The 115,343-nt window shown below is 71.5% G+C and carries 94 protein-coding genes, 4 pseudogenes and 1 riboswitch (1 of these 99 running past the window's edge); of the genes and pseudogenes, 73 read left to right on the top strand and 25 right to left on the bottom strand.

Annotated elements, in window-relative coordinates; translation table 11 throughout:
• From recG to mutM, 8 genes are all read left to right on the top strand, one after another.
• Positions 1 to 1,895 carry the 3' portion of an ATP-dependent DNA helicase RecG gene (gene recG, locus IE142_RS27880; RefSeq protein ID WP_191888314.1) on the top strand. The gene continues 316 nt to the left of window position 1, outside the view, so the window shows 1,895 of its 2,211 coding nt (coding positions 317-2,211); the start codon falls outside the window, past its left edge; its stop codon occupies positions 1,893 to 1,895.
• A gap of 78 nt (positions 1,896 to 1,973) precedes the next feature.
• Positions 1,974 to 2,561 (top strand): 16S rRNA (guanine(966)-N(2))-methyltransferase RsmD, encoded by a 588-nt coding sequence (gene rsmD, locus IE142_RS27875; protein WP_191888313.1) that lies wholly within the window; start codon positions 1,974 to 1,976, stop codon positions 2,559 to 2,561.
• 26 nt (positions 2,562 to 2,587) lie between these two features.
• Complete coding sequence (gene coaD / locus IE142_RS27870) at positions 2,588 to 3,067, top strand: pantetheine-phosphate adenylyltransferase (protein ID WP_043379487.1); 480 nt, start codon at positions 2,588 to 2,590, stop codon at positions 3,065 to 3,067.
• Positions 3,068 to 3,186: 119 nt separating this feature from the next.
• Complete coding sequence (locus IE142_RS27865; RefSeq protein ID WP_191888312.1) at positions 3,187 to 4,293, top strand: F0F1 ATP synthase subunit B family protein; 1,107 nt, start codon at positions 3,187 to 3,189, stop codon at positions 4,291 to 4,293.
• 154 nt (positions 4,294 to 4,447) lie between these two features.
• Positions 4,448 to 5,092 carry a YceD family protein gene (locus IE142_RS27860; protein WP_191888311.1) on the top strand — a complete coding sequence of 215 codons (645 nt, stop codon included), beginning with the start codon at positions 4,448 to 4,450 and terminating at the stop codon, positions 5,090 to 5,092.
• 2 nt (positions 5,093 to 5,094) lie between these two features.
• Positions 5,095 to 5,268 (top strand): 50S ribosomal protein L32, encoded by a 174-nt coding sequence (gene rpmF / locus IE142_RS27855; protein ID WP_003951102.1) that lies wholly within the window; start codon positions 5,095 to 5,097, stop codon positions 5,266 to 5,268.
• 7 nt (positions 5,269 to 5,275) lie between these two features.
• On the top strand, positions 5,276 to 6,121 hold the full coding sequence (rnc, locus tag IE142_RS27850; protein ID WP_179350181.1) for a ribonuclease III: 846 nt from the start codon (positions 5,276 to 5,278) through the stop codon (positions 6,119 to 6,121).
• A gap of 88 nt (positions 6,122 to 6,209) precedes the next feature.
• The gene (gene mutM / locus IE142_RS27845) at positions 6,210 to 7,070 is read left to right on the top strand and encodes a bifunctional DNA-formamidopyrimidine glycosylase/DNA-(apurinic or apyrimidinic site) lyase (RefSeq protein WP_191888310.1); all 861 of its coding nucleotides are present in this window, start codon (positions 6,210 to 6,212) and stop codon (positions 7,068 to 7,070) included.
• Between the two features lie 63 nt (positions 7,071 to 7,133).
• On the opposite strand, the gene IE142_RS27840 is transcribed toward mutM, so the two are convergent.
• Positions 7,134 to 7,538, bottom strand: coding sequence for a winged helix-turn-helix transcriptional regulator (locus tag IE142_RS27840; protein ID WP_191888309.1), 405 nt, complete (start codon positions 7,536 to 7,538; stop codon positions 7,134 to 7,136).
• Positions 7,539 to 7,610: 72 nt separating this feature from the next.
• A complete protein-coding gene (locus IE142_RS27835) occupies positions 7,611 to 8,801 on the bottom strand; it encodes a CAP domain-containing protein (protein ID WP_191888335.1) in 1,191 nt (396 codons plus the stop codon).
• Between the two features lie 187 nt (positions 8,802 to 8,988).
• On the opposite strand from IE142_RS27835, the gene IE142_RS27830 reads away from it, so the two are divergent.
• The 4 genes from IE142_RS27830 to IE142_RS27815 all read left to right on the top strand — a co-directional run bounded on the left by IE142_RS27830 (position 8,989) and on the right by IE142_RS27815 (position 15,294).
• The gene (locus IE142_RS27830; protein ID WP_191888308.1) at positions 8,989 to 9,270 is read left to right on the top strand and encodes an acylphosphatase; all 282 of its coding nucleotides are present in this window, start codon (positions 8,989 to 8,991) and stop codon (positions 9,268 to 9,270) included.
• 379 nt (positions 9,271 to 9,649) lie between these two features.
• Positions 9,650 to 9,862 (top strand): hypothetical protein, encoded by a 213-nt coding sequence (locus IE142_RS27825; protein WP_043379467.1) that lies wholly within the window; start codon positions 9,650 to 9,652, stop codon positions 9,860 to 9,862.
• Between the two features lie 253 nt (positions 9,863 to 10,115).
• Positions 10,116 to 13,670: a chromosome segregation protein SMC gene (gene smc, locus IE142_RS27820; RefSeq protein ID WP_191888307.1), complete on the top strand. Its 3,555-nt coding sequence runs from the start codon at positions 10,116 to 10,118 to the stop codon at positions 13,668 to 13,670.
• A 205-nt stretch (positions 13,671 to 13,875) separates the two neighbouring features.
• On the top strand, positions 13,876 to 15,294 hold the full coding sequence (locus tag IE142_RS27815; RefSeq protein ID WP_191888306.1) for a sugar porter family MFS transporter: 1,419 nt from the start codon (positions 13,876 to 13,878) through the stop codon (positions 15,292 to 15,294).
• Between the two features lie 610 nt (positions 15,295 to 15,904).
• Here IE142_RS27815 and IE142_RS27810 read toward each other — a convergent pair.
• A complete protein-coding gene (locus tag IE142_RS27810; protein WP_191888305.1) occupies positions 15,905 to 17,359 on the bottom strand; it encodes a cytosine permease in 1,455 nt (484 codons plus the stop codon).
• A 175-nt stretch (positions 17,360 to 17,534) separates the two neighbouring features.
• Between IE142_RS27810 and ftsY the strand changes: the two genes are divergently transcribed.
• Positions 17,535 to 18,743, top strand: coding sequence for a signal recognition particle-docking protein FtsY (gene ftsY, locus IE142_RS27805; protein ID WP_191888304.1), 1,209 nt, complete (start codon positions 17,535 to 17,537; stop codon positions 18,741 to 18,743).
• Positions 18,744 to 19,099: 356 nt separating this feature from the next.
• Here ftsY and IE142_RS27800 read toward each other — a convergent pair whose 3' ends face one another.
• Entirely contained in the window at positions 19,100 to 19,771 is a 672-nt protein-coding gene (locus tag IE142_RS27800) for a bifunctional DNA primase/polymerase (RefSeq protein WP_191888303.1), read from the bottom strand.
• 443 nt (positions 19,772 to 20,214) lie between these two features.
• Here IE142_RS27800 and nsdA point away from each other — a divergent pair, with 443 nt between their 5' ends.
• From nsdA to ftsH, 6 genes are all read left to right on the top strand, one after another.
• Positions 20,215 to 21,708, top strand: a complete 1,494-nt coding sequence (gene nsdA, locus IE142_RS27795; protein ID WP_191888302.1) for a transcriptional repressor NsdA — start codon at positions 20,215 to 20,217, stop codon at positions 21,706 to 21,708.
• A gap of 385 nt (positions 21,709 to 22,093) precedes the next feature.
• Positions 22,094 to 23,443 (top strand): ammonium transporter, encoded by a 1,350-nt coding sequence (locus tag IE142_RS27790; RefSeq protein WP_191888301.1) that lies wholly within the window; start codon positions 22,094 to 22,096, stop codon positions 23,441 to 23,443.
• Positions 23,440 to 23,778, top strand: a complete 339-nt coding sequence (locus IE142_RS27785; protein ID WP_191888300.1) for a P-II family nitrogen regulator — start codon at positions 23,440 to 23,442, stop codon at positions 23,776 to 23,778. Before IE142_RS27790 ends, IE142_RS27785 begins: the two co-directional genes overlap by 4 nt.
• A gap of 39 nt (positions 23,779 to 23,817) precedes the next feature.
• A complete protein-coding gene (locus IE142_RS27780) occupies positions 23,818 to 26,265 on the top strand; it encodes a [protein-PII] uridylyltransferase (RefSeq protein ID WP_191888299.1) in 2,448 nt (815 codons plus the stop codon).
• Between the two features lie 127 nt (positions 26,266 to 26,392).
• Complete coding sequence (gene ffh / locus IE142_RS27775) at positions 26,393 to 27,943, top strand: signal recognition particle protein (protein ID WP_191888298.1); 1,551 nt, start codon at positions 26,393 to 26,395, stop codon at positions 27,941 to 27,943.
• A 103-nt stretch (positions 27,944 to 28,046) separates the two neighbouring features.
• On the top strand, positions 28,047 to 29,993 hold the full coding sequence (gene ftsH / locus IE142_RS27770; protein WP_191888297.1) for an ATP-dependent zinc metalloprotease FtsH: 1,947 nt from the start codon (positions 28,047 to 28,049) through the stop codon (positions 29,991 to 29,993).
• Between the two features lie 68 nt (positions 29,994 to 30,061).
• Here the strand turns inward: ftsH and IE142_RS27765 are convergent, their stop codons facing one another.
• Positions 30,062 to 30,664, bottom strand: coding sequence for a hypothetical protein (locus tag IE142_RS27765; RefSeq protein WP_191888296.1), 603 nt, complete (start codon positions 30,662 to 30,664; stop codon positions 30,062 to 30,064).
• Between the two features lie 181 nt (positions 30,665 to 30,845).
• Positions 30,846 to 31,724, bottom strand: a complete 879-nt coding sequence (locus IE142_RS27760; protein WP_191888295.1) for a class I SAM-dependent methyltransferase — start codon at positions 31,722 to 31,724, stop codon at positions 30,846 to 30,848.
• Between the two features lie 679 nt (positions 31,725 to 32,403).
• Here IE142_RS27760 and IE142_RS27755 point away from each other — a divergent pair.
• From IE142_RS27755 to IE142_RS27675, 17 genes and pseudogenes are all read left to right on the top strand, one after another.
• Complete coding sequence (locus IE142_RS27755) at positions 32,404 to 33,000, top strand: hypothetical protein (RefSeq protein WP_043379434.1); 597 nt, start codon at positions 32,404 to 32,406, stop codon at positions 32,998 to 33,000.
• Between the two features lie 222 nt (positions 33,001 to 33,222).
• Positions 33,223 to 33,642: a 30S ribosomal protein S16 gene (rpsP, locus tag IE142_RS27750; protein ID WP_073731582.1), complete on the top strand. Its 420-nt coding sequence runs from the start codon at positions 33,223 to 33,225 to the stop codon at positions 33,640 to 33,642.
• 2 nt (positions 33,643 to 33,644) lie between these two features.
• Positions 33,645 to 33,884 carry an RNA-binding protein gene (locus IE142_RS27745; protein ID WP_003973401.1) on the top strand — a complete coding sequence of 80 codons (240 nt, stop codon included), beginning with the start codon at positions 33,645 to 33,647 and terminating at the stop codon, positions 33,882 to 33,884.
• Positions 33,885 to 34,011: 127 nt separating this feature from the next.
• On the top strand, positions 34,012 to 34,575 hold the full coding sequence (rimM, locus tag IE142_RS27740) for a ribosome maturation factor RimM (RefSeq protein WP_191888294.1): 564 nt from the start codon (positions 34,012 to 34,014) through the stop codon (positions 34,573 to 34,575).
• Positions 34,576 to 35,409, top strand: coding sequence for a tRNA (guanosine(37)-N1)-methyltransferase TrmD (gene trmD / locus IE142_RS27735; RefSeq protein WP_191888293.1), 834 nt, complete (start codon positions 34,576 to 34,578; stop codon positions 35,407 to 35,409).
• A gap of 136 nt (positions 35,410 to 35,545) precedes the next feature.
• A complete protein-coding gene (gene rplS, locus IE142_RS27730; RefSeq protein WP_018531094.1) occupies positions 35,546 to 35,896 on the top strand; it encodes a 50S ribosomal protein L19 in 351 nt (116 codons plus the stop codon).
• A 45-nt stretch (positions 35,897 to 35,941) separates the two neighbouring features.
• Positions 35,942 to 36,736, top strand: coding sequence for a signal peptidase I (gene lepB, locus IE142_RS27725; protein ID WP_191888292.1), 795 nt, complete (start codon positions 35,942 to 35,944; stop codon positions 36,734 to 36,736).
• Positions 36,729 to 37,808 (top strand): annotated as a pseudogene (gene lepB, locus IE142_RS37565) (signal peptidase I); the annotation flags it as partial. The gene lepB (IE142_RS27725) and the pseudogene lepB (IE142_RS37565), both read left to right, overlap by 8 nt.
• Positions 37,702 to 38,709, top strand: a complete 1,008-nt coding sequence (gene lepB, locus IE142_RS27715; protein WP_191888291.1) for a signal peptidase I — start codon at positions 37,702 to 37,704, stop codon at positions 38,707 to 38,709. The pseudogene lepB (IE142_RS37565) and the gene lepB (IE142_RS27715), both read left to right, overlap by 107 nt.
• Before the next feature lie 123 nt (positions 38,710 to 38,832).
• A complete protein-coding gene (gene lepB / locus IE142_RS27710; protein ID WP_191888290.1) occupies positions 38,833 to 39,609 on the top strand; it encodes a signal peptidase I in 777 nt (258 codons plus the stop codon).
• Positions 39,599 to 40,123, top strand: coding sequence for an NUDIX hydrolase (locus tag IE142_RS27705; RefSeq protein ID WP_191888289.1), 525 nt, complete (start codon positions 39,599 to 39,601; stop codon positions 40,121 to 40,123). The genes lepB (IE142_RS27710) and IE142_RS27705 overlap by 11 nt, the downstream gene beginning before the upstream one ends.
• A 56-nt stretch (positions 40,124 to 40,179) precedes the next feature.
• Positions 40,180 to 40,488 (top strand): DUF2469 domain-containing protein, encoded by a 309-nt coding sequence (locus IE142_RS27700; protein ID WP_003965949.1) that lies wholly within the window; start codon positions 40,180 to 40,182, stop codon positions 40,486 to 40,488.
• A 116-nt stretch (positions 40,489 to 40,604) separates the two neighbouring features.
• Complete coding sequence (locus tag IE142_RS27695) at positions 40,605 to 40,967, top strand: YraN family protein (RefSeq protein ID WP_191888288.1); 363 nt, start codon at positions 40,605 to 40,607, stop codon at positions 40,965 to 40,967.
• Positions 40,967 to 42,592, top strand: a complete 1,626-nt coding sequence (locus IE142_RS27690; RefSeq protein ID WP_191888287.1) for a YifB family Mg chelatase-like AAA ATPase — start codon at positions 40,967 to 40,969, stop codon at positions 42,590 to 42,592. Before IE142_RS27695 ends, IE142_RS27690 begins: the two co-directional genes overlap by 1 nt.
• Before the next feature lie 146 nt (positions 42,593 to 42,738).
• Positions 42,739 to 44,025, top strand: a complete 1,287-nt coding sequence (gene dprA, locus IE142_RS27685; protein ID WP_370466429.1) for a DNA-processing protein DprA — start codon at positions 42,739 to 42,741, stop codon at positions 44,023 to 44,025.
• Positions 44,026 to 44,308: 283 nt separating this feature from the next.
• Positions 44,309 to 45,151, top strand: coding sequence for an RNA polymerase sigma factor WhiG (whiG, locus tag IE142_RS27680; RefSeq protein ID WP_043379401.1), 843 nt, complete (start codon positions 44,309 to 44,311; stop codon positions 45,149 to 45,151).
• A gap of 128 nt (positions 45,152 to 45,279) precedes the next feature.
• Positions 45,280 to 45,837, top strand: coding sequence for a TetR/AcrR family transcriptional regulator (locus tag IE142_RS27675; RefSeq protein ID WP_191888333.1), 558 nt, complete (start codon positions 45,280 to 45,282; stop codon positions 45,835 to 45,837).
• 197 nt (positions 45,838 to 46,034) lie between these two features.
• Here IE142_RS27675 and IE142_RS27670 read toward each other — a convergent pair whose 3' ends face one another.
• Positions 46,035 to 46,667, bottom strand: coding sequence for a murein hydrolase activator EnvC family protein (locus tag IE142_RS27670; protein WP_191888286.1), 633 nt, complete (start codon positions 46,665 to 46,667; stop codon positions 46,035 to 46,037).
• Positions 46,668 to 46,938: 271 nt separating this feature from the next.
• Between IE142_RS27670 and rpsB the strand changes: the two genes are divergently transcribed.
• From rpsB to IE142_RS27620, 10 genes are all read left to right on the top strand, one after another.
• Positions 46,939 to 47,859, top strand: coding sequence for a 30S ribosomal protein S2 (gene rpsB, locus IE142_RS27665; protein ID WP_191888285.1), 921 nt, complete (start codon positions 46,939 to 46,941; stop codon positions 47,857 to 47,859).
• Between the two features lie 97 nt (positions 47,860 to 47,956).
• Complete coding sequence (gene tsf / locus IE142_RS27660) at positions 47,957 to 48,793, top strand: translation elongation factor Ts (protein WP_100044569.1); 837 nt, start codon at positions 47,957 to 47,959, stop codon at positions 48,791 to 48,793.
• 205 nt (positions 48,794 to 48,998) lie between these two features.
• Positions 48,999 to 49,757: a UMP kinase gene (pyrH, locus tag IE142_RS27655; protein ID WP_043379389.1), complete on the top strand. Its 759-nt coding sequence runs from the start codon at positions 48,999 to 49,001 to the stop codon at positions 49,755 to 49,757.
• A gap of 176 nt (positions 49,758 to 49,933) precedes the next feature.
• Positions 49,934 to 50,491 carry a ribosome recycling factor gene (gene frr / locus IE142_RS27650; protein ID WP_043383156.1) on the top strand — a complete coding sequence of 186 codons (558 nt, stop codon included), beginning with the start codon at positions 49,934 to 49,936 and terminating at the stop codon, positions 50,489 to 50,491.
• Positions 50,491 to 51,621: a phosphatidate cytidylyltransferase gene (locus IE142_RS27645; protein ID WP_191888284.1), complete on the top strand. Its 1,131-nt coding sequence runs from the start codon at positions 50,491 to 50,493 to the stop codon at positions 51,619 to 51,621. Before frr ends, IE142_RS27645 begins: the two co-directional genes overlap by 1 nt.
• A 97-nt stretch (positions 51,622 to 51,718) precedes the next feature.
• The gene (rlmN, locus tag IE142_RS27640; RefSeq protein WP_191888283.1) at positions 51,719 to 52,825 is read left to right on the top strand and encodes a dual-specificity RNA methyltransferase RlmN; all 1,107 of its coding nucleotides are present in this window, start codon (positions 51,719 to 51,721) and stop codon (positions 52,823 to 52,825) included.
• Between the two features lie 41 nt (positions 52,826 to 52,866).
• Positions 52,867 to 52,972, top strand: a riboswitch (TPP riboswitch).
• 78 nt (positions 52,973 to 53,050) lie between these two features.
• Positions 53,051 to 54,136 (top strand): thiamine ABC transporter substrate-binding protein, encoded by a 1,086-nt coding sequence (locus tag IE142_RS27635; protein WP_191888282.1) that lies wholly within the window; start codon positions 53,051 to 53,053, stop codon positions 54,134 to 54,136.
• On the top strand, positions 54,112 to 55,791 hold the full coding sequence (locus tag IE142_RS27630) for an ABC transporter permease (RefSeq protein WP_191888281.1): 1,680 nt from the start codon (positions 54,112 to 54,114) through the stop codon (positions 55,789 to 55,791). Before IE142_RS27635 ends, IE142_RS27630 begins: the two co-directional genes overlap by 25 nt.
• A 2-nt stretch (positions 55,792 to 55,793) precedes the next feature.
• Positions 55,794 to 56,822: an ABC transporter ATP-binding protein gene (locus IE142_RS27625; RefSeq protein ID WP_191888280.1), complete on the top strand. Its 1,029-nt coding sequence runs from the start codon at positions 55,794 to 55,796 to the stop codon at positions 56,820 to 56,822.
• A 25-nt stretch (positions 56,823 to 56,847) separates the two neighbouring features.
• Entirely contained in the window at positions 56,848 to 57,648 is an 801-nt protein-coding gene (locus tag IE142_RS27620; RefSeq protein WP_191888279.1) for a maleylpyruvate isomerase family mycothiol-dependent enzyme, read from the top strand.
• A 94-nt stretch (positions 57,649 to 57,742) separates the two neighbouring features.
• Here IE142_RS27620 and IE142_RS27615 read toward each other — a convergent pair whose 3' ends face one another.
• The 7 genes and pseudogenes from IE142_RS27615 to IE142_RS27585 form a co-directional block, all read right to left on the bottom strand.
• Entirely contained in the window at positions 57,743 to 58,465 is a 723-nt protein-coding gene (locus IE142_RS27615; protein ID WP_191888278.1) for an LAETG motif-containing sortase-dependent surface protein, read from the bottom strand.
• Positions 58,466 to 58,620: 155 nt separating this feature from the next.
• Positions 58,621 to 59,759: pseudogene (locus IE142_RS27610) on the bottom strand (LOG family protein).
• Between the two features lie 26 nt (positions 59,760 to 59,785).
• Positions 59,786 to 60,193: a VOC family protein gene (locus IE142_RS27605; protein ID WP_191888277.1), complete on the bottom strand. Its 408-nt coding sequence runs from the start codon at positions 60,191 to 60,193 to the stop codon at positions 59,786 to 59,788.
• A 147-nt stretch (positions 60,194 to 60,340) separates the two neighbouring features.
• Positions 60,341 to 61,732: a hypothetical protein gene (locus IE142_RS27600; protein ID WP_191888276.1), complete on the bottom strand. Its 1,392-nt coding sequence runs from the start codon at positions 61,730 to 61,732 to the stop codon at positions 60,341 to 60,343.
• Entirely contained in the window at positions 61,714 to 62,502 is a 789-nt protein-coding gene (locus IE142_RS27595) for an ABC transporter ATP-binding protein (RefSeq protein ID WP_191888275.1), read from the bottom strand. Before IE142_RS27595 ends, IE142_RS27600 begins: the two co-directional genes overlap by 19 nt.
• A 215-nt stretch (positions 62,503 to 62,717) precedes the next feature.
• Positions 62,718 to 64,088, bottom strand: coding sequence for an aspartate aminotransferase family protein (locus tag IE142_RS27590; protein WP_191888274.1), 1,371 nt, complete (start codon positions 64,086 to 64,088; stop codon positions 62,718 to 62,720).
• A 2-nt stretch (positions 64,089 to 64,090) separates the two neighbouring features.
• Positions 64,091 to 64,606 carry an Lrp/AsnC family transcriptional regulator gene (locus tag IE142_RS27585; protein WP_191888273.1) on the bottom strand — a complete coding sequence of 172 codons (516 nt, stop codon included), beginning with the start codon at positions 64,604 to 64,606 and terminating at the stop codon, positions 64,091 to 64,093.
• 210 nt (positions 64,607 to 64,816) lie between these two features.
• Between IE142_RS27585 and IE142_RS27580 the strand changes: the two genes are divergently transcribed.
• Together IE142_RS27580 and IE142_RS27575 are read left to right on the top strand one after the other, a co-directional pair.
• Entirely contained in the window at positions 64,817 to 66,256 is a 1,440-nt protein-coding gene (locus IE142_RS27580; RefSeq protein ID WP_191888272.1) for a gamma-aminobutyraldehyde dehydrogenase, read from the top strand.
• 137 nt (positions 66,257 to 66,393) lie between these two features.
• Positions 66,394 to 66,848 (top strand): annotated as a pseudogene (locus IE142_RS27575) (HXXEE domain-containing protein); the annotation flags it as partial.
• 72 nt (positions 66,849 to 66,920) lie between these two features.
• On the opposite strand, the gene IE142_RS27570 reads toward IE142_RS27575, so the two are convergent.
• Positions 66,921 to 67,673, bottom strand: a complete 753-nt coding sequence (locus IE142_RS27570) for a glycerophosphodiester phosphodiesterase (protein WP_191888271.1) — start codon at positions 67,671 to 67,673, stop codon at positions 66,921 to 66,923.
• A gap of 14 nt (positions 67,674 to 67,687) precedes the next feature.
• Positions 67,688 to 68,749 (bottom strand): adenosine deaminase, encoded by a 1,062-nt coding sequence (locus tag IE142_RS27565; protein ID WP_191888270.1) that lies wholly within the window; start codon positions 68,747 to 68,749, stop codon positions 67,688 to 67,690.
• Between the two features lie 156 nt (positions 68,750 to 68,905).
• Here IE142_RS27565 and IE142_RS27560 point away from each other — a divergent pair, with 156 nt between their 5' ends.
• On the top strand, positions 68,906 to 69,598 hold the full coding sequence (locus IE142_RS27560) for a DUF4190 domain-containing protein (RefSeq protein WP_191888269.1): 693 nt from the start codon (positions 68,906 to 68,908) through the stop codon (positions 69,596 to 69,598).
• 68 nt (positions 69,599 to 69,666) lie between these two features.
• Here IE142_RS27560 and ybiA read toward each other — a convergent pair whose 3' ends face one another.
• Positions 69,667 to 70,287: a riboflavin biosynthesis intermediates N-glycosidase gene (gene ybiA, locus IE142_RS27555; RefSeq protein WP_191888268.1), complete on the bottom strand. Its 621-nt coding sequence runs from the start codon at positions 70,285 to 70,287 to the stop codon at positions 69,667 to 69,669.
• Positions 70,288 to 70,466: 179 nt separating this feature from the next.
• Here ybiA and IE142_RS27550 point away from each other — a divergent pair, with 179 nt between their 5' ends.
• The 7 genes and pseudogenes from IE142_RS27550 to IE142_RS27520 all read left to right on the top strand — a co-directional run.
• Entirely contained in the window at positions 70,467 to 72,002 is a 1,536-nt protein-coding gene (locus IE142_RS27550; protein ID WP_191888267.1) for a gamma-aminobutyraldehyde dehydrogenase, read from the top strand.
• A gap of 55 nt (positions 72,003 to 72,057) precedes the next feature.
• Complete coding sequence (locus IE142_RS27545; RefSeq protein WP_191888266.1) at positions 72,058 to 73,305, top strand: polyamine ABC transporter substrate-binding protein; 1,248 nt, start codon at positions 72,058 to 72,060, stop codon at positions 73,303 to 73,305.
• Positions 73,306 to 73,310: 5 nt separating this feature from the next.
• Positions 73,311 to 74,480: an ABC transporter ATP-binding protein gene (locus tag IE142_RS27540; protein WP_191888265.1), complete on the top strand. Its 1,170-nt coding sequence runs from the start codon at positions 73,311 to 73,313 to the stop codon at positions 74,478 to 74,480.
• Positions 74,480 to 75,409 carry an ABC transporter permease gene (locus IE142_RS27535; RefSeq protein ID WP_191888264.1) on the top strand — a complete coding sequence of 310 codons (930 nt, stop codon included), beginning with the start codon at positions 74,480 to 74,482 and terminating at the stop codon, positions 75,407 to 75,409. Before IE142_RS27540 ends, IE142_RS27535 begins: the two co-directional genes overlap by 1 nt.
• Positions 75,410 to 76,210: an ABC transporter permease gene (locus IE142_RS27530; RefSeq protein WP_191888263.1), complete on the top strand. Its 801-nt coding sequence runs from the start codon at positions 75,410 to 75,412 to the stop codon at positions 76,208 to 76,210.
• A gap of 35 nt (positions 76,211 to 76,245) precedes the next feature.
• On the top strand, positions 76,246 to 77,673 hold the full coding sequence (locus IE142_RS27525; RefSeq protein ID WP_191888262.1) for an NAD(P)/FAD-dependent oxidoreductase: 1,428 nt from the start codon (positions 76,246 to 76,248) through the stop codon (positions 77,671 to 77,673).
• A 132-nt stretch (positions 77,674 to 77,805) separates the two neighbouring features.
• Positions 77,806 to 78,210: pseudogene (locus IE142_RS27520) on the top strand (hypothetical protein); the annotation flags it as partial.
• A 429-nt stretch (positions 78,211 to 78,639) separates the two neighbouring features.
• Here IE142_RS27520 and IE142_RS27515 read toward each other — a convergent pair.
• The 3 genes from IE142_RS27515 to IE142_RS37015 form a co-directional block, all read right to left on the bottom strand.
• Positions 78,640 to 79,317, bottom strand: a complete 678-nt coding sequence (locus IE142_RS27515; protein WP_191888261.1) for a phosphatase PAP2 family protein — start codon at positions 79,315 to 79,317, stop codon at positions 78,640 to 78,642.
• Positions 79,318 to 79,850: 533 nt separating this feature from the next.
• Positions 79,851 to 81,185, bottom strand: coding sequence for a 4-aminobutyrate--2-oxoglutarate transaminase (gene gabT, locus IE142_RS27510; protein ID WP_191888260.1), 1,335 nt, complete (start codon positions 81,183 to 81,185; stop codon positions 79,851 to 79,853).
• A gap of 250 nt (positions 81,186 to 81,435) precedes the next feature.
• Positions 81,436 to 81,726 carry a hypothetical protein gene (locus IE142_RS37015; RefSeq protein ID WP_229830923.1) on the bottom strand — a complete coding sequence of 97 codons (291 nt, stop codon included), beginning with the start codon at positions 81,724 to 81,726 and terminating at the stop codon, positions 81,436 to 81,438.
• Between IE142_RS37015 and IE142_RS27505 the strand changes: the two genes are divergently transcribed.
• From IE142_RS27505 to IE142_RS27490, 4 genes are all read left to right on the top strand, one after another.
• On the top strand, positions 81,725 to 83,863 hold the full coding sequence (locus IE142_RS27505; protein ID WP_229830920.1) for a type IV secretory system conjugative DNA transfer family protein: 2,139 nt from the start codon (positions 81,725 to 81,727) through the stop codon (positions 83,861 to 83,863). The genes IE142_RS37015 and IE142_RS27505 overlap by 2 nt on opposite strands.
• A 149-nt stretch (positions 83,864 to 84,012) precedes the next feature.
• Entirely contained in the window at positions 84,013 to 85,689 is a 1,677-nt protein-coding gene (locus tag IE142_RS27500; RefSeq protein WP_191888258.1) for a PucR family transcriptional regulator, read from the top strand.
• A 107-nt stretch (positions 85,690 to 85,796) separates the two neighbouring features.
• Positions 85,797 to 86,198: a hypothetical protein gene (locus IE142_RS27495; RefSeq protein WP_191888257.1), complete on the top strand. Its 402-nt coding sequence runs from the start codon at positions 85,797 to 85,799 to the stop codon at positions 86,196 to 86,198.
• Positions 86,199 to 86,398: 200 nt separating this feature from the next.
• Positions 86,399 to 87,844 (top strand): aldehyde dehydrogenase family protein, encoded by a 1,446-nt coding sequence (locus IE142_RS27490; RefSeq protein ID WP_191888256.1) that lies wholly within the window; start codon positions 86,399 to 86,401, stop codon positions 87,842 to 87,844.
• Between the two features lie 195 nt (positions 87,845 to 88,039).
• On the opposite strand, the gene IE142_RS27485 is transcribed toward IE142_RS27490, so the two are convergent.
• Positions 88,040 to 89,185: a glycosyltransferase family 4 protein gene (locus IE142_RS27485; protein ID WP_191888255.1), complete on the bottom strand. Its 1,146-nt coding sequence runs from the start codon at positions 89,183 to 89,185 to the stop codon at positions 88,040 to 88,042.
• Complete coding sequence (locus IE142_RS27480) at positions 89,182 to 90,309, bottom strand: hypothetical protein (RefSeq protein ID WP_191888254.1); 1,128 nt, start codon at positions 90,307 to 90,309, stop codon at positions 89,182 to 89,184. Before IE142_RS27480 ends, IE142_RS27485 begins: the two co-directional genes overlap by 4 nt.
• Positions 90,310 to 90,451: 142 nt before the next feature.
• Between IE142_RS27480 and IE142_RS27475 the strand changes: the two genes are divergently transcribed.
• Positions 90,452 to 91,660, top strand: coding sequence for a sensor histidine kinase (locus IE142_RS27475; RefSeq protein ID WP_191888253.1), 1,209 nt, complete (start codon positions 90,452 to 90,454; stop codon positions 91,658 to 91,660).
• Positions 91,657 to 92,367 (top strand): response regulator, encoded by a 711-nt coding sequence (locus IE142_RS27470; RefSeq protein WP_191888252.1) that lies wholly within the window; start codon positions 91,657 to 91,659, stop codon positions 92,365 to 92,367. The genes IE142_RS27475 and IE142_RS27470 overlap by 4 nt, the downstream gene beginning before the upstream one ends.
• A gap of 44 nt (positions 92,368 to 92,411) precedes the next feature.
• Here the strand turns inward: IE142_RS27470 and IE142_RS27465 are convergent, their stop codons facing one another.
• Positions 92,412 to 95,267: a glycoside hydrolase family 3 protein gene (locus IE142_RS27465; RefSeq protein ID WP_191888251.1), complete on the bottom strand. Its 2,856-nt coding sequence runs from the start codon at positions 95,265 to 95,267 to the stop codon at positions 92,412 to 92,414.
• A gap of 390 nt (positions 95,268 to 95,657) precedes the next feature.
• On the opposite strand from IE142_RS27465, the gene IE142_RS27460 reads away from it, so the two are divergent.
• From IE142_RS27460 to IE142_RS27430, 7 genes are all read left to right on the top strand, one after another.
• Complete coding sequence (locus IE142_RS27460; RefSeq protein WP_191888250.1) at positions 95,658 to 97,346, top strand: extracellular solute-binding protein; 1,689 nt, start codon at positions 95,658 to 95,660, stop codon at positions 97,344 to 97,346.
• 26 nt (positions 97,347 to 97,372) lie between these two features.
• On the top strand, positions 97,373 to 98,410 hold the full coding sequence (locus IE142_RS27455) for an ABC transporter permease (RefSeq protein ID WP_191888249.1): 1,038 nt from the start codon (positions 97,373 to 97,375) through the stop codon (positions 98,408 to 98,410).
• Between the two features lie 23 nt (positions 98,411 to 98,433).
• Entirely contained in the window at positions 98,434 to 99,360 is a 927-nt protein-coding gene (locus IE142_RS27450) for a carbohydrate ABC transporter permease (RefSeq protein ID WP_052412251.1), read from the top strand.
• 115 nt (positions 99,361 to 99,475) lie between these two features.
• Positions 99,476 to 101,731, top strand: a complete 2,256-nt coding sequence (locus tag IE142_RS27445) for a WD40/YVTN/BNR-like repeat-containing protein (protein WP_191888248.1) — start codon at positions 99,476 to 99,478, stop codon at positions 101,729 to 101,731.
• Positions 101,731 to 103,707, top strand: a complete 1,977-nt coding sequence (locus IE142_RS27440) for a beta-galactosidase (protein ID WP_191888247.1) — start codon at positions 101,731 to 101,733, stop codon at positions 103,705 to 103,707. The genes IE142_RS27445 and IE142_RS27440 overlap by 1 nt, the downstream gene beginning before the upstream one ends.
• 26 nt (positions 103,708 to 103,733) lie before the next feature.
• Positions 103,734 to 105,938 carry a glycosyl hydrolase family 95 catalytic domain-containing protein gene (locus IE142_RS27435; protein ID WP_191888332.1) on the top strand — a complete coding sequence of 735 codons (2,205 nt, stop codon included), beginning with the start codon at positions 103,734 to 103,736 and terminating at the stop codon, positions 105,936 to 105,938.
• A 38-nt stretch (positions 105,939 to 105,976) separates the two neighbouring features.
• On the top strand, positions 105,977 to 106,684 hold the full coding sequence (locus IE142_RS27430; RefSeq protein ID WP_191888246.1) for a glycoside hydrolase family 12 protein: 708 nt from the start codon (positions 105,977 to 105,979) through the stop codon (positions 106,682 to 106,684).
• 66 nt (positions 106,685 to 106,750) lie between these two features.
• Here the strand turns inward: IE142_RS27430 and IE142_RS27425 are convergent, their stop codons facing one another.
• Both IE142_RS27425 and IE142_RS27420 read right to left on the bottom strand, forming a co-directional pair.
• Positions 106,751 to 108,793, bottom strand: coding sequence for a glycoside hydrolase family 31 protein (locus IE142_RS27425; RefSeq protein ID WP_191888245.1), 2,043 nt, complete (start codon positions 108,791 to 108,793; stop codon positions 106,751 to 106,753).
• Positions 108,794 to 108,931: 138 nt separating this feature from the next.
• Positions 108,932 to 109,945 carry a LacI family DNA-binding transcriptional regulator gene (locus IE142_RS27420; protein ID WP_191888244.1) on the bottom strand — a complete coding sequence of 338 codons (1,014 nt, stop codon included), beginning with the start codon at positions 109,943 to 109,945 and terminating at the stop codon, positions 108,932 to 108,934.
• A 319-nt stretch (positions 109,946 to 110,264) separates the two neighbouring features.
• Here IE142_RS27420 and IE142_RS27415 point away from each other — a divergent pair, with 319 nt between their 5' ends.
• From IE142_RS27415 to IE142_RS27400, 4 genes are all read left to right on the top strand, one after another.
• On the top strand, positions 110,265 to 112,220 hold the full coding sequence (locus IE142_RS27415; RefSeq protein WP_191888243.1) for an acyl-CoA dehydrogenase family protein: 1,956 nt from the start codon (positions 110,265 to 110,267) through the stop codon (positions 112,218 to 112,220).
• Between the two features lie 162 nt (positions 112,221 to 112,382).
• Positions 112,383 to 113,639 carry a 1-deoxy-D-xylulose-5-phosphate reductoisomerase gene (dxr, locus tag IE142_RS27410; RefSeq protein ID WP_191888242.1) on the top strand — a complete coding sequence of 419 codons (1,257 nt, stop codon included), beginning with the start codon at positions 112,383 to 112,385 and terminating at the stop codon, positions 113,637 to 113,639.
• On the top strand, positions 113,636 to 114,940 hold the full coding sequence (locus IE142_RS27405; protein WP_502266900.1) for a M50 family metallopeptidase: 1,305 nt from the start codon (positions 113,636 to 113,638) through the stop codon (positions 114,938 to 114,940). Before dxr ends, IE142_RS27405 begins: the two co-directional genes overlap by 4 nt.
• Positions 114,941 to 115,166: 226 nt before the next feature.
• A partial coding sequence (locus IE142_RS27400) for a flavodoxin-dependent (E)-4-hydroxy-3-methylbut-2-enyl-diphosphate synthase (RefSeq protein ID WP_191888241.1) occupies positions 115,167 to 115,343 on the top strand: 177 nt, incomplete at its 3' end.

Below are 115,343 nucleotides of genomic sequence, written 5' to 3'. Positions count from 1 at the left end.
ACGGCGTGCACAAGCCCCACAAGGAGCTGCTGCCGGGCACCCGCGCGATGTTCGCCGGCAAGGTCTCCGTCTTCAACCGCCGACTGCAACTGGCCCACCCGGCGTACGAGTTGCTGCGCGGCGACCCCGACGGCGGAGAGGCCGTCGAGTCCTGGGCCGGCGCCCTCATCCCTCTCTACCCGGCCACCGCCAAGCTCGAGTCCTGGAAGCTCGCCAAGGCGATCCAGACGGTCCTGCCCAGCGCGCAGGAGGCCGTCGATCCCCTGCCGGACTCCATGCGCGAGGGCCGCGGGCTGGTCTCCCTCCCCGAGGCGCTGCTCAAGATCCACCGTCCGCACACCAAGGCGGACATCGAGGACGCCCGCGCCCGGCTGAAGTGGGACGAGGCCTTCGTCCTCCAGGTCGCCCTCGCCCGCCGCCGCCACGCGGAGACCCAACTCCCCGCGGTCCCGAGGAAGCCGAGCCCGGACGGCCTGCTCACCGCCTTCGACGACCGGCTCCCCTTCACCCTCACCGACGGCCAGCTGAAGGTCTCCCGCGAGATCTTCGACGACCTCGCCACCGACCACCCGATGCACCGGCTGCTCCAGGGCGAGGTGGGCAGCGGCAAGACACTGGTCGCCCTGCGCGCCATGCTCGCCGTCGTCGACTCGGGCGGACAGTCCGTGATGCTGGCGCCCACCGAGGTGCTCGCCCAGCAGCACCACCGGTCGGTCGTCGAGATGATGGGGGAGCTGGCCGAAGGGGGGATGCTCGGCGGCGCCGAGCACGCCACCAAGGTCGTGCTGCTCACCGGCTCGATGGGCGCCGCCGCCCGCCGTCAGGCCCTGCTCGACCTGGCCACCGGCGAGGCCGGCATCGTCATCGGCACCCACGCGCTGATCGAGGACAAGGTCCAGTTCCACGACCTCGGCCTCGTCGTCGTCGACGAACAGCACCGCTTCGGCGTCGAGCAGCGCGACGCCCTGCGCGGCAAGGGCAAACAGCCCCCGCACCTGCTCGTCATGACCGCCACGCCCATCCCGCGCACCGTCGCGATGACGGTCTTCGGCGACCTGGAGACCTCCGTCCTGGACCAGCTCCCGGCCGGCCGCTCCCCGATCGCCAGCCATGTCGTCCCGGCCGCCGACAAGCCGCACTTCCTGGCGCGGGCCTGGGAGCGGGTCCGCGAGGAGGTCTCGGGCGGTCACCAGGCGTACGTCGTCTGCCCGCGCATCGGCGACGAGGACGACGACCAGAAGAAGGGCACCAAGCAGTCCACCGAGGGGGACGCGGAGAAGCGGCCGCCCCTCGCCGTCCTCGACGTCGCCGAGCAGCTGGCCAAGGGCCCGCTCGAGGGCCTGCGGGTCGAGGTCCTGCACGGCCGCATGCAGCCCGACGACAAGGACGCCGTCATGCGCCGCTTCGCCGCCGGCGAGACCGACGTCCTGGTCGCCACGACCGTGATCGAGGTCGGTGTCAACGTCCCCAACGCCACCGTCATGGTGATCATGGACGCCGATCGCTTCGGCGTCTCCCAGCTCCACCAGCTGCGCGGCCGCGTCGGCCGCGGTTCCGCCCCCGGCCTGTGCCTGCTGGTCTCCGAGATGCCCGAGGCCAGCGCGGCCCGCCAGCGGCTGAACGCCGTCGCCGGCACGCTCGACGGCTTCGAGCTCTCCCGCATCGACCTCGAACAGCGCCGCGAGGGCGACGTCCTCGGCCAGGCCCAGTCCGGTGCCCGTACCTCCCTGCGCGTCCTCGCGGTCATCGAGGACGAGGAAATCATCGCCGAGGCGAGACAAGAGGCGGCAGCGGCGGTGGCCGCCGACCCGGAGCTGACCGGCCTGCCCGGACTGCGGACGGCCCTGGACGCCCTGCTGGACGACGAGAGGGAGCAGTACCTGGAGAAGGGCTGAGGGCAGCGCAGCAAGAGGCGCGGGGCCGACCTTCGCCTGCCAGACTGGACGAACGCAACCGACAACCAAGGACCCAAGATGACCCGCGTGATCGCCGGCAAAGCCGGCGGACGCCGCCTGGCCGTCCCGCAGGGGACCGGCACCCGCCCCACTTCCGACCGCGCACGCGAGGGCCTTTTCTCCACCTGGCAGTCCCTGCTCGGCGGCCCACTGGACGGCGAGCGGGTCATCGACCTGTACGCCGGCTCCGGCGCGGTCGGGCTGGAGGCGCTGTCGCGGGGCGCCGGGCACGTCCTGCTCGTGGAGGCCGACGCCCGAGCCGCGCGCACCGTCCGGGAGAACGTCAAGTCACTCGGTCTGCCCGGCGCCGAGGTCCGCGCGGGCAAGGCGGAACAGATCATCCGAACCCCGGCCCCGGCCGAGCCGTACGACATCGTCTTCCTGGACCCGCCGTACGCCGTCTCCGACGACGATCTCCGGGAGATCCTGCTCACACTCCGCACGGAGGGGTGGCTCGCGGAGGAAGCGCTCGTCACCGTGGAGCGCAGCACCAGGGGCGGCGAATTCCGCTGGCCGGACGGCTTCGACGCGATCCGGGCCCGTCGCTACGGCGAGGGAACGTTTTGGTACGGTCGCGCCGCCTCTACGTGCGAAGACGCACGATGACCGGACCGGAGAGCGAGGGAACTCAAGTGCGCCGCGCCGTCTGTCCCGGGTCTTTCGACCCGATCACCAACGGACATCTCGACATCATCGCCCGGGCCTCCAGCCTCTACGACGAGGTCTTCGTCGCGGTGATGATCAACCAGGCCAAGAAGGGCCTGTTCGAGATCGAGGAGCGGATCGACCTCATCCGCCAGGTCACCGCCGAGTACGGGAACGTGCGTGTGGAGTCCTTCCACGGCCTCCTCGTCGACTTCTGCAAGCAGCGCGAAATCCCGGCCATCGTCAAGGGACTGCGCGCGGTCAGCGACTTCGACTACGAGCTGCAGATGGCCCAGATGAACAACGGCCTCTCCGGCGTGGAGACCCTCTTCATCCCCACCAATCCCACCTACAGCTTCCTGTCGTCCTCGCTGGTCAAAGAGGTCGCCACCTGGGGCGGCGACGTCTCCCACCTGGTGCCGCCCCTGGTCCTCGAAGCCCTCTCCGAGCGCCTGCGGAAGGACTGACCCCGCCGCCGCCCGGCCCGGAGGCTGACAATCCGTCACCCGGTGTCCCCCGGACACCCGAGGGTCGTACAGTCGTCCCGTCCGTCTCCAACACAGCTGTAGAGAGTGGCGAGCACACGGTGGACGTGCAGAAGAAGCTCGACGAGATCACCGCGATGGTCTCCGGCGCCCGCGCCATGCCCATGTCGGCCTCGTGCGTGGTCAACCGCGCGGAGCTGCTCTCGATGCTCGAGGAACTGCGCGCCGAGCTGCCCGGTTCCCTCGCCCAGGCCCAGGAGCTGATCGGCGACCGGGAGCAGATGGTGGCGCAGGCCCGCCAGGAGGCCGAGCGGATCATCGAAAGCGCACACGCCGAGCGCGGCTCCCTCATCGCCGACACCGAGGTGGCCCGCCGCTCCCAGGCCGAGGCCGACCGCATCCTCGCGGAGGCACGCCGGGAGGCCGAGGAGGTCCGCGCCGAGGCCGACGACTACGTCGACTCCAAGCTCGCCAACTTCGAGGTCGTCCTCACCAAGACCCTCGGCTCCGTCGGCCGGGGCCGCGAGAAGCTGCTCGGCACCGGCCCAGGCCTCGACGAGAACGGCTACGAGGACGAGGACGCACCCGAGCGCAGCCACGACCCGCAAATCCTGCGCCGCGACGCCGACGCCTACGTGGACACCAAGCTCGGCGCCTTCGAGGCGGTACTGGCCAAGACCCTGGAGGCGGTCGGCCGGGGCCGGCAGAAGCTGCACGGCCGGATCGCCACCGACGACCTCGGCGCCCTCGCCGACGACTCCACCACCGTCCAGCACTCCAGCGACGCCGATTACCTCGCCGACCTGGCCGCCCTCTCCGAAGCCCCCGCCCAGCAGCCCCGCCGGCGCGAGTACGAGGAGCAGCAGGCGGCGGCCCCGGTGCCGGCACAGGCCGTACCGGAGATGCCCGCCCACCAGCCGGCGTACGGCTACGCCCAGCAGCAGCCCGACCCGTACGCGGGCTACCAGCAGGGTTACGGCGGCCAGGACCCGTACGGCTACCAGCAGCAGACGGCCGACCCGTACGCGTACCAGGGCTACGACGCGTCCCAGCAGACGTACGACGGGCAGCAGGGATACGTACAGCCCCAGCAGCCCGCACAGCCCCCGCAGACACAGCCGGAGACCCTCGACGAGACCAGTCTCTTCGACACCAGCATGATCAGCGCTGAGCAGTTGCGAGCCTACGAACAGGGCCGCGGCCTCTAGCGCGGGTATCCCGACCGGCCCGGATTGGGCCGTGGGCGAATGGTCCAGTATCCTGGCTCTTCGGTCGCGCGTACGTCCGCGATCGCCGCTGCCCGGGAACACCGAAGGGCGGCGTCCCCCAGCTGTACCCCAGCCATGAAGACCGAAAGCAGGAATGGTTCTGAACGCGCGCCTCGACCACCGCGACCCCCTCGTGTTCGACACGCACGAGCTGGGACGGCGGCCCGGTGCGCTCCAGCGCCTGACCCGCACGGTCGACGCTCCCCGGGACTTCGGTATCCAGGGAGTCATCGGAGTGCCGGAAGGCGCCCCGGTGGAACTCGATCTCCGGCTCGAGTCGGTCATGGAAGGGGTGCTCGTCACAGGCACCGCCCGTGCCAAGGCCGAGGGGGAGTGCGTAAGGTGTCTGGAGCCGCTCGAGCACCAGCTCGAAGCGGACTTCCAGGAGTTGTTCTCGTACCCTGACGCCGACGACCGGGGCCGCCCTGTGGCGGAACCCGGCGACGACGCCGAGGACGACGAGGACAGGCTCTTCGTCGAGGACGGACTGATCGGCCTCGAACCCGTGCTGCGCGACGCGGTGGTGCTCGCACTGCCGATGCAGCCGGTGTGCCAGGACGACTGCCAGGGCCTGTGCTCCGAGTGCGGAGTACGCCTGTCGGACGACCCGGACCACCATCACGACGCCGTCGACATTCGTTGGGCGGCTTTGCAGGGACTCGCCGGTTCACTCGGAGACGGCGAGAAGGACGAGATGAGCGGCGCCGAAGCTGGCGTCGACGAGAAGCAGGAGAAGTAGCCGTGGCTGTTCCGAAGCGGAAGATGTCGCGCAGCAACACGCGCCACCGCCGGTCGCAGTGGAAGGCTGCGGTCCCCACCCTGGTTGCGTGCGAGCGCTGCCACGAGCCCAAGCAGCAGCACATCGCGTGCCCGTCTTGCGGCACCTACAACAAGCGCCAGGTCCTCGAGGTCTGAGCGGCTGGTGAGAGGCACTGTGTCAGTCCCCAAGAAGGCGGATGACGCCAAGGCGGACCCACCCGCCAAGAAGAAGGCGGACAACAACCAGGCCTCGTCCCACACGCTTCTGGAAGGGCGGCTCGGCTACCAGCTCGAGTCCGCCCTTCTGGTGCGTGCGCTGACCCACCGTTCCTACGCGTACGAGAACGGCGGTCTGCCGACGAACGAGCGGCTGGAGTTCCTCGGTGACTCCGTCCTCGGCCTCGTCGTCACGGACACGCTGTACCGCACCCACCCCGACCTGCCCGAAGGCCAACTGGCCAAGCTGCGGGCCGCGGTGGTCAATTCGCGTGCGCTGGCGGAGGTGGGCCGCGGGCTCGAACTCGGCTCCTTCATCCGGCTCGGCCGCGGTGAAGAAGGCACGGGCGGCCGGGACAAGGCATCCATTCTCGCCGACACCCTGGAAGCGGTGATCGGCGCGGTCTATCTCGACCAGGGCCTCGACGCGGCCTCCGAACTGGTGCACCGCCTGTTCGACCCGCTGATCGAGAAGTCCTCCAACCTCGGTGCCGGCCTGGACTGGAAGACCAGCCTCCAGGAACTCACCGCGACCGAAGGGCTCGGCGTCCCCGAGTACCTGGTCACGGAGACCGGCCCCGACCACGAGAAGACCTTCACTGCTGCCGCCCGCGTCGGAGGCGTCTCGTACGGCACCGGCACCGGCCGCAGCAAGAAGGAGGCGGAGCAGCAGGCCGCGGAATCCGCGTGGCGGTCGATCAAGACCGCGGCGGACGAGCGCGCCAAGGCGACGGCGGACCAGCCGTCCGCCGAAGTCGACGAGGCCGCCGACACTTCGTCGGCCTCCGCCTGAAGCACCCGTTCTCCCGCGCGTCCCGAACGCCCGCCCCGCTTCCGGGGCGGGCGTTCGGTCCGTCCACCGGCCCACCCGAGGGGATGCCATGCCCGAGTTGCCCGAGGTCGAGGTCGTCCGGCGCGGCCTGGAGCGCTGGGTCGCCCACCGCACCGTCGCCGACGCCGAGGTCCTGCACCCGCGCGCCGTGCGTCGGCACATCGCCGGCCCCGACGACTTCGCCCACCGTCTCCAGGGCCACCGCATCGGCACGCCCAGCCGCCGCGGCAAGTACCTGTGGCTGCCCCTGGAGGAGACCGGACAGGCGGTCCTCGCCCACCTCGGCATGAGCGGCCAGCTCCTGGTCCAGCCGCACGAGGCGCCCGCCGAGAAGCACCTGCGCATCCGCGTCCGCTTCGCCGACGCCCTCGGCACCGAACTCCGCTTCGTCGATCAGCGCACCTTCGGCGGCCTCTCCCTTCATGACACGTCTCCCGACGGGCTGCCCGACGTCATCGCGCACATCGCCCGCGACCCCCTGGACCCGCTCTTCGACGACGAGGCCTTCCACCTCGCCCTGCGCCGCAGGCGCACCACCGTCAAACGGGCCCTGCTCGACCAGTCCCTGATCAGCGGGGTCGGCAACATCTACGCCGACGAGGCCCTGTGGCGCTCCCGCCTGCACTACGAACGCCCCACGGCCACCTTCACCCGCCCCCGCACCGCCGAACTCCTCGGTCACGTCCGGGACGTCATGAACGCCGCCCTCGCCGTCGGCGGCACCAGCTTCGACAGCCTCTACGTCAACGTCAACGGCGAGTCCGGCTACTTCGACCGCTCCCTCGACGCGTACGGCCGTGAAGGCCTGCCCTGCCGTCGCTGCGCCACACCGGTGCGCCGCCGGCCTTGGATGAACCGCTCCAGCTACTTCTGCCCGAAGTGCCAGCGCCCCCCGAGGACCACCCCGTAAGCGATCGACAGCGGGAGCCCACACAGCAAGCCATCACACCGCGAGCGACCACATCGCGGGCTGTCACACCGCGGGCGTCCGCTCCGCGTCGTACCGCTCGCGCGCCGCGAGGACCTCGTCCATCCGCCCCTCCAGGTACTGGATGAGGGCGATCAGCCGCCCGGCCACCTCGTGTCCCAGCGGCGTGAGCTCGTAGTCCACGCGCGGCGGGTTGGTCGGCTGGGCCTCTCGGTGCACCAGGCCGTCGCGCTGCAGGGCGTGCAGCGTCTGGGCCAGCATCTTCTCGCTGACGCCGTCGACGCGGCGCCGCAGCTCATTGAAGCGGAAGGACCCCTCGTACAGCGCGCCGAGCGTCAGCGCGCCCCAGCGCCCCGTGACGTGCTCCAGAGTGCCGCGCGAGGGACAGGCCCGGGAGAACACGTCGTACGGCAGGTCCTGCTCCGCCGTGCGCTCCTGCGTGGTCGACATACCTCCAGCGTACGTGAGCACAGCGCTGCCCCGCAGGGCGCGCGGAGCGCGGGTGAGTGCTCCTCGGCGCGGTCAGTAGCCGAAGTTCTGCGTCCACCAGGGGCCGCCCGAGCCGAAGTGGACGCCGACACCCAGGGTGCGGAAGTCGCAATTCAAGATGTTGGCGCGGTGGCCGGGGCTGTCCATCCAGGCGTCCATCACGGCCTGGGCGTCGGTCTGGCCGCGGGCTATGTTCTCGCCGCCGAGGTTGCTTATCCCGGCCGCCTCGGCGCGGTCCCAGGGGGTCGCGCCGCTGGGGTCGGTGTGGTCGAAGAAGCCCTGCTCGGCCATGGACCGGCTGAAGTCCTCGGCCAGTCCGGTGAGCGCGCTGTTCGCGGCCAGTGGACGGCAGCCGACCTTCGCCCGCTCCACGTTGGCGAGGTTGAGCACCTGGGCCGCGGCGACGGCCTGCTCCGACGCCGCGGCGGGCGCGCTCGGTCGCTGCGAGTCCTCGGTGGCCGGACGCGAGGGCGTGGGCTTCGGCTTGGTACTGGGGGTGGTCTTCGGCTTCTTCGTCTTCGAGGGTGTCTCGGCGGGGGCAGCGGGCTCTGAGGCCGTCTCCGAGGGGGAGGGCGACGCGTCCGAGGGCGGGGACGACGGGGAAGACGAGGGCTTTGAGGGCGAGGCTTCCGTGGAGGACGGTGCGGACGACCGGTCGGTGCCGCGGCCGGTGGCGGTGTCGCCGCCCCGGCCGGCCTCGGCACTGCCGGAGGTACCGCCCAGCCCGGACGGGGTGTTGGTCGGGACGTCCTGGGCCTGCACCCGGTCTCCGCCGCTGCTGCTGCCGCCGATGCGGTAGTTGTCGAGGCCGGGTACCGCGCCCGTGGCCACCGCCACCGTACCGATGGCGACCGCGGCGGAGACCCCGAGCAGGCCCGTACGGACCGGGGCGGCCTTTTTCCGGCGCCGTCGGCGGGTCCCCGCGCGCCGGGTGCCCTCGTCGGGGCTGTACCCGTCGCTCGGGAAGGGAACAGTGCGGCCGGCCTGCGGCCGGCCGTCGCCCTCGCCGCCGTCCGCGTCGTCCGGCGCGAACAGGTAGGCGTCACTCTTCGCGCGAGCCTCGGCGTACGCCTCGGGGTTCAGGTAGGGCGCGACACCCATCGTGGAGCGGTCGCCCGGAGCGAGCGGTTCGCCGGTCCGTCCCGTCGTACCGTCCGTCGGCCGGCCCCCCGCGGCACGGCCCGTGGCGGCGCTGCCGGCGGCGGAGCGTCGGTGGCGTCCCATGTTCTGGCCTTCCTCGTCCTCGCGGTCCTGACGCGGGACGTGTCCTAGCGGTCGACGCGTCCTCATGATCAACACGGAACTCACACGTTCGAGTGAGTTTCAGGTGCGATTCATTGGGTGGGGACGGTACCGCATGGCGCAAGGGGGTGAAGTGTCCGGCGAGACATTGACTGGTTAGCTTGCACCCATGAGCGAGGATGTGCGGCTGGTCGCGTGGGTGCGCGGACAGGTCCAGGGTGTGGGTTTCCGCTGGTTCACGCGGGCGAGGGCCCTGGAACTCGGCGGGATGAGTGGTTTTGCTCTCAATTTGGCCGACGGGCGGGTCCAGGTCGTCGCGGAGGGCCCGAGGGAGCGCTGCGAGGGACTCCTGGAGTGGCTGCGCGGTGACGACACGCCCGGGTGCGTTGACGGCGTCACCGAGATCTGGGACACACCGCGCGGCGGCTACGAGGGCTTCGCCATTCGCTGACGCCGGGCCGGTCGGGCGAGCCGCGGTGACCGGCGCGGGGCTCGCGGGGGACGACTCGAAGAGAAAAGGAGCAGGTGGTTGCCAGGAACGGGGTCCTCGTGGCAGGCTCCCGCCCCAGGATGATCGCCACGCCCCCAGGGGCCCGCAGGAGTCGCCGCGCCGCCGTTTCCGTGCCGCGTGCCCCCGGGTGCCCGCCGATACGGGGCGTGATCGTGTTGACCGTCAAACTTTTTGGTGAGACGCTGAAAGCCCCGCGCACCTTAGCTGTTTGGCATGGTTGAACGGCAGGAAAAACTCCATAGTGCCAAGCACCGCGGGTGCTATTCCTACACGACCCAAACCGCTTCGGTCGGTCACTCATTGTGGAGGACCATCCATCATGGCAAAGGCGCTTCTCGGTTACGTCGGCGGCTCCGACCCGCGACTCCTCGCCGAGATGCGACGGCTCCAGCAGCGTGTCCAGGACCTGGAATCCGAACTCGGACGAATCCAGGCGGAGAAGGACGCGCTGGCGGCTGCCGCTTCTCACAACAGGATCATGGAGAGCATGGAGAGCGTTGACGCACACCAGGCGGAGCCTGCGCTCACCTGATCACTGCATCGCTCCACTACGACACGGCAGTGGTCGGGCCCACCCGTACCACCGCTCCAGTGTCAGAGTCTGCAAGGGACGCTTCGGCGTCCCTTCTTTCTTCCCCCGTCCCAGCGCCTCCGCCGTCCGGCCCTGCCCCGCGCATCCTTTCACCCTCTTCAACGTCTGATGTGCCCTGCACGTTCACCCGTGAAACCGCGGCGGTTCACCGGTTCATGGAGTGAGACAGCCGCGAAAGGTAGAGTCCGGCGGCGTGCACCTGAAGGCCCTGACCCTGCGCGGGTTCAAGTCGTTCGCCTCGGCGACCACCCTCCGGTTCGAGCCGGGCATCACCTGCGTGGTCGGTCCCAACGGCTCGGGCAAGTCCAACGTCGTGGACGCGCTCAGCTGGGTCATGGGCGAACAGGGCGCCAAGTCGCTGCGCGGCGGCAAGATGGAGGACGTCATCTTCGCCGGCACCACCGGCCGCCCGCCGCTCGGCCGGGCCGAGGTGTCGCTGACCATCGACAACTCCGACGGGGCCCTGCCCATCGAGTACGCCGAGGTCACCATCACGCGGATCATGTTCCGCAACGGCGGCAGCGAGTACCAGATCAACGGCGACACATGCCGCCTCCTCGACATCCAGGAACTGCTCTCCGACTCCGGCATCGGCCGCGAGATGCACGTCATCGTCGGACAGGGTCAGCTCGACTCCGTCCTGCACGCCGATCCGATGGGCCGCCGCGCCTTCATCGAGGAGGCCGCCGGTGTCCTCAAGCACCGCAAGCGCAAGGAGAAGGCGCTCCGGAAGCTCGACGCGATGCAGGCCAACCTCGCCCGGGTGCAGGATTTGACGGACGAGCTGCGCCGCCAGCTCAAGCCGCTCGGCCGCCAGGCCGCCGTCGCGCGCCGGGCCGCCGTCATCCAGGCCGACCTCCGGGACGCGCGACTGCGCCTCCTCGCCGACGACCTCGTACGACTGCGCGAGGCGCTGCGGGCCGAGATCGCCGACGAGGCCGCGCTGAAGGAGCGCAAGGAGGCCGCCGAGCGGGAACTGGGCAAGGCACTGCGCCGTGAGACGGACCTGGAGGACGAGGTCCGCCGGCTCACCCCGCGTCTCCAGCGTGCCCAGCAGACGTGGTACGAGCTGTCCCAGCTCGCCGAGCGGGTGCGCGGCACGATCTCGCTGGCCGATGCGCGAGTGAAGAGCGCCACCTCCGCGCCCCCCGAGGAGCGCCGTGGCCGGGACCCGGAGGAGCTGGAGCGCGAGGCCGCCCGCGTCCGCGAGCAGGAGGCGGAACTCGAAGCGGCCCTGGAGGCGGCCGAACGCGCCCTGGAGGACACGGTCGCCCACCGCGCGGAACTCGAACGCGAGCTGGCCCAGGAGGAGCGCCGCCTCAAGGACGCCGCCCGCGCCATCGCCGACCGCCGTGAGGGACTGGCCCGGCTCAGCGGCCAGGTCGGCGCCGCCCGCTCCCGCGCCGCCGCGGCCCAGGCCGAGATCGAGCGGCTGGCCGAAGCACGGGACGAGTCCCGGGAACGGGCCGCTGCCGCACAGGAGGAGTACGAGGCGCTTCAGGCCGAGGTCGACGGCCTCGACGCCGAGGACCAGGAACTCGCCGAACGGCACGAGACTGCCAAACGGCAGTTGGCCGAGGCGGAGGCCGCCCTCAGCGCGGCCCGCGAGGCGGCCACCGCGGCGGAACGCGAGCGCGCGGCGACACAGGCCCGCCACGAGGCCCTCGCCCTCGGGCTGCGCCGCAAGGACGGCACCGGCGCGGTGCTCGCCGCCAAGGACCGGCTCACCGGCCTGCTCGGCCCGGCCGCCGGACTCCTCACCGTGACGCCCGGCCACGAGGTCGCCCTGGCCACCGCCTTCGGCGCCGCCGCCGACGCCCTCGCCGTCACCTCCCCGGCGGCCGCCGCCGAGGCCATCCGCCTGCTGCGCAAGCAGGACGCCGGCCGGGCCGCCCTGCTGCTCGCCGGCGCCCCCGACGACGCAGCCGAAGAGCGCCCGAGCGGCGGGCCGCGGTACGCCGCCGACCTGGTCCGGGGCCCGGCCGAGCTGATGCCCGCGGTACGGCGGCTGCTGCGCGGGATCGTCGTGGTCGCGACCCTGGAGGACGCCGAGGACCTGGTCTACGCCCACCCGGAGCTGACCGCCGTCACCGCCGACGGCGACCTGCTGGGCGCGTACTTCGCGCAGGGCGGGTCGGCCGGGGCGCCCAGCCTGCTGGAGGTGCAGGCGTCCGTGGACCAGGCCGCCGCCGAGCTGGCGGAGCTGGGCGTGCGGTGCGAGGAACTGGCCGGAGCGCAGACCGCGGCCGTCGAGCGGCGCCGGGAGCGCGCCGCGCTCGTCGAGGAGCTGGGGGAGCGGCGCCGGGCCGCCGATCGCGAGAAGTCGGCCGTCGCCCAGCAGCTCGGGCGGCTCGCGGGCCAGGCGCGGGGCGCCGCCGGTGAGGCGGAACGGTCCGCCGCCGCGGCCGCGCGGGCGCAGGAAGCGCTGGACAAGGCGCTCAGGGAGGTCGAGGAGCTGGCCGAGCGGCTCGCCGTGGCCGAGGAGATGCCGGTCGAGGAGGAGCCCGACACCTCCGTACGGGACCGGCTCGCCGCCGACGGGGCCAACGCCCGCCAGACGGAGATGGAGGCCCGGCTCCAGGCCCGTACCCACGAGGAGCGGGTCAAGGGCCTCGCCGGACGCGCCGACTCCCTGGACCGGGCCGCCCGCGCCGAACGTGAGGCACGCGCGCGTGCCGAACAGCGCCGGGCCAGGCTCCGCCACGAGGCCAACGTCGCCGAGGCGGTCGCCGCCGGCGCCCGGCAGCTGCTCGCGCACGTAGAGGTCTCCCTGACCCGTGCCGACGAGGAGCGCATCGCGGCGGAGGCCGCCAAGGCCCGGCGGGAGCAGGAGCTGACCGCCGCGCGCACCGCCGGGCGCGACCTCAAGGCGGAGCTCGACAAGTTGACGGATTCAGTCCACCGGGGCGAGGTACTCGGCGCCGAGAAGCGGCTGCGCATCGAGCAGCTGGAGACCAAGGCGCTGGAGGAGCTCGGTGTGGAACCGGCGGGGCTCGCGGCCGACTACGGCCCCCATCAGATGGTGCCGCCCTCGCCCCCCGCCGAGGGCGAGGTGCTCCCCGAGGATCCCGAGCACCCGCGCAACCGCCCGCGGCCCTTCGTCCGCGCCGAGCAGGAGAAGCGACTGAAGGCCGCCGAGCGCGCCTACCAGCAGCTCGGCAAGGTCAATCCGCTGGCTCTGGAGGAGTTCGCGGCGCTGGAGGAGCGGCACCAGTTCCTCAGCGAGCAGCTGGAGGACCTGAAGAAGACCCGCGCCGACCTGCTCCAGGTCGTCAAGGAGGTCGACGAGCGCGTCGAGCAGGTCTTCACCGAGGCCTTCCGGGACACGGCCCGGGAGTTCGAGGGCGTCTTCAGCCGCCTGTTCCCGGGCGGTGAGGGGCGACTGATCCTCACCGACCCCGACAACATGCTCACCACGGGCGTGGACGTCGAGGCCCGGCCCCCGGGCAAGAAGGTCAAGCGGCTCTCGCTGCTCTCGGGCGGGGAGCGCTCGCTGACCGCCGTGGCGATGCTGGTGTCGATCTTCAAGGCGCGGCCCAGCCCCTTCTACGTCATGGACGAGGTCGAGGCGGCGCTCGACGACACCAATCTCCAGCGGCTGATCCGGATCATGCAGGAACTGCAGGAGGCCTCGCAGCTGATCGTGATCACGCACCAGAAGCGCACGATGGAGGTCGCCGACGCGCTGTACGGCGTGTCCATGCAGGGCGACGGTGTGTCGAAGGTCATCAGCCAGCGGCTGCGTTAGTTCACTTGGCCTGGTAAGCGGCACTTACTTCAAGTCTTGAACGAGTATCCCGTCAACGCATCTCCAAACTCACACCTCTCGACCTATTGACTTCGAAACTTGAAGGCATAGTCTCTGCAACGTTGCTTTTACCTTCAGGTCCCTTTCAATGGCACCTCGAAGGCGAACCACCCCGGCAGCGTTGCCGGTAGCCCGAGGAGTACACGTGGCCAGCACATCGCAGGCATCCACATCAGGAGCCAGGACGGCTCACCCCGAACATCTCGGGCACGTCATCTTCATCGCGGCGGCGGCCGCGATGGGCGGTTTCCTCTTCGGCTACGACAGTTCCGTGATCAACGGCGCGGTCGAGGCCATCCGGGACCGCTACGACGTCGGTTCCGCGGTGCTGGCCCAGGTCATCGCCATCGCGCTGATCGGCTGTGCCATCGGCGCGGCGACCGCTGGCCGCATCGCCGACCGCATCGGCCGCATCCGCTGCATGCAGATCGCGGCCATCCTCTTCACCGTCAGCGCCGTCGGCTCCGCACTGCCCTTTGCACTGTGGGACCTGGCCATGTGGCGCGTCATCGGCGGCTTCGCCATCGGCATGGCCTCGGTCATCGGCCCCGCCTACATCGCCGAGGTCTCACCGCCCGCCTACCGCGGCCGGCTCGGTTCCTTCCAGCAGGCCGCGATCGTCATCGGCATCGCCGTCTCGCAGCTGGTCAACTGGGGTCTGCTGAACGCCGCCGGCGGCGACCAGCGCGGTGAGCTGATGGGCCTGGAGGCCTGGCAGGTCATGCTCGGCGTCATGGTCATCCCGGCCATCCTCTACGGGCTGCTCTCCTTCGCCATTCCGGAGTCCCCCCGCTTCCTGGTCTCGGTCGGCAAGCACGAGCGCGCCAAGCAGATCCTCGAAGAGGTCGAGGGCAAGGACGTGGACTTCGACGCCCGCGTCGCCGAGATCGAGCACGCGATGCACCGCGAGGAGAAGTCCTCCTTCAAGGACCTGCTCGGCGGCAGCTTCTTCTTCAAGCCGATCGTCTGGATCGGTATCGGCCTGTCGGTCTTCCAGCAGTTCGTCGGCATCAACGTCGCGTTCTACTACTCCTCGACGCTGTGGCAGTCGGTCGGCGTCGACCCGACCCAGTCGTTCTTCTACTCGTTCACGACATCGATCATCAACATCGTCGGCACCGTGATCGCGATGATCTTCGTCGACCGCGTCGGCCGCAAGCCGCTGGCCATCATCGGCTCGGTCGGCATGGTCATCGGTCTGGCGCTGGAGGCCTGGGCCTTCTCCTTCGACCTGGTCGACGGCAAGCTCCCGGCCACGCAGGGCTGGGTCGCGCTGATCGCCGCCCACCTGTTCGTGCTCTTCTTCGCCCTGTCCTGGGGCGTGGTCGTCTGGGTCTTCCTCGGCGAGATGTTCCCGAACCGGCTCCGTGCCGCCGCGCTGGGCGTGGCCGCCGCAGCGCAGTGGATCGCCAACTGGGCCATCACCGCGAGCTTCCCGTCGCTGGCCGAGTGGAACCTGTCCGGCACCTACGTGATCTACACGATCTTCGCCGCGCTCTCCATCCCCTTCGTCCTGAAGTTCGTGAAGGAGACGAAGGGCAAGGCCCTGGAGGAGATGGGCTGACCGCCCGACCCCGAACCCGGGGAGACGGGCCAAGTCCCCGCTGCCCCTCTCCCCGTACCGTCCGCCGCCCCCGGTCCGTCACCGTTCGGACCGGGGGCGGCGGTGTGCCGGGCTCCGGCCACCGGATGAGGACCCCGGCACCGATGTGCCGGGCATGCGGCGTCGCCGCCTCGATGTCGTCCAGGCGGTCGCCGGTCGTACCCGGGCGCACTCCCACCGCGGCGCCGATCACCTACCGGTGGGCGCACGGCCGGAGGACCTCGTCCAGCAGGAGCGGCAGGTCCTCCGGCGCGACCTCCTCCCACTCCCTGCCGAGCATCGGAAGGAAGCGGGCGCCCGGCGAACGCACCGCCTGAGACCCCCACACCTGCCGGCGTCGAGACTCGGACCCGGCCGAGTCGTTGGCTCCCTCAAGTGTCGACGCACGTCGAACTCCCCGTTCGGCCCACGGACGACCACTTCCACGTCGAGACTCACGGGTGCGGGCAATCGCCGCGCGGCCCGAGCGGGCGACGGCCTCTCGCCGCGGTACGTGCGCGCATACGACGACGCCCCCGCTCCCGTGGCGTTCGACGGGGAGCGGGGGCGTCGGCGGGGGCGCCGGCGTCGGTCAGACGGTCACGGTGTCGGCCGTCCGCTCGGACTGCTCCGCGGACGCCGCCGGTACGACCAGCGCCGGCTTCGGCAGCACCGCGTACAGCAGACCGGAGATCACGACCGTGGCCACCCAGCCCAGCCCGTACTCGCCGACGAAGTTGTTCGTGGCGAGCGGACCGGTCAGCCAGTCGGACGTGGTGAACATCAGGCCCGCGACCAGACCCACCGCCCAGGCGACGACGGCGGCGGGTGAGAAGCCGCCCCGGTACCAGTAGGCGCTGGTGCGCGTGGTGTCCGCCATCGCCTCGCCGTCGTACTCCCGCCCGCGCAGCATGTCCGCGCCGAAGACGCCGACCCACGCCGAGAAGGCGACCGCGAGCAGCGACAGGAAAGCGATGAAGGACCCCATGAAGCTGGTCGCCACCAGCATCAGCACGCCGCCGAAGAACAGCGAGATGACCGCGTTGACCGAGACCGCCCAGTGGCGCGGGATCTTGAAGCCCAGGGTCTGGGCGGTGAAGCCGGCCGAGTACATGGACATCGAGTTGATCAGCAGCATGCCGATCAGCGCGATCAGCAGGTACGGCACCGCGATCCAGGTCGGCAGGATTTCGCCGAGGAAGGAGACCGGGTCGGCGGCCGAGGCCAGGTCCGGCGTGGAGACGGCCATGATCATGCCCATCAGCACCATGGGCAGCACGACGATGCCCGCACCGGCCACCGTGACACCCACGATGCCCTTCGAGGAGGCCGTGCGCGGCAGGTACCGGGTGAAGTCCGGCGCGGACGGGATCCAGCTGACGCCACCGGCCGCGATCAGGCCGACGCCGGTGATCATCGCGGCCACCGAGCCGGCGGACCGGTCGAAGACCGCGGACCAGTCGGTGTCGACGATCAGATAGCCCAGCACGAGCACGGAGAAGGCGCCGAAGAGGTACGTCGCGTACTTGTTGCACTTCTGCACGGCGTTGATGCCCAGTCCGGAGATCGCGAACGTGGCCACCACGAAGGCGAGCAGCGTCACCATGTCCAGCACGCTGTTGGCCTCTACGCCGAACACGATGTCCAGCACGGTGAGCACGGCGTACGCGCCGGTCACCGCGTTGATCGTCTCCCAGCCCCAGCGGGCGATCCAGATCAGCGACCCCGGCAGGAGGTTGCCCCGCTGGCCGAACACCGCGCGGGAGAGGGCCATGCCGGGCGCGCCACCGCGCTTGCCGGCGATGCCGATCAGCCCCACCAGGCCGTACGACACGACCGGCGCGGCGGCCGCGACGACCAGGGCCTGCCAGAAGTTGAGCCGGTACGCCACGACGAGGCTCGCGCCCATCGTGAGCAGCAGCACGCTGATGTTGGCGCCGACCCAGGTCGGGAAAAGCTCGCGGGTCCGGGCGGTGCGCTCATGGTCGGGCACCTGCTCGATGCCGCGGGTTTCCAAGGCGCCTTCGGTCTCGGCGGTCTTGCTCATGTGGGGGGTCCGTGCCTCGATCGTGGGAGAAGAGGGGCGGTCGGGACTCTACGCGCGTTGACGTGGCCTCTACCATCGTACTTTGATCCGACTCCCTCCTTCCAGTGGCCTATGTCCTTTGGAGGAAGCCACAAGCGGACTGTCCCGGAGGTCCATGGCTGATACTGGACGGGTTATGGAAATCGTCATCCTTGCTGTAGTCATCGCCGTGGTCGTGATCGGCGCGCTCGGCGGGCTGATCGTGGGCAGCCGCCGCAAGAAGCAGCTGCCTCCGCCGCCCCCCGCCGCCCCCGACATCACCGCCCCTCCGGCCGAGCCGCGCGTCGGCGAAGAGGCCGAGACTCCGCGCGACGAACCGCGCCGGACGATAGAGGAGGTCGACCTCCCGGACGGCGGCACCGCCACCGTCGAGGAGCCGCCCGTCGTCGAAGAGCTCGAGATCCCGCAGATCGAGGTTCCCGAGCCCACCGCCGGCCGTCTGGTCCGGCTCCGTGCCCGCCTCTCCCGCTCGCAGAACGCCCTGGGCAAGGGCCTGCTCACCCTGCTCTCGCGGGAGCACCTCGACGACGACACGTGGGAGGAGATCGAGGACACGCTGCTCACCGCCGACGTCGGCGTGCAGCCCACCCAGGAGCTGGTCGAGCGACTGCGCGAGCGGGTGAAGGTGCTCGGCACCCGCACGCCCGAAGAGCTGCGCGGCCTGCTGCGCGAGGAGCTGATCACCCTCGTCGGCCCCGATATGGACCGTGAGGTCAAGACCGAGCCGCCCAACGGCAAGCCCGGTATCGTCATGGTCGTCGGCGTCAACGGCACCGGCAAGACGACCACCACCGGCAAGCTCGCCCGTGTGCTGGTCGCCGACGGCCGCAGCGTGGTCCTCGGCGCCGCCGACACCTTCCGTGCCGCCGCCGCCGACCAGCTGCAGACCTGGGGCGAGCGGGTCGGCGCCCACACCGTGCGCGGCCCGGAGGGCGGTGACCCCGCCTCCGTCGCCTTCGACGCGGTCAAGGAGGGCAAGGAAATCGGCTCGGACGTCGTGCTCATCGACACCGCCGGCCGCCTGCACACCAAGACCGGCCTCATGGACGAGCTCGGCAAGGTCAAGCGGGTCGTGGAGAAGCACGCGCCGCTGGACGAGGTGCTGCTCGTGCTCGACGCCACCACCGGTCAGAACGGTCTGATCCAGGCCCGGGTCTTCGCCGAGGTCGTCGACATCACCGGCATCGTGCTGACCAAGCTGGACGGCACGGCCAAGGGCGGCATCGTCGTCGCGGTCCAGCGCGAGCTGGGTGTGCCGGTCAAGCTGATCGGGCTCGGTGAGGGCCCGGACGACCTGGCGCCGTTCGAGCCGGCGGCGTTCGTGGATGCCCTCATCGGCGAGTGACGCCGTCGCGCGGCGTGACGAGCGCAAGCGCCCGCTCCCGGAGTTCGGGGGACGGGCGCTTCGTCGTACGCGGGGGGGAGCGCGGGCGGCGGTCGCCATGCCCGGTGACCGGGGGAGGGCTGTCCCTGCCGGAACCGGGGCCGGGGTGCCGCGCGCCGGCCGCCGTATCGCCCGGTGCCCCGATGTGCTCGCGGACGCGGGTGCGCGCGGTCGGCGCCGGCCGTGTGTGCGTGCGGCACTGCGCGCGGGGCGGCGCGTGACGCCGTGTGGGCCCCTCGGGGCGCTCGGCGCGGGCCGCTCCGCGGACCGTCCGTCGAGTGCTCCGCCGATCGGTGCCCGGTCCGGGGTCCGGTGTCCTACGGCCTCGAACGATGGGCGACGTAGGCCAGCGTCCCCAGCAGCAGCCGGGCCTCCGGCGGCTTCGTCGCCGAGTCGAGGGCCGGTGGGCGCAGCCAGCGCACCGGTCCGAGGCCACCGCGGTCGGAGGGCGGGGCGGTGACGTACGTACCGGGGCCGAGGCCGCGCAGGTCCAGGGCGGAGGGGTCGTCCCAGCCCATGCGGTAGAGCAGCCCGGACAGCTCGGTGACGGCGCCCGGGGCGACGAAGAAGTGGGCGCGGCCCTGGGGGGTCGCCGTGACCGGTCCGAGTGGGAGGCCCATGCGCTCCAGCCGGGCCAGCGCTCTGACCCCGGCGGCCTCGGCCACCTCGATCACGTCGAACCGGCGCCCGACCGGCAGCATCAGCGCGGCGCCCGGGAACTGGGTCCAGGCCTCGCTCGCCTCGCCCAGGGTCGCCCCGGCCGGCACCTCCGGCGCGAAGTCCAGCGGATGCGCGCCCGGCGCCGGGCAGTCGTGCCGCCCGCAGGAGCACGCGCCGCCGGCCGCCCGTGCGCCCGGCACGACGGCCCAGCCCCACAGTCCGGTGAATTCGGCCACCGCGGTGCACTCCGATGCGCGACCGCGGCGGCGCACGCCGGACCGGATGTCGCGGATGCCCCGAGTGCCGCCGATGCCGATCGTGAAGCCCATGCCCCCTCCAACGGGTCCGACGCAACGCGGTTACGCAGCGGACGCGAAACGTGACTCTCTGCTTCCAACTCCCCAGTGTGGCGCGGTTCAGTCAGCGTCCTGAAGCGTTCCGGGTGGTGGACCGGCCCGCGCGCGCCCCGGTGCGCACCCTGGCGCCGACTCCTGTTGGCCTATGTCAAGTGAATCGTGCGCAGGCCGACACGAGTTCATTCGAAGGGGTGGCGAATGGTGGCGATTCTGCAATCGCCATGGCTGGACGGGTGATCGTAGGATTACTTTGTGTGCATGAAGCCGTGGGGCACATGCACTCGTGGGTATGCCGGAGGCAACTCGGCTTTCCGTTCGAAGGGCGGCAACCGTCGGACGGAGAGCCCCGGCCACCGGCATTCTGATAGGGCTTGGCGCACTCGGCGACAGGTGGTTCCAGGGATGGGGGCGTTCCAGTGAGCGGCAACGGCGGAAGCGGTACGAGCGCGGGAAGCGCCTCGCACGCTGACAAGCGCCCCAACGAGCTGCTCACCTCCTGGTTCGCCCGCAGCGGCTGGTCCAAGGGCGAGCTGGCCCGCCAGGTCAACCGCCGGGCCCGTCAGCTGGGCGCCAACCACATCTCCACGGACACCTCGCGCGTGCGCCGCTGGCTCGACGGCGAGAATCCGCGCGAGCCGATCCCGCGCATCCTCTCCGAGCTGTTCTCCGAGCGCTTCGGTGTCGTCGTCTCCGTGGAGGACCTGGGCCTTCGCGCCTCCCGACCGGCCCCCTCGGCGACCGGCGTCGACCTGCCCTGGACGGGCCCGCAGACCGTGGCCCTGCTCAGCGAGTTCTCGCGCAGCGACCTGATGCTGGCGCGGCGCGGCTTCCTCGGGAGCTCGCTGGCCCTCTCCGCGGGCCCGTCCCTCATCGAGCCCATGCAGCGCTGGCTCGTGCCCTCGCCCCCGGCCGCCGGCTCCGGGCGCGACTCCGCACCGGGCTCACGCGCGCGCGGGCGCCTGTCCAGGCCGGAGCTGGACCTGCTGGAGTCCACCGCGGTGATGTTCCGCCGCTGGGACGCCCAGTGCGGCGGCGGCCTGCGCCGCAAGGCGGTCGTCGGCCAGCTCCACGAGGTGACCGACCTCCTCCAGGAGCCCCAGGGGGAAGCCACCCGCGCCAAGCTGTTCAAGGTCGCCGCCGAACTCGCCGAGCTGGCCGGCTGGATGTCGTACGACGTGGGGCTCCAGCCCACCGCGCAGAAGTACTTCGTCCTCGCCCTGCACGCGGCCAAGGAGGCCGGTGACCGGCCGCTCGGCTCGTACATCCTCTCCAGCATGAGCCGCCAGATGATCCACCTCGGCCGGCCCGACGACGCCCTGGAGCTGATCCACCTCGCGCAGTACGGCAGCCGGGACTGCGCCAGCCCCCGCACCCAGTCGATGCTGTACGCGATGGAGGCCCGCGCCTACGCCAACATGGGCCAGCCCGGCCGCTGCAAGCGCGCGGTGCGCATGGCCGAGGACACCTTCGCCGAGGCCGACGAGTGGGACGAGCCGGACCCCGACTGGATCCGCTTCTTCTCCGAGGCCGAGCTCTACGGAGAGAACAGCCACTCCTTCCGGGACCTCGCCTACGTCGCCGGCCGCAGCCCCACGTACGCCTCCCTGGCCGAGCCCCTGATGCGCCGCGCGGTGGAGCTCTTCGCCGAGGACCAGGAACACCAGCGGTCCTACGCCCTGAACCTGATCGGCATGGCCACCGTGCACCTGCTGCGCCGGGAGCCCGAGCGGAGCACCGAACTGGCCGTCCAGGCCATGGGCATCGCCAAGAAGGTCCGCTCCGAACGCGTCAACACCCGCATCCGCAAGACCGTCGACACGGCCGTACGCGATTTCGGTGACCTGGGAGAGGTCATCGACCTCACCGAACGGCTCGCACAAGAACTGCCGGAGACCGCCGAGGCGGTCTGACACCCACGAGCCCCGGCCGCGGCCGGCCCTCCCGAACTGCCCGACTCGGCTCCCCCATGCCAGGTCATCCGGAGGCCGCCGCGGCCGGACCCCTTTGCGCCTGAGCCGGCGCCACTCGGGCGGTCCTGGTTGCTCGCCGGAGGGGTTGCTCAATGAACGGTTGCGGCCGTGGTCGGCCAGGACGCGTCACGATATCCGTGACCCGGCCCGCGAGCCGGCTGTTCACTCACGCGTAACACGCACAGCGTCTTCGTCACGGCGGCGAAACAACGAGGGGCGTCCACCGAAACCGCGCTGCGCCAATCTCTTGGCGCATAACCGGCCCACCCCTCATACCGCTCAGGCTTCGCCCGCACGGGGCCGTACCAACGACGAGGAGACGCCGATGGCTCCAGCCATCACGCTCGCCGCAGAGACGGAGCTCTCTGCCGCCAACACGGGCTTCATGCTCATCTGCTCCGCCCTGGTGATGCTGATGACGCCGGCCCTGGCCTTCTTCTACGGAGGCATGGTCCGCGTCAAGAGCACCCTGAACATGCTGATGATGAGCTTCATCAGCCTCGGCATCGTCACCGTCCTGTGGGTCCTGTACGGCTTCTCCATGGCGTTCGGCACGGACACCGGCAGCGTCGTCGGCTGGAACTCCGACTGGGTCGGCCTCAGCGACATCGGCCTGACCGAGCTCTGGGACGGCTACACCATCCCCGTCTTCGTCTTCCTGGTCTTCCAGCTGATGTTCGCCGTCCTCACGCCCGCCCTGATCAGCGGCGCCCTCGCGGACCGGGTGAAGTTCACGGCCTGGGCGCTGTTCATCACGCTGTGGGCCACGATCGTCTACTTCCCGGTCGCCCACTGGGTGTGGGGCGCCGGCGGCTGGGCCTTCGAGCTGGGCGTCATCGACTTCGCCGGCGGCACGGCCGTACACATCAACGCCGGTGCCGCCGCGCTCGGCGTGATCCTCGTCATCGGCAAGCGGGTCGGCTTCAAGAAGGACCCGATGCGCCCGCACAGCCTGCCGCTGGTCATGCTCGGCGCCGGCCTGCTCTGGTTCGGCTGGTTCGGCTTCAACGCCGGCTCCTGGCTCGGCAACGACGACGGCGTCGGCGCGCTGATGTTCGTCAACACGCAGGTCGCCACCGGCGCCGCCGTCCTCGGCTGGCTCGCCTACGAGAAGATCCGCCACGGTGCCTTCACCACGCTGGGCGCCGCCTCCGGCGCCGTCTCCGGCCTGGTCGCCATCACCCCGGCGGGCGGCGCGGTCTCCCCGCTCGGCGCGATCGCCGTCGGCCTCATCGCCGGTGCGCTGTGCGCCATGGCGGTCGGCCTGAAGTACAGGTTCGGCTACGACGACTCCCTCGACGTCGTCGGCGTCCACCTCGTCGGCGGCATCCTCGGCTCCCTGCTCGTCGGATTCTTCGCCACCGGCAAGGGCCAGTCCGAGGTCGAGGGCCTCTTCTACGGCGGCGGCCTGGACCAGTTCTGGAAGCAGTGCGCCGGTGTCTTCGGCGTCCTCGCCTACTCCCTGGTCGTCTCCGCCATCCTCGCCCTGATCCTGCACAAGACGATCGGCATGCGGGTCCCCGAGGACGACGAGGTGGCCGGCATCGACCAGGCCGAGCACGCCGAGACCGCGTACGACTTCAGCGGCGCCGGCGGGGGCGCAGCGCGGACGACCGCACCCCTTGCCGCCGCCGCGACCGCTGCCCAGGCCGAGAGCAAGAAGGTGGACGCATGAAGCTCATCACCGCCGTGGTCAAGCCGCACCGGCTCGACGAGATCAAGGAGGCCCTCCAGGCCTTCGGGGTCCACGGACTGACCGTGACCGAGGCCAGCGGCTACGGCCGGCAGCGCGGCCACACCGAGGTCTACCGCGGTGCCGAGTACACCGTCGACCTGGTGCCCAAGATCCGCATCGAGGTGCTGGTCGAGGACGACGACGCCGAACAGCTCATCGAGGTCGTCGTCAAGGCGGCCCGCACGGGCAAGATCGGAGACGGCAAGGTCTGGTCCGTCCCGGTCGACGCGGCCGTACGGGTCCGGACCGGTGAGCGCGGTCCGGACGCGCTGTGAGGCAGTCCTGAGGCACGACAACGGAACAGGAGTCGCCGGGTGACCAGTAGGGACGTGACGAAGGACGCAGAGGACTCCGGACCCGGCGGCTACGCGGCGGCCCGGCTGCGCCTCCTCACCGAGGGGGCTCGGTCCGGGCCGCCGCGCCGTGCCGCCCTCGCCGAGCTGACCGACGAGTGGCTGGCCGGCCTCTTCGCCGCGGGTGCCGGCACGCTGCGGAGCGTCTCCCTGGTCGCCGTCGGCGGCTACGGCCGCGGCGAGCTGTCCCCGCGCAGCGACCTGGACCTGCTCCTGCTGCACGACGGCGGCGACGACAAGGCGGTCGCCGCACTCGCCGACCGCCTCTGGTACCCCGTCTGGGACCTCGGCCTCGCCCTCGACCACTCCGTACGCACACCGGCCGAGGCCCGGAAGACGGCCGGTGAGGACCTCAAGGTCCAGCTGGGCCTCCTGGACGCCCGCCACCTCGCCGGCGACCTGGGCCTGACCGCCTCGCTGCGCACCACCGTCCTCGCCGACTGGCGCAACCAGGCCCCCAAGCGCCTCCCCGAGCTCCGCGACCTGTGCGCCGAGCGCGCCGAACGCCAGGGCGAGCTGCAGTTCCTGCTGGAACCCGACCTCAAGGAGGCACGCGGCGGCCTGCGCGACGCCACCGCCCTGCGTGCCGTCGCCGCATCCTGGCTGGCCGACGCCCCGCGTGAAGGCCTCGCCGCCGCCCGGCGCCGACTGCTCGACGCACGCGACGCGCTGCACCTGGCGACGGGCCGGGCCACCGACAGGCTGGCGTTGCAGGAGCAGGACCAGGTGGCGGCGGAACTCGGTCTGCTGGACGCCGACGCGCTGCTGCGGCAGGTGTACGAGGCGGCGCGCGTCATCTCGTACGCCGGGGACGTCACCTGGCGCGAGGTGGGACGCGTACTGCGGGCGCGCTCCGTGCGGCCGAGGCTGCGCGCCCTGTTGGGCGGCGGCAAACCCGTCCCCGAGCGCTCCCCGCTCGCCGAGGGCGTCGTGGAGCAGGACGGTGAGGTGGTGCTCGCCCGCACCGCGCGCCCCGAACGCGACCCCGTGCTCCCGCTGCGCGCGGCTGCCGCCGCCGCACAGGCCGGGCTCCCGCTCTCCCGGCACGCCGTCCGGCACCTCGCGGCCACCGCGGGGCCGCTGCCCGTGCCCTGGCCGGCCGAGGCCCGGGAGCAGCTCGTGACGCTGCTGGGTTCGGGCCGGCCCACGGTGCAGGTCTGGGAGGCGCTGGAGGCCGAGGGGCTGATCACCCGGCTCCTGCCCGACTGGGAGCGGGTGCGCTGCCGCCCGCAGCGCAACGCCGTGCACGTGTGGACCGTCGACCGGCACCTCATCGAGACCGCCGTCCGCGCCGCCGGGTTCGCCCGCCGGGTCCACCGGCCCGACCTGCTCCTGGTCGCCGCGCTGCTGCACGACATCGGCAAGGGCTGGCCCGGCGACCACTCGGTGGCCGGGGAGACCATCGCCCGGGACGTGGCCGCCCGCATCGGCTTCGACCGCGCGGACGCGGCCGTCCTCGCCACCCTCGTACGCCACCACCTGCTGCTCGTCGAGACGGCCACCCGGCGCGACCTCGACGACCCGGCCACCGTCCGCGCGGTCGCCGAGGCGGTCGGCACGGAGGGCACCCTGGAGCTGCTGCACGCCCTGACCGAGGCGGACGCGCTGGCCACCGGACCGGCCGCCTGGTCGTCCTGGCGCGACTCCCTCGTCGCCGACCTGGTCAAACGCGTCTCGTCGGTCCTGGCCGGGGACCCGCCCGCGGAGCCCGAGGCCGACGCGCCCACCGCGGAGCAGGAACGGCTCGCCGTCGAGGCCTTCCGCACGGGCGGGCCGGTGCTCGCCCTGCGTGCCCAGACCGAGCCGCCGGCCGGTCCGGTGCCGAGCGCCGACCCGGAGCCGCTCGGTGTGGAGCTGCTGATCGCCGTACCCGACCAGCCGGGCGTGCTCCCCGCGGTCGCCGGGGTCCTGGCCGTGCACCGACTGACCGTCCGCACCGCGGAGCTGCGGTCCCTGCCGCTGCCGGATGGCGTGGACGGCTCCGTGCTGCTGCTGGACTGGCGGGTCGCCGCCGAGTACGGCTCCCTGCCGCAGGTAACCCGGCTCCGCGCCGACCTGGGCAGGGCGCTGGACGGCACTCTGGACATCGCCGCGCGGCTCGCCGAGCGCGACGCCGCCTACCCGCGGCGCCGGGGCGTGGCGCCGCCTCCGCCCCGCGTGACGGTCGCCCCGGCCGCTTCCCGGCTGGCCACGGTGATCGAGGTCCGCGCCCAGGACGCGCCGGGGCTGCTGTTCCGGCTCGGGCGGGCGCTGGAGGGGGCGGGGGTGCGGGTGCGGAGTGCGCATGTGAGCACGTTGGGGGCGAACGCGGTGGATGCCTTCTATGTGACGGGGGGCGGGGGTGCGCCGTTGCCGGTGGAGGAGGCGGCGTCCGTGGCCCGGGGGCTGGAGGAGGTGCTGCGGGCGTGACCTTGCGATCGCCTCGCCGGATCCAGTCCCTGCCCGCACTCCGCAGCGGGCAGGGACGATTTGCTTGCCGGGCCGGATACCCTGGAGGGCGACCCACACCAACACCGACGCGAGGACCTACGCCGCCGTGTTCGATACTCTCTCCGACCGCCTGTCAGCCACCTTCAAATCCCTCCGGGGCAAAGGACGGCTGACCGAGGCGGACATCGACGCCACGGCCCGCGAGATCCGCATCGCGCTCCTCGAAGCCGACGTCGCCCTGCCCGTCGTCCGTGCCTTCATCAAGAAGGTCAAGGAGCGCTCCCTGGGCGCCGAGGTCTCCAAGGCGCTCAACCCGGCCCAGCAGGTCCTGAAGATCGTCAACGAGGAGCTGGTCGGCATCCTCGGCGGCGAGACCCGCCGCCTGCGCTTCGCCAAGCAGCCGCCGACCGTGATCATGCTGGCCGGTCTGCAGGGCGCCGGTAAGACCACCCTCGCGGGCAAGCTGGGCCGCTGGCTCAAGGAGCAGGGCCACTCCCCGCTCCTGGTCGCCTGTGACCTCCAGCGCCCCAACGCCGTCAACCAGCTCAGCGTCGTCGCCGAGCGCGCCGGCGTCGCGGTCTACGCGCCCGAGCCGGGCAACGGCGTGGGCGACCCGGTCAAGGTCGCCAAGGACTCCATCGAGTTCGCCAAGGCCAAGGTCCACGACCTGGTCATCGTCGACACCGCCGGCCGCCTCGGCATCGACCAGGAGCTGATGCAGCAGGCCGCGGACATCCGCGACGCCGTCAGCCCCGACGAGATCCTCTTCGTCGTCGACGCGATGATCGGTCAGGACGCGGTCAACACCGCCGAGGCCTTCCGTGACGGCGTCGGCTTCGACGGCGTGGTCCTCTCCAAGCTCGACGGCGACGCCCGCGGTGGTGCGGCCCTGTCGATCGCCTCGGTGACCGGCAAGCCGATCATGTTCGCGTCGAACGGTGAGAAGCTCGAGGACTTCGACGCCTTCCACCCCGACCGGATGGCCTCCCGCATCCTCGACATGGGTGACCTGCTCACCCTGATCGAGCAGGCGGAGAAGACGTTCAGCCAGGAAGAGGCCGAAAAAATGGCCTCCAAGCTGGCGTCCAAGAAGGGCCAGGACTTCACCCTGGACGACTTCCTGGCCCAGATGGAGCAGGTCCGCAAGATGGGCAGCATCAGCAAGCTGCTCGGCATGCTCCCGGGCATGGGCCAGATGAAGGACCAGATCAACAACCTCGACGAGCGCGACGTCGACCGCACGGCCGCCATCATCAAGTCGATGACCCCGGCCGAGCGCCAGGAGCCCACGATCATCAACGGCTCGCGCCGTGCCCGTATCGCCAAGGGCTCCGGCGTCGAGGTCAGCGCGGTGAAGAACCTGGTCGAGCGGTTCTTCGAGGCCCGCAAGATGATGTCCCGCATGGCCCAGGGCGGCGGCATGCCCGGTATGCCGGGGATGCCCGGCATGGGTGGCGGCCCCGGCCGGCAGAAGAAGCAGCAGAAGAAGGGCAAGGGCAAGCAGCGCTCGGGCAACCCGATGAAGCGCAAGCAGCAGGAGCAGGAGGAGGCCGCCCGCCGCGCCGCCGCCGCGCAGAACGGCGGCGCCCTCGGCCTGCCGCAGCAGGGCGGCAAGGACTTCGAGCTCCCGGAGGAGTTCAAGAAGTTCATGGGCTGACGCCCTCGTCCGTACGTCCCTGGGGGCGCCCCTTCTCGGAGGGGGCGCCCCCAGCGCCGTACACCCACATGCCGGCGCGGCTTTCCTGTCGTAACGTCCCGGTATGACCAACCCCGCCCCGCCGCGCAAGGCCCCCGAGCCTCCCTGGCGCACCGAGGGCACGCCCGACGAGCCTCCCAAGCCGCCGTCCGGCGGCAGGAGGATGCGCGGCGGCTGGTGGAACCTGGTCCTCGCCGCGCTGATCGTCTACCTCATCGCCAACCTCGTGCTGTCCTTCTTCAACGAGGGTGACGAGCCGACCATCTCCTACACGGAGTTCAGCAAGCAGGTCGACGAGGGCAACGTCAGCAAGATCTACGCCAAGGGCGACGCGATCCAGGGCCAGCTGAAGAAGGCCCGGGACAACCCCGAGGGCGACGGGACGTACACCAAGTTCACGACCGAGCGGCCTACCTTCGCGGACGACCGGCTCTGGGACGAGCTGACCGGGCACAACGTCACCGTCACCGCCAAACCCGTCGTCCAGCAGCGCAGTTTCCTGGTCAACCTGCTGATCGCGCTGGCACCGATGCTGCTCCTGGTGGTGCTGTGGATCTTCATCGCCCGGCGGATGCGGGGCGCCCTCGGCGGCGGGGCGGGCGGCATGCTCGGCCGCAAGGCGCCGCCCAAGCCGGTCGAGCTGGAGCCCGGCAAACAGCGCACCACCTTCGCGGACGTGGCCGGGATCGACGAGGTGGAGGGTGAGCTCAGTGACGTCGTCGACTTTCTGAAGAACCCCGGCGCCTACCGCCGCATGGGCGCCAAGATGCCCCGGGGCGTCCTCCTGTCCGGCCCGCCCGGCACCGGGAAGACGCTCCTCGCGCGCGCGGTGGCCGGCGAGGCCGGCGTGCCGTTCTTCTCGGCGTCCGCCTCCGAGTTCATCGAGATGATCGTGGGCGTGGGCGCCTCCCGGGTGCGGGAGTTGTTCGCCGAGGCCCGGAAGGTGGCGCCGTCGATCATCTTCATCGACGAGATCGACACCATCGGCCGGACCCGCGGCGGCGGCTCCGGCATGGGCGGCCACGACGAGCGCGAGCAGACCCTGAACCAGATCCTCACGGAGATGGACGGCTTCTCCGGGGCCGAGGGCGTGATCGTCGTCGCCGCCACCAACCGCGCCGACATCCTCGACGCCGCCCTGACCCGCCCCGGCCGCTTCGACCGGGTGGTCAACGTCTCGCCGCCGGACCGCGGCGGCCGGAAGGCGATCCTGGAGATCCACACCCGCGAGATCCCGCTCGCCCCCGACGTCGACCTGGCCCAGGTCGCCCGCACGACCCCGGGCATGACCGGCGCCGAACTCGCCAACCTCGCCAATGAGGCCGCGCTGCTCGCCGTCAAGCGGAAGCAGGACCGGGTGACGCAGGCGAACCTCTCGGAAGCCCTGGAGAAGGTCCAGCTCGGGGCCGAACGCCCGCTGGTGATGCCCGAGGAGGAGCGTCGGCGCACCGCCTACCACGAGAGCGGGCACGCCCTGCTGGGCAAGCTGCAGCCGGGCGCCGACCCGGTCCGCAAGATCACCATCGTGCCGCGCGGGCGGGCGCTGGGCGTGACGCTGTCGACGCCGGACGCGGACAGGTACGCGTACACCGAAAATTACCTGCGCGGGCGGATCATCGGCGCGCTCGGCGGGATGGCGGCCGAGCAGGTGGTGTACGACGTGATCACCACCGGTTCGGAGAGCGACCTCGAGCAGGTCACCCGGATCGCGCGCGGCATGGTCGGTCGCTGGGGCATGAGCCGGCAGGTCGGCCGGCTCTCCGCGCTGCCGGGCGACGCCCAGCAGGCCTACGGGCTCGCCGCGGCCCCGGCGACCCTCGACGCCATCGACGGCGAGATGCGGCGGGTCGTCGACGAGTGCTACGCGGAGGCCGTCCACACGCTGCGCGACCACCGCGGGCAGCTCGACGCGCTCGCCGAGGCGCTGCTCGCCAACGAGACGCTGGACGAGGCGGACGCGTACCGGATCGCCGGGATCACCCGGCTGACGAAGGACGGGCCGGACGTGTGATCACCGTCCGGCCCGCCCGTGTGCGCTTCGCGCGAAGGCACGGTCCGCGTGACCCTGATTCCGGGACCCTACTTCTGCGGGAACTTCCAGACGAAGGGCTCGCCGTCCTCTTCCTCCCAGTGGACCTCCACGCTCGTGGCGCCCGCGGGGATCACGTAGGTCTCGCAGAAGACGTGGCTCTCGCCCTGCTTCCAGCTGTCCACGTCGTACGGGTCCTCGCAGCCCGCGGCGTCCTCGGAGGCGCCGATCAGCACGCCGCCGCGCTGCCCGTCTGCGAAGACCGTGGTGCCGTCGTGCACGCTGGAGCCGTCGGTGAGGGCCGGGCCGCTCTCGTGCGTGTACTTGACGTGCGCGGTGGCCAGCACCTTGCCCTTGGCGTCCGCGGCGTCCGCCACCGCCTTGGCGGCCTCCGCCTCGGTGCCGACGTCGACCTTCTGCGCCACGACCTCGTAGGTGACCTCGCCCGGGTCCTCCGCGACCTTCCCCGTCGCGCTCTCGCCGGTCGCCAGGTCGCCGCCCGAGGCCGCCTGGGAGGGCGAGGCGGACGCCTCGGGGCCCGACGAACCCTTCGCGTCGGCGTCGGCGTCGTCTCCGCCCCCGCAGGCGGTGAGGGCCAGGGCGAGGACGGCGACGGGCGCGGCGAGGCGCAGCGCGGTCTTGTGGTTCGGCACTACAGGCTCCTGTATGCAGATGTGTCTTTCCCCCGAACGGTGGATCAGACTAAGGGCCCAAGACCCGCCCGAAGAATCGGGCGATGGCTTGCCCCGGCACCTTCACACCATTCACACCTGCATCGCACCCGGGTCGAAAGAAGTCGTTCAGGTGCCGCGTCCGTCCGGTCGGAAACCGTCGTCAGGGGGTCCGGGCGATCAAGTACCGGAACACGTTCGGCATCCACACGGTCCCGTCGGGCCGCTGGTGCGGATGCAGTGCCTCCGCCAGCTCCTTGTCGACCTGTTCCTGGTCGGTCGCCGCGATCGCCGCGTCGAACAGGCCGGTCGACAGCAGTCCGCGCACCGCGCTGTCGGTGTCGGCGTACCCGAAGGGGCACGCCACCCGTCCCGAGCCGTCCGGCCCGAGCCCGGCCCGCTGGGCGACCTCCTCCAGGTCGTCGCGCAGGGCGGGACGCCAGCTTCCCGCGCTGCGCAGCGGATCCGCGAGCTTGGTGGCCACCCGCAGCACCGACGTCGTGGCGCACCGCTCCGGCGGGCCCCAGCCCGCCAGCACGACGGCCGCCCCGCGCCCGGCGAGCGGAGTCGCCTGGGCGAGCAGCTCGGCGAGCCCGTCCGAGTCGCCCGCGAGGCACTCGATGGGCTCGAAGGCGGTCACCAGTGTGAACGCCGGCAGCGACGGGTCCGCGGCGTCCCGGGGGGCGCCCTCGACCACCCGTACCGCGTCGGCACGCGCGTGTGTGTCCGCCGTGCCGTGCCCTTCGGGCGTCCCGGGAAGCAGCCGCCGCCGCGCCAGGTCCAGGCGCTCCGGGAAGCGGGAGTCGACCCCGGTCACCGCGGCGCCCCGCGAGGCGGCCATCAGCAGCGCCAGCCCGGAACCGCAGCCCAGCCCCAGCACGCGTGTACCGCCGCCCACGTCCAGTCGCTCGTAGACGGCCTCGTAGAGCGGTACGAGCATCCGCTCCTGTATCTCGGACCAGTCACGCGCGCGTGCACGCAGGTCCACGCGAGGCGTCGTCCCCGCGTGAGATGAGTGCTGCCGCACGAGCGTAGGTGTCATAGGAAAGCGCCCCAATCGCCGAGTTTGCCGTCGTGCCCGATTCCATGGCCCCCGTGCAGTGCGCTCGCACTCCCCCCGTATGCCAGGAAACTCCGGGCTCGCCGTGGCGTCCAGTGGTAGCGGGGCCCGGTTTACCCGAACCCCGCCGCAGTGGCGAGATTTCACTTCCCGGCAACGTGGGCCTGGCCGCGCGGTACTCGGGGTAGCCCCGCGACGCCTTCGGCGGTTGGCCCGAACGTGTCCCTCGGTGATGACAGCGGGTGGCGACCGTGCCGACGAGACGGTTCCGGCCAAGGTCGGCGGGCCCGGCGAACACCCCGCGGGGAAGCGGACCGGCCCGGCGAGGGGCGGTGCCGCACGCCGGTGGCGCACCCGGTAACCTCGGCCCCGTCGATGTGTCCCGCGATGCGCCCGATCGGGTGGCGCCCTTCCGGTTCGACCGCGGCCGAAACGCCTCTTGCGCACCCGCGAGCCTCACGCAACCCGGCGCGTGGACGAGGCCTACGCGCCGGCGCGTACTGCGGACTACGCACCAGCTTGTGACGAGCTGCGAGGCTTCTCCGCAGATCAGCGTACCCGCCCTCGTCGCGACGCATCAGCGGCAACTGACGGGTACGTGCAAATTATTTGGGATGCCCCGGAATAGGAACACAGCGGCACCCCGGCTCGTTGTCATTACGTGAGCACGACACCACCTGTTCTCGCCGCAGAGCTGGCGCAGGCGTGGGCCGACATTCAGCGGCACCACACCGAGCTGCCGGATCTTGCCGCGCCCGAGTCCCTGATCGGAGAGTCGTCGTCCGCCTGCGGGCACGAACTCTCCTTCGAGCGACTGCTCCATGAGGCAGTCCACGGCATCGCCGCCGCGCGCGGAGTACGCGACACCTCCCGCGCGGGGCGCTATCACAACCGTCGATTCCTTGCGATCGCCGAGGAGTTGGGCCTCGACCACCCCGAGGAGCCGCATCCCAGCAGCGGCTTCTCGCTGGTCACGCTCAGCCCCGAGGCGAAGCGCCGCTACCGCCCGACGATCGAGCGCCTCCAGCGCGCCCTGAAGGCCCACACCGCCGCGACCGCGACCGACTCGGCCCGCAGCTTCCGCGGCCCGGCCGCCCGCCACGGCTCCTCCGGGGGCGGGGTGCGCGTGAAGGCGGTCTGCGACTGCGGACGCAACGTGCGGGTCGTCCCGTCGGTCCTGGCCCAGGCGCCGATCATGTGCGGCGGCTGCGGCAAGCCGTTCCGGATTCCGGAGGTGGTCGGCGCGGCGGCGGGCTGAGGATCCGGCTGCTCGTGGCAGCCGGATCCGGGCGCGGTGGCCCCGGTCCGCCCTCGGTCCGGAAGGGCTGCCCGTGTGTGGCACAATGGTCAGCTGTACTCGACAGTCGCACAGGACCCCTCTCTCCTCCGGCTGACGCGTCCATCGGGCAATCGGGTACCGCAACCCCACGCGGCCTTCCCGCCGTGCCCACCCACGTCAAAACCAGGAGAACCCACTCCCGTGGCAGTCAAGATCAAGCTGAAGCGTCTGGGCAAGATCCGTTCGCCTCACTACCGCATCGTCGTCGCCGACTCCCGTACCCGCCGTGACGGCCGGGCCATCGAGGAGATCGGCAAGTACCACCCGACGTACAACCCGTCGGTGATGGAGGTCGACGCCGAGCGCGTGGCGTACTGGCTCTCCGTCGGCGCCCAGCCGACCGAGCCCGTGCTCGCCATCCTGAAGAAGACCGGCGACTGGCAGAAGTTCAAGGGCGAGCCCGCCCCGGCGCCGCTGCTGCAGCCGGCCGAGAAGTCGGCCCGTCCGTCCTTCGAGGCGCTGGGCGGCGACGACGAGGGCAAGGGTGAGGCGATCACCCAGAAGAAGAAGGCCGAGAAGAAGGACGAGGCCCCGGCCGAGTCCGAGTCGACCGAGGCCTGAGCATGCTCGAGGAGGCTCTCGAGCACCTCGTGAAGGGCATCGTCGACAACCCTGACGATGTGCAGGTCGCCTCGCGCAACCTGCGCCGCGGGCGGGTGCTCGAGGTCCGGGTCCACCCCGACGACCTCGGCAAGGTGATCGGCCGCAACGGCCGCACCGCACGCGCTCTGCGCACCGTCGTGGGCGCCATCGGCGGCCGAGGCGTCCGCGTCGACCTCGTCGACGTGGACCACGTCCGCTGACGCCGAACGCAGCACCGGCTCGGGCCGGGGAGGGCCACTGGGCCGTCCCCGGCCCGCAGTCGTTGTGAGCCCCGTACGGCACGAGCCCCGTACGGCTCGCCGCAGTTCCGACAGGAGATCAACCACAGTGCAGCTGGTAGTCGCGCGCATCGGCCGCGCCCACGGGATCAAGGGCGAGGTCACCGTCGAGGTCCGTACCGACGAGCCGGAGCTGCGGCTCGGGCCCGGTGCCGTCCTGGCCACCGACCCCGCGTCCGTCGGGCCGCTCACCATCGAGACCGGCCGGGTCCACAGCGGCCGCCTCCTGCTGCGCTTCGCCGGCGTCCACGACCGCACGGGCGCCGAGGCACTGCGCAACACCCTCCTGATCGCCGACGTCGACCCGGACGAGCGTCCCGAGGACGAGGACGAGTACTACGACCACCAGCTGATCGACCTCGACGTGGTGACCGAGGACGGCGAAGAGGTCGGCCGGATCACCGAGATCTCCCACCTGCCCACGCAGGACCTGTTCGTGGTGGAGCGCCCCGACGGCAGCGAGGTCTACGTGCCGTTCGTCTCGGAGATCGTCACCGGGATCGACCTGGACGAGCAGTGCGCGGTGATCGATCCGCCTCCCGGTCTGATCGACGACCGCGCGGAGATCGCTTCCGCCCGTGATGCCGCCGGCGACGAAGAGGACGGCGCGTAAATGCGGCTCGACGTCGTCACGATCTTCCCCGAGTACCTCGAACCGCTGAACGTGTCCCTCGTCGGCAAGGCCCGCGCGCGCGGACAGTTGAACGTCCACGTGCACGACCTCCGTGACTGGACCTACGACCGGCACAACACCGTCGACGACACCCCGTACGGCGGCGGTCCCGGCATGGTGATGAAGACCGAGCCCTGGGGCGACGCGCTCGACACCGTCCTGGCCGACGGCTACGAGGCCGGCTCCGGCGAGCCCGCCCTGATCGTGCCCACGCCCAGCGGCCGGCCCTTCACCCAGGAACTCGCCGTCCACCTCTCCGAGCGGCCCTGGCTGATCTTCACGCCCGCCCGCTACGAGGGCATCGACCGCCGCGTCATCGACGAGTACGCGACCCGGATGCCCGTGTACGAGGTGTCCATCGGCGACTACGTCCTGGCCGGCGGCGAGGCGGCTGTCCTCGTCGTCACGGAGGCCGTGGCGCGGCTGCTGCCCGGTGTCCTGGGCAACGCCGAGTCCCACCGTGACGACTCCTTCGCCCCCGGCGCCATGGCCAACCTGCTGGAGGGCCCCGTCCACACCAAGCCGCCCCAGTGGCGTGGACGGGGCATCCCGGACGTCCTGCTCAGCGGCCACCACGGGAAGATCGCCCGCTGGCGCCGCGACGAGGCCCTGCGCCGCACGACCGCCAACCGGCCCGACCTCATCGAGCGGTGCGACCCCAAGGCCTTCGACAAAAAGGACCGCGAGATGCTCTCCATCCTGGGCTGGGAACCAGACCCGGACGGGGAGCCGTACGACCGATTTTGGCGCAGGACGCCGGGCATGGAAGAATAGGCGGCTGTTGTGCGTCCGTCCGGAGCGCGCCCCTGCCACAGGGGGAGACGACGCCCGTCCCGACCCGCACGACCCTGATTCCGAAACACCTAGTTTCCGCTGATGACCTGTGGCATCAGCGAAGAAAGCAGACGAAATGTCTCACCTGCTCGACTCCGTCGACGCCGCGTCGCTGCGCAGTGACGTCCCGGCCTTCCGCCCCGGCGACACCGTCAACGTCCACGTCCGCGTCATCGAGGGCAACCGCTCCCGTGTGCAGCAGTTCAAGGGCGTAGTCATCCGCCGCCAGGGTGCCGGCGTGCGCGAGACCTTCACGGTCCGCAAGGTCTCCTTCTCCGTCGGCGTCGAGCGCACCTTCCCGGTGCACACCCCGATCGTGGAGAAGATCGAGCTCGTCACCAAGGGTGACGTCCGCCGCGCCAAGCTGTACTACCTGCGCGAGCTGCGCGGCAAGGCCGCGAAGATCAAGGAGAAGCGCGAGAACTGAGCGCCCTCCGAGGTCCGTGCCGGGGCCGGATAGCATCTGGCCCCGATGGACACCGAAACACAGCACACGGAGCGCGACCGCTCCTCCCGCCCCTCCGGTTCCGAGCAGCCCTCGGAACCGGAAGGCCAGGAGGGACGGTCGCGTTCCGCGTTCACGGGGTGGATCGCGCAGTGGGTTCCGGGCGGCCGGATCACCGTGGCCCTGCTGGCGCTGCTGATGTTCCTGCTGCTGTTGAGCACCTTCGTGCTCCAGCCTTTCCAGATCCCCAGCGGTTCCATGGAACGCGGATTGAGGATCGGGGACCGGGTTCTCGTGAACAAGTTGGCGTACCGTTTCGGTGACGGGCCGCAGCGGGGTGACGTCGTCGTCTTCGACGGCACCGGGCTCTTCGGGCACGGCGACTACATCAAACGTGTTGTCGGTGTGGGCGGGGACCACGTGGTGTGCTGCGACACGGAGGGGAGGGTCCAGGTGAACGGCCAGCCGGTCGACGAGTCGGCGTTCCTGTACCCCGGCGACCGTCCGTCCACGGTGCCGTTCGACGTCGTCGTCCCCGACGGCGCCTTGTTCGTCCTGGGCGACCACCGCTCCGCCTCCAGCGACTCCCGCGACCACCTGGGCTCGCCGGGCGGCGGCATGATCCCGGTCGACGAGGTGATCGGCCGCGCCGACTGGATCGTCTGGCCCTTCGGCCACGCCACCCACCTCGACCTCCCCGACGCCTACGGGCGCGTGCCGGACGCGGAGGCCGTCGGTGACGCGGCCGGTGACGCGGCCGGTGGCGCACGCCGGTCCGGGGGCGCGGGTGCTGCCCGCGGGTCCGGGGGCGCCGATGGGTAGCCGGGGCAAACCGCGTGGGGCGCCCAGCAGCCCCACGGAGAACCTGCTGCCCACCGGCTCACGGCGCACCGGGCCGCCGTCCGGCGGCAGGTCCCGTGCCGAGCGGCGCAAGCTGCAGCGCAAGGTCAGGCGACGCCGCAGGCGCGGCGCGGTCAAAGAGGTACCGCTCCTCATCGGCGTGGCCGTCCTCATTGCGCTGGTGCTGAAGACCTTTCTCGTCCAGGCGTTCGTGATCCCCTCGGGCTCCATGGAGCAGACCATCCGGATCGGTGACCGCGTCCTGGTGGACAAGCTCACCCCCTGGTTCGGCTCCAAGCCGCAGCGCGGGGACGTCGTCGTCTTCCGCGATCCCGGCGGCTGGCTCCAGGGCGAGCAGACCATCAAGAAGGACGACCCCGTCGTCATCAAGCAGGTCAAGGAAGGCCTCGCCTTCATCGGCCTGCTGCCGTCCGACGACGAGAAGGATCTCATCAAGCGGGTCGTCGGAGTAGGCGGGGACCGGGTCAAGTGCTGCGACACCCAGGGACGCGTCACCGTCAACGGTGTCCCCCTGAACGAGGACTACCTGTACCCGGGGGACGTCCCCTCCAAGACGCCCTTCGACGTCACGGTGCCCGAGGGGCGATTGTGGGTGATGGGTGATCACCGGTCCAACTCCGCCGATTCCCGCGCGCACCAGGACACCGACTTCGGCACGGTGTCCGAAGGCGAGGTGGTGGGGCGGGCCATGGTGATCGCGTGGCCGTTCGGCCACTGGACCACCCTGGACGAACCGAAAACGTATGCGTCCGTGTCCGACGCGGCCTCCGCCTCGACCGCCGCCACCGGGCTGTCGCATAGGGTTGCCCCCGACGATCCGAACGCGATGATTCGACTCCCGACCCCTGCGGAACTCCCGCTCGTTATGGGAGTGGTGGGCCTGCACCGGGTACGGCGCAGGCGGTGGCAGAGAGTGAGGAGTTGGCGTGGGGGATGTGGCGGTTGGCGCACGGTCCGGACACGACGGCGAGGAGAACCGCGGACACCCCGTGGAGGCAGCCGGCCCGGCCCCGGACGGCGCCCCGGCCTTCGGACACGACTTGGGGACCGAGGACGGCAGGGTGACGGACGAACAGAACGGGACCGAGGACGAGGGCGTGGGCGGAACGCCGCCCGCCAAGACCAGGGCGGCCAAGAAGCAGCGTTCCTTCTGGAAGGAACTGCCGATCCTGATCGGCATCGCGCTGGTGCTCGCGCTGCTGATCAAGACCTTCCTGGTGCAGGCGTTCTCGATCCCGTCCGCTTCGATGCAGGACACGCTCACGATCAATGACCGGGTCCTGGTCGACAAGCTCACCCCCTGGTTCGGCTCGGAACCCGAGCGCGGCGAGATCGTCGTCTTCCACGACCCGGACGACTGGCTGGCGGGTGAGCCGACGCCCGACCCGAACGCGCTGCAGACGGTCCTCAGCTGGATCGGCCTGATGCCGTCCGCGGACGAGAAGGATCTGATCAAGCGCGTCATCGGGGTCGGCGGCGACACCGTCGAGTGCGAGGGCACCGGCCCGCTCAAGGTCAACGGCAAGGCGCTGAACGAAGAGTCGTACGTCTACCCCGGCAACACCCCGTGCAGCCAGGACGACCAGGGCGGCCAGTTCAAGGTCAAGGTCCCCGAGGGCTCCATCTGGGTCATGGGCGACCACCGGCAGAACTCCCGGGACTCCCGCTACAACCAGTCCGACGATCACGGCGGCATGGTCCCGGTGAAGGAGGTCGTCGGCCGCGCCATCGTGATCGCCTGGCCGATGAACCGCTGGGACACCCTGCCTGTCCCGGACACCTTCGACCAGGACGGGCTCCAGGCCGGCGGCGCGCAGCCCCGGTCGTCGGCCGCCGCCGCGCTGTCGGTCGCGCCCCAGGGCCTGGCGCTCGCCGGGGTCGTTCCCGTCGTCTGGTGGCGCCGCAGGCGCATCGCCGCCGCCGAGACCCGCTGAGGCGGCTCGGCCCGTACGCCCGTCACCACAGCCGTCGACGGCCGTGCCCCCGCCAAGGGCAGCCCGTTCCGGGCTCCGGGAAGGGCTGCCCCGTTTCGGTACCGCCGGGTAAGGTGCGGCTTCATGGGTGGCGAGAGCACGACGCGTACGGTCCCGCGAGGCGGTGGCGGGAGCAAGGGTCCGGCGGGCAGCCGGACCGGGCAGCGACTGTCCGGCCTCGCCGTGGCGCTCGGCCTGGTGCTGTTCCTCGGGGGGTTCGCCTGGGGAGCGGTGGTCTACCGCCCCTACACCGTGCCGACCAGCTCGATGACGCCGACCATCGACGCCGGTGAGCGGGTGCTGGCGCAGCGCATCGACGGGGCCGACGTCCGTCGCGGCGACGTCGTCGTCTTCGAGGACGCGACCTGGGCCAACGCTCCGATGGTCAAGCGGGTCGTCGCCGTGGGCGGGGACACCGTCTCGTGCTGCCAGGAGGGCAAGCTCGAGGTCAACGGCAAGGTGATCGACGAGCCGTACCTGCCCTCCGGTGCGCCGGCCGAGATCAGCGACTTCCCCACGGTGACCGTTCCCGAGGGACGCTTGTTCCTGCTCGGCGACGAGCGCGACAACTCCGTGGACTCCACCGCCCACCTCACCGACGCCGCCGGGGGCACCGTGTCGCGCGGCGCCGTGGACGCCCGCGTCGACGCCGTGGTCTGGCCCATGAACGGCATGCTGGGCCGTCCGACCGGGTTCGAGGCGCTGGGCGGCCTCTCCTCGCCCGGTCCGCTCAGGACGGTGGTCGGGCTCGCCGTCGTGGGCGCGGTGCTCATCCTCGGTGGCGCCGCGTACGGGCCCTTCGCCAAGCGGGCCGCGGCCGCCCGTGTCCGGGCCGGGACGGGGATCTCCGGTGGCCGCTGAGACGACACCGGCCGGTCAGGGCACCTACGAGGGCGGTTTGCGCAGGGTCGCCCGGGTGGTGCTGCTCGATGCCGACGACCGCATCCTGCTCCTGCACGGCCACGAACCGGACGACCCGGCCGACGACTGGTGGTTCACCCCGGGCGGCGGTGTGGAGGGCGACGAGACTCGTGAGGAGGCCGCGCGACGGGAACTCGCGGAGGAGACCGGCATCACCGACATCGAGCTCGGCCCGGTGCTGTGGCGGCGCAGGTGCTCCTTCCCCTTCGCCGGCCGCCGCTGGGACCAGGACGAGTGGTACTACCTGGCCCGGACGACCCAGACCGCCACCCGGGCCGTCGGGCTGACCGAACTGGAGCGTCGCAGCGTCGCCGGAGCGCGCTGGTGGACGTGTCGGGAACTGACCCGGACACATGAGACGGTGTATCCGACCAGACTCGCCGAGCTGCTGCGCAAGCTGCTCGACGAAGGTCCCCCCGCCGGGCCGGTGACCCTGGACACCGAAATCGTCTAGGGGCTCACGGGACTGGCGCACAATGGTGGGACCGCACGGCTGAAGGGGAACATGCCATGAGCGCCGAGGATCTCGAGAAGTACGAGACCGAGATGGAGCTCAAGCTCTACCGGGAGTACCGCGATGTCGTCGGTCTGTTCAAATACGTGATCGAGACCGAGCGGCGTTTCTACCTCACCAACGACTACGAGATGCAGGTGCACTCGGTGCAGGGAGAGGTGTTTTTCGAGGTGTCCATGGCGGATGCCTGGGTGTGGGACATGTACCGGCCGGCCCGTTTCGTGAAGCAGGTGCGGGTCTTGACGTTCAAGGACGTGAACATCGAGGAGCTGAACAAGAGCGACCTCGAGCTTCCCGGCGGCTGATGACCAGCGGTCTCACTCGTGTGGGTGACAAGGTTGTCCACAGTCGTCCGACCGTCCACCAAGATCCAATAGCTCGCTGAGCTGCCCTCATCGTTGGCGCCGGAGGTGGTGCCGAGATGAACGCACGAGGTGCACTGGGCAAGTACGGCGAGACGCTGGCCGCCCGCCGGCTGACGGGGGCCGGGATGACGGTCCTGGAGCGCAACTGGCGCTGTGGCAGGACCGGTGAGATCGACATCGTGGCCCGGGACGGGGACGTCCTGGTCGTCTGCGAGGTCAAGACGCGCAGGGGCGGCTCCTTCGAGCACCCGATGGCCGCGGTGACCCCGCAGAAGGCGGAGCGGCTGCGGCGGCTCGCCGAACGCTGGATCCAGACCCACGGAGGAGTCCCGCCCGGCGGGGTCCGCATCGACCTCGTCGGGGTGCTCCTGCCGCAGCGCGGTGCCCCGGTGGTCGAGCACGCCCGGGGGGTGGCGTGATGGGATTCGCGCGTACGTGCTCCGTGGCGCTCGTCGGCGTCGAGGGCGTGGTCGTCGAGGTGCAGGCCGACCTGGAGCCGGGCGTGGCGGCGTTCACGCTGGTGGGGCTGCCGGACAAGAGCCTGTCCGAGAGCCGGGACCGGGTCCGGGCGGCCGTGGTGAACTCGGGCGCCGAGTGGCCGCAGAAGAAGCTGACGGTGGGGCTCAGTCCGGCGTCGGTGCCGAAGAGCGGCAGCGGCTTCGACATGGCGGTCGCCGCGGCCGTGCTCGGTGCCGCCGAGCGGATCGATCCCCGTGTGCTCGCCGACATCGTGATGATCGGGGAGCTGGGCCTGGACGGACGGGTGCGTCCGGTGCGTGGCATCCTCCCGGCGGTCCTGGCCGCGGCGGAGGCCGGCTACGAGCAGGTGGTCGTGCCGGAGTGCGCCGCCGCCGAGGCATCCCTGGTGCCAGGGGTTTCGGTGCTCGGCGTGCGCAGCCTGCGCCAGCTGATCGCCGTCCTCGCCGACGAACCCGTGCCGGAGGAGGAGCAGGACCAGCGGGGCCGGCCCGACCCGCTCCTCGCCGGCCTGCGCATGCCCGGTGCCGGCGCCGCCACCGGGACGCACAGCGTGGGCGCAGCACAGCACGACCAGGGCCACGACCTCGCCGACGTCGTGGGCCAGGAGTCGGCGCGCACGGCGGTCGAGGTCGCCGCGGCCGGCGGTCACCACCTGTTCCTGGAGGGACCGCCGGGTGCCGGCAAGACCATGCTCGCGGAGCGACTGCCGGCCATCCTGCCCCGGCTCCACCGGGCGGAGTCGCTGGAGGTCACCGCCGTGCACTCGGTGGCGGGCCTGCTGCCGCCGGGCAAACCCCTGATCGACGTGGCCCCCTACTGCGCACCGCACCACTCCGCCACGATGCAGGCCCTGGTCGGGGGCGGCCCCGGCATCGCGCGGCCGGGAGCCGTCTCCCTGGCGCACCGGGGTGTCTTATTTCTGGACGAAACACCGGAATTCAGCAGCCATGCCCTCGATGCCCTGCGGCAGCCACTGGAGTCCGGTCATGTCGTCATCGCGCGCAGCGCGGGCGTGGTGCGGTTTCCGGCACGGTTCCTGATGGTGCTCGCCGCCAATCCCTGCCCGTGCGGGCGGTTCTCCCGGACGGACGAGCTCTGCGAGTGCCCGTCCTCGGCGATCCGCCGCTACCAGGCCAGACTGTCCGGCCCGCTGCTGGACCGCGTCGACCTCCGGGTCGAGGTGGAACGCCTCACGCGCGGCCAGCTGGCCGGGGACGGCTCCCGGGGCGACGCCACGGCGACGGTCGCCGACCGGGTCCGGGCGGCTCGTGAACGGGCGGCCGTGCGCCTCCAGGGCACTCCATGGCGGTCCAACAGCGAGGTGCCGGGAAGGGAGCTGCGGAGCCGCTGGCACGCCGCTCCGGGTGCGCTGGACGAGGCGGAGCGCAGCCTGGAACGCGGCGTGCTCACCGCCCGGGGGCTCGACCGCGTGCTGCGCATCGCCTGGACCATCGCCGATCTCGTCGGCCACGGCCGGCCCGGCGAACAGGACGTCGCCCTGGCGCTCCAACTGCGCACGGGAGTACCGCGGGGCGCGTCCCTGTCCCTGGGGGCGGCGGCGTGAGCGGGGGAGAGGCAGTAGCCGGGGGCGGTGGCGTGAGCGGGGAAGCAGCTGTGGTCGGGGGCGGTGATCCGAGAAGGGCGGAGGCAGGGGCGGTGGCCGGGGGCGGTGGCGTGAGCGGAAAGGCGGCTGTGGCCGGGGGCGGGACCGTGAGCGGAAGTGATGGGGTGGCGGGGGAAGGTGCCGAGGACGGGCACGACGGCGTGTCATGCCGGGGTCGCACGTCCGGACGCGGCGGACTGCACGGGGACGACGGCGGGGCGCTGGGCCTCGTGGAGCCGACTCCGGTCGTGGACGACGACGAGCTGCTCGGCCGTGTCTTCCTCACCAGGGTCATCGAGCCCGGGGACGAGACCGGTGGACGGTGGGTGCGCGAGCGAGGTGTCGCGGACGTGGTGCGGCGGCTGCGCGAGGGCGGGCGTGCCCTGCCGGGCGTGAGCGGGAAGCGGTGGGCCGGGCTGTGCGCCCGGGCGCACAGCGCCGACCCGCACCGGGACCTCGCCGTCGCGCGGGCGGCGGGGGTGCGGTTCGTGACACCTGGGACCACCCAATGGCCGGGGCAGCTCGACGACCTGGGCGATGCCCGCCCGCTCGGACTGTGGGTGCGCGGGGGTCCCAGTCTGCGTATGTGGGCGCTGAGGTCGGTCGCCGTCGTGGGAGCCCGCGCCTGCACCGAGTACGGGGCGCACATGGCGGCCACCCTCGCCGCCGGCCTGGCGGAACGCGGCTGGGTCGTGGTGTCGGGAGGCGCCTACGGAATCGACGGTGCGGCCCACCGGGGAGCCCTCGGCGCGGGCGGCGCCACGGCGGCCGTCCTGGCCTGCGGCGTCGATCGCCCCTATCCGCCCGGACACGCCAGGCTGATCACCAGGATCGCAGAGCAGGGCCTGGTCGTCGGGGAGCTGCCGCCGGGCGATCACCCGACGCCGAGCAGATTCCTCCTGCGCAACCGTGTGATCGCTGCGCTCACCCGCGGCACGGTGGTCGTCGAGGCCGCCTACCGCAGCGGCTCGCTGGTCACCGCACGGGCCGCCCAGCGTCTGGGCAGGCACACGATGGGTGTGCCCGGGCCGGCCACCAGTGCGCTGTCCGCGGGAGTGCACGAGCTGCTGCGCGGCGACGCGGTGCTCGTCAGTGACGCGGCGGAGGTCGTCGAACTGGTCGGTGACATGGGCGAGTTGCCCCCGGACCGGCGCGGGCCGGTACTCCCCGCCGACCTGCTGGAATTCCGCACCCGGCAGGTGCTGGCCGCGCTCCCCGCGCGCGGAGCGGCTACGGCTGCCGAGGTCGCACGCCGGGCTCAGACCACGCAGGACGACGCGATCGCGAGACTGTACGAGCTTCGAGCACTTGGTTACGTCGAACGACACGGCGACGGCTGGAAGTTGACACGCCAGACGATGGTCTCGGTCCGCGATGGTCGGCGTCCGGGTTGACCCTGCGTGTTCGGCCGTCCGGGGGAACCCCGACGCCCTTGGCAATTCGGGCAGTTGGGGTATTCGAATGATCACGCAGAGCGATCATCGTCCCCCCTGTAGAGCGTTCAGCGGAACGTATCTGCGTACCGCCCTCACTCCGCTCTTCGCGCACCGCGACAGTCCAGTCACGCTACGCTCACGAGGACCCCCGCGCAGAACCGACAACAGGCGACAACCAGACAGCAGACCGACGGCCCTCACCAGGCACACCACATCACGGCAGAACGGCACAAGGCGACGAATGCCCCAGCACACCTCCGGGTCCGACCGGGCGGCGATCCCCCCAGCCGCCCGCGACGGTGGCAGCGTGCGACCGCCCGCCCCCTCGACGCTCGACGAGCTGTGGCGGTCGTACAAGGCGACGGGGGACGAGCGGCTGCGGGAACAGCTGATCCTGCACTACTCGCCCCTCGTGAAGTACGTGGCGGGCCGGGTGAGTGTGGGACTGCCGCCCAACGTCGAACAGGCGGACTTCTTCTCCTCGGGAGTGTTCGGGCTGATCGACGCGATCGAGAAGTTCGACGTCGACCGGGAGATCAAATTCGAGACGTACGCGATTACCCGAATCCGGGGCGCGATGATCGACGAACTGCGGGCGCTGGACTGGATCCCGCGGTCGGTGCGGCAGAAGGCCCGCAACGTCGAGCGCGCCTACGCGACGCTGGAGGCCCGGCTGCGCCGTACCCCGTCGGAGAGCGAGGTGGCCGGCGAGATGGGGATCGCGGTGGAGGACCTCCACGCGGTCTTCAGCCAGTTGTCGCTGGCCAACGTCGTGGCCCTGGAGGAGCTGCTGCACGCCGGTGGTGAGGGCGGCGACCGGCTCAGCCTCATGGACACGCTGGAGGACACAGCCGCCGACGATCCTGTGGAGGTCGCCGAGGACCGGGAGCTGCGGCGGCTGCTGACGCGGGCGATCAACACGCTGCCCGAACGGGAGAAGACCGTCGTCACGCTCTACTACTACGAGGGGCTCACCCTCGCCGAGATCGGCAACGTGCTGGGCGTGACGGAGAGCCGGGTCAGCCAGATTCACACCAAGTCGGTGTTGCAGCTGCGGGCCAAGCTCGCCGGATTCGGTCGCTGACCTGCGTTTGCGTGCAGTGGCCGGCCTTGGCTGTCACCCCGTCGGCGGTCGTGCTGCCGGGTGAGCGGCTCCCGTACGCGGGTCCGCGTCCGTAAAGTGGTGACGTGCCAAGGATTCGAGCGGCCTCCGTGGCCGAGCACCGGTCGATGCAGCGTGCCGCCCTGCTGGACGCGGCCCGCTCCCTGCTGGCCGACGGCGGAACGGAGGCGCTGACCTTCCCCACCCTCGCCGAACGCACGGGGCTCGCCCGGTCGTCCGTCTACGAGTACTTCCGGTCGCGGGCGGCGGTCGTCGAGGAGCTGTGCGCCGTCGACTTCCCCGTCTGGGCCGCGGAGGTCGAGGCGGCGATGGAGCGCGAGACCAACCCCGAGGGCAAGGTCGAGGCATACGTCCGTAAGCAGCTCGACCTCGTCGGGGACCGGCGGCACCGGGCCGTCGTGGCGATCTCCGCGAGCGAGCTGGACGCCGGTGCGCGGGAGAAGATCCGCGCGGCGCACGGCGGGCTGATCGCGATGATCGTCGAGGCGCTGGGGGAGATGGGGCACGGCCAGCCGCGGCTGGCGGCGATGCTGCTGCAGGGGGTCGTGGACGCGGCCGTGCGGCGGATCGAACTGGGAGCGGCGGAGGAGCCGGCGGCGATCACCGAGGCGGCGGTCTCCATGGCGCTGCGGGGCGTAGGGGGCTGACGGGCGTCCGCAGGGCGATGCCCGACGCCCTCGGCGTTCGTTGTGCGCCTGCTGCCTGCTGCCTGCTGCCTGCTGCCTGCTGCCTGCTGCCTGCTGCCTGCTGCCTGCTGCCTGCTGCCTGCTGCCTGCTGCCTGCTGCCCCGCTCGGCCCGAGGCCGGGTGCGTGTCGTGGAGCCGCAGCCCGTCGCCCGCCGTCCCTACGTCCGTGGGGCGGGCTCCGGGACTCCCAGGACCGGCAGCAGCACGGAAGGTCCTCCGCTGAGCAGCCACGGCGGGAGCACGAAGAGCGGGTTGAGATAGTCGTCGCCCCGCAGCAGACCCCAGTGCAGGCAGCCCGTGCAGTGCGAGCCCGTCGGCTCGACGGTGCCGAGCACCTCGCCGGCCGCGACCTCGTCGCCCTTCTCCACCGACACCGCCACCGGTTCGTACGTCGTCCGCAGCGGCGGATCGCCCGTCGCCGCCAGCTCGACCGAGACGACGCCCCTGCCCGCCACCCGACCCGCGAACGACACCGTCCCGGCCGCCACCGCCCGTACCGTCGCTCCGGCCTGTGCGGCGAGGTCCACGCCGCGATGGCCGGGGCCGTACGGGTTAGCCGGGGGCTCCCAGCCCCGCAGGACCGCCGGCCGGTTGCCGACCGGCCACCCGCGCGCCACGGCCGGCACTCCCGGTTCCGTCCCTCCCGGTTCCGGGAGCCGGTCGGCACCCGAGGTCGCCACCGTCGTCGCGGCCGGGCCCACCGCCGTCGAAGCCGGTCGCGGCGGCCCCGGAGCCACGACCAGCAGCAGCGCCACCCACACACCCGCACTCACCCATCGCCTCGTTCGCATGCCGGAAACCGTCCCGCACTCCGGCGGTCGCCGCTCCGTCCTGTGGACCGTTCCGCTGTTGTGGACAGCCGCGTCACCCGGTACCCCGTGGGTCCCGTACACTTCTGATGGCGATCCGGGTCACCGGGTCGACTTCGCACGCCCCGACACGAGGCCGGTCAAGGCTCGTGTCAGCGCCCCTCGGTCCCTTGTGGCAGGCGCGTCGCGGGCGTCAGGAGCGAGAGCCGTCCGGCTCGCGCGGCACAACCGAGAACACCAAGGAGATACGGCCATGGCCGTCGTCACGATGCGGGAGCTGCTGGAGAGCGGCGTCCACTTCGGTCACCAGACCCGTCGTTGGAACCCGAAGATGAAGCGCTTCATCTTCACGGAGCGCAACGGCATCTACATCATCGACCTGCTCCAGTCGCTGTCGTACATCGACCGCGCCTACGAGTTCGTCAAGGAGACCGTCGCCCACGGCGGCACGGTCATGTTCGTCGGCACGAAGAAGCAGGCGCAGGAGGCCATCGCCGAGCAGGCCACCCGCGTCGGCATGCCCTACGTGAACCAGCGCTGGCTGGGCGGCATGCTCACCAACTTCTCGACCGTCTACAAGCGTCTGCAGCGCCTCAAGGAGCTCGAGCAGATCGACTTCGAGGACGTGGCCGCCTCCGGCCTCACCAAGAAGGAGCTGCTGGTCCTCTCCCGCGAGAAGGCCAAGCTGGAGAAGACCCTCGGCGGTATCCGCGAGATGCAGAAGGTGCCCAGCGCCGTCTGGATCGTGGACACCAAGAAGGAGCACATCGCGGTCGGCGAGGCCCGGAAGCTCAACATCCCGGTCGTCGCCATCCTCGACACCAACTGCGACCCCGACGAGGTCGACTACAAGATCCCGGGCAACGACGACGCGATCCGCTCCGTCACCCTGCTCACCCGCGTGATCGCCGACGCCGTCGCCGAGGGCCTCATCGCCCGTTCCGGCGCCGCCACCGGCGACAAGGGCGAGAAGGCCGCGGGCGAGCCGCTGGCCGAGTGGGAGCGCGACCTGCTCGAGGGCGAGAAGAAGGCCGAGGAGGCGCCCGCCGCCGAGGCCGAGAAGCCGGCCGAGGCTCCGGCCGCGGAGGCCGCGGAGGCCGCGGAGGCCGCCGAGGCGCCCGCTGCCGAGACCCCTGCCGCCGAGGCCCCCGCCGCGGACGCCGAGCAGGCCTGACCCCTCACCACCTTCGGGTTCTGGACGGCGGGGGCCCGCGAAGCCCCCGCCGTCCGGCGCCCGTAGATCTTCAGACTTCGAGAGAGATTCCGGAATCATGGCGAACTACACCGCCGCCGACGTCAAGAAGCTCCGCGAGCTCACCGGCGCCGGCATGATGGACTGCAAGAAGGCGCTGGACGAGGCCGAGGGCAACGTCGAGAAGGCCGTCGAGGCTCTCCGTATCAAGGGCCAGAAGGGCGTCGCCAAGCGCGAGGGCCGCTCCGCCGAGAACGGTGCCGTCGTCTCGATCATTGCCGACGACAACACCTCGGGTGTCATCGTCGAGCTGAAGTGCGAGACGGACTTCGTCGCCAAGGGCGAGAAGTTCCAGAACGTCGCCACGGCCATCGCCGAGCACGTCGCCAAGGCCGCCCCGGCTGACATCGAGGCGCTCCTCGCCTCCGAGATCGAGCCCGGCAAGACCGTCCAGGCGTTCGTGGACGAGGCCAACGCCAACCTCGGCGAGAAGATCGTCCTGGACCGCTTCGCGCAGTTCTCCGGCGGCTTCGTGACCGCGTACATGCACCGCACGATGCCCGACCTGCCCCCGCAGATCGGTGTCCTCGTCGAGCTGGACAAGCCGAACGCCGAGATCGCCAAGGGCGTCGCCCAGCACATCGCCGCCTTCGCGCCGAAGTACCTCTCCAAGGACGACGTACCGGCCGAGGTCGTCGAGTCCGAGCGCCGCGTCGCCGAGGAGACCACCCGCGCCGAGGGCAAGCCCGAGGCCGCCCTGCCGAAGATCGTCGAGGGTCGCCTCAACGGCTTCTTCAAGGACGCCACCCTGCTCGGCCAGCCCTACGCCCTGGACAACAAGAAGTCCGTCCAGAAGGTGCTGGAAGAGGCCGGTGTCACCCTGAAGCGCTTCTCGCGCATCAAGGTCGGCATCTGAGTCCGTACCGCGACGGACGCGCGACCCCGGTAGGGTCGACAGCAGTCGTCGGCGCCGTCCGCGCATGCCGTGGCGCACGCGCGCCCGGCGGCGGACGACAGCAGATCTGACGAGGAGGCCATTGCCGCGTATGGGATGCGAATCACGCCCCCACCGGCAATGGCCTTCTTCGTGTGTGTGACCACGTAAAAGAGGCGAGATCCCCATGACCACCAATGCCGAGAAGAGCGACGACGGCAAAGTACGCGGCCGCTTCATGCTGAAGCTGTCCGGAGAGGCCTTCTCCGGCGGTGGGGGCCTGGGCGTCGACCCCGACGTGGTGCACGCCATCGCCCGCGAGATCGCGGCCGTCGTACGCGATGGCGCTCAGATCGCCGTCGTCATCGGCGGCGGCAACTTCTTCCGCGGCGCCGAGCTGCAGGTGCGCGGCATGGACCGGGCACGCTCCGACTACATGGGCATGCTCGGCACCGTGATGAACTGCCTGGCCCTCCAGGACTTCCTGGAGAAGGAGGGCGTCGACTGCCGCGTGCAGACCGCCATCACCATGGGCCAGGTCGCCGAGCCGTACATCCCGCTGCGCGCCGTGCGCCACCTGGAGAAGGGCCGCGTGGTCATCTTCGGCGCCGGCATGGGCATGCCCTACTTCTCCACCGACACCACTGCCGCCCAGCGCGCCCTCGAGATCGACGCCGAGGCGCTGCTCATGGGCAAGAACGGCGTGGACGGGGTCTACGACTCCGACCCGAAGACCAACCCGGACGCCGTGAAGTTCGACGCGCTCGGTTACGGCGAGGTCATCACCCGCGACCTGAAGGTCGCCGACGCGACGGCCGTCACGCTCTGCCGCGACAACAGCCTCCCGATCGTGGTCTTCGAGCTGCTGAAGGAGGGCAATATCGCCCGCGCCGTCAAGGGTGAGAAGATCGGCACGCTTGTGGGTGACCAGGACAGCCGGGACTGACCGGAGAAACACCCCCTGTCCGCGGACGCCACCTGTCCGGGGGACGGACGGGACCGGGCCGGGGGATGGACAATGTCCCGCCGGTCGGGAACCGTGCAGGAAGAACGCGACGCAGCCGGCCGCAGCTCCGACAGGGGACCGCAGCCGGGCCTACTCAAGACACGCAGGAGCAAGTGGTGATCGAAGAGACCCTCCTCGAGGCCGAGGAGAAGATGGAGAAGGCCGTCGTGGTCGCCAAGGAGGACTTCGCCGCGATCCGCACCGGCCGTGCGCACCCGGCGATGTTCAACAAGATCGTGGCCGACTACTACGGCGCGCTGACGCCGATCAACCAGCTGGCCTCGTTCTCCGTGCCCGAGCCGCGCATGGCCGTGGTGACCCCCTTCGACAAGAGCGCCCTGCGCAACATCGAACAGGCGATCCGCGACTCCGACCTGGGCGTCAACCCGAGCAACGACGGCAACATCATCCGGGTGGTGTTCCCCGAGCTGACCGAGGAACGCCGCCGCGAGTACATCAAGGTCGCCAAGGCCAAGGGCGAGGACGCCAAGGTCTCGATCCGCTCCGTGCGCCGCAAGGCCAAGGACGCCATCGACAAGATGGTCAAGGACGGCGAGGTCGGCGAGGACGAGGGCCGCCGTGCGGAGAAGGAGCTCGACGACACCACCGCCAAGTACGTCGCCCAGGTGGACGAGCTCCTGAAGCACAAGGAAGCGGAGCTGCTCGAGGTCTGATGAACGACTCTTCCTGGGGAGCGCCGCCACAAGCCGGGTACTGGGGGCCGTCCGACCGGGGATCTGTCCAGGGGGTTGCCCCGGCGGGTCCCGCGTACGATGCGCACTACGCGCAGCAGACTCGCCCCATGCCCATCGTGCCCGACGTACCCGAACACGGCGGAGACCAGGACGACGACCAGGGGGCCGCTCGGCTGAGCGGTCCCCTGGTCGACGACAGCCAGTCGGCGCAGCCGTATGCGGTGGCGCCGCGGAATCCGGAGCCCATGCCCGACGCCCCGCAGCCGGCGCAGCCCGAGCCGCAGCCGCAGAAGAAGAGCGCGGGGCGTGACCTGGGTGCCGCGATAGGGGTCGGCGTCGGACTCGGCGCGGTCATCGTCGCGTCGCTGTTCGTCGTCAAGGCCGTCTTCGTCGGCGTGGTCGCGATCGCCGTCGTGGTGGGCCTGTGGGAGCTGACCAAGCGGCTTCAGGAGCGCAAGGGCATCAAGGCGCCCCTCGTGCCGCTCGCGATCGGTGGCGCGGCGATGGTCGTCGCCGGATACGTGCGGGGCTCCGAGGGCGCGTGGGTCGCCATGGCGCTCACGGCGCTGGCGGTCCTCGTCTGGCGGATGACCGAGCCGCCGGAGGGCTATCTCAAGGACGTCACGGCGGGCCTGTTCGCCGCGTTCTACGTGCCGTTCCTGGCCACGTTCGTCACCATGATGCTCATGGCGGACGACGGCCACTGGCGCGTCCTCACCTTCCTGCTCCTGACGGTCGTCAGCGACACCGGGGCGTACGCCGTCGGCTGGCGCTTCGGCAAGACCAAGCTCGCCCCGCGCATCAGTCCCGGCAAGACCCGCGAGGGCCTGCTCGGCGCGGTGGCGTTCGCGATGGCGGCGGGCGCGCTGTGCATGCAGTTCGCGATCGACGGCGGCACCTGGTGGCAGGGTTTGCTCCTGGGCCTCGCGGTCGCGGTCAGCGCCACGCTGGGCGACCTCGGCGAGTCCATGATCAAGCGGGACCTCGGCATCAAGGACATGGGCACGCTGCTGCCGGGCCACGGCGGCATCATGGACCGTCTGGACTCACTGCTGCCGACGGCGCCCGTGGTGTGGCTGCTGCTGGTGATCTTCGTCGGGTCAGGCTGACCGCTGTGCTCGGCTGACCTGCTGTTTCTCCGGAGAGGGACCCGTTGTCCACAGGGCGGCGCGTCCCTCTCCGTATGTCTGCGACACTGGGAAGGTCATGCCTAAGCCCGGAGAACTCACATTCGTCGCCCCCCGCGGAGCCAAGAAGCCGCCGCGGCACCTCGCCGACCTCACGCCCGCCGAGCGCAAGGAGGCCGTCGCCGCCATCGGCGAGAAGCCGTTCCGTGCGAAGCAGCTCTCGCAGCACTACTTCGCGCGGTACGCGCACGACCCCGAGCAGTGGACCGACATCCCGGCCGGGTCCCGCGAGGGGCTCCGGGAGGCGTTGCTGCCCGAGCTGATGTCGGTCGTGCGGCATCTGTCGACCGACCAGGGCACCACCCGCAAGACGCTGTGGAAGCTGTTCGACGGGACGCTCGTCGAGTCCGTGCTCATGCGCTACCCGGACCGGGTGACCATGTGCATCAGCTCGCAGGCGGGCTGCGGCATGAACTGCCCGTTCTGCGCCACCGGCCAGGCCGGCCTGGACCGGAACCTGTCGACCGCCGAGATCGTGCACCAGATCGTGGACGGGATGCGGGCGCTCAGGGACGGCGAGGTCCCCGGAGGCCCGGCCCGGCTCAGCAACATCGTGTTCATGGGCATGGGCGAGCCCCTCGCCAACTACAACCGCGTCGTGGGCGCCATCCGCCGCCTCACCGACCCCGAGCCGGACGGGCTGGGCCTGTCCCAGCGCGGCATCACCGTCTCCACGGTCGGCCTCGTCCCGGCGATCACCCGCTTCTCCGACGAGGGCTTCAAGTGCCGTCTCGCCATCTCGCTGCACGCGCCCGACGACGAACTGCGCGACACGCTCGTCCCCGTCAACACGCGCTGGAAGGTGCGTGAGGTGCTGGACGCCGGGCTCGAGTACGCGGCGAAGTCGGGGCGCCGGCTGTCCATCGAGTACGCCCTGATCCGGGACATCAACGACCAGGCCTGGCGCGGCGACCGGCTGGGACGGCTGCTCAAGGGCAAGCCGGTGCACGTCAACCTCATCCCGCTCAACCCGACGCCCGGCTCCAAGTGGACCGCCTCGCGGCCCGAGGACGAGAAGGCGTTCGTGGAGGCGATCGCGGCGCACGGTGTGCCGGTGACGATCCGGGACACCCGTGGTCAGGAGATCGACGGGGCGTGCGGTCAGCTCGCCGCGAGCGAGAGGTAAGCTGACCGGCGTCAGTACAACTTCACAGCCCTCATATCTTCATATTCCGACAGGGGAGCGCCACAGCGCTGAGAGTGCGGCACCGGCCGCAGACCCTCCGAACCTGGCCCAGGTCATTCTGGGTAGGGAGATCGGTCACCACTCGAGCTGTTGCGCCCTGCCCGGGACCCTCGCCAGGGTTCCGGGCAGGGCCGCGTCTTCTCCTGGTCACCCAGGAGGAAATCAGTGAGCATCACCAAGAAGGTCACGGTCCTGGCCGTAGGACTGGGCATGGCCGGCGGCCTGGCCGCCTGCGGGTCGTCGTCCGACGGGGGCGGCGCGGGGTCCGGCGACTCCAGGACCGTGACCCTCGTCAGCCACAACTCGTGGGCCGTGTCGAAGGACGTCATCGCCGCCTTCGAGAAGAGTTCCGGCTACAAGGTCGAGGTCCTGGAGGACGGCGACGCCGGGCAGGCCGTGAACAAGGCCGTCCTCACCAAGGACAACCCGCAGGGCGACGTCTTCTTCGGCGTCGACAACACGCTGCTGTCCCGCGCCCTCGACAACGGCCTGTTCCAGCCGTACGAGGCGAAGGGCCTCGACCAGGTCGCCCCCGCGTACCGCACCGACACCGAGCACCGGGTCACGCCCGTCGACACCGGTGACATCTGCGTCAACTACGACAAGGCGTACTTCAGCGAGCACAAGCTGACGCCGCCGGACTCCTTCGACGACCTGACCAAGCCGGAGTACAAGGACCTGCTCGTCACGGAGAACGTGGCCGGTTCCTCACCCGGCCTCGGCTTCTTGCTCGGCACCGCCGCCGAGTACGGCGACGAGGGCTGGCAGGATTACTGGAAGAAGCTCAAGGCCAACGGCGTCAAGGTCGTCGACAGCTGGGAGCAGGCGTACAACGAGGAGTTCTCCGGCTCGTCCGGCGGCAAGAAGGCCAAGGGCGACCGCCCGCTGGTCGTCTCCTACGCCTCCTCCCCGCCCGCCGAGGTGATCTACGCCGACCCGCAGCCGGCCACCGCGCCGACGGGTGTCGCCCAGGGCACCTGCTTCCGCCAGGTCGAGTACGCGGGCCTGCTGAGCAACGCCGGCAACCCCGAGGGCGGCAAAGCGCTCCTCGACTTCATGCTGAGCGAGCAGTTCCAGGAGGACCTGCCGCTCAACATGTTCGTGTATCCGGTGCGCAAGGACGCCGCGATCCCCGAATCCTTCCGGAAATTCGGACCGCCGGCCGAGAAGCCCCGGACCATGGACCCGGCGAAGATCGCCGACAACCGCGACCAGTGGGTCAAGTCGTGGACCTCGCTCGTAGTGAGGTGAAGCGGGTGGGGCGGGTGCGGACCGCGCGTGGGAGCGCGGCGCGGCTCGGCCTGATGGTCCTGCCCGTCGCGTTCTTCGCGGCGTTCTTCGCCTACCCCGTCGCCGCGATCATCGCGCGCGGACTGAAGATCGACGGCGCCTGGCGGTTCGGGCGGATCGGGGAGGTGCTCGCGCAGTCCGACGTCCGGCAGGTGCTGTGGTTCACCACCTGGCAGGCGCTGGCCTCCACCGCGCTGACCCTGCTGATCGCCCTGCCCGGCGCCTACGTCTTCGCCCGCCTCGACTTCCCCGGCAAACAGGTGCTGCGGGCCGTGGTGACCGTGCCGTTCGTGCTGCCGACGGTCGTCGTCGGCACGGCGTTCCTGGCGCTGGTCGGCCGCGGCGGGCTGCTCGACGAGCTGTGGGGCCTGCGGCTGGACACCACCGTGTGGGCGATCCTGCTCGCGCACGTCTTCTTCAACTACGCCGTCGTCGTCCGCACCGTCGGCGGCCTCTGGACACAGCTCGACCCGCGCCAGGAGGAGGCCGCGCGGATGCTCGGCGCCTCCCGCTTCGCCGCCTGGCGGCAGGTGACACTGCCCGCGCTCGCGCCCGCCGTGGCCGCCGCCGCGCTGATGGTGTTCCTGTTCACCTTCACCTCCTTCGGCGTCGTCCAGATCCTCGGCGGGCCCGCCTTCTCCACCCTGGAGGTGGAGATCTACCGGCAGACCTCCCAGGTCTTCGACCTGTCCACGGCCGCCGTACTGACGCTGGTCCAGTTCGTGGCGGTCGCCGCCGTCCTCGCCGTGCACGCGTGGACGGTGCGGCGGCGGGAGACGGCACTGCGGCTGGTGGACGCGGCCACGACCGCGCGCCGCCCGCGCGGCACCGGTCAGCGGTTGCTGCTGGCCGGGGTCCTGGTCACCGTCGCCGGGCTGATCCTGCTGCCGCTCGCCGTACTGGTCCGACGGTCGCTGGGCGCACCCGGCTTCGGCTACTACCGGGCGCTGACCCGTGAGGACGGCGGTGCCTTCCTGGTCCCGCCGATCGAGGCGATCGGCAACTCCCTCCAGTACGCCGTCGCCGCCACCGCCATCGCGGTGGTGATCGGCGGACTGGCCGCCGCCGCGCTCACCCGCCGCGACGCGGGCCGCTTCGTGCGCGGCTTCGACGCCCTGCTGATGCTGCCGCTCGGGGTGTCCGCCGTGACCGTCGGCTTCGGGTTCCTGATCGCGCTGGACGAGCCTCCGCTCAACCTGCGCCAGTCCTGGCTCCTGGTGCCGCTCGCGCAGGCGCTGGTCGGCGTCCCTTTCGTCGTACGGACCATGCTGCCGGTGCTGCGGGCGGTGGACGTACGGCTGCGGGAGGCGGCCTCCGTGCTCGGGGCGTCGCCGTGGCGGGTGTGGCGGGAGGTGGACCTGCCGATGGTGCGGCGGGCGCTGCTGGTCGCGGCCGGGTTCGCGTTCGCGGTGTCGCTCGGGGAGTTCGGGGCGACCGTGTTCATCGCGCGGCCCGACAACCCGACGCTGCCGGTGGCCGTGGCACGGCTGCTGGGGCGGCCCGGGGACATGAACTACGGCCAGGCGATGGCCCTTTCGACGATTCTGATGCTGGTGTGCGCCGTGGCCCTGGTGGTGCTGGAACGGCTGCGGACCGACCGGAGCGGGGAGTTCTAGACATGCCGCCGAGCCTGCTGAGCCTCGAAGGCGCGACCGTCCGATTCGGCGGGCGGGCCGTGCTCGACGACGTCGCCCTAGATGTCGCCGAGCACGAGGTGGTGTGCGTGCTCGGGCCCAGTGGCAGCGGCAAGTCGACACTGCTGCGGGCGGTAGCGGGGCTCCAGCCGCTGGACGCCGGGCGGGTGACGTTGGACGGACGGGACCAGTCCGGGGTGCCCGCGCACCGGCGCGAGGTCGGGCTGATGTTCCAGGACCACCAGCTGTTCCCGCAACGGGACGTGGCGGGAAACGTCGCTTTCGGGCCCCGGATGCGGGGCGCGTCCCGGGTCGAACAGCATCAGCGTGTACGGGAGTTGCTGGAGCTGGTCGGGCTGCCGGGCGCCGCCGGCCGGTCCGTCGCCGCGCTCTCCGGCGGCGAGCAGCAGCGGGTGGCGCTGGCCCGCGCCCTCGCGCCCCGGCCGCGGCTGCTGATGCTGGACGAGCCGCTGGGCCAGCTCGACCGCTCGCTGCGGGAGCGGCTCGTGGTGGAACTGAGGGAGCTGTTCGGGCGGCTGGGCACCACCGTGCTGGCGGTGACGCACGACCAGGGCGAGGCGTTCGCGCTGGCCGACCGGGTCGTGGTGATGCGGGACGGGCGGATAGCCCAGTCGGGAACGCCGCTGGAGGTGTGGCAGCGGCCGGCCGACGCGTTCGTGGCCCGCTTCCTCGGCTTCGACAACGTGGTCGACGCGACCGTCGCAGGGCAGGCCGCGGACACCCCGTGGGGCAAGGTGCCGGTCCCCGACGACGCCCCGCAGGGAGCCCGTTCCCTGCTCGTGAGGCCCGCCGGAGTGCGGCTGGTGGCCGCCGACGCGGGCCTGCGCTGCACGGTCACCGCCCGCACCTTCCGGGGCACCCACGTCGCCGTCCACCTCCAGCCCGAGGACGCCCCGCGGCTGGAGGCGGCGTGCGCGCTGCGGTCCGCGCCGGAGGTCGGGGACACGGTCGGGGTGGAGTTCGACGGGGCGGAAATCGTGGTGCTCGGCTGATCTCCCCGCTCGTAGGGTGACGAGCATGACACTCCTTGCGCATGACCGTTACTGTGACGAAATCGCTTGCCAGGTGGGGCGGTTGAGGAACGTCCTCACCTCCGGCGCCGATCCGGGCGCCACGGTGCCGACCTGCCCGGACTGGTCTTTGGAGGACCTGGTGCGGCACGTGGGCCAAGCCCTGCGGTGGTCCGGGCTGATCGTCCGGACCCGCGCCGATGAGGACGTTCCGGTGGACCGGGTGCCGGGCGCGGAGGGGCCCGGCGCGCGGGGGGACGTGGCCGCGCTGGACGCGTGGCTGGAGGAGTCCGGTGAGGTGGTCGTCGCCGCGCTGCGGGAGGCGGGTCCGGACGCGCACGCGTGGTCGTGGGCCGGTGACCACACGGCGGGATTCTGGGCGCGTCGGATGACGCACGAACTCGTCGTGCACGGGGCGGACGCGGCGCTCGCGGCGGGGCGGCGGTTCGAGGCGGTCGCCCCCGAGGTGGCGGCCGACGCCGTCGACGAGTGGCTGCAGATCGTGCAGTTCGTGCAGCGGGTGCTTCCGGACGGGCCGGCGAAGGAGCTGCGGGCGGCGGGCTCCAGTATCCACCTGCACGCCACCGACACACCGGCCGAGCTGGACGCCGAGTGGTTCATCGAGCTGCCGGACGGGGGCGTCGCCTGGCGCCGCGGCCACGAGAAGGCGGACGTGGCGCTGCGCGGGCCGCTCACGGACGTGCTGCTCGCCTTCTACCGACGGCTGCCGCTGGACACCCCCGGGCTGGAGGTCCTCGGTGACCGGAAGCTCCTGGAGTTCTGGCTGGAGAAGGCGACGTTCGGATGATCCGGGGGAGCTGACACGACGGTGGCCCGCCCCCGGCCGGGGACGGGCCACTGATCTCGCGTACCGGCGTACGGTCTGCCGGTCCTGCGGCGCGTCAGCCCTTGCTGCTCGCTCCGCGGCGGCGCAGGCCGTAGAAGACCGCGCCGCCGCCGATGAGGACCAGGGCCGCCGCGATGCCGGCGATGACGCCGGTGTTGGAGTTGGCGCCGGTCTCGGCGAGGTTGGACTCACCGGCCGCCGGGGACGGGGCGTTGCTCGGCACGGCCGCCGGAGCGGTGCTCTCACTCTGCGCCGGAGCCGGGGCCGAGGTGGAGGGCGCCGGAGCCGGCGTCTCCGTCCCGTCGGACGGGGGGTCGGTCGGGGTGGAGGAGCTCTCCGACGAGGACGGGGAGGGCGTTCCGTCCGGCTGGCAGGTGGTCGCCGGGGTCACGAGGTTCGGCTTGATGTCCTCGTCGACGTACTTGTCGGCCTTGACGTGGATGCGGTACTCGGCGTTCGGCTGCCAGTCCTCGGTGAAGGAGATGGTGGTGCCTTCGCGCGAGCCCTTGACCACCTGCTCGCCGACCTTCTTCGCGTCGGCGCCGTTGTTCTGCAGGTACACGGTGACGGTGGCGGGGACACCGGCGGGGTCCACGTCGGTGACGGTGATGACACCCTTGCCGCCCACGCACTCGGCGGCGGCGGAGAACTCGCTGATGTCACAGGCGAAAGCGTTGCCGGCGGCGCCGATCGCCAGGGCCACCGAGGCGGAGGCCACACCGAGGGCGCGAACGCTGCGGCGCGATGCCGTACGGCTGATTATGGACAGGACTGCCACGTTTGTCCTTTACGGGAGCGCAGATGCGGGGGGTGGAGAGGGTGCTGACGCCCGATGTCGCGGCCTCAGCACACCACGAGCCTCACTGGTCTATAAGCGGGCCGTAAGAAGTGTCAACGCGTGTGCCCGTCAGGGGTGTTGGCTTTGCCGTCTTATTAACCGCCGAGACGTTTCAGCGCCTCGGGAGACTCCTCGATCCGGTCTACCAACGCGATCTTCGACTCCATCGTCCGCCCGCCGGCGAGCGAGGTCAGCAGTGGCCACGCCGGCAGCTTCTCCGTCCAGTGCGCCCGGTCCACCAGCACCATCGGCGTCGGCTCGCCCCGCGACTCGTAGTAGTTCGGCGTCGCGTTGTCGAAGACCTCCTGTACGGTTCCGGCGGCGCCCGGCAGGAAGACCACGCCCGCGTTCGAGCGGGCCAGCAGGCCGTCCTCGCGCGTGGCGTTGGCGAAGTACTTGGCGATGCGGGCCGCGAAGGCGTTGGGCGGCTCGTGGCCGTAGAACCAGGTCGGGATGCCGACCGAGGCGCCGCCCCCGGGCCAGCGTCCGCGCACCTCGAACGCGGACCGCGCCCAGTCGGCGATGGACGGCGTGAAGGAGGCGACCTCGGCGAGGAGCAGCAGGGCGTCCTCCAGCATCCCGTCGTCGAACGGGGCCGCGTAGGCGCCCAGGTTGGCCGCCTCCATCGCCCCCGGGCCGCCTCCGGTGGCCACCGTGAAGCCGGCGCGGGCCAGTTCGCGGCCCAGGCGCGCGGCGCCCGCGTACGCGCTTGTGCCGCGCGCCATGGCGTGGCCGCCCATGACGCCCACCACCCGGGCTCCGGCGAGGAGTTCGTCGACCGCGTCGGAGACGGCGTCGTCGTGGATCGCGCGCAGCATGGACGCGAACACGTCGCCGTCCGCCTTGGTCCGCTGGAACCAGTCGTAGGCGCGGGCGTCCGGGGTCGTCTCGTAGCCCTCGTCGAGGGAGGCGTACAGCTCCTCGGGCAAGTAGACGTGCGCCCGGTAGGGCTCGAAGGGCAGGCCCGGTATGGGTGGGAAGACCAGGGCCCCGGCGGCTGCCACCCGGGCGGCGGCTCGGGGGCCATCGGGCAGCCGAGGAAGACGGCGCCCGTGGGGTCCGCGGACATCAGTGCGTCCGTACGGGCCGTCAGGTCGACGGCCTGGACGCGGTAGTGGGCGAGGGTGCCGTGCGCCGAGACGGCCTTGTCGAACTCGGCGAGGCTCTCGATCTCCCGGTCGTGCGAGGCGTGATGGGACTGGAAGTCGGGCTGGGCGGGTGTCGTCGAATCCACCCGCCCATGCCAGGCGTGCGGTCCGCTCAGCCCTGGACCGCCGACGGGTCCATCCAGACGACCTCGAAGGTGTGGCCGTCGACGTCGTCGAAGGCGCGGCCGTACATGAAGCCGTGGTCCTGGGTCTCGCCGGAGACCGAGCCGCCGGCCGCGACCGCCTTGTCGACCAGCTCGTCGACCTTCGCGCGGCTCTCGGCGCTCAGCGCGATCAGCACCTCGCTGGACTTCGTCGAGTCCACGATGTCCTTCTTCGTGAACTGGCGGTACTTCTCCGGAGTGTGCACCATCACGACGATGGTTTCGCTGAGCGGGATCGACGCGGTGGTGTCGTCGCTGAACTGGGCGTTGATCTCGTAGCCGAGCCCGGTGAAGAACTTCTTCGAGGCGTCGAGGTCGTTGGTGGCCAGGTTCACGAAGATCATCTGCTGGTACATGGGGGCCTCTCCTGTCGGTGTCCTGCTGTCGGCGTGCTGTTCGAGAGGTTGGACTCGGGGGGCGCGCGGAACTCATCGCCGGATCGGAGCATTCTTCGAATACTTCCCGCGCCGGTCAGGAGCCCGGGCGGGTGCCGCCGGCGGCCGTCAGCGGGCCGCGGGCAGCGACGCCAAGTGGGCGACGATCAGGGTCAGCGGGCCGAACATGACCAGCAGGGTGCCGGCGCGTACGGCCGCCGCGGCGCGCAGGGTCGCCGGGGGCGCGCCCAGCCGGAGCAGGGCGTCGGTCGTATCGGTGCGGTCGTGTTTGGCCTCGACGGCGGCGGTGAGGAGGGTGGCCACCGCGCAGCCGGCCACGACGAGGGCGCCGAGGGTGCTCAGCGGGCCGAAGTCCGGTCCGTCCGCGTCGTACAGCGTTGCGGCCGCGTAGGCGGCGGAGGCCACGGAGCAGACGACGCCGAGCGGGCGGCCGATGCGGTGCGACTCCTCCATGAGGACCCGGCCGGCGAGCAGGCGCAGGGCGCCGGGGCGGACCGCTTGGAGCAGACGGCCGCAGAGGTGGGTGAGGCCGGGGCCGGCGAGGGCGAGGCCCAGGGCGGTGAGGGCCCAGCCGGCGAGGACGGCCGCGGAGGGGGTGGTCGCGGGGGTGGCCGTGTCGCCGGCGTAGGTCTCCACGGCGAGGCCGGCGGTGAGTACGGCGATGCCCCAGGGGAGGGTGGTGGTGTGGGGGCGGGGGGTGTCCGTCGGGTCGGGTACGGCGTCGGGTGTCGCCGGGGTGCCGTCCGTTGCGGCTGGGGGGTGGGTGTCACTGGCCTGTGCGAGCAGGGTGCCGCCCGCGTCCACCGGTGCCGCCCCAGCGGCACGACTGCCCGCAGGCTGGGCCGATGCCGATGCCGATGCCGATGCCGGTGCCGGTGCCAGCCGGGCGCCGTAGCGGCCGTACGTGCCGAAGGTTTCGCGGGCCGCGCCCCAGCCGTACGCCCCGAAACGGCCGTAGCGGCGCGAGCCGGCGGAGGGAGCGGGGCGGGGGCCGCGGGGCCGGAGGTTCAGGGCCACGGCGGCCGAGGCGGCGGCCGGTACCAGCGTCAGCAGGGTCACCACCGCGGGGGCGGGAAGGCGTTGGCCGAGTGCCAGGGCTCCGGTCACGGCGCCGTCGGCGGGCGCGCCCGTCAGGTCGCCGCGCAGCTGGAGGAAGACGAGCAGCGCCGCCACCGAGCCGAGCGCCGCGGACAGGGCCGTGGTCGTCGCCGAGACCGCCATCAGCCGGCCGGGACCAAGGCCGATGGCCGACAGCCCCGGCCGCGGCCGGGTGCCGGGGTCGGTGCGGGCCACGGCGACGGCGAGGTACACCGTGGCGGCCAGCGGTGCCGCGCACCAGGCCAGGCGGAGGGCGGAGGCGCCGGGCGCCTCCGGGTGGGTCAGCGCGTGGCCGAGGGCGCACAGCAGCAGGAAGCCCGTGCCCGCCGACGCCACCGCGACCAGCAGGCGGCGCAGTTGGACGGCGAGGCGGGCGGCGCGGGTCAGGCGGAGAGCGAGCACGCCGCCCGGCCTTCCGATCCGGAGGTGCCGGACGTCCCGCCGGCGCCGGCGGCCACCGTGGTTCCCGCGACCGGCGGCAGGTGCACGGTCCGTACCCGCCGCCCGTCCAGCAGTGCCACCGTGCGGTCCGCGAGGGCCGCGGTCCGCGCGTCGTGCGTGGCGAGCAGGACGGTGATGCCGTGCGAGCGGGCCGCCGTGGTGAGCGTGCGCAGGACGCGCGCGCGGTCGGCGCGGTGCAGCGGCGCGGTGGGCTCGTCGGCGAACAGCACCGCGGGGGCGACGGCGAGCGCGCGGGCGATGCACACGCGCTGCCGTTCGGCGTGCTGGAGCTCGTGCGGTCGCCGGCGGGCCGTCGCGCCGTCGACGTCGAGACGGTCCAGCCACTCCATGGCGGCGGTCTTGGCCCGGCGCCGCCCGGTGCCGCGCAGCATGAGGGGCAGGGCGGCGTTCTCCCACGCGCTGAGCTCCGGGACGAGCACCGGGGCGGGGTCGATCCAGCCGAAGCGGTCACGGCGCAGTCGCTCCCGCTTGAGCGTGCCCATGCTGTGCACCGGCGCACCGTTGAACCACACTTCGCCCTCCTGGGGCCGGACCATGCCGGACAGGCACCGCAGCAGCGTGGTCTTCCCGCTGCCGCGCGGGCCGCTCACGGCGAGGATCTCGCCCTTGCGGACGCCGACCGACACTCCTTGCAACGCGGGGGAGCCGTCCCCGTGCTGGAAGTGCAGGGCACGGGCCCAGAGCACGTCGTTGTCCGGCGGAGCCTCCATGGGCGTACACCTCGGTTCTGATCCGTGTTTCCCCGTTCGCGTCCCCCGTACGGGCGAGGGAAGGCGTGGCCGATCGGTCACTGGGCACCGTAGGCAGTCGCCGGAGGGAGGCCGGACAGCACGCGGCCCCGGGCCGCCGTTTCTCACTCGAACGGGCGGCACCGGGGTCGGGACGATCATCCGAAGGGAAGACCGGAGGCCGCGACGGCCTGGGGTCAGAGCTTCGTCCACGCCTCCGTCAGCGTCGCGCGCAGGATCTGCTCGATCTCGTCGAAGGTCTCCTGGTTGGAGATCAGCGGCGGGGCGAGCTGGATGACCGGGTCGCCGCGGTCGTCGGCACGGCAGTACAGGCCGTTCTCGAAGAGCTTCTTGGAAAGGAAGCCGTACAGGACGCGCTCGGTCTCCTCCTCGTTGAAGGACTCCTTGGTGGCCTTGTCCTTGACCAGCTCGATGCCGTAGAAGAAGCCGTTGCCGCGGACGTCGCCGACGATCGGCAGGTCGTGCAGCTTCTCCAGCGTCGCGCGGAAGTTGCCCTCGTTGTCGAGCACGTGCTGGTTCAGGCCTTCGCGCTCGAACAGGTCGAGGTTGGCGATGCCGACCGCGGCGGAGACCGGGTGGCCGCCGAAGGTGTAGCCGTGCAGGAAGGTGTTGTCGCCCTTGTAGAACGGCTCGGCCAGCCGGTCGGAGATGATGCAGGCGCCGATCGGGGAGTAGCCCGAGGTCATGCCCTTGGCGCAGGTGATCATGTCCGGGACGTAGCCGAACTTGTCGCAGGCGAACGTCGTGCCCAGGCGGCCGAAGGCGCAGATGACCTCGTCCGAGACGAGCAGCACGTCGTACTGGTCGCAGATCTCGCGCACCCGCTGGAAGTAGCCGGGCGGGGGCGGGAAGCAGCCGCCCGCGTTCTGCACCGGCTCCAGGAATACGGCCGCGACCGTCTCCGGGCCCTCGAAGAGGATCTGCTGCTCGATCTGGTCGGCGGCCCAGCGGCCGAAGGCCTCGGGGTCGTCGCCGAAGAGCGGGGCGCGGTAGATGTTGGTGTTGGGGACCTTGTGCGCGCCCGGCACCAGCGGCTCGAAGGGGGCCTTCAGGGCCGGCAGGCCGGTGATGGACAAGGCGCCCTGCGGGGTGCCGTGGTAGGCCACCGCGCGGGAGATGACCTTGTACTTGGTCGGCTTGCCGGTCAGCTTGAAGTACTGCTTGGCGAGCTTCCAGGCGGTCTCGACCGCCTCACCGCCGCCGGTGGTGAAGAAGACCTTGTTGAGGTCACCGGGGGCCTCGTTCGCCAGGCGCTCGGCCAGCTCGACGGCCTTCGGGTGGGCGTAGGACCACACCGGGAAGAAGGCGAGCTCCTGCGCCTGCTTCGAGGCGGTCTCGGCCAGCTCCTGGCGGCCGTGTCCGGCCTGGACCACGAAGAGGCCGGCGAGACCGTCGAGGTAGCGCTTGCCCTTGTCGTCGTAGATGTGGGTGCCCTCACCGCGGACGATGGTGGGGACGGGGGCGTTCTCGTACGACGACATGCGGGTGAAGTGCATCCACAGGTGGTCGTACGCGATCCTGCTGAGGTCCTTGGTGTCGGTGCTCACGATTATCGGGTTCCCCACATATAGGTCTGCTTCTTGAGCTTGAGGTAGACGAAGCTCTCGGTGGAGCGCACTCCGGCAACGGCCCGGATGCGTTTGTTGATGACGTCCAGCAGGTGGTCGTCGTCCTCGCAGACGACCTCCACCATCAGGTCGAAGGAGCCCGCTGTCATCACCACGTACTCGCACTCGGACATGGCCGTCAGCGCGTCGGCGACGGACTCCACGTCGCCCTCGACGTTGACACCGACCATCGCCTGCCGGCGGAAGCCCACGGTGAGCGGGTCCGTGACGGCGACGATCTGCATCACGCCCTGGTCGAGCAGTTTCTGGACGCGCTGGCGCACGGCCGCCTCCGACAGGCCCACGGCCTTGCCGATGGCGGCGTACGGCCGGCGGCCGTCCTCCTGGAGCTGCTCGATGATGGCGAGGGAGACGGCGTCCAACTGGGGACCGCCGCCCCTGGACTCGCGGGAGTCCCTCTGGTCTGCGCTTCGACTGGCCACGGCTTCACTGTGCACGACGTATTGACAGTTTCGCAAGCCTGGATCGATGAATTTCGTTGTCTGAGGCGTCAGAGTCGACGGATTTCGCAATGCTGAGGCGGCCGGGGGTGTTGAAAACGTGGGGTCTCCGTCTAGGGTGGGTGTCTCAGTGTTTGGACACGAGCGACAGCAGCGAGGTCCGAACCCGAGAGATCCGAAGTAGACACCGAACTTGGAGGGCCGGCAGTGAGCACCGAGCTGCGTCGTCTGCGCAACTACATCGACGGTGAGTTCCGGGACGCCGCCGACGGACGGACCACGGAGGTGGTCAACCCCGCCACGGGCGAGGCCTACGCGACCGCCCCCCTGTCCGGGCAGGCGGACGTCGACGCCGCCATGGCCGCCGCCGCCGCGGCCTTTCCGGCCTGGCGGGACCTGGTCCCGGCCGAGCGGCAGAAGGCTTTGCTGAAGATCGCGGACGCGTTCGAGGAGCGGGCCGAGGAGCTGATCGCGGCCGAGGTGGAGAACACGGGCAAGCCCATCGGGCTCACCCGCTCCGAGGAGATCCCGCCGATGGTCGACCAGATCCGCTTCTTCGCGGGTGCGGCCCGGATGCTGGAGGGCCGCAGCGCCGGCGAGTACATGGAGGGCCTGACCTCCATGATCCGCCGCGAGCCGATCGGCGTCTGCGCGCAGGTCGCGCCGTGGAACTACCCGATGATGATGGCCGTGTGGAAGTTCGCCCCGGCCCTCGCCGCGGGCAACACGGTCGTCCTCAAGCCGTCCGACACCACCCCCGCCTCGACCGCCCTGATGGCCGACATCATCGGCTCGATCGTGCCCAAGGGCGTCTTCAACGTCGTCTGCGGCGACCGCGACACCGGCCGGCTGATGGTCGAGCACGAGACCCCGGCGATGGCCTCCATCACCGGCTCCGTGCGGGCGGGCATGTCGGTCGCCGAGTCGGCGTCCAAGGACATCAAGCGAGTCCACCTGGAGCTGGGCGGCAAGGCGCCGGTCGTCGTCTTCGAGGACACCGACATCCCCAAGGCCGTCGAGGGCATCTCGGAGGCGGGCTACTTCAACGCCGGCCAGGACTGCACCGCGGCCACCCGCGTGCTGGTCCACGAGTCGATCCACGACGAGTTCGTGAGCGCGCTGGCGAAGGCCGCGTCCGAGATCAAGACCGGTCATCCGGACGACGAGGACGTCATGTACGGCCCGCTCAACAACCCGAACCAGCTCAAGCAGGTCTCCGGGTTCATCGAGCGGCTGCCCGCCCACGCCAAGGTCGAGGCGGGCGGCCACCGGGTCGGCGACAAGGGCTACTTCTACGCCCCGACCGTCGTCTCGGGCCTCAAGCAGGACGACGAGATCATCCAGAACGAGGTCTTCGGCCCCGTCATCACCGTCCAGTCCTTCCGCGACGAGGACCAGGCGGTCGAGTGGGCCAACGGTGTCGAGTACGCCCTGGCCTCCTCGGTGTGGACCAAGGACCACGGCCGTGCCATGCGGATGTCCAAGCGGCTGGACTTCGGCTGCGTGTGGATCAACACCCACATCCCGCTGGTCGCCGAGATGCCGCACGGCGGCTTCAAGAAGTCCGGCTACGGCAAGGACCTCTCGGGCTACGGCTTCGAGGACTACACCCGGATCAAGCACGTGATGACGTCGCTGGACGCGTGACGGACCGGATCCATGTGTGCGGCCCCGGACAGGAACCCCGTCCGGGGCCGCACCGCGTGAAGCGTGAACTCGCCCGCTCGTCAGGGTGCCGGGCCCACCGGGACCAATCGACGCTGCGTCGAGCGGGCCCGTACAGGGGCTGGTGGCGGCGTGGGCTGCCCGCCCTGCGCGAGCGGTTCCCCGCCGTGCGGAGGCCGTGTGGCGGCGGGCCGGTTCGTCGACGGGCGGGAGTTCGCGGTGGCGGTCGGGGCGACGGCCGCCGTCGTGGCCGCCGCGTCCGCCGCGGGACGGCTCACCGGCGGCCGGTCGGCCGCGTACCAGTCGGCGCTGAACGCCTTCGGTCTGCACGGCCTGGTCCACCTCGCCCAGGCGGCACTGGTGCGCGGCTGCACGCCCGGGTCCGCGACCCCCCCGGCTCGTCGTCGTCCCGTTCACCCTCCGGGCCCGCCACCGGCTGCGCCGGGCCGGGGTCCTGCGCGCCGCGCGCCCGCGCGACCTCGCCGTGGGGCTCGGCTTCGCGGGCGCGGCGACGGTCGGGGCGCACGCGGTGGCGCGGCGGCTGAAGCGGGCTACTTCAGCGCGGTCGAGGTGATCGCGTCGAGGACCGGGTTCCGCTCCGCGCTCTTGGCGTCCGTGGCGTTGACCGAGTGGACGAGGGTGCGGCTCAGGTCGCGGGTGCCGCCGATGACGGCGCTGTATCCGTAGCGGGCTCCCGACTTGCCCCAGAAGACTTCGCCAGCGCGCACAGCGTGTCGATGCGGTTGGTGGTGATCGAGTCGACGCCCAGCGCGATCAGCCGGCGCATGGAGCGCCGGGTGTCCGGGGTCCACACCGACAACAGGCAGCCGTCGCCGTGGACCCGCTCGGTCAGGGCCTTGTTCACCAGCCCGAAGCGGTAGTTGAGCCACTTCGGCCGCACCGCCGCGAGCAGCGCCGGCCGGGGCGGTGCCGCCGTCGTCCAGGTCATGGCGATCTCGGCGGCGGGGTCGGCGGCGCGCACCGCGAGCATGGCCGCGGCACCCGCCGTGTAGTACACACGGTCCTGGGCCCCGCACTCGCGGACCACGTCCACGATGCGCCGCACCGCCCGCTCGCCCGGCCCGCCCGGCAGGTCCAGCATCAGTCGGCTGCCCTCGGTCGCGGCCAGCGCCTCCGCGAGAGTCGGCACCCTGCCCGCCGTCAGCCCGCGCACCTCGTCGGCCGACAGGGCGCGCAGCGGCAGGTCGTGCCCCCACAGCCGCTTCAGCGTCTCGTCGTGCAGCAGCACGGGAAGGCCGTCCCGGGTGAGGCGTACGTCGGTCTCGACCGCGTCCGCGCCCCGGTCGAGCGCGGAACGCAGCGAGACGAGCGTGTTCTCGCGGTACCGGTACGGGTCGCCGCGGTGGGCCACGGCGGTCACGTCGCGTGCGGGACTCATGGCGAACACCCCGGTCAGGAGGCGAGCCAGGCGGCGGTGTACGCGTCGATCTCGCCCCTGATCCGCGCTTTGCCCGGCGCGTCCAGGAACGACGCGTCGACCGCGTTCTTCGCCAGGTCGGCGAGGCCGCGCTCGTCGAGGTCGAGGAGGCGGGCGGCGACGGCGTACTCGTTGTTGAGGTCGGTGCCGAACATCGGGGGGTCGTCGGAGTTGATCGTCACCAGCACCCCGGCACGCGTGAACTCCTTGATGGGGTGCTCGTCCAGGGTGCGCACCGCGCGGGTGGCGATGTTGGAGGTCGGGCACACCTCCAGGGGGATGCGGTGCTCCGCGAGGTGGGCCAGCAGCTTCGGGTCATGGGCGGAGCTGGTGCCGTGCCCGATGCGCTCGGCACGCAGGTCGGTGAGTGCGTCCCACACGGTCTGCGGGCCGGTGGTCTCGCCGGCGTGCGGCACCGAGTGCAGACCGGCGGCGATCGCGCGGTCGAAGTACGGCTTGAACTGCGGCCGAGCCACCCCGATCTCGGGTCCGCCGAGCCCGAAGGAGACCAGGCCCTCGGGGCGGAGCCGGTCGTCGGTGGCGAGCCGCGTCGTCTCCTCGGCGGACTCCAGACCGGCCTCGCCCGGGATGTCGAAGCACCAGCGCAGTACGGTCCCGAACTCGGACTCCGCCGCCTTGCGGGCGTCCTCGATCGCGTCCATGAAGGCGCCCTCGTCGATGCCGCGCCGGGTGGAGGAGAACGGGGTGATGGTCAGCTCGGCGTACCGCACCTGCTGCCGGGCCATGTCCCTGGCCACCTCGTACGTCAGCAGCCGCACGTCCTCCGGGGTGCGGATCAGGTCGACGACGGACAGGTACACGTCGATGAAGTGCGCGAAGTCCGTGAAGGTGAAGTAGTCGACCAGGGCCTCGGGGTCGGCGGGGACCTTGGAATCGGGGTGGCGCGCGGCCAGTTCCGAGACGATGCGCGGGGAGGCGGAGCCGACGTGGTGGACGTGCAGTTCGGCCTTGGGCAGTCCGGCGATGAAGGCGTGCAGGTCGCGCGGGACGGCGGGGTCGACGAGGTGCTCGGTCAAGGGTTCCTCCCCGGAACGGCGCCCCCGGGCCGCGCGGCGGCGGCGGGACGCGGGTGATCGGCTGATCGGTGCTTCGGGGATCATCGTAGGCCGGTCTCACGCCGGACGGACATGGCCCGTAGCATGGCGGGCACGATCGACCCAGGGGGACGGAAAATGACGGACGCGACACGGCCGGGCGGGGACTCCAACGGCGCCAACGATCCTTGGGCACCCCCGGAGAGCAGGCCCTCGCTGGACAAGAACCGTGACGCCGCGACGGGAGTGCCGCAGCAGCCGGCCCCGCCCGCCGCAGGCGAGGTGCCGTCCTGGCAGCCCCCGCCGTCGGCGCAGCCGCCGTCCGTGCACAACCAGGCCACGGTCGCCTCGATGCCCGCCGCCGGCTTCACTCCGCCCGAGGCGGCGGTGCCGCCTCCGCCCATCGCACCCGGCGGCCCGGGTGTCCAGGGCGGCCACGGCTATCCCGCCTACCCCCAGGGCGGTTACGGCTGGGGCGGCGCTCCGCTGCCCCCGCAGAACGGCATGGGCACCGCGGCGATGGTGCTCGGCATCCTGGCCTGCTGCATGTTCTGCGCGTACGGCATCGTCTCGCTGGTGCTCGGCATCCTCGCCGTGGTCTTCGGCGTCAAGGGACGCCGCAAGGCCGAGCGCGGCGAGGCCAACAACCACGGGCAGGCACAGGCCGGCTTCATCATGGGCATCATCGGCATCGTGCTCGGCATCGCCGTGATGGCCCTGATCGCCGTCGGCATCAACGCCGCGATCAACGAGGACTCGGGCTACGACGACCCCTACTACGGCGCCCCGCGCCCGGCGGCGGTCTCCGTGGCGGCGCAGGCGCAGGGCTGACGAAGCCGACACCCGCGGTCCGGTCCGCGGGCGTCAGCGGCCCGTGCGCAACCGCTTCCGCGCTCCCGTCAGCTGCGCAACCGCTCCCGCGCCCTCATCAGCGCGAACCCCAGCAGATTCGACCCCCGCCACCGCGCCGGGTCGGTCGCCGCCTCGTCGTCCGCGGTCAGGCCGATGCCCCAGACCCGGTCCACGGGACTCGCCTCGACCAGCACCCGGTCGCCCGTGTTCACCAGGAACTCGCGCAGCGCGGGGTCCGAGGCGAACTTGTGGACGCTGCCCTCGACGACGAGCGAGAAGCGCTCCCGCTCCCACACCGCCTCGTCGAAGCCGCGCACCAGCCGCCCCGCCTTCTTGGCCTCGGCGGGATGCCCGGCGGCCAGCACCCGGCGCTCCGCTTCCGCGTCCTCGAAGAGCCGGGCCTTGCCCGCCATCATCCAGTGCTCCGCGGTCGGGTACACCACCCCGGCCACGGTGAACGGCGACGGCCACCACTGGCTCAGACAGCTAGGACCGATCAGGCCGTCGGGGCGCGGCCGGTGCCCCCAGAAGCAGAGGTACTTGATCCTCGCGCCCGCCCGGACCCTCTCGACCAGGGCTTCCCTGCTGTCGGTGATCTCCACAATCCCCGCGCCCCTCTCCTCCACCCCCGTGGTCCTTTCCACGCACGCGAGTCTGGCACGCACCACTGACACTCCGTCCGTCCTTTTCCGCGGCGACTCGACACCTGGTCGACAGATTCCGTCGCGTAACCAAATGGCAACAACGGAATCACTTGTTGGAGGTCTAGTGCTCTGTCAGGATCGGCACTCACATCGAGGCTGAAGCCACGCCGGCCCCTGTCACGGGGAGACCGAGGAGAGCCGACATGCACAACCCGGGCAACGACACCCCGGACCGATTCCCGGCCCAGGACCGCTTCGCGGACGGGGCCCAGTACATCGCGGGCCGTCTGACGAAGGGCACCTCCGGGCGCACGCACACCGTCGTCGACCCGGCGACCGGCGAGGGGGTCCTGACCTACGAACTCGCCGGTCCCGACGACGTCGACGCGGCCGTCGCCGCGGCGCGGGAGGCGTTCCCCGGCTGGGCCGGTGCCACCCCGGGCGAACGCTCCGACGCCCTGCACCGGTTCGCCGCCGTCCTCGCCGAGCGCGCCGAGGACTTCGCCCGCGCGGAGTCGCTCCAGTGCGGGAAGCCCCTGAAGCTGACCCGCGAGTTCGACGTGCCGGGTACAGTCGACAACGCGGCCTTCTTCGCCGGCGCCGCCCGGCACCTCCAGGGCCAGTCGGCGGGGGAGTACTCAGGGGACCACACCTCGTACGTGCGCCGCGAGCCGATCGGCGTCGTCGGGTCCGTCGCGCCCTGGAACTATCCGCTCCAGATGGCCGCCTGGAAGATCCTCCCGGCGATCGCCGCGGGCAACACCATCGTGCTGAAGCCCGCCGAGATCACCCCGCTGACCTCGCTGATGTTCGCCCAGGCGGCGACCGAGGCCGGCATCCCCGACGGTGTGATCAACATCGTCAGCGGGACGGGGCGGGAGGCCGGTGAGCACCTCGTCGGCCACCCGGACGTCGCCATGACCTCCTTCACCGGCTCCACCGCCGTCGGCAAGCGCGTCGCCGAGGTCGCCACGGCCACCGTCAAGCGCCTGCACCTGGAGCTCGGCGGCAAGGCGCCCTTCCTCGTCTTCGACGACGCCGACCTCGACGCGGCCGTCCACGGCGCGGTCGCGGGCGCCCTCATCAACACCGGCCAGGACTGCACGGCCGCCACGCGCGCGTACGTACAGCGGCCCCTCTACGAGGCGTTCGTCGAGAAGACCGCCGCCCTCATGGACACCGTCCGCGTCGGCGACCCCTTCGCTCCCGGTACCGACCTCGGACCGCTGGTCAGCCACGTCCAGCGGGACCGCGTCGCCGGCTTCGTCGACCGGGCCCGCTCCTACGCGCGCGTGGTGTGCGGCGGCCAGGCACCGCAGGGCGACCTGAAGGACGGCGCCTACTACCGGCCCACCCTCATCGCGGACGCCGCGCAGGACAGCGAGGCCGTCCAGTCCGAGATCTTCGGGCCGGTCCTGGTCGTGCTGCCCTTCGACACGGACGACGAGGGCATCCGGTTGGCCAACGACACCCCGTACGGGCTCGCCGCGTCCGCCTGGAGCCGGGACGTGTACCGGGCGAACCGTGCCACCCGCGAGATCAAGGCGGGCTGCGTGTGGGTCAACGACCACATCCCGATCATCAGCGAGATGCCGCACGGCGGATACCAGGCGTCCGGCTTCGGCAAGGACATGTCCGCCTACTCCTTCGAGGAGTACACGCAGGTCAAGCACGTCATGTTCGACAACACCGCGGTGGCGGCCAAGGACTGGCACCGCACCGTCTTCGGGGACCGATAGTCACGACGAGAGGCCGCCGACCACGGCCGAGACACCCGAAAGGGCAACCACGCGCATGGAGCAGTACGAGCCCGACCGCCTGTCCCCGGCCCGAGCGGCCGCCATGCGGCGCAGTTTCACCAGCGGCAGGGCCGCCCTCACCCGCCGCTCACTGCTGCGCGCCTCCGCGGGCGGCGCGCTCGCGGTCGGCGGCCTCGGCACACTGAGCGCCTGCGGCATCCCGCCGGCCGGCAAGACCGAGGGCGGCGTGTCGTCCGACGACCGGTCCAAGGAGGAGAAGGTAGTCAACTTCTCCAACTGGACCGAGTACATGGACGTCGACGAGAGCGGCCGACGCCACCCCACGTTGGAGGCGTTCACGAAACGCACCGGCGTCAAGGTCAAGTACACCGAGGACATCAACGACAACGGCGAGTTCTTCGGCAAGATCCAGCCGCAGCTCTCCGCCGGCCAGGAGACCGGGCGCGACATCATCGTGCTCACCGACTGGCTCGCCGCCCGCCTGATCCGCCTCGGCTGGGTCCAGAAGCTGGACCCGGCCAACCTGCCGCACGCCTTCGCCAACCTGTCACCGCAGTTCCGCAACCCCGACTGGGACCCGGGCCGCGCCTACTCGTACCCCTGGCAGGGCATCTCGACCGTCATCGCCTACAACAAGAAGGCGCTGGACGGCGTCGAGGTCAAGACGGTCTCCGACCTGCTCGACAACCCCGAGCTCAAGGGGCGCGTCGGCTTCCTCACCGAGATGCGCGACACCGTCGGCATGGTGCTGCTCGACATGGGCAAGGACCCGGCCCGCTTCACCGACGACGAGTACGACGCGGCGATCGCCCGGCTCCAGAAGGGCGTCGACAGCGGCCAGATACGCCGCTTCACCGGCAACGACTACACCGCCGACATCAGCAAGGGCGACTTCGCGGCCTGCTTGGCCTGGGCCGGGGACGTCGTCCAGCTCAAGGCGGACAACCCGGACGTCGACTTCGTCATCCCGGACAGCGGATACATCACGTCCAGCGACAACATGCTCATCCCCAACAAGGCGCGCCACAAGACGAACGCCGAGCGGCTCATGGACTACTACTACGAGCCGGGGCCGGCCGCGCAGCTCGCCGCCTACATCAACTTCGTCTGTCCCGTGGACGGGGTGAAGGACGAGCTTGCGAAGATCGACGAGGACGCGGCGAACAACCCGCTGATCATTCCCGACCAGGCCATGCAGGGCCGGTCCCGTGCCTTCCGCTCACTGAGCCCGAAGGAAGAGACGGCCTACGAAGAGAAGTTCGCGAAGCTCACTGGGGCGTGACGACGATGACGACGACGCAGACGCGCACAGACGCGACGGAGCACGGCGGCGACGTCCGCCTCTCCGGCATCAGCAAGACCTACGGCTCCTTCACCGCCGTGCACCCGCTCGACCTGACCGTGCCCCAGGGCTCATTCTTCGCCCTGCTCGGCGCATCCGGCTGCGGCAAGACCACCACCCTGCGCGTGATCGCCGGACTGGAGGAGCCCAGCGGCGGCACCGTCCACCTCGGCGACCAGGACGTGACCGCGCTGCCGCCGTACAAACGGCCGGTCAACACGGTCTTCCAGTCCTACGCCCTCTTCCCGCACCTCGACATCTTCGAGAACGTCGCCTTCGGCCTGCGCCGACGCGGCATCAAGAGCGTGAAGAAGCAGGTCGGGGAGATGCTCGAGCTCGTGCAGCTCGGGGAGCAGGCCCGCAAGAAGCCGCACCAGCTCTCCGGTGGCCAGCAGCAGCGCGTCGCGGTCGCCCGCGCCCTGATCAACCACCCCAAGGTGCTGCTCCTCGATGAACCGCTCGGCGCCCTCGACCTCAAGCTGCGCCGCCAGATGCAGCTGGAGCTCAAGCGCATCCAGACCGAGGTCGGCATCACCTTCGTGCACGTCACGCACGACCAGGAGGAGGCCATGACCATGGCCGACCGGGTCGCCGTGATGAACGGGGGCCGGGTGGAGCAACTGGGCGCCCCCGCCGACCTCTACGAGAACCCGCGGACCACCTTCGTCGCCAACTTCCTGGGCACCTCCAACCTCATCGGGGCCGAGGTCGACACCCGCAGCGGCGACGACGTCGTGGTGAAGGCGGCCGGCGACAAGCTGGTCCTGCCCGGCGCACGCTGTTCCGCGCCGGCCCGGGCCGGCGGCAAGGTCCTGGTCGGAGTGCGCCCGGAGAAGATCAGCATCACCCACGCCGACGAGGCCGGCTCCATCCCCGAGGGCCGCAACCGCATCACCGGCAAGATCTCCAACACCAGTTTCATCGGCGTCTCCACGCAGTACGTCGTGGACTGCGCGGCCTGCCCCGAGTTCGAGGTGTACGCCCAGAACATCGACCGCGACGCCCGCCTCGCCCCCGGCGCCGACGTCGTCCTGCACTGGAACCCGGCGCACACCTTCGGCCTCGACGCCGCCCAGGACATCGACGCGGGAGTCGCCGAGGGGGAGACCGCCTGATGTCCACCCTCACCGAGGCGCCACCACCGCTCTCCCCGCCCGCGCCGGAGGACAAGCCCCCGCGCAAGAGGGGCCGCTGGACGCCGTACTGGCTGCTGCTGCCCGGCATCCTGTGGCTCGTCGTCTTCTTCGCGGCGCCGATGATCTACCAGGCCTCCACGTCCGTGCAGACGGGCTCGCTGGAGGAGGGCTACAGGGTCACCTGGCACTTCGTCACCTACTGGGACGCGGTGTCCGAGTACTGGCCGCAGTTCCTGCGGTCGGTCGCCTACGCCGCCTCCGCGACCGTGCTGTGCCTGCTGCTCGGCTATCCGCTCGCCTACCTGATCGCCTTCCGCGCCGGCCGCTGGCGGAATCTGATCATGATCCTGGTGATCGCGCCGTTCTTCACCAGCTTCCTGATCCGCACCCTGGCCTGGAAGACGATCCTCGCCGACGGCGGCCCGGTCGTCGGCGCCCTGAACACGCTGCACGTCCTGGACGTCACCAGCTGGCTCGGCTGGACGGCCGGCGACCGGGTGCTGGCCACGCCGCTCGCGGTGGTCTGCGGCCTGACGTACAACTTCCTGCCGTTCATGATCCTGCCGCTGTACACGTCGCTGGAGCGCATCGACGGCCGGCTGCACGAGGCCGCGGGCGACCTGTACGCCAAGCCTTCCACGGTCTTCCGCAAGGTCACCTTCCCGCTCTCGATGCCCGGCGTCGTCTCCGGGACGCTGCTGACCTTCATCCCGGCGACCGGCGACTACGTCAACGCGTCCCTGCTGGGCTCGGCGGACACCGGAATGATCGGAAACGTGATCCAGTCGCAGTTCCTGCGGGTGCTGGACTATCCGACGGCGGCGGCGCTCTCCTTCATCCTGATGGCCGCGATCCTCGCCATGGTCACCTTCTACATCCGCAAGTCGGGGACGGAGGATCTGGTTTAAATGGCCTTCGTCAACTGGTGCAAGCGCAATCTGGTAGTGATCGCCGGGCTGCTGACGCTCGCTTATCTCGTGCTGCCCAATGTCATCGTGACGGTTTTCTCGTTCAACAAACCGAACGGGCGCTTCAACTACGAATGGCAGCAGTTCTCCACGGACGCCTGGAAGGACCCGTGCGGCGTCTCCGGACTGTGCGGTTCCCTGTCGCTGAGTCTCCAGATCGCCTTCTGGGCGACGCTGGGCGCCACGGCGCTCGGCACGGCGATCGCCTTCGCGCTGGTCCGTTACCGGTTCCGGGCTCGCGGCGCGATCAACTCGTTGATCTTCCTGCCGATGGCGATGCCCGAGGTCGTGATGGCCGCCTCGCTGCTCACCCTGTTCCTGAACATGGGTGCTCAGCTGGGCTTCTGGACGGTCCTGACCGCCCACATCATGTTCTGCCTCAGCTTCGTCGTGACGGCGGTCAAGGCGCGCGTGATGTCGATGGACCCGAGGCTGGAGCAGGCGGCGCAGGACCTGTACGCCGGTCCCTTCCAGACCTTCGTCCGGGTCACGCTGCCCATCGCGGCCCCCGGAATCGCCGCCGGAGCGCTGCTCGCCTTCGCGCTCTCCTTCGACGATTTCATCATCACCAATTTCAACGCGGGCTCCACCGTCACCTTCCCCATGTTCGTCTGGGGATCGGCCCAGCGCGGAACGCCCGTTCAGATCAACGTCGTCGGTACGGCCATGTTCGTCATCGCCGTGCTGTTCGTCCTGGCCTCCATGGTCATCGGCGACCGCCGGAATCGCCGCAAGGCATAGTGCCTCGCGTACCGCATACGTAGGGAGTTGACATCATGGCCCCGAGCGCCATGAGCCGCAGCAACGACTGGACGCAATCCCTCTCCGACGCCCAGCCGGTCCCGTACTGGCTGGACGACCCCGGCCGTCCCCGCCCGCAGCCCGCCCTCACCGGCCCCGAGACCTGCGACCTGCTGGTCGTCGGCGGCGGCTACAGCGGACTGTGGACCGCGCTGATCGCCAAGGAGCGTGACCCGGGGCGGGACGTGGTGCTGTTGGAAGGCCGGGAGGTGGGCTGGGCCGCCTCCGGCCGCAACGGCGGCTTCTGCGCCGCGTCCCTCACCCACGGGCTGTCCAACGGCCTCACCCGCTGGCCCGACGAGATCCACCGGCTGGAGACACTCGGCGCCCGCAACCTCGACGCCATCGAGGAAACGGTCGCCCGCCACCGCATCGACTGCGACTTCGAGCGCACCGGCGAGATCGACGTGGCCACCGAGCCCTACCAGGCCCGGGAGCTTCACGACTGGCACCAGGAGATCAGCGCCAAGGGCCTGGCCGACGGCGTCGAGTACCTGGACACCGAGGCCGTACGGGAACAGGTCGACTCACCCACGTTCCGCGCAGGTCTGTACGACCGCCGGGGCGTGGCCATGGTCAACCCCGCCAAGCTCGCCTGGGGCCTCAAGCGCGCCTGCCTCGACCTCGGCGTCCGCGTCCACGAGCACACCCCGGCCCTCACCCTGCGGCCGTACGGCGCCGGCATGGCCGTACGCACCCCCTACGGCGGCGTCCGCGCCCGCACGGTCGCACTCGGCACCAACGTCTTCCCGAACCTGGTCCGCAGGGTCCGCTCGTACACCGTCCCGGTCTACGACTACGCCCTGATGACCGAGCCGCTCACCGACGCGCAGCTCGCCTCGATCGGCTGGAAGAACCGGCAGGGACTCGGCGACAGCGCCAACCAGTTCCACTACTTCCGCCTCTCCGCCGACAACCGGATCCTGTGGGGCGGTTACGACGCGGTCTACCCGTACGGCGGCCGGGTGCGCGCCGAGTACGACGACCGCCCCGAGACGTACGCCAAGCTCGCCGGGCACTTCTTCACCTGCTTCCCGCAGCTGGAAGGCGTCCGCTTCACCCACGCCTGGGGCGGCGCGATCGACACCTGCTCCCGCTTCTCGGCGTTCTTCGGCACCGCCCACCAGGGGAAGGTGGCCTACGCGGCCGGGTACACCGGCCTCGGCGTGGGCGCCACCCGGTTCGGTGCCGAGGTGATGCTGGACCTGCTGGCGGGGGAGCGCACCGAGCGCACGGAGCTGGAGATGGTCCGCAGGAAGCCGCTGCCCTTCCCGCCCGAGCCCTTCGCCTGGACCGGCATCGCGCTCACCAAGTGGTCGCTGGCCCGCGCGGACGCGCACGGCGGCCGGCGCAACCTGTGGCTGCGGACGATGGACAAGCTGGGGCTGGGTTTCGACAGCTGAGCGCCCCGCGGCCGCCGCCCGTGTGACCGGGTCCACGCCAATGAGGCGCCGCAACCCGCGTAATGCCCGCCGGGAGACCTCCCTCTCCCCCGTGACGCATCCCGCGTCCACGAGTGAGAGGGAGGTCTTCACGTGCCTGGTGCGAAGACGGCGGTCGCGTGGTTGGCATCCGTCGCACCGGATCCCGAGTCCTGTCGGCAGGAGTGGGAGCGCAATCCCTGGGGGTCGCCCTGCTGCCCGCCGGCAAGGCCTGGGACGTGCTCATACTGCCCAGTCGGCTCGGCTATCCGACCCTCGACGTGCTCTCCCGCGTCCTGGACCAACCGGGCCCGGTGCTCGTCGATTTCGGCGACGCGCGCACGCGCTTCTTCGTGCCGGCCGGCACGGCGGCCCGCTGGGTGGGCACCGGCGTCCGGACGGCCGGACTCGGCACCTGGATCGTGGTGCCGCACCCGGGAGGCGTGTCGTCCGGTGGAACCCCCGCTGGCTGATCCGCCCGGCGGGACCGGCACCCTCACGGACCCGGCGCTCCTCGAACCGGGCCGCACGGGCGGCCGACGCGAGCGCGGTCATGCCGGACGCGGCGAGCGCCGCGACGGTGAGCAGCGTGACGAGGGGGCGACGCGCGAGCGGTCTGGAGCGTTCCGCAAGTACGCCCGGACATGGGGAGGAAAGTGGAGCGCGCCCGACTTGGTCCAGACCAGTGCCGTTGTCAATCCCTTGCGCACCTCACCCCCGGCCGTCCTCCACCGCCAGAGCCGCCGCCTCGTGCATCGCGACGCGGACCTCGCCAGGAACGGCGGCTTCGAGTCCGGCCTCGACGGCTGGAACGGCACCCCTGAAGACCTTCTTCGCCCAGCTCGGCTACCAGTACTACGGCACCGGCAAGTGGGGCGGCCAGGACCCGGGGGTGGGCGCGTGGCCCGCCCTGCGCGGCCTGATGACCTGGTCGATCAACTGGGACCGTTACTCGATCGAACTGGGAGTTCCAGAAGAACTTCGACGCGTACTTCGGGTGGCCGGCAGCGCGGTGCGGCCGGCCACCAGCGCGACCCCAACCAGCAGCACCGCGCCCAGACACCAACTCGCCACCACGTCCAGTGGCCAGTGGTAGCCGCGGCGCACCAGCCCGTAGGAGGCGCCGAGGACGAGGACCGCGCACAGCACGACCAGCCCGCGGCGGACGGCCGGCGACCGCAGCAGCGGAAGGAGCAGCAGCGTCGCCGCGCCGTACGCGACGACCGCGGTCGCGGTGTGGCCGGAGGGGTAGTAGCCGACGGCCGGGGGCACCGCCGGGGTGCCGGGGCGGTCGGTCCACGCCTTCAGCGGGGCGACCAGTGCCGGCACCAGAGCCATCGCCAGGGCCCCGGCCAGGGGCGGCAGCCACCAGCGGTCCGTACCTTTGGCGCGCCCGTGCCAGGCCGCGCCCGCCAGCGTGAGGGCGAGGACGGGCACGGCCACCGGTACGTTGCCGAGGTCGGCCAGCAGCTCGGATAGCCGGTCGGGGTGTACGAGTGCCCTGCTCAGCCGTTTGTCCGCGCCGATCAGCGGGCCGTCGGCGGCGACCTGCCAGGTGATCAGGGCGAAGAGGAGGACGGGCAGCGCGAGGAGGGCGGGCAGCGTGCGGGGCGGGGGGACCGGCATGACGCCCAGCTTCGCAGGCACTCCGGCACCGCGTCGCACCGCCTGGAGCGGGTGGCGAAGGGAGGGCCGGCCCGGGAACACACCGAAGGGCCGGCACAAGGGGGGGAGTATGCCGGCCCTTCGGTGAACCTGCCGTCCCGGATGCCGGGGCGGCCGTCCTGACCGGAACGTCGCGCGCCCCGGGGGGTTTGGGGCGGGCGACCGTCCGATCGGTGAGGAGACCCGGAACCCACGAGTTCCGGTTGTGCGCGAGGCACGACCAGGTCGAAGCTGGGGAGGCCTCGTCCTGAGATCCGCCCACAGTCCCCTGTGGGCGGGTGTATCTCTCATCTGCGTAGAACCTACGACAGCGGGTGGGCCGAGGACAGGGCCATCGGCGTCCTGCCATCCACCCCGCACACGTTCTTCACACCGCCTGCGGTTCGCCGCGCCAGGTGTGCGAGACGCAGCTCAGATGCACGTTCGGGTCCTCGCGCACGTGCTCGTCCGGCGCCCCTTCACGGGTTCGTCCGGCGTCGTGCACGGGTGCTCGCTCAGACGCGGGCGAAGGCCTGCTCGATGATGTCGAGGCCCTCGTTCAGCAGGTCCTCGCCGATCACCAGCGGGGGAAGGAAGCGCAGAACGTTGCCGTAGGTGCCACAGGTCAGGACCAGCAGGCCCTCGGCGTGGCAGGCCTTGGCGAGCGCGGCGGTCGCCTCCGGGTTCGGCTCCTTGGTGGCGCGGTCCTTGACCAGCTCGATGGCGATCATCGCGCCGCGGCCCCGGACGTCACCGATGACGTCGAACTTCTCGGCCAAGGCGGTGAGGCGGGACTTCATGATCGCCTCGATGTTCTTCGCCCTGGCGTTGAGGTCCAGCTCCTTCATCGTCTCGATGGCGCCGAGCGCGCCCGCGCACGCCACCGGGTTGCCGCCGTAGGTGCCGCCGAGGCCGCCCGCGTGCGCGGCGTCCATGATCTCGGCGCGGCCGGTGACGGCGGCGAGCGGCAGACCGCCCGCGATGCCCTTGGCCGTGGTGATCAGGTCCGGGACGATGCCCTCGTCCTCGCAGGCGAACCACTGGCCGGTGCGGCAGAAGCCGGACTGGATCTCGTCGGCGACGAAGACGATGCCGTTGTCCTCGGCGAACTCGCTGATCGCGGGCAGGAAACCCTTGGCCGGCTCGATGAAGCCGCCCTCGCCGAGCACCGGCTCGATGATGATCGCGGCCACGTTCTCGGCGCCTACCTGCTTGGTGATCTGCTCGATCGCCTGGGCGGCGGCCTCGGGGCCGGCGTTCTCGGCACCGGTCGGCCAGCGGTAGCCGTAGGCGACCGGCACGCGGTACACCTCGGGCGCGAAGGGACCGAAGCCGTGCTTGTACGGCATGTTCTTCGCGGTCAGCGCCATGGTGAGGTTGGTGCGGCCGTGGTAACCGTGGTCGAAGACGACGACCGCCTGCCGCTTGGTGTACGCACGCGCGATCTTGACGGCGTTCTCGACCGCCTCGGCGCCGCTGTTGAACAGCGCCGACTTCTTGGCGTGGTCGCCCGGGGTCAGCTCGGCCAGCGCCTCGGCGACGGCGACGTAGCCCTCGTACGGCGTCACCATGAAGCAGGTGTGGGTGAAGTCGGCGAGCTGCGCGGACGCCTTGCGTACGACGGCCTCGGCGGAGGCGCCGACGGAGGTCACGGCGATGCCGGAACCGAAGTCGATCAGACGGTTGCCGTCCACGTCCTCGATGACGCCGCCGCCGGCGCGCGTCACGAAGACCGGGAGCGTGGAGCCCACGCCCTGCGCGACCACGGCCGTGCGTCGGGCCTGCAGCTCCTGCGACTTCGGGCCGGGGATGGCGGTGACGACGCGGCGCTCCTGCTCAAGTGCGGTCATGGGGGCTCCTGGGTCTTGCGCGATCTGCGGGATCTTACGGACGCTTGCCTTCTTTTCTCGCAGGCTAGGACCGGGACGGGGGAGGGGGCATGCTCCATGTGGGCGTTGTCCGCGGTGCCGGTTGTCCGTGGTGGACATGTGACGGATACGGCGACCTGTGGACACGTCGGTGCGGGTCCGGCCGCGTAAGCGGTGAACTCCCCCTGGGAGGGCGTTAGATTGGCTCGCTGATGGTGGACGGAGCGGCTGGTCAGGGGGCACGGGCGATGGACAGCGACGGGATGCGGGACGCGCGGGGCACGCATGCGAATCCTGTGCCGCGCCCGGCGGGGCCTCCCGAGGTCCCCTCGATGCCGCCGCGGCCACCGGCGCCTCCGGGGGCGCCGCCCCCTGTGCCGCAGCAGGCGCCTCCGCCCTCGTCGGCCGTCGCCGCCTGGCTCGATGCGGTCAGGCCCGCCACCCGGCCCGGCATCTGGCGGTACGGCCACCGTCCGGCCGAGGAGCCGATGGAGAGGCTCGCGCCAGTGACGGTGGCCGGCATGCTGGTGCCCCTCGCCCTGGCGCTGGTCGTGTGGTCGTTCTGGAGTGGTGGCTACTTCCCCTACAAGAGCGCACTGCTGCGGATGTGCACGCCCGACGACTGGTGGTGGGGCGGGTCGGTCGCCGCGCCCAAGCCGGTGGAGAACCGGACCGTGCGGCTTCCGGGATGGGACGCGCTCGTCGTCTACGACGGCGTCTTCTTCACCGTCCTCGTCCTCGCGGTGGTCGGGCTCGGCAGCTGGCGCGCCATTCTCCGCCACTACCTCGGCCGTCTGCGCCCGCCTGTGCGGGTACTGGTCACCGCCGCGCTCGCCCTCGTCGCCCTCGCCCTCGTCTTCCCCGACGCCTTCCCGGGCGCTGGGTGGTCCCCGGTGCCCCTCGTCGACCCGCTGCTCTCGCTGACCGTGTTGATCACGGACAGTTACGACCTGATGGCTTCCGTCCTCTTCACGAACGCGGTGTACGTGCTCGTCACACTGTTCGTTGTGTGGCCCTTCGCGCGCCTCGGAGACTGGTGGCCGTACGCGAGGCAGCGGCTGGGCCCGCGCCGGAAGCCCACCGTCCCGAGCGCACCGGACCCCGCCCGCCCCCGTTCGCACTGGCCCGCCCTGCGCGACGCCGGCCAGCATGAGGCCGCCGACCTCCTCACCGCCGAGGTGTCTGGCGACCGGATGAACGACGTCGACTGCGTCCGCGTCGAGCACGCCTTCACCGCGGCCTGCCGGAAGGCGTCGCTGCCCGCCTTCCGTGAGACCGTCCTGCGTGAGCGCGGCGGGGCGTGGACCCACCCCTCCGGAGCGCGGGACCTCTCCCGCCGGGCCCGCCACGACCTGCTCACCGGGCAGGTACGCATCGGCCGCTGGGTGCCCGACGATCGGACACCGCGGGAGTACCGGGACGCGGAGGCTGCCCTCGACCCGGCAGTGCTCGGCACCTCCCTGCTCGCCGTCGGTCCGTCCGGGGCGGGCAAGACCCGCACGCTCGTCGAACCGGTGACCGAGGCGCTGGCGCTCCAGGCGCTCACCGGGAGTTGCGCCGTGGTCGCCGTGTCCGCCGCCGGCGGCCGGCTGGGCAGTGACGACGCCTTCGACGTGATCGTGCGCATGGGGGACCCAGCCTCGGCGTACGCACTCGATCCGTACGCCGACTGCGACGACCCGGACCAGGCAGCCACGATCCTCGCCGAGGCGCTCGTGGGCGACCTCGACTCGGTCGGGACGCCGCTCGCGTCCACCGCGCTGGTGCAGCTGCTCGGCCCCTTCCGGACCGCGTATGGCCGTTTTCCCTCCCTCCCCGAACTGCGCGATCTGCTCGAGGGGACGGAGAGCGCTCTGACACAGCTGAGGGAAATCCTCGCCGCGAGCGGGGAGGACGCCCTGTGCCGGGAACTGGACGCGAGGATCAGGCAGACGGGCACACCGGGCGACGCGGGCCGCGCCCTGGCCGACCGGCTGGCCCTGCTGAACCGACCGGTGTTCGCGGACTTCCTCGGCGGCGCCGACCAGTCGTTCTCGCTGCGGGCTGTCGCCCGGCACCCGCTGCGCGTGCGGATCGACCTGCCCGAGCACGGCCACGAGGAGGCGGGCCGCGTGCTCACCCGCCTGGTCCTCGCGCAGTTCCACGACGTCGTCCGGGACAGCAGGCGTCCGCACTTCGCCTGCCTGGTCCTGGACGACGCCACCGGCGTCGTCACCGTGGAGTCGGTGCGCCGCATCCAGCAGCTGCGCTCCCGGAACGCGGGAGTGCTGCTGGCTCTGCGTACCATCGGGGACGTTCCCGAGGCACTGCACGGACCGCTGTACGGCGCGGTCGGCTGCCGCATGGCCTTCTGCGGCGTCTCGACCTGGGACGGCAACCGGTTCGCCCAGACGTGGGGCACCGAGTGGGTCGAGACGACGGAGGTCGCCAAGCACACCGTCTTCGCCGACCAACCGATGACCCGGCTCTTCCACGCCCTGCGCAAGCTCTTGACGGGCAAGGCGGTCACGACGGACGCGGTGACCGTGCGGCAGGTCGAGCGGGAACGCTGGTCGGCGTCCGAGCTGGCGCACGCCGTGCCCGCGGGGCACGCGGTGCTGTCACTGACGAGCGTCAAGGGAGAGCACGCTCCGCCGCTCCTGGTGGATCTGCGCGGGTGACCTGACCGGGCGGGCCCCCGGGGACCGTACGGTGAGGCAGAATCGACACAGGTCGTTCATACACGACGGCCAAAAGATCACAGACGTCTCACCGTACGGCCACCCCGCCCCGCCCACCTCACCGACGCAGACCGAAGGCCCAGGCCCCCATGCCCCCCACGCTCGCCTCGCTCGTCCACCACTCCGCGCTCAAGCTGACCGTGCGCGCGGGCGAGGACCGCCTCGACGTGCCGGTGCGCTGGGCACACGTCAGCGAGCTCGCCGACCCCGTGCCCTACATGGAGGGCGGGGAGCTGCTGCTGATCACCGCGCTCAAGCTGGACGCCGGGGACCCCGACGCGATGCACAGGTACGTGAAGCGGCTGGCCGGCGCCGGGGTGGTGGGGCTCGGGTTCGCCGTCGGCGTCAACTACGACGAGATCCCCGAGGCGCTGGTCGAAGCGGCCCGCAAGGAAGGGCTGCCGCTGCTGGAGGTGCCCCGCCGCACCCCCTTCCTCGCCATCAGCAAGGCCGTGTCCGCCGCCATAGCCGCCGATCAGTACCGGGCGGTCACGGCGGGCTTCGCCGCCCAGCGCGAGCTGACCAGGAAGGCCCTCACCGACGGCCCGGAGGGGCTGCTCGCCGCGCTCGCCGCGCAGGTCGACGGCTGGGCGGCGCTGTACGACGCCTCGGGCGCCGTCGTCGCCGCGGCCCCGGAGTGGGCCGGCCGCCGGGCCGCGCGCCTCACGGCGGACGTGCAGCGGCTGCGGGAGCGCCCGGCTCCCGCCTCCTCGGTCGTCGGCGGCGGCGAACACCCTGACCACCCCGAGAACGCCGACCGCGTCGAACTCCACTCCCTCGGCACCTCCCGCAGGCCCCGCTCCACCCTCGCCGTCGGCACCGCCGCCGCCCCCGGCACCGCCGAGCGGTACGCCGTCCACTCCGCCATCGCCCTGCTGACCCTCACCACGGAACGCTCCCGCTCCCTGCACGAGGCCGGGCTGCGCATCGACGGCGCCGTACTGCGCATGCTGCTGGCCGGCGAACCCGACCACGCGCGCACGGTCGCCGGAAACCTGTACGGCGGCCTGCTGGACGCCCCCTTCCGGATCATCGTCGCCGAGTCGACCTCGGCGTCCGCCGCGCGGGCGCACGCCGGCCCGCAGGCGCGCGGAGGCGCCGCCACGGCCAAGCCCACCGCGTCGGCCGCCGCCCCGGGTGCCGATGCGCTCGATGCGTTCGCCGAGGTCGTGGAGTCGGCGGCGGCCCACGCCGGTGAGGCGGTACTCGTCGTTCCCGAGGGCGAGCGGCTGGTGGCGCTGGCCGCGGACGAGGGCGCGGCCGTCGCCGCCTGCATCGAGTACGCGAGGGGGCTGGAGGGCACCCGCCCGGCGCCCGAACCGACGCCGAGCGGCGAGGTGGAGGGCCTGGTCGTCGGCCTGTCCGCGCCGTCCGGGCCCATCGCCGCGTCCACCGCCTACAAACAGGCCGAACAAGCCCTGTCGGTGGCCCGCCGGCGCGGGCGCGTCTGCGTGGAACACGAACACCTGGCGGCCGGCTCCGTCCTGCCGCTTTTGGCCGACGACGCGGTACGCGCCTTCGCCGACGGCCTGCTGCGCGCCCTGCGGGACCACGACGCGACCGGCCGCGGCGACCTCGTGGCCTCCCTGCGCGCCTGGCTCTCCCGCCACGGCCAGTGGGACGCGGCCGCCGCCGACCTCGGCGTCCACCGCCACACCCTGCGCTACCGCATGCGGAGGGTCGAGGAAATCCTGGGCCGCTCCCTGGACGACCCGGACGTACGGATGGAGCTGTGGCTCGCTCTGAAGGCAACCTCCACCGACTAGGACTTCCGTTCGCTCGGGCGTGCTGCACGGACGGGTCGCCGCCTCCCGGGCGGTGCCGCGGCGCCCACCCGGAGTCGCCGGAGCCGCCGCGTCCGTAGAGTGACCGGATGCTCAATCGACTTCGGATCGGCGTGTTGCCGTCGGGCCCCCGATGGGCTGCCCAGTGGCAGTTGCGGGTCGACGGGGAAGACGTGGTCGCTGAGGCGGTCGGCGAGGGCGGACGCGGCCCTTTGGCGCACGAGATCCTGCCCGCCGACGGTCACAGCCTCCTGTGGGCGACCGCCGGAGGGCGGCGTGTGGTGCTGGGAGAGCCCGAGTGCACGGGCGGATGCTGCGGTCATCTCTCGGTGTTCGTGCAACGGCACGGGGACATCGTGGAATGGTCCGACTGGCAGGTCCCCGCCGGCGAGGCGCGTCCCCCGGCCTTCCACTTCGACGCCGGCCAGTACGACGCCGAAGTGGTCCGGGTCTCGGCCGACCGAGGGCGGCAGGCCGACGCGGGGTCGTGAGGGTCCGCGTCGGTGTTCGAGGACGACCTCCACTGCGCATCGCGTCCGGCCGACCTCACCTGGCCACCGCGTCGAACAACCCACCCCCACCACTACACCCCGGACAAACGCCCACCACCGTCCCCCGCCCTACCGTGGACCCCGCACCCCGTACGCACGTACGCACACACCCCCCAACGCGGAAGGGCCGGGACTCCACAATGACTTCCACCCACGCCTTCTGGCTCGCCGGCCGCCAGGCCACCGGCGAGGCCGGCTTCGACGTCACCTCCCCCTGGGACGGCAGCCACGTCGGCACGGTGAGCCTCCCGACCGACGCCCAGGTCGAGGAGGCCGTAGCCGCCGCGTACGCCGTACGGGACGAGTTCGCCGCCACCCCCGCCCACACCCGAGCCGCAGCCCTGGACCACGTCAGCCGCCGGCTGGTCGAGCGCACCGAGGAGATCGCCCGCCTGATCTCCGCCGAGAACGGCAAGCCGATCAAGTGGGCCCGCGGCGAGGTCGGCCGCGCGGTGTCCGTCTTCCGCTTCGCGGCCGAGGAGGCCCGCCGCTTCAACGGCGGCGAGGCCCAGCGCCTGGACACCGACGCGGGCGGCCAGGGCCGACTCGCCCTCACCCGCCGCTTCCCGAAGGGCGTCGTGCTCGGCATCGCGCCGTTCAACTTCCCCCTCAACCTGTGCGCCCACAAGATCGCCCCCGCGATCGCCGCGGGCGCGCCGATGATCCTCAAGCCGGCCCCCGCCACGCCCCTCTCCGGCCTGGTCCTCGGCGAACTGCTCGCCGAGACCGACCTGCCCGCCGGTTCCTGGAGCATCCTGCCGGTGTCCAACGACAAGATGCCCGCCCTCGTCCAGGACGAGCGCCTCCCGGTCATCTCCTTCACCGGCTCCGAGACCGTCGGCTACGCGATCATGGACTCGGTCCCGCGCAAGCACTGCACCCTGGAACTGGGCGGCAACGGCGCGGCCGTCGTCCTCGGTGACTGGGCGAGCGACGAGGACCTGGACCGGGCCGCGCAGCGCATCGCGACCTTCTCCAACTACCAGGGCGGCCAGTCCTGCATCTCCGTGCAGCGCGTGATCGCCGACGCCGCCGTCTACGACCGCCTGCTGCCGCGCATCGTCGCCGCCGTCGAGGCCCAGGTCACGGGCGACCCGAACGACGACGCCACGGACGTCGGCCCGCTGGTCAGCGAGGCCGCCGCGCAGCGCGTGGAGTCCTGGGTCGACGAGGCCGTCGCCGCGGGCGCCACCCTGCACACCGGCGGCAAGCGCGACGGCGCCTCGTACGCGCCGGCCGTCCTCACCGACCTCCCGGCGGACACCACCCTCGCCCGCGAGGAGGTCTTCGGCCCGGTCCTCAGCGTGCAGAAGGTGAACGGCGAGGCCGAGGCGTTCGCCGCCGTCAACGACTCCAAGTACGGCCTCCAGGCGGGCGTGTTCACCCACGACCTGCAGGCCGCCTTCCGCGCCCACCGCGCCCTCGAGGTCGGCGGCGTCGTCATCGGCGACGTCCCCTCCTACCGCGCCGACCAGATGCCGTACGGCGGCGCCAAGCAGTCCGGCGTGGGCCGCGAGGGAGTCAAGTACGCGATGGACGACTACACCTACGAGCGGGTGCTGGTCCTGACGGGCCTCGCCCTCTGACTTACCCCTGAGAGGCCGACGGCCCGAACCCACTGTGCGGGGGTTCGGGCCGCCGGCGCGTTCCGGTGCCGGGCGGCGGGTTCATTCGGCGTCGAGCTGGTGGTCTTTCGTCGCTTCCGGGGGCACACCGGCCGACGGGCCCGTCGGCCGGTGTGCGGGCTCGGCCGGCGGGCCCACTGTGCCTAACCTCGCCGACTACCCCGACAGCAGGTCCCTCAACACCGCCCAGGAACGATCCCAACTCCACTCCGACCGCACCCAGTCGCGTCCCTTCGCGCCCATCGCGCGGGCGAGTCCGGGATCGCGCAGGAGCCGGATCAGCCGGTCGGCCGTCGCCGCCACCGAGTTGCCGTCGACGACATGGCCCGTCTCGCCCTCGCGTACGGTGTCCGGGGCACCGCCCGAGTCGCCCGCCACGACCGGGAGTCCGGACGCGGCGGCCTCCAGGTAGACGATGCCGAGCCCCTCCACCTCCAGGCCGCGCTTGCGGGTACGGCAGGGCATGGCGAACGCATCGGCGGCGGCGTAGAACGCCGGGAGCGCGTGATGGGGGTGACCTCCGGCGAAGACGACGGAGTCCAGGACGCCCTCGTCCAGCGCGAGACGGCGCAGCACGGGGGCGTACGGGCCGTCACCGACCAGGAGCAGCACGGCGTCGGGTACCGCCCTGCGTACCCAGGGCAACGCCCTGATCAACGTGTCCTGGCCCTTGCGCGGGACCAAGCGGGCCGTGCAGAGAACCACGGGGCGGTGGCCCAGGCCGTGTCGCGTCCTGACCGGGTCGCCGTCCACAGCGGGATGGAAGGCCCGGGCGTCCACGCCCGGGACCAGGCGGGCGGTCCGCGTCCCGGGCGCGAGGGCGGACTCGATCGGACCACGGGTGCTCCCGCCCAGCCAGGTCAGCGTGTCCACCTCCGCGCCGATGCGGCGCAGCAACCCCCGGGTTCCGGGCGAACGGGCCCACCACGCCTCATGGCCGTGAGTGGTGGCGACGGCGGTCCGGATGTCCGCCGTACGCCGGAGCGGTCCCGCCATCAGTCCGAGAGGGGCCGCCGCGCCGAACCACACCCGGTCGCAGCCGTACCGGCGGGCCACGGACGCCGCGTGGGCGGTGGCCCGGGGCGTGGGCAGGAGGGTCCGGGCCGGATGGCGGATCACCGGGTACGGGAAGAGTTCGCCGGGTTCGGGCTCCGCCGTGTCCGTCAGCGCCGAGGTGAAGACGACCACCTCATCGAGAGGGAAGCGGTCGGCCAGTTCGCGGACGAGAGTCTCGATGCCGCCCTGCCGGGGCGGGAAGTCGTTGGTCACGATCAGCGTGCGGGCGCGGGAAGGGCTCGTCATGCGATGGCCTCCTTCTTCTCGGAGGGGGTGACCGCGGTGCCGCGGTCCGCCGATCGGTGGGCCAGTGCGCCCAGTACCAGTGGATAGACCAGGTAGCCGAAGCGCGTTGCGGGCATCAGGGCCGTCGCCACGGCAAGCCCGAGCGCCAGTCGGCCGCCCGCGTCCCGCACGGTCCCGGGAGGGCGCACGGCCAGCGAGAGGGCGAACAGCAGCGCGGCCGCGGAAAGCAGTGCCGGCGCGATCAGCGTGCCCCCGGGGACGTGCGCTGCCAGCAGATGTCCAGGCAGCGGGCTCGCGGCGGGGGAGGCGGTGCCGGTGAGGCCGAGAGGGAACGCGGCGACGTTCAGGTAGAAGCCGTGGGGATCGGCGAGGACGAAGGGCAACACCGATACGGTCACGATGGACAGGCCCACGGCCGCGCACCGCAGCGCGGCCCGCCCGCCCTGGCGCACGGTGATCAGCGCGAGGACCACGGGAAACGCCGGCCAGGCGGTCCACTTGAGGACGGCGGCGGCGCCGAGCACCAGGCCGGCCGGGCCCGTACGCCGCTGCCCGGCGAGTGAGACGCCGAGGCACATCAGGCCGACGACCGGCAGGTCGACTCCGCCCACCGCCAGAGGCAGCGCTACCAGCGGGCAGGCGAGCAGCCAGGCACTGTGCAGCCCGGCGCCGGCCAGGGCCGCGACGAACACAGCGCCCAGCCACCAGCGGGCGTCCCCGGGCAGCAGGCCGAAAAGCGCCATCCCGGGCAGATATGGATTGAAGTCGGCCACGGCCGAGGGGTCGGTGACGTACGGACTCCCGGTCGTCGCGAGCAGCCGCCCCGACCGTTCGACGACCGCGACCTCCAACTGCCCGAGCCTCGCGGTCACCAGGCCGACGAGCGGCACCACGACTGCTCCCAGCACGGCGGCCGCACGGGCCCTGCGGCGCGCGCCCGAACCCGACATCAGTAGCGCCGCCACCGCGTATCCCGCACCCGCCGCGAACCCCCACACCTTGTGTGGCGCCACGTCGGACGCGAGCGCGAACCCAGGTGCGACCACCGCGCACCCGGCCCACGCGTACCGTTCGACGGGGCGTGCGGCGTAGTTCGCGGCATGCTCCGCAAGACTCTTCCTCATGCCAGTCGACGCTAGGAACCCGCAGACCGGACGGCGTCAACCGAGGCTACGTACCTGGTACTCGACCCGTGGTACGAGATCCGCCCGCCATCTCAACCCGAGCGGTGACGTGTGACTCCGCCCCGGCCTGGATCATGGGCGTATGAGTACGTCGCTTCAGCAGCGGTTCCACGCCTGGATCGCCGCGCCCGCCTACCCGTGGGTCACCGGCGGCGTCCTGACCGCCGGCGCCGTCACGGAACTGATCGTCTTCCCAGGGTCCGTCACGACCACGGTGGGAGTGCTCGTGTCCGCAGCCTCGCTGATGTGGCGGCGGTCCTTTCCGCCCGTCGCGATGCTCACGGTCGCGGCGGGGCTCATCGGGTTCGCCGGGGACGTCAACCTGTACCTCTCGATCATGGCAAGTGGACTGATCGGTTGTTATTCACTCGGCCGGAACCGGGTACTGCACCCCGCCGCGGCCGTAGCGGGCGGGGCCCTCGGCGCGCTGTGTGTGAACCTGGTGCACATCAACACCTGGTCGCGGATGGAGCTGCCGGTGCCGGCGCTCTGGGAGACGGGCTCGCTCAGCCTGTTCGCCGAGTCGTTCCTGCTGAGCGTGGTCATCTTCGGGGCTGTGATGATGGGTGACGCGGTGCGCTCCCGGGAGGAGACACGCAACGAACGGCACCTGGCGCAGGCCCGGCTGATCACCATGGAGCGGCAGCAGGCCGCCGAGGCCGAGCGGGCCGCCATCGCCCGCGAGCTGCACGACATCGTCTCCCACTCGGTGTCGATGATCGCCGTCCAGGCCGAGAGCGCCACATACACCACCCCGGGGCTCACGCCCGAGGCCCGGGACGGCTTCCAGCAGATCGCCACCACCGCCCGCTCCTCGATGGCAGAACTGCGCCGTCTCCTCGGAGTCCTGCGCACCCCCGGGGGTGACACCGCACTCACCGCACCCCAGCCGACTCTGGACCACCTCGCCGAACTGGTGGATCAGCACCGTGCAGTGGGTGGCACGGCCGAACTCAGGATCACCGGCGACCGGGTGGCGCTGCCCGCCGCGTGGGAGCTGTCCGCCTACCGCATCATCCAGGAGGCGCTGACCAACGCACGCAGGCACGCGCCCGGCGCCCGTACGGTGGTGGAGGTCGACTACGGCGCCGACCGAGTGCTCAGACTGCACATCCGCGACGACGGCCCCGCGCCCGGCGCCCGTCCGGAGCCCGGTACCGGCACCGGCACCGGGCACGGCCTGACCGGGATGCGGGAGCGGGCAGCCCTCGTGGGGGGCCAGCTCAGGGCGGGCGCGGGCCCTGGCGGTGGTTTCCTCGTGGAGGCGGAGCTTCCGTGGGGGCCCGGATGACCCTCGTGGAGCTGGAGACGGAGACACATGTGATCAGGGCATTGGTCGCTGACGACCAGGCGGTCGTACGCACCGGATTCGTCAACCTCCTGAACACCCAGGAGGACATAGACGTCGTCGGCGAGGCGGAGGACGGTGCGCAGGCGGTGCGCATCGCCGCCGAGACCCGCCCCGACCTCGCCTTGCTCGACATCCGGATGCCGCACAAGAACGGCATCGACGCGGCCCGGGAGATCCTGGCCGCCTCCGACGGCGCGACGAAGGTGCTGATGCTGACCACCTTCGGCCTGGACGAGTACGTGTACGACGCGCTCGCGGCCGGAGCGGGCGGCTTCCTGCTCAAAGACGCCACCTTCCCCGAACTGCTGCATGCCGTGCGGGTGGTGGCCGACGGCAACGCCTTGCTGTCGCCGGAGATCACCAAGCGGCTGATCGCCGAGTTCGTCCACGCGCGCGCCTCCCGGCTGCCCGTCCGCCCGCCCGCCGACCTCACGGCACGGGAGACGGAGGTGCTGACCCTGATCGCCCGAGGGCTGTCCAACGCGGAGATCGCGGGCCGCCTCACCATCACCGACCACACCGTGAAAACCCACATCAACCGCCTGTTCGCCAAACTGGAGCTGCGCGACCGTGCGCAGGCCGTGATCGTGGCCTACGAGATGGGGCTGGTCCGGGCGAGTGGTGAGCCAGGGGCCCGGCGCCGGTAGTCACCGGTGCCGGGCCCCTGCCTCTCGTCGGCTGTTCCGGACCCTCAACCGGAGAAGCCGACGTGCGCGAGCCGCAGAGAGCCGCGCAGCCTGATGTGGAGGTCGTGCACGCCGTCGGCGGGGAAGTCGGCGGCGAGTTCCACGTAGTCGTAGGGCCCCGCGGTGGGCGCCTGCGGCGACAGCGACGCCACCGACGGGCCGCCCTCCAGGGAGAGTTCCGCCGTGCCCTCGCCCGCCACCGACAAGGTCACCGAGGTGACTCCGGGACCGAAGTCGCAGGCGCGGTAGACGAGTTCACCCGAACCTTCGTCCGTCGGCGTCACCGCGTCGCCCGCCACCTTCGTCCGGTCGACGATCTCCGTGCCGCTCTGCTCGTCGAAGTCGGCGGCGTCCAGACCGACTTCGCGGACCGGACGGGGAGCGGCCGGGTCCCCGGCGAGGGTCACGGTCGTCGACAGGCGCACGTCCTCGCTGGAGGCGCCCACCAGCAGCGCGTACGGGCCGGGCTCCAGCCGCCACCGGTCGTGCGCGACGTCCCAGAACGCGAACGCGGACAGCGGGACGTCGAAGGACACCTCGGCCCGTTCGCCCGGGGCCAGCGTGAGCCGGCGGTGGGACAGCAGCTCCCGGCGCGGGCGCGGGACCGAGGGCTCCTCGGCGTGGGCGTAGAGCTGGGTCGCCTCGTCGGCGGTGACCTGCCCGGTGTTGGTGACGGTGAAGGACACGCGCACCGCGTCGTCCCCGACCCGGACGGAGAGGTCCTCGTACCCGAAGGACGCGTAGGACAGGCCGTGCCCGAACGGGAAGAGCGGCGCCCCCTCGAAGTACAGGTAGGTCTGGCGGCTCCCGATCACGTCGTAGTCGAGCAGGCCGGGCAGGTCGGCGTCGTCGGCGTACCAGGTCTGCGGGAGCCGCCCGGCGGGGGAGACGTCACCGGCGAGGACCCGGGCCAGCGCGGTGCCGGCCGCCTGACCGCCGTGCGCCGTCCACAGCACCGCCGGGAGCACGTCGGCGTCGACCGCGTACGGGTAGGCGGAGACCAGCGCCAGCACCGTGCGCGGGTTGGCGGCGCGGGCGGCGCGCAGCAGGCGTTCCTGGTGGGCCGGCAGCCGCAGGGTCGTACGGTCCTCGGTCTCCCGGCCGTTGATGTGCGGGTCGTTGCCCGCCACCACCACGACCACGTCCGCACCGGCCGCCGCCCGCGTCACCGCGTCCTCGCCGCGCTCGGCGACGACCAGCTCGAAGACCTCGGCGTCCGCGTCGTCCGCGGCAACCTTCACGCCGTCGGCGGCGACATGGACGGGGCGACCCGTTCCCGAGTGCCGCAGGAGGTGACCGTCGCCATGGGGTTCGAGCCGGAAGGTCTCCTGCACGACCCAGCCGCCGGGCTGGTCGGCGGAGGCGCGCACGTAGCCGTCCTCGGCGACGGACAGGTACCGGCCGTCCGGCGCGCGCAGGGTGAGAACTCCCTCGCCCCAGTCGACCAGCGAGAGTTCGGTGCCGGTGGCGTCGGCGGTCAGCGGCGGAAGGTCGGTGCGGCCGGCGATCAGGGCGGGGTCGAGGGCGCCCTCGGCACCCCGGGTCTCGGCGGGGGTGTCGTCCGCGGGCAGTACGTGCAGGAACCTGCCGTCACCGGTGCGCAGTCGTACCCGGTCCACGCCCTCCGCGAAGCTCACCCGCTCGGCGCCGAAGCGCTCGTACAGGCCCTCCAGCGGAGTGGAACGGTGGATGAGCGTGCCGCTGTACCAGTCGAGCTTGCACTCGTCGGCGAGCAGGCCGACGACGGCGATCCGGGTGTCGGGGGCCAGCGGCAGCAGGCCGTCGTTCTTGAGCAGGACCACCGCCTGCTCGGCCGCCTCCCGCGCGAGCTCCCGGTGCGCCGGCGTGTCGAAGTCCGTGGCGGTGTCCGCCGTGACGGCGTGCGGGTCCCGTTCCGGGTCGAACTCGCCGAGCCGGAAGCGGACCGACAACTGCCGGCGTACGGCGGTGTCGATGTCGGCCTCGGTCAGCAGGCCCCGCTCCAGGGCGCCCCGGACGCGGGCGACGATCTTCGAGGAGTCCGTGCCGTGGTCGGTGAAGCTGTCCACGCCGGCCCGCAGCGCCGCCGCGGTCGCTTCCTCGTGGGTGTCGAAGTAGTGTTCGGATTCGACCAGGTTGGAGGGCGCACCCGCGTCCGAGCAGACCAGGAGGTCGTCCTCGGTCCAGGTGCGCAGGTGCCGGCCGAGGTACGGGGAGACGTGGTTGGGGCGGCCGTTGACCAGGTTGTAGGCGGGCATCACCCCGGCCACCGCGCCCGCCTCCACCGTCTCGCGGAAGGCGCGCAGGTCGTACTCGTTGAGGACGCGCGGACGGACGGACGCCGAGGACGTGTCCCGTTCGGCCTCGTTGTTGTGCGCGAGCCAGTGCTTGAGGACGGGTGCGGTGCGCCAGTACGTCGGGTGGTCGCCGCGCAGGCCGCGGGTGTACGCGGTCGCGATGGCCGAGGTGAGCTTCGGGTCCTCGGAGTAGCCCTCCTCGTTCCGTCCCCACAGCGGGTGGCGCAGCAGGTTCACGGTCGGGGACCAGACGTTGAGGCCGACGCGTTCGTCGCGGGCGCGCATCGCCCTGGCCTCCTTGGACACCGCCTCGCCGACGCGGCACACCAGGTCCTCGTTCCAGGTGGCGCCAAGACCGACGGCCTGCGGGAACACGGTCGCCGGCCCCATCCAGGCCACCCCGTGCAGCGCCTCCTGGCCGGTGCGGAAGGCGGCGATGCCGAGGCGTTCGACGGCGGGGGCGAACTGGTGCAGGAAGGCGGTCTTCTCCTCGAGCGTGAGCCGCGACAGCAGGTCGTCGACGCGCTTCCCGAACGGCAGGTGCGGATCGCGGAAAGGCGGCGTGGGCGGCGTGGGTGCGGTCACGTGAGGTTCCCCTTGCGATGGAGCGGCGGCGCTTTCGAAGCGCTTCGATGCTCAGTCGGCGCCAGGGTGGGTGTCAAGCCGTATGTGCACACCAACTCCGGCTTCTCGTCACAATCCAAGTGCTGTACGAGCACGGTGAGTCGCCGCCCGGCGCGGCACACCTCGGAGGAATCTTGGAAGCGACCCTTGTGCGCCCCCAGACGTTCACCTAACCTCGCAGCAACATCGAAGCGCTTCGACTACGGGGGCGGTGAACCGAGGACGCACCCTCCGGTGCATCCGGAACCGCGCATTCCTCCGATGACCGCTTCAGCTCAGCCAGTTCCAGTGAAGACACCGCAGCCGACGGCCACCGCCGGGTGTCCTGGTGCGCCATGAAGGGTTGACGCAATGACGCCGAACGCCGCCTCCGGTCCCAGCCGGAGAAAGTTCCTCGCCTCCACCGCGGCCGTCACCGCAGCGGTGGCGGGAGGGGTGCCGCTGCTCTCCGCCTGCGGCGGGGGGTCCGACGGCGGTTCGCGGGACGGCACCACGTCGGGCAAGGACGCGAAGAGGCTGCTGCCGGCGTACGTGGCCAGCAACGTGGTCACCCCTGACATCCCCAGCAAGAACGGCTCCGCGATCGGCTTCACCGGCAAGCTCGACCTCGCGGACCTGAAGACCTCGGTGCCCAAGAAGCTCGGCAAGGGCGGCCGGGTCACGATCATGTCGCCGTTCTGGGGCTCCCCGCCGAAGGAGGGCAACGCCTACTACAGGGCGATGAACGACCTCATCGGCGTCGACGTGGTCTGGCAGAACCAGGACGGCAACACCTACGACCAGAAGCTCGGCGCGGTCCTCGCCTCCAGCGAGGTGCCCGACGTGGTGGTCGTGCCCGGCTGGAACATGACCGGCAAGATACCCAGCGCCATCATCGGCAAGTTCGCCGACCTCGGCCCCTACCTCTCCGGTGACGCGGTCAAGGAGTACCCCAACCTCGCCGCGATCCCCACCGACGCCTGGCAGCGGTCCATCTTCGGCGGCAAGCTGCGCGGCCTGCCGATGCCGTCCTCGTACGTCACCGGCATCGTGCCGCTGTACCGGCAGGACATCTTCGAGAAGGAGGGCTACGAAGTTCCCCGGTCCTGCGACGAGTTCATGGCGCTGGCCAAGGACGCCACCAACGCGAAGGCCAAGCGGTGGGCCTGCCTGGACATGAAGTGGACCGCCTTCAACGCCTTCGGTGTGCTCTCCGGCAACGAGAAGTCCCTCGGCTGGAACGAGGTCGACGGCAAGCTGGTCTACCGCATCGAGACCGATGAGTACCTCGAGGCCCTGGAGTGGACGCGCAAGCTGTTCGCCGCCGGGGTCGTGCACCCCGACGCCAAGCTCGGCAAGAGCAACGCCGCCGACCCCGGGCCCAAGTTCGCCGCCGGCGAGTTCCTCATCTACAACCAGGACTCCTCGCAGTGGTGGAGCCGTACCGCCGAACAGGCCGTCCAGAATCCCGAGTTCAAGATCTGGGGCATGGACATCTGGGGACACGACGGTGGTGACCCCACGCTGTGGGCGCAGAACCCGGCCGGCATCTTCGCCTTCGTCAACAAGGACGCCTCGGAGTCCGTGATCCGCGAGGTGCTGGCCGTCGCCAACACGACCGCCGCGCCGTACGGGACCAAGGAGTACATGGCCACCAACTACGGCGTCGAGGGCACCCACTACACCGTCAAGGACGGGGTGCCCACCAAGACCGAGCAGGGCAACATCGACGTGATGAACGCCTACGTGATGGTCGCGAGCCCCGCTCCGACCATCGCCCACCCCGACTTCCCCGAGGTCGCCAAGGGGCAGGTGGAGTGGCAGCAGCGGATGGGCGCCTTCACCAAGAAGACCACGTTCTACGGCCTGCAGATCGTAGAGCCGGCCCGCTGGACCAACCTCTCCAACGACTTCGAGCAGCTGGAGGACGACGTCATCCGCGGCCGCAAGAAGATCAGCGACATGCAGCAGGCCGTGTCCGACTGGCGGAGCAAGGGCGGCGACAAGCTGCGCGACTGGTACAAGAAGCTGCTCGACGAGAACGGCACGGCGACGGGCTGACCGGTACCGAGGCAAGGAGAACGGCCGTGTCGAACAGCACGGTGCCTCGGGCCAGGGCCGAGGCCGATGCGTCGAAGAAGACCCCGGTGGCGTCCGGCGACGCCACCGGCCCCCGGAAGGGCAAGCCGAGCACGGGGAAGCTCAGCCTGCGGCTGAGGTTCCGTCGGGACCGCGTACTGCTGCTGATGACGCTGCCGGCCGTGCTGCTGGTACTGCTCTTCAACTACGTACCGATCCTCGGCAACGTCGTCGCCTTCCAGGAGTACGACCCCTACATCAGCGACAACGGGATCGTCTCCATCCTGCACAGCCCGTGGGTGGGGCTGGAGAACTTCCAGCGGATCTTCGAGGACTCCGCCTTCTGGAACTCGGTGCAGAACACGCTGGTGCTGTTCGTGCTCCAGCTCGTCCTGTACTTCCCCATCCCCATCCTGCTCGCGCTGCTCATCAACAGCGTGGTCCGGCCCCGCGTCCGCGCCATCGCGCAGGCCATCCTCTACCTGCCGCACTTCTTCTCCTGGGTGCTGGTCATCGCCGTCTTCCAGCAGCTGCTCGGTGGTGCGGGGCTCCTCTCCCAGCTGCTGCGCGACCACGGGTACGACGGGCTCAGCCTCATGACCGACCCGGAGACCTTCAAATTCCTGGTCACCGCGCAGAGCGTGTGGAAGGACGCCGGCTGGGGGATCATCGTCTTCCTCGCCGCCCTCGCTTCGGTCAGCCCCGACCTGTACGAGGCCGCCGCGATGGACGGCGCCAACCGCTGGCGCCGCATGTGGCACGTCACGCTGCCGGCCCTGCGCCCGGTGATCGCCCTGTTGCTGGTGCTGCGCGTCGGCGACGCCCTGACGGTCGGCTTCGAACAGATCCTCCTGCAACGCGACGCCGTCGGACCGGGAGCCGCGGAGGTCCTCGACACCTTCGTGTGGTGGAACGGCGTGCGCAACCAGGACTTCGGCTACGCCGCCGCCGCGGGGCTGGTCAAGGGCGTCATCAGTCTCGGCCTGGTCCTCATCGCGAACAAGGTGGCCCACCTCATGGGCGAGCAGGGGGTGTACAAGAAGTGACCGCCGTTCAGGAAACGACCGCCGTGAGCGACGAACCCGCACGCAGGCCGAGCCGCTGGGCGGCACCGCCCCGGCCGGTGTGGGAGGAGAAGCCGAGCCCGGCCGGGCTCGCCGGCAAGGGCCTGGTCCTGTTCCTGGCCTGCCTGGGCATCCTGTTCCCGCTCTGGATCGTCGTCGTCACCAGCCTCTCCTCGCGCAAGGCCATCGACGAGGCCGGCGGTCTGGTGATGATCCCGACGGACATCACCTTCGTCGCCTACCAGGAACTGCTCAGCGGCGGCCAGGTCACCCGGGCCGCGCTCGTCAGCATCGGCGTCACCCTCGTCGGCACCCTGTTCTCCATGGCGGTGTCGGTGCTGTGCGCCTACGGGCTGTCCCGCAGCGGCTCGCTGGGGCACCGCTGGATCCTCATGGTGCTGCTGGCCACGATGTTCTTCAGCGCGGGCCTCATCCCCACCTACCTGCTGGTGCAGTCCCTGGGCCTGACCGACAGCTACCTGGCGCTGATCCTGCCCAGCGCGATCAGCGTCTTCAACATCCTGGTGCTGCGCGGCTTCTTCATGGGTATCTCGCAGGAACTGATCGACAGCGCCCGCATCGACGGCGCCGGGGACCTGCGCATCCTGTGGCAGATCGTTCTGCCGCTGTCCCGCGCGGTCGTCGCGGTGATCACCCTGTTCTACGCCGTGGGCTACTGGAGCGCCTGGTTCAACGCCTCCCTGTACCTGAACGACCAGGACATGCTGCCCCTGCAGAACGTCATGATCCAGCTCGTGCAGAAGCAGGAGGCGCCGGTCGGCCTCGGCCAGGCGATCAAGACCGGTGAACTGTCCGGCCTGGCCGTGCAGATGGCGGTCATGGTCATGGCCCTGCTGCCCGTCGCCGTGCTGTCGCCCTTCGTCCAGCGCCACTTCAAGAAGGGGATGCTGACCGGCGCGGTGAAGGGCTGACGCCCGCCCCTCGATCCCGCCGTGGCCGTCCGCCCCTGACCAGCGGCCGGCCACGACGGACCGCTCCCGCACGTCTTGCCCGCCCCTCCGCGAGCCGCACCGAACGAGGTATGTCATGCATGCGTCCGTGTCACGCCCGAGCCGGCGTGCCGTTCTCGCCGGGACCGCGGCCGCCGCCGCACTCACCGCCGTCCCCGTCGCACCCCGGCGTGCACACGCCGCCGACGACAGGGCGGACGGCACCACCGCCTACCGCTGGCGCAACGTCGTCATCGGCGGCACCGGATTCATCACCGGCGTGCTGTTTCACCCCCGCGTCCGCGGCCTCGCCTACGCCCGTACGGACATCGGCGGCGCCTACCGCTGGGACGACCGCGCCGCCCGCTGGACCCCGCTGCTCGACCACCTCGGCTGGGACGACTGGAACCTCCTGGGCGTCGAGGCGATGGCCGTCGACCCCGCCCACCCGGACCGGCTCTACCTGGCCTGCGGCACCTACTCCCAGGCGTGGTCGGCCAACGGCGCGATCCTGCGCTCCGGGGACCGGGGAAGGACCTGGCGGCGTACCGACCTCACCGTGAAGCTCGGTGCCAACGAGGACGGCCGGGGCACCGGCGAGCGGCTCCTGGTCGACCCACGCGACAGCGACACCCTCTGGCTGGGCACCCGGCACGACGGCCTGTGGAGGTCGTCCGACCGGGGCGCCGGCTGGGCCCCCGCCCCCGGCTTCCCCGCCACCGCGACCGCCACCGGTCAGGGCGTCACCCTCCTCGTGGCCGCGGGCCGCACCGTCTACGCCGGCTGGGGCGACGCCGACGGCAGCGCACCGAACCTGTTCCGCACGACCGACGGCACCACCTGGCACGCCGTCCCCGGGCAGCCCTCCGGCACCGCGGCCAAGGTACCGGTCCGCGCCGCGTACGAGGCCCACAGCCGTGAGCTGTACGTGACGTACGCCGACGCACCCGGACCCAACGGGCAGTCCACCGGCAGCGTGCACAAGCTGCGTACGACGAGCGGTCGTTGGAGCGACGTCACCCCTGTCCGGCCGGGCGGCACCACGGATGGGGGCACCGCCCACGCGTTCAGCAGTGGGGGAGGCTCCACCGACAGCTTCGGCTACGGCGGCGTCGCCGTCGACGCCCGCCGCCCCGGCACCGTCGTCGTCTCCACCAACAACCGCTGGGCGGCCGTCGACACGCTGTTCCGGACCACCGACGGCGGCCGCAGCTGGACGTCCCTCAAGGAATCCGCCGCCCTCGACGTGTCCGAGACCCCCTACCTGCGGTGGGGCGAGGAGCAGCCCAAGTTCGGCTGGTGGATCCAGGCCGTCGCCCTCGACCCGTTCGACTCGAAGCACCTCGTGTACGGCACCGGCGCCACCCTCTACGGCACCCGCGACCTGCGCCACTGGGCCCCGCAGATCCGCGGCCTGGAGGAGACGTCCGTGACCCAGCTGATCTCGCCCCCGCACGGGCGGGCCCACCTGCTCAGCGGGTCGCGGGACATCGGCGTCATGTACCACGAGCGGCTCACGGCGTCCCCGGCGCGCGGCATGGCCACCAACCCCGTGTCGGGGTCGGCGACCGGACTCGCGCAGGCCGCGCGCAGACCGGCGTACGTCGTGCGGGCGGGCTGGGGAGACCACGGCAACGGCGCCTACTCGCGCGACGGCGGGATCACCTGGACGCCCTTCGCGTCCCAGCCCGGCATCGCCGATGACGCCCCGGGACCGATCGCGACCAACGCCGACGGCAGTGTGCTGCTGTGGTCCTTCGTGCACTGGGACGGCACCAAACACCCGGCCCACCGCTCGGCGGACAACGGCACGACCTGGACCGAGGTCCCCTCCTTCCCCAAGGGCGCCACGCCGGTCGCCGACCCGGTGGACCCGACGGTGCTCTACGCCTACGACACCGACACGGGAACGCTGCTCGCCAGCACGGACAGCGGCCGATCCTTCACCGCCCGCGCGACCGGACTGCCCGCCGGCGACAGCCAGTTCAAGCTGGTCGCGGCACCCGGCCGGAGGGGCGACCTGTGGCTGAGCACCAAGTGGAACGGCCTCCACCGCTCCACTGACGGCGGCACCACCTTCACCAAGGTCGACAGCTGCTGGGCCTCCCACACCCTCGGCTTCGGCAAGGCCGCCGACGGCGCCGACTACCCGGCGATCTACCAGGTCGGCTCCACCGAGGCCATCACCGCCGTCTACCGCTCCGACGACGAGGCGCGGACCTGGACGCGGATCAACGACGACCAGCACCAGTGGGGCTGGACCGGCGAGACCATCACCGGCGACCCCCGCGTCCACGGCCGCGTCTACCTCGCCACCAACGGGCGCGGCATCCAGTACGGAGAACCGACCTGATGCCCAGCCTCGCGGACACCACCCGCAACCGCGTCCTCTTCGGAGGCGACTACAACCCCGAGCAGTGGCCCGAGGAGACCTGGTACGAGGACGTCCGCCTGATGAAGGCCGCCGGCGTCAACTCGGTCACCCTCGGCGTCTTCTCCTGGGCGAAGCTCGAACCGCGCCCCGGCGCGTACGACTTCGGCTGGCTGGACCGCCTCATGGACCTGATGCACACGAGCGGCATCGGCGTCGTCCTCGCCACCCCCACCGCGTCGCCCCCGCCGTGGCTGGGCCGGCTGCACCCGGACACCCTGCCCGTCGACGAGGACGGCCGCACCGAACGGTGGGGCGGACGTCAGCACTTCTCGCACTCCAGCGCCACCTACCGCCGCCATGCCGCCGCCGTCACCGAGGCCCTGGCCGCCCGCTACGCCGGCCACCCCGCGCTGACGATGTGGCACATCAACAACGAGTACTGCACCTCCGACCACGGCGACGAGGCCGCCGTCCGCTTCCGCCGCTGGCTCAAGGACAGGTACGCCACCCTCGACGCCCTCAACGCCGCCTGGGGCACGGCGTTCTGGAGCCAGGGCTACGGCGACTGGGAGGAGATCCTCCCGGCCCGCCGCACCCACTACCTGAAGAACCCCACCCAGGTGCTGGACTTCCGGCGCTTCACCTCCGACATGCTCCTGGAGTGCTTCACCGCGGAGCGCGACATCGTCCGCCGCCACACCCCGCACCTGCCGGTCACCACCAACTTCATGCCGCTGTGGTTCGGCCAGGACGCCTGGCGCTGGGCCGAGGAGGAGGACGTCGTCTCCGTCGACCTCTACCCGGACCCGCGCGACCCCCTCGGCGCCCAGCACGGCGCCCTCGTCCAGGACATGACCCGCTCCCAGGCACGCGGCCCGTGGATGCTCATGGAGCAGGCGGCCGGACCGGTCAACTGGCGCGGCGCCAACCACCCCAAGCCGCGCGGCCTCAACCGCCTGTGGTCCCTGCAGGCCGTGGCCCGCGGCGCCGACGCCGTCTGCTACTTCCAGTGGCGGCAGTCGAGGCAGGGGGCCGAGAAGTTCCACTCCGGGATGGTCGGCCACGCGGGGGAGCAGGGGCGGACGTACCAGGAGGTCAGGCAGCTCGGCGCGGACCTGGCGAAGCTCGGCCCGCACGTGGCGGACACCCACGTCACCGCCGACGTCGCCGTCCTGCACGACTGGCACTCCTGGTGGGCCGGCGCCCAGGACGGCCGCCCCTCCGCCCGCTTCGACTACCCGGACGTCCTGCACGCCTGGCACCGGGCCCTGTGGGAGGCCCACCTCACCACCGACTTCGCCCACCCCGAACACGACCTCACCCCCTACCGCGTGGTCGTCGTGCCCCAGCTCTACGCCCTCACCGACGCCGCGATCGTCAACCTCCTCGCCCACGTCCGCCGCGGTGGCACCCTCGTCTGCGGCTTCCTCACCGGTATCGCCGACGAGGACGACCGGGTCAGGCCCGGCGGCATGGACGCCCGGCTGCGGGAGCTGTTCGGCATCCGCACCCTGCACGAGTGGTGGCCGCTGGAGACGGACGAGACGGCCGCCTGCGACGGCTTCCGGGGCACCCTGTGGTCGGAGGAGATCGAACCCGACGGCACCGCCACCGAGGCCGTCCCCTACAAGGGCGGCGAGCTGGACGGGCTCCCGGCCGTCCTGCGCAAGGACCGCGCCTGGTACGTGTCCACCCTCCCCGAGCCCGCGGCGCTGCGTGACCTCCTCGCCCGCGCCTGCGCCGACGCGGGCGTCCGCCCGGTGCTCGACGCACTCCCGGCCGAGGTCGAGGCCGTACGCCGCGGAGAGCAGCTGTTCCTCCTCCACCACGGCCGCGAACCGGTCACCGTCGACGTCCCCGGCACCCACCGGGACCTGCTCACCGGCGCGACCGTCACCGACCGCGTCACCCTCGGCCGCTACGGCGTCGCGGTCCTCACGGAGCCGGCCGCATGACGGGCGCACCCGCATCCGACGCGACCATGAGCGGCACGCCCGTGCACGGCACCTGGGAGCCCGAACCGGCCGCCCGCTGGGAGGACGCCTTCCTGAGCGGCAACGGCCGCCACGGCGCCCTCGTGTTCGGCGATCCGCATGCCGACCGGGTCGTCGTCACCCACCACACCCTCGTCCGCCCGGCTGACGACGAGGGGCGCCGCCGGCCACCCCGGCTCGCCGCCGAACTCCCCGCCCTCCAGGACCGCCTGCTGGCCGGGGACACCACCGCGGCCGAGGGCTTCACCGACGGCCGCCCGCTGCAATGGGTGCGCCCCTTCCACCCCGCCTTCCGGCTCCGCCTGAACCGGCCGCCCGGCGACACCCACGCCCCCTACCGCCGCCGGGTCGACTTCACCACCGGCGAGACCACCGCCACCCACGGCGCCTGGACCAGCCGCGTCTTCGTCTCCCGCGCCGACGACGTGATCGTCCAGCAGGTCACCGCCCCGCACCTCACCCTCGACCTGTCCCTCGACCCGGGCCTCCCCGGCGCCCCCGCCGGCCTCGGTGTCGGCCACGGCGCCGTCCTCACCCCCGAGGGCGCCCTGCTCAGCCTGCGCGCCCGGTACCCCGGCGACAGCGGCCTGGCGTACACCGGCGTCACCTCGGTCGCCGTCACGGGCGGCGCCACCAAGCTGGTACCGCCCGGCGTCCTCGTCGAGGGCGCCACGGAGGTCCTGCTCCTCACCCGGGTGCGCCGGCACACCGGCGAGCTGGACGCGGTCGCCGAGGGCCGCGCCCTGCGCGACCTGCCGGACGGGGTGTCGTACGAGGGCCTCCTCGCCCGCCACCTCGCCCTGCACCGCACCGCCTACGACCGCGTCACCCTCGACCTCGCCGCCGACCCCGCCGAACGCGCCCTGCCGGGCTCCGCGCTGCTCGAACGGCCGCGCAGCACGGCCCTCCTGGAACGGCTCTTCGCGGCCGGCCGCTACCACCTGCTCTCCGCCAGCGGGATGCTGCCGCCCCGCCTGACCGGCCTGTGGACCGGCGACTGGGACACGGCCTGGTCGGGAGCGTTCACCACCAACGCCAACCTCAACCTCCAGACCGCCTCCGCGGCCGCCGCCGCCCTCCCCGAGGTCACCGAGGCCCACGCGTCCCTCGTCCACCGGCAGCTCCCGGACTGGCGGGACAACGCCCGCGCGATCTTCGGCACCCGGGGCGTCGTCGCCCCCTCCCACACCGACGGCGAGTCCGGGCACACGTACCACTTCAGCCGCGAGTACCCCTTGCACCTGTGGACGGCGGGCGCCGACTGGCTGCTGAAGCCCCTCGTCGACCACGACGAGACGTACGGCACCCGCGACCCCCGGACCACCGCCGCGCTCGCCGAAACCGCCCTGTTCTACGAGGACTTCCTCACCCGCACCGACGAGGACGGCCACGTGGTCGTCGTCCCCTCTTACTCGCCGGAGAACCGCCCCGCGAACGCCAGTTGGGGCACCGTCGACGCGGCCATGGACCTCTCCGCCGCCCGGCACGCCCTGCTGACCGCCGCCGACCGCCACCCCGAGCACGCCGACCGCTGGCGCGCGCTCGCCGACCGGCTCCCGCCCCACCGGGTCAACGCCGACGGCGCGCTCGCCGAATGGGCCCGGCCGGGCCTGACGGACACCTACGACCACCGCCACCTCAGCCACCTCTACGGCGTCTGGCCGCTCGAGGAGATCAACCCGTACGACACCCCCGAACTCGCCGAGGCCGCCCACCGAGCCCTTGAACTGCGCGGCGCCGAGAACGACTCCGCCCACGGCCACCTCCACCACGCCCTGATCGCCGCGCGCCTGCGCGACGGCGACCGGGTCGCCCACGCGGTCCGCCGGATGCTCGAAGGCGACTACTTCCACGCCTCCCTGATGAGCGCGCACTACCCCCACCGCGACGTCTACAACGCGGACGCCGCGCACACCCTCCCGGCCGTGCTCATCGAGATGCTGGTGCAGTCCACCCCCGGCCGACTGGTCCTGCTGCCCGCCCTGCCGGAGTCCTGCCCGCAGGGCGAGATCAAGGGCGTACGCACCCGGTTCGGAGCCGTACTCGACCTCACCTGGACGCCCGGCGGCGAGGCGACGGCCGTCCTCCGCCCCCGCCGCACGCACCGCATCGAACTCCGGACTCCCTCCGGCACCGAACCGCTCGACCTCGTCGCCGGAGAGGACCGCGTCATCAGCGTGAAGACGCGGTAGCACCCGCGCACCTCCCCCCACCCATGGAAGGAAACGCCATGGCACCACGCACCCGCACCCTGACCGCCCTGCTGGCCCCGGCCCTCGCGCTCGGCGCCACCGTCGGCCTCGCCTCCGCCCCCGCCCAGGCAGCCGTCTGGAACTCGTGCGACCAGTGGGGCAACACGACCCTGAACGGCTACACCCTCTACAACAACATCTGGGGATCCGGCGCCGGCAGCCAGTGCGTCTGGGCCGACTCCGGCACCGAATGGGGCGTCTGGGCCGACCACCCGAACACCGGCGGCATCAAGTCCTACCCGAACGCCAAGAAGGTGATCAACAAGCCGATCGCCTCCCTCGGGTCGCTCCGCAGCAGCTACGACGTCACGGTCCCGTCGTCCGGCGCGTACAACACGTCGTACGACATCTGGGACACGGACTACGACTACGAGATCATGCTCTGGGTCAACCACAACGGCGCCGTCGGCCCGCTCGGCACCGCGCAGGGGACCGTCAGTCTCGGCGGTCACACCTGGAACGTCTACAAGGGCGACAACGGGGCCAACGAGGTCTTCTCGTTCCTGCGCACCACGGACTCGAACTCCGGCACCGTCGACATCCTGCCGATCCTGAAGTGGATCAAGGACACCAAGGGCTGGATGGGCAACGAGACCATCGGTGACGTGCAGTTCGGCTACGAGATCACCTCGTCCGCGGGAGGCCTCGACTTCCGCACCGACAACCTGACGGTCAGCGGCGGCTGACCCCCACCGCGCCACGGCCGAGGGCCGGCCCCGCCCGGGGCCGGCCCCTTCGCGTCCGCCTCCGGTCTACTCCGCGACGGGCAGCCGCGCCCCGTCCCGCAGGAACAGCGGAATCCGGTCCAGCGGCGCGTCCACCGTCACGGCGGCCCCGCCCTCGTACGTCTCGCCCGTCCACGCGTCCGTCCAGCGCGCGCCCGCCGGAAGATGCGCCGTGCGCACCGTGGCCCCGGCCGTCAGCACCGGTGCGACCAGCAGGTCCCGGCCGAGGAGGTAGGCGTCGTCGACGTCCCACGCGGCCCGGTCCTCGGGGAACTCCAGGAACAGCGGCCGCATAACCGGCAGCCCGTCCTCGTGCGCCTCGCGCATGACGTCCAGGACGTAGGGCTTCAGCCGCTCGCGCAGCCGCAGGTACCTCTCCAGGACCGGGTACGCCTCCTCGCCGTAGGACCACACCTCGTTCGGGCCGCCGGTCATGTCCGGGCCCAGCGGCATCCCGGGGTCGCGGAAGCCGTGCAGGCGCATCAGCGGGGACAGCGCGCCGAACTGGAACCAGCGGACCAGCACCTCCCGGTACGCCGGGTCGTCCGGGTCGCCGCCGTGGAAGCCGCCGATGTCCGTGTTCCACCAGGGGATGCCGGACAGCGCGGTGTTCAGACCGGCCGCGACCTGGCGGCGCAGGGTCGCGAAGTCGGTGCCGATGTCCCCGGACCACAGCGCGGCGCCGTGGCGCTGACTGCCCGCCCACGCCGAGCGGTTGAGGGTGATCACCTCGTCCACGCCGGCGGCGCGCAGGCCCTCGTCGAAGGCGCGGGAGTTCTCGGCCGGGTACAGGTTCCCGACCTCCAGTCCCGGCCCCGCCCAGTAACGCAGGTTCTCCGGGAATCCGGGCTTCAGCTCGGGCTCACAGGCGTCCAGCCAGAAGGCCGTGATGCCGTACTCGTCGAGGTAGTTCTCCTTGACCTTCGACCACACGAACTCGCGGGCCTCGGGGTTGGTGGCGTCGTAGAAGGCCACCTGGACCGTCGACGCGACCTCCTTGTCCGGCCAGTCGGCGTGCGCCATCGGGCCGTACTGGGTGCCGATGAAGTAGCCGCGCTGCTCCATGACCGGGTGGTTCTCGGAGAGCGGGGACACCGACGGCCAGACGCTCACCACCAGCTTGATGCCCAGCTCGTCCAGCTCACGGACCATGGCGGCCGGGTCGGGCCACTCGGCGGGGTCGAACTTCCACTCGCCCAGGTGCGTCCAGTGGAAGAAGTCGCAGACGATGGCGTCGATCGGCAGTCCGCGCCGCTTGTACTCCCGGGCGACGGCGAGGAGCTCGTCCTGCGTGCGGTAGCGCAGCTTGCACTGCCAGAAGCCCGCCGCCCACGCGGGGAGCATCGGCGTACGGCCGGTCACCGCGCTGTAGCGGCGCTGGGTGTCGGCCGGGGTGCCGGCGGTGATCCAGTAGTCGATCTGGCGGGCGGAGTCGGCGACCCAGCGCGTGCCGTTGTGGGCCAGCTCCACGCGCCCGATCGCCGGGTTGTTCCACAGCAAGGTGTACCCGCGGCTGGAGGTGAGGACGGGTATGGACACCTCGGCGTTGCGCTGGACCAGGTCCACGACCAGACCCTTCTGGTCGAGGCGGCCGTGCTGGTGCTGGCCGAGGCCGTACAGCTTCTCGTCGTCGTAGGCGGCGAACCGCTGCTCCAGCCGGTGGTACCCGTTGCCGACCGCCGTGTACAGGCGCGGGCCGGGCCACCAGAAGTGGGCGCGCTCCTCGGCCAGCAGCTCACCGCCGTCCGCGGTCCGCACGAAGCGGACCAGTCCCTCGGCGTCGACTTCCACGGTCAGCGCCCCGACGGTCAGCGTGGCGTGCCCTTCCTCGATCTTGACGGTGCTCCCGGTCGCCGGGACGTTCGGGAGCAGGGCGCCCGGGAGATCCTCCAGCACGGGGCCGCCGAGCCGGGCCCGGACCCGGACCGCGTCCGGCCCCCAGGGTTCGATCCGTACGGTTTCCTGACGGCCGCTCCACTCCAGCGCCCCGTCCCGCTCGCGGAGCGTGCCGACGGTGGGGGAGGACTGGGCGAGGCTGACCTTGGGCGGTGTCTGGGCAGGCTGGGTCACGAGGCATGCTCCTGGGGAGTTCCTGTGGGTGGACGAGGCACTGCGAGAGGAAGGCCGTGAGGGAGGAAGGTTCAAGGCTCGGTGAGAGGGGCCCGGAGAGGACGGCCCCAGGGAGGACGGGTCCGGGGAGGGGAAGCGCTACGACCGGACGGGCGCCGGCCCCGAGCTGGCCCGCACCGTCAGCTCCGGCGCGAGCAGCACGACCTCGTCGCTGCCCTGCCCGTCGAGCTTTGCGATCAGCTGCTCCACGGCGCGACGGCCCATCTCCTGCGCGGGCACGGCGACGGACGTGAGCCGCACCGAGGCCTGGACGGCGACCTGCTCGGGGCAGACCGCGACCACCGACACGTCCTCGGGCACCGCCCGGCCCTGCTGGCGCAACAGGGCGAGCAGCGGCTCGACCGCCGACTCGTTCTGGACGACGAACCCGGTGGTGTCCGGGCGCTCGTCGAAGACCCGGGCCAAGGTGGCGGCCATCGCGTCGTACCCGCCCTCGCAGGGCCGGTGCAGCAGCCGCAGCTCCAGCTCCCGCGCGCGGGAACGCAGCCCGTCGAGCGTGCGCTCGGCGAAGCCGGTGTGCCGTTCGTAGACCGCGGGGGCCTCGCCGATGACGGCGATGTCGCGGTGTCCCAGCTTCGCCAGGTGCTCCACGCACAGCGCGCCGGTCGCCCGGAAGTCGAGGTCGACGCAGGTCAGCCCCGTGGTGTCGGAGGGCAGGCCGATCAGTACGGAAGGCTGGTCGGTGCCCCGCAGAAGCGGCAGCCGCTCGTCGTCGAGTTCGACGTCCATCAGGATCATCGCGTCGGCGAGCCCGCTCCCGGTGACGCGGCGCACCGCGTCGGGGCCCTCCTCACCGGTCAGCAGCAGGATGTCGTAGCCGTGGGTGCGTGCGGTGGTCGCGACCGCGATGGCGATCTCCATCATCACCGGCACGTACATGTCCGTGCGCAGCGGGATCATCAGCGCGATGATGTTCGACCTGCTGCTGGCCAGGGCGCGGGCGCCGGCGTTCGGGTGGTAGCCGAGTTCCCGGATGCTCTCCTCGACCCGCAGGCGGGTGGTGGTGGAGATGGACCGCTTGCCGCTGAGGACGTAGCTCACCGTGCTCGCCGAGACTCCGGCGTGCTGGGCGACCTCGGCGAGGGTGACCATCCAGCTCTCCAAGATTGTGTGAAGCGCTTCGACAGCGCGCGGGGCGGGCAGCTGCGGGTGAGGGTGGTTCGACAGTAGCCTCACCGAGGGTGAGTGTCCATAGTCCGTCGAAGCGCTTCGACAGACCGTCTCCCGCAACCCTCCCCGGGGGGCGTCGGCCGAACGCCGCACGAAGGGTGGTGGGGCCGTCCGTAATCGGGTACATACGATCGGGTAGCACCGACTAGTAACGTACGTCCGCAACTTCGCGTACGACGAATCGCGGCGACCTCCGCGGGCGTACCGTCCCCCGATGCCGATTCGCGGCGAGGTGAGCCTCATGTCCGCACCAACCACCCCCTCCTCCCGACCCACCGTCACCGAACGTGAGGCCCGCCAGGTCGCGGAGGCGGCCCGCGAACAGGACTGGCGCAAGCCGAGCTTCGCCAAGGAACTCTTCCTCGGCCGCTTCCGTCTCGACCTCATCCACCCCCACCCGCTCCCCGCCGACCAGGACGTCCAGCGCGGCGAGGAGTTCCTCGCCAAGCTGCGCGACTTCTGCGAGACGAAGATCGACGGGGCCGTGATCGAGCGGGACGCCCGCATCCCGGACGAGGTGATCACCGGGCTGAAGGAGCTGGGCGCCTTCGGCATGAAGATCGAAACCAAGTACGGCGGTCTCGGCCTCACCCAGGTCTACTACAACAAGGCCCTCGCCCTGGTCGGATCCGCGAACCCCGCGATCGGCGCGCTGCTCTCCGCCCACCAGTCGATCGGCGTGCCGCAGCCGCTGAAGATGTTCGGCACCCAGGAGCAGAAGGACACGTTCCTGCCGCGCTGCGCCCGCACCGACATCTCGGCGTTCCTGCTGACCGAGCCGGACGTCGGCTCCGACCCGGCCCGTCTGGCCACCACGGCCGTCCGGGACGGCGACGACTACGTCCTCGACGGCGTGAAGCTGTGGACCACCAACGGCGTCGTCGCCGACCTGCTGGTCGTCATGGCCCGCGTCCCGAAGTCCGCGGACGGGACGGGCGGCAAGGGCGGCATCACCGCCTTCGTCGTGGAGGCCGCCTCCGAGGGCATCACCGTCGAGAACCGCAACGCCTTCATGGGCCTGCGCGGCCTGGAGAACGGCGTCACCCGCTTCCACCGGGTGCGCGTGCCGGCCGGGAACCGCATCGGCCCGGAGGGCGCCGGCCTCAAGATCGCCCTCACCACCCTCAACACCGGTCGCCTCTCCCTGCCCGCCATGTGCGTGGGCGCCGGCAAATGGTGCCTGAAGATCGCCCGTGAGTGGTCGGCGGTGCGTGAGCAGTGGGGCAAGCCGGTCGCGCTGCACGAGGCGGTCGGCGCCAAGATCTCCTTCATCGCGGCGACGACCTTCGCCCTCGAAGCCGTCCTGGACCTCTCCTCCCAGATGGCCGACGAGGACCGCAACGACATCCGCATCGAGGCCGCCCTCGCCAAGCTCTACGGCTCGGAGATGGCCTGGCTGATGGCCGACGAGCTGGTCCAGATCCGCGGCGGCCGGGGCTTCGAGACCGCGGCCTCCCTCGGAGCCCGCGGCGAACGCGCGGTCCCCGCCGAACAGCTCCTGCGCGACCTGCGCATCAACCGCATCTTCGAGGGCTCCACCGAGATCATGCACCTGCTGATCGCGCGCGAGGCCGTCGACGCCCACCTCTCGGTCGCCGGCGACCTGATCGACCCCGACAAGACCCTGTCCGACAAGGCGCGGGCGGGCGCGCAGGCGGGCGTCTTCTACGCCAAGTGGCTGCCGAAGCTGGTCGCCGGACCGGGACAGCTCCCGCGCTCGTACGCCGACTTCCACCCGCCCGGTCACCGGGACCTGTCCGGGCACCTGCGCTACGTCGAACGCACCGCCCGCAAACTCGCCCGCTCCACCTTCTACGCCATGTCCCGCTGGCAGGGCCGGATGGAGACCAAGCAGGGCTTCCTGGGCCGCATCGTCGACATCGGCGCGGAACTGTTCGCGATGAGCGCCGCCTGCGTCCGCGCCGAGCACCTGCGCGCCGAGGGCGACCACGGCCGCGAGGCCTACCAGCTCGCGGACGCCTTCTGCCGCCAGGCCCGCATCCGCGTCGAGGAACTCCTCGACCGTCTGTGGACCAACACCGACGACGTCGACCGCAAGGTCGTCAAGGGCGTACTGGGCGGCGCCTACGAGTGGCTGGAGCAGGGCATCGTCGACGCGTCCGGCGAGGGCCCCTGGATCGCGGACGCCACCCCCGGAGAAACACGGCGCGCCAACGTCCACCGCCCCATCAGGTAGGACGGTCGGGTAGGACAGTCGCACGTCATCGTTCCCACCGGGGCCGTCCGCGCCCCGGCGGGAGCGCCGGAGGGGCCCCGCCCCTACCCCCTGCGGGCAGTGCGACACCCGTGCGAGGGACGCGCTGTCCTCGCGGAGGGCCGTTGCGGCCACAATGGGGGAATGAGCGACAGTCCAGCCCCCCTCGCCGACCCCCACCTCGTGTACGACCCGGTGGCGGGCGACGGCCCGAAGGACGTGGTGATCCTCGGGTCCACCGGTTCGATCGGGACCCAGGCCATCGAACTCGTGCTGCGCAACCCGGACCGCTTCCGGGTCACCGCCCTGTCCGCCAACGGCGGTCGGGTCGCCCTCCTCGCCGAGCAGGCGTACCGGCTGAAGGCCCGGACCGTCGCCGTCGCCCGCGAGGACGTCGTACCGGCGCTCCGGGAAGCCCTGAGGGCGCAGTACGGCAGTGGGGAGCCGCTCCCCGAGATCCTCGCGGGACCGGACGCGGCCACCCAGGCCGCCGCCTCCGACTGCCACACCGTCCTCAACGGCATCACCGGCTCCATCGGACTCGCCCCGACCCTGGCCGCCCTGGAGGCGGGCCGCACCCTCGCGCTCGCCAACAAGGAATCGCTCATCGTGGGCGGCCCGCTGGTCAAGGCGCTCGCCAAGCCGGGGCAGATCATCCCGGTCGACTCCGAGCACGCCGCGCTCTTCCAGGCACTGGCCGCCGGTACCCGCGCCGACGTGCGCAAGCTGGTCGTCACCGCCTCCGGCGGCCCGTTCCGGGGACGCACGAGGGAGCAGCTGGCGGCCGTCACCGTCGAGGACGCCCTCGCCCACCCCACCTGGGCCATGGGCCCGGTGATCACGATCAACTCGGCCACCCTCGTCAACAAGGGCCTGGAGGTGATCGAGGCCCACCTCCTCTACGACATTCCCTTCGACCGCATCGAGGTGGTCGTGCACCCGCAGTCGTATGTCCACTCGATGGTTGAGTACACGGACGGATCGACACTGGCCCACGCCACGCCCCCCGACATGGGCGGGCCCATCGCCGTCGGCCTCGGCTGGCCCGAACGCGTCCCCGACGCCGCCCCCACCTTCGACTGGAGCAAGGCCTCGACCTGGGAGTTCTTCCCGCTCGACAACGAAGCCTTCCCCTCGGTGAACCTGGCCCGGCACGTCGGGCAGCTCGCGGGCACGGCCCCGGCGGTGTTCAATGCCGCCAACGAGGAGTGCGTCGAGGCGTTCCGCTCCGGCGCGCTGCCGTATCTCGGGATCATGGAGACCGTCACGCGGGTGGTCGAGGAACACGGCACCCCCCGCACGGGAACCTCGCTCACCGTCTCGGACGTCCTCGAAGCGGAGACCTGGGCGCGCGCCCGGGCCCGGCAACTGGCGGCACAGACGGCGGAGGCCCGTGCATGACGACCCTGATGTTCATCCTCGGCATAGTCGTCTTCGCGGTCGGCCTGCTGTTCTCGATCGCCTGGCACGAGCTGGGGCACCTCTCCACCGCCAAGATGTTCGGCATCCGCGTGCCGCAGTACATGGTCGGCTTCGGGCCGACGCTCTTCTCGCGGAAGAAGGGCGAGACCGAGTACGGCGTCAAGGCCATCCCGTTCGGCGGCTACATCCGCATGATCGGCATGTTCCCGCCCGGCGCCGACGGCAAGCTGGAGGCCCGCTCCACCTCGCCCTGGCGCGGCATGATCGAGGACGCCCGCTCGGCCGCCTTCGAGGAACTGCGGCCGGGTGACGAGGAGCGCCTGTTCTACACGCGCAAGCCGTGGAAGCGCGTCATCGTCATGTTCGCCGGTCCGTTCATGAACCTCATCCTGGCGGTGGTGCTCTTCCTCACCGTCCTGATGGGCTTCGGCATTTCGCAGCAGACCACCACCGTCAGCTCCGTCTCCCAGTGCGTCATCTCGCAGAGCGAGAACCGGAACGACTGCACCAAGTCCGACCCGGCCTCCCCGGCCGCCGCGGCCGGCCTCCGCGCGGGCGACAAGATCGTCGCCTTCGACGGCGTACGGACCGACGACTGGGACCGCCTGTCCAACATGATCCGTGCCAACCCCGGCGAGACGGTGCCGGTCGTCGTCGAGCGCGACGGCCGGGAGGTCACCCTCCAGGCGACCATCGCCACCAACCAGGTCGCGAAGAAGGACGCCAACGGACAGATCGTCGAGGGCGAGTACGTCACCGCCGGCTTCCTCGGCTTCAGCGCCGCCACCGGCGTGGTGAAGCAGGACTTCGGCCAGTCCGTGACGTGGATGGGCGACCGGGTCGGCGACGCCGTAGACTCCCTGGCCGCGCTGCCGTCCAAGATCCCCGCCCTGTGGGACGCGGCCTTCGGCGACGGACCCCGCGAGGCCGACTCCCCGATGGGTGTCGTCGGCGCGGCCCGTGTCGGCGGTGAGATCGCCACCCTCGACATCCCGCCCACCCAGCAGCTCGCGATGTTCGTCATGCTGGTGGCCGGCTTCAACCTCTCCCTGTTCCTCTTCAACATGCTCCCGCTGCTGCCGCTCGACGGCGGCCACATCGCGGGCGCCCTGTGGGAATCGCTGCGCCGGAACGCGGCCAAGGTGCTGCGCCGCCCTGACCCCGGACCGTTCGACGTGGCGAAGCTGATGCCGGTCGCCTACGTGGTGGCGGGCGTCTTCGTCTGCTTCACGCTGCTCGTCCTGGTGGCGGACGTCGTCAATCCGGTGCGGATCAGCTGATTTCCGTACGCGTAGAACCTTCCGTACGGTCCGACGAGAAGCCCGGTCCGGGGAGTATGTCTCTCCGGACCGGGCTTCACGCCTGTCGTACGGCAGATGGACGCCAATGGGTGCATCTCCCGTACACCGTGTGCCGGACGTTCATGTCCGTGCCGTAATCTCGGATGCCGGAGCCCGCCGCTGAACGGGGCCGGACCTTGATCCACGACTTGGGGTTGCACAGCAGATGACTGCGATTTCTCTCGGCATGCCGGACGTTCCGACCAGGCTCGCGGAGCGCCGCAAGAGCCGGCAGATCCAGGTCGGGCCCGTGGCGGTGGGCGGCGACGCCCCCGTGTCCGTGCAGTCCATGACCACGACCCGTACGTCCGACATCGGGGCGACGCTCCAGCAGATCGCCGAG

It is taken from the genome of Streptomyces mutabilis (assembly GCF_014649815.1).
Classification (GTDB): Bacteria; Actinomycetota; Actinomycetes; order Streptomycetales; family Streptomycetaceae; genus Streptomyces; species Streptomyces mutabilis.
This window is presented reverse-complemented; position numbering and strand designations above follow the sequence as displayed.

Coding starts and splice junctions, on each gene's coding strand:
- IE142_RS27445 (WP_191888248.1), top strand. CDS start 99,476: ATGCATGCGTCCGTGTCACGCCCGAGCCGGCGTGCCGTTCTCGCCGGG.
- IE142_RS37015 (WP_229830923.1), bottom strand. CDS start 81,726: ATGCCGGCCACCGTCACTGGCGCGAGCCTCTCCATCGGCTCCTCGGCC.
- IE142_RS27560 (WP_191888269.1), top strand. CDS start 68,906: ATGACGGACGCGACACGGCCGGGCGGGGACTCCAACGGCGCCAACGAT.
- gabT (WP_191888260.1), bottom strand. CDS start 81,185: ATGACCGCACTTGAGCAGGAGCGCCGCGTCGTCACCGCCATCCCCGGC.
- IE142_RS27785 (WP_191888300.1), top strand. CDS start 23,440: ATGAAGCTCATCACCGCCGTGGTCAAGCCGCACCGGCTCGACGAGATC.
- IE142_RS27505 (WP_229830920.1), top strand. CDS start 81,725: ATGCTGGTGCCCCTCGCCCTGGCGCTGGTCGTGTGGTCGTTCTGGAGT.
- IE142_RS27700 (WP_003965949.1), top strand. CDS start 40,180: ATGAGCGCCGAGGATCTCGAGAAGTACGAGACCGAGATGGAGCTCAAG.
- IE142_RS27695 (WP_191888288.1), top strand. CDS start 40,605: ATGAACGCACGAGGTGCACTGGGCAAGTACGGCGAGACGCTGGCCGCC.
- IE142_RS27470 (WP_191888252.1), top strand. CDS start 91,657: ATGACCCTCGTGGAGCTGGAGACGGAGACACATGTGATCAGGGCATTG.
- IE142_RS27500 (WP_191888258.1), top strand. CDS start 84,013: ATGCCCCCCACGCTCGCCTCGCTCGTCCACCACTCCGCGCTCAAGCTG.
- IE142_RS27840 (WP_191888309.1), bottom strand. CDS start 7,538: ATGTCGACCACGCAGGAGCGCACGGCGGAGCAGGACCTGCCGTACGAC.
- tsf (WP_100044569.1), top strand. CDS start 47,957: ATGGCGAACTACACCGCCGCCGACGTCAAGAAGCTCCGCGAGCTCACC.
- lepB (WP_191888290.1), top strand. CDS start 38,833: ATGGGTGGCGAGAGCACGACGCGTACGGTCCCGCGAGGCGGTGGCGGG.
- trmD (WP_191888293.1), top strand. CDS start 34,576: ATGCGGCTCGACGTCGTCACGATCTTCCCCGAGTACCTCGAACCGCTG.
- rlmN (WP_191888283.1), top strand. CDS start 51,719: ATGCCTAAGCCCGGAGAACTCACATTCGTCGCCCCCCGCGGAGCCAAG.
- whiG (WP_043379401.1), top strand. CDS start 44,309: ATGCCCCAGCACACCTCCGGGTCCGACCGGGCGGCGATCCCCCCAGCC.
- IE142_RS27790 (WP_191888301.1), top strand. CDS start 22,094: ATGGCTCCAGCCATCACGCTCGCCGCAGAGACGGAGCTCTCTGCCGCC.
- rplS (WP_018531094.1), top strand. CDS start 35,546: ATGTCTCACCTGCTCGACTCCGTCGACGCCGCGTCGCTGCGCAGTGAC.
- IE142_RS27490 (WP_191888256.1), top strand. CDS start 86,399: ATGACTTCCACCCACGCCTTCTGGCTCGCCGGCCGCCAGGCCACCGGC.
- IE142_RS27670 (WP_191888286.1), bottom strand. CDS start 46,667: ATGCGAACGAGGCGATGGGTGAGTGCGGGTGTGTGGGTGGCGCTGCTG.
- IE142_RS27420 (WP_191888244.1), bottom strand. CDS start 109,945: ATGGTCACCCTCGCCGAGGTCGCCCAGCACGCCGGAGTCTCGGCGAGC.
- IE142_RS27440 (WP_191888247.1), top strand. CDS start 101,731: ATGCCCAGCCTCGCGGACACCACCCGCAACCGCGTCCTCTTCGGAGGC.
- rsmD (WP_191888313.1), top strand. CDS start 1,974: ATGACCCGCGTGATCGCCGGCAAAGCCGGCGGACGCCGCCTGGCCGTC.
- IE142_RS27830 (WP_191888308.1), top strand. CDS start 8,989: ATGAGCGAGGATGTGCGGCTGGTCGCGTGGGTGCGCGGACAGGTCCAG.
- IE142_RS27475 (WP_191888253.1), top strand. CDS start 90,452: ATGAGTACGTCGCTTCAGCAGCGGTTCCACGCCTGGATCGCCGCGCCC.
- dxr (WP_191888242.1), top strand. CDS start 112,383: ATGAGCGACAGTCCAGCCCCCCTCGCCGACCCCCACCTCGTGTACGAC.
- IE142_RS27415 (WP_191888243.1), top strand. CDS start 110,265: ATGTCCGCACCAACCACCCCCTCCTCCCGACCCACCGTCACCGAACGT.
- IE142_RS27405 (WP_502266900.1), top strand. CDS start 113,636: ATGACGACCCTGATGTTCATCCTCGGCATAGTCGTCTTCGCGGTCGGC.
- IE142_RS27645 (WP_191888284.1), top strand. CDS start 50,491: ATGAACGACTCTTCCTGGGGAGCGCCGCCACAAGCCGGGTACTGGGGG.
- IE142_RS27525 (WP_191888262.1), top strand. CDS start 76,246: ATGGCCCCGAGCGCCATGAGCCGCAGCAACGACTGGACGCAATCCCTC.
- IE142_RS27430 (WP_191888246.1), top strand. CDS start 105,977: ATGGCACCACGCACCCGCACCCTGACCGCCCTGCTGGCCCCGGCCCTC.
- IE142_RS27625 (WP_191888280.1), top strand. CDS start 55,794: ATGCCGCCGAGCCTGCTGAGCCTCGAAGGCGCGACCGTCCGATTCGGC.
- IE142_RS27545 (WP_191888266.1), top strand. CDS start 72,058: ATGGAGCAGTACGAGCCCGACCGCCTGTCCCCGGCCCGAGCGGCCGCC.
- IE142_RS27595 (WP_191888275.1), bottom strand. CDS start 62,502: ATGGAGGCTCCGCCGGACAACGACGTGCTCTGGGCCCGTGCCCTGCAC.
- IE142_RS27605 (WP_191888277.1), bottom strand. CDS start 60,193: ATGTACCAGCAGATGATCTTCGTGAACCTGGCCACCAACGACCTCGAC.
- IE142_RS27515 (WP_191888261.1), bottom strand. CDS start 79,317: ATGCCGGTCCCCCCGCCCCGCACGCTGCCCGCCCTCCTCGCGCTGCCC.
- rpsB (WP_191888285.1), top strand. CDS start 46,939: ATGGCCGTCGTCACGATGCGGGAGCTGCTGGAGAGCGGCGTCCACTTC.
- IE142_RS27530 (WP_191888263.1), top strand. CDS start 75,410: ATGGCCTTCGTCAACTGGTGCAAGCGCAATCTGGTAGTGATCGCCGGG.
- IE142_RS27435 (WP_191888332.1), top strand. CDS start 103,734: ATGAGCGGCACGCCCGTGCACGGCACCTGGGAGCCCGAACCGGCCGCC.
- IE142_RS27825 (WP_043379467.1), top strand. CDS start 9,650: ATGGCAAAGGCGCTTCTCGGTTACGTCGGCGGCTCCGACCCGCGACTC.
- pyrH (WP_043379389.1), top strand. CDS start 48,999: ATGACCACCAATGCCGAGAAGAGCGACGACGGCAAAGTACGCGGCCGC.
- IE142_RS27485 (WP_191888255.1), bottom strand. CDS start 89,185: ATGACGAGCCCTTCCCGCGCCCGCACGCTGATCGTGACCAACGACTTC.
- IE142_RS27835 (WP_191888335.1), bottom strand. CDS start 8,801: ATGGGACGCCACCGACGCTCCGCCGCCGGCAGCGCCGCCACGGGCCGT.
- ftsY (WP_191888304.1), top strand. CDS start 17,535: ATGGAAATCGTCATCCTTGCTGTAGTCATCGCCGTGGTCGTGATCGGC.
- IE142_RS27550 (WP_191888267.1), top strand. CDS start 70,467: ATGCACAACCCGGGCAACGACACCCCGGACCGATTCCCGGCCCAGGAC.
- IE142_RS27690 (WP_191888287.1), top strand. CDS start 40,967: ATGGGATTCGCGCGTACGTGCTCCGTGGCGCTCGTCGGCGTCGAGGGC.
- ftsH (WP_191888297.1), top strand. CDS start 28,047: ATGACCAACCCCGCCCCGCCGCGCAAGGCCCCCGAGCCTCCCTGGCGC.
- IE142_RS27745 (WP_003973401.1), top strand. CDS start 33,645: ATGCTCGAGGAGGCTCTCGAGCACCTCGTGAAGGGCATCGTCGACAAC.
- IE142_RS27460 (WP_191888250.1), top strand. CDS start 95,658: ATGACGCCGAACGCCGCCTCCGGTCCCAGCCGGAGAAAGTTCCTCGCC.
- lepB (WP_191888292.1), top strand. CDS start 35,942: ATGGACACCGAAACACAGCACACGGAGCGCGACCGCTCCTCCCGCCCC.
- IE142_RS27620 (WP_191888279.1), top strand. CDS start 56,848: ATGACACTCCTTGCGCATGACCGTTACTGTGACGAAATCGCTTGCCAG.
- IE142_RS27480 (WP_191888254.1), bottom strand. CDS start 90,309: ATGAGGAAGAGTCTTGCGGAGCATGCCGCGAACTACGCCGCACGCCCC.
- IE142_RS27535 (WP_191888264.1), top strand. CDS start 74,480: ATGTCCACCCTCACCGAGGCGCCACCACCGCTCTCCCCGCCCGCGCCG.
- IE142_RS27570 (WP_191888271.1), bottom strand. CDS start 67,673: ATGAGTCCCGCACGCGACGTGACCGCCGTGGCCCACCGCGGCGACCCG.
- IE142_RS27495 (WP_191888257.1), top strand. CDS start 85,797: ATGCTCAATCGACTTCGGATCGGCGTGTTGCCGTCGGGCCCCCGATGG.
- IE142_RS27860 (WP_191888311.1), top strand. CDS start 4,448: ATGGTTCTGAACGCGCGCCTCGACCACCGCGACCCCCTCGTGTTCGAC.
- IE142_RS27760 (WP_191888295.1), bottom strand. CDS start 31,724: ATGACACCTACGCTCGTGCGGCAGCACTCATCTCACGCGGGGACGACG.
- IE142_RS27810 (WP_191888305.1), bottom strand. CDS start 17,359: ATGAGCAAGACCGCCGAGACCGAAGGCGCCTTGGAAACCCGCGGCATC.
- IE142_RS27540 (WP_191888265.1), top strand. CDS start 73,311: ATGACGACGACGCAGACGCGCACAGACGCGACGGAGCACGGCGGCGAC.
- IE142_RS27800 (WP_191888303.1), bottom strand. CDS start 19,771: ATGGGCTTCACGATCGGCATCGGCGGCACTCGGGGCATCCGCGACATC.
- mutM (WP_191888310.1), top strand. CDS start 6,210: ATGCCCGAGTTGCCCGAGGTCGAGGTCGTCCGGCGCGGCCTGGAGCGC.